This is a genomic window from Streptomyces sp. NPDC059743 (assembly GCF_042732975.1).
Taxonomy (GTDB): Bacteria; Actinomycetota; Actinomycetes; order Streptomycetales; family Streptomycetaceae; genus Streptomyces.
In genome coordinates this window covers 1-115,343 of the sequence record NZ_JBHWGS010000009.1, presented here as the reverse complement: position 1 = coordinate 115,343, position 115,343 = coordinate 1, and the positions used below count along the sequence as shown (strand labels likewise).

At 71.3% G+C, this 115,343-nt stretch carries 15 protein-coding genes and 1 pseudogene (1 of these 16 running past the window's edge); 12 read left to right on the top strand and 4 right to left on the bottom strand.

Translation table 11 applies throughout. The annotated features are described in order from the left end of the window. From ACFV6H_RS17655 to ACFV6H_RS17640, 4 genes are all read left to right on the top strand, one after another. Positions 1 to 27,781 carry the 3' portion of a type I polyketide synthase gene (locus ACFV6H_RS17655; RefSeq protein ID WP_385542638.1) on the top strand. The gene continues 998 nt to the left of window position 1, outside the view, so 27,781 of the gene's 28,779 nt are visible here — the last part of the coding sequence; the start codon falls outside the window, past its left edge; it ends in the stop codon at positions 27,779 to 27,781. A gap of 27 nt (positions 27,782 to 27,808) precedes the next feature. Beyond that, the gene (locus tag ACFV6H_RS17650; RefSeq protein ID WP_385542635.1) at positions 27,809 to 44,446 is read left to right on the top strand and encodes a type I polyketide synthase; all 16,638 of its coding nucleotides are present in this window, start codon (positions 27,809 to 27,811) and stop codon (positions 44,444 to 44,446) included. A 108-nt stretch (positions 44,447 to 44,554) separates the two neighbouring features. Further along, positions 44,555 to 50,818 (top strand): type I polyketide synthase, encoded by a 6,264-nt coding sequence (locus ACFV6H_RS17645; protein WP_385543089.1) that lies wholly within the window; start codon positions 44,555 to 44,557, stop codon positions 50,816 to 50,818. A 148-nt stretch (positions 50,819 to 50,966) separates the two neighbouring features. Further along, positions 50,967 to 52,151: a cytochrome P450 gene (locus ACFV6H_RS17640; RefSeq protein WP_385542632.1), complete on the top strand. Its 1,185-nt coding sequence runs from the start codon at positions 50,967 to 50,969 to the stop codon at positions 52,149 to 52,151. Positions 52,152 to 52,311: 160 nt separating this feature from the next. Here ACFV6H_RS17640 and ACFV6H_RS17635 read toward each other — a convergent pair whose 3' ends face one another. The 4 genes from ACFV6H_RS17635 to ACFV6H_RS17620 form a co-directional block, all read right to left on the bottom strand. Beyond that, positions 52,312 to 52,506 carry a ferredoxin gene (locus ACFV6H_RS17635; protein ID WP_384790876.1) on the bottom strand — a complete coding sequence of 65 codons (195 nt, stop codon included), beginning with the start codon at positions 52,504 to 52,506 and terminating at the stop codon, positions 52,312 to 52,314. A 2-nt stretch (positions 52,507 to 52,508) separates the two neighbouring features. Next, the gene (locus tag ACFV6H_RS17630; RefSeq protein WP_385542628.1) at positions 52,509 to 53,699 is read right to left on the bottom strand and encodes a cytochrome P450; all 1,191 of its coding nucleotides are present in this window, start codon (positions 53,697 to 53,699) and stop codon (positions 52,509 to 52,511) included. Positions 53,700 to 53,823: 124 nt separating this feature from the next. After that, positions 53,824 to 54,882, bottom strand: a complete 1,059-nt coding sequence (locus tag ACFV6H_RS17625) for a DegT/DnrJ/EryC1/StrS family aminotransferase (RefSeq protein WP_385542625.1) — start codon at positions 54,880 to 54,882, stop codon at positions 53,824 to 53,826. A gap of 12 nt (positions 54,883 to 54,894) precedes the next feature. After that, positions 54,895 to 56,283, bottom strand: a complete 1,389-nt coding sequence (locus ACFV6H_RS17620) for a glycosyltransferase (RefSeq protein ID WP_385542622.1) — start codon at positions 56,281 to 56,283, stop codon at positions 54,895 to 54,897. A 268-nt stretch (positions 56,284 to 56,551) separates the two neighbouring features. Between ACFV6H_RS17620 and ACFV6H_RS17615 the strand changes: the two are divergent. The 8 genes and pseudogenes from ACFV6H_RS17615 to ACFV6H_RS17580 form a co-directional block, all read left to right on the top strand. Continuing rightward, a pseudogene (locus ACFV6H_RS17615) lies at positions 56,552 to 60,790 on the top strand (type I polyketide synthase); the annotation flags it as partial. Positions 60,791 to 60,838: 48 nt separating this feature from the next. Further along, positions 60,839 to 70,609 carry a type I polyketide synthase gene (locus tag ACFV6H_RS17610; protein ID WP_385542619.1) on the top strand — a complete coding sequence of 3,257 codons (9,771 nt, stop codon included), beginning with the start codon at positions 60,839 to 60,841 and terminating at the stop codon, positions 70,607 to 70,609. Positions 70,610 to 70,694: 85 nt separating this feature from the next. Then, positions 70,695 to 104,090: an SDR family NAD(P)-dependent oxidoreductase gene (locus tag ACFV6H_RS17605; RefSeq protein ID WP_385542616.1), complete on the top strand. Its 33,396-nt coding sequence runs from the start codon at positions 70,695 to 70,697 to the stop codon at positions 104,088 to 104,090. Positions 104,091 to 104,409: 319 nt separating this feature from the next. Continuing rightward, positions 104,410 to 105,165, top strand: coding sequence for a thioesterase II family protein (locus ACFV6H_RS17600; protein WP_385542614.1), 756 nt, complete (start codon positions 104,410 to 104,412; stop codon positions 105,163 to 105,165). 430 nt (positions 105,166 to 105,595) lie between these two features. Next, positions 105,596 to 108,499, top strand: a complete 2,904-nt coding sequence (locus ACFV6H_RS17595; RefSeq protein WP_385542611.1) for an AAA family ATPase — start codon at positions 105,596 to 105,598, stop codon at positions 108,497 to 108,499. Between the two features lie 24 nt (positions 108,500 to 108,523). Beyond that, positions 108,524 to 111,400, top strand: a complete 2,877-nt coding sequence (locus ACFV6H_RS17590) for an AAA family ATPase (protein WP_385542608.1) — start codon at positions 108,524 to 108,526, stop codon at positions 111,398 to 111,400. Between the two features lie 55 nt (positions 111,401 to 111,455). Next, a complete protein-coding gene (locus ACFV6H_RS17585) occupies positions 111,456 to 114,149 on the top strand; it encodes an ATP-binding protein (protein WP_385542605.1) in 2,694 nt (897 codons plus the stop codon). A 401-nt stretch (positions 114,150 to 114,550) separates the two neighbouring features. Continuing rightward, positions 114,551 to 115,234 carry a LuxR C-terminal-related transcriptional regulator gene (locus ACFV6H_RS17580; RefSeq protein ID WP_385542602.1) on the top strand — a complete coding sequence of 228 codons (684 nt, stop codon included), beginning with the start codon at positions 114,551 to 114,553 and terminating at the stop codon, positions 115,232 to 115,234. The last annotated feature ends 109 nt before the right edge of the window (positions 115,235 to 115,343 follow it).

Sequence of the window (115,343 nt, the reverse complement as noted above, 5' to 3'; positions counted from 1 at the left end):
CACCACTCTCGGCGACCCCGTCGAGGCACAGGCGCTGCTCGCCACCTACGGTCAGGGCCGTGACAGAAGCCGGCCGCTGCTGCTCGGTTCGGTCAAGTCGAACATCAGCCACACCCAGGCCGCCGCCGGTGTCGCCGGTGTGATCAAGATGGTCATGGCGATGCGCCACGGAGTGCTGCCACGGACGCTGCTCGCCGACGCGCCCACCTCGCACGTCGACTGGGAGCGCGGCGCGGTCCGTGTCCTCACCGAGAACACCGCCTGGCCCGAGACGGGAGAGCCCAGGCGGGCCGCCGTCTCCTCCTTCGGTATCAGCGGCACCAACGCGCACACCGTCGTCGAGCAGGCGCCTCCCTCGCCTGAGGCCCCGGAAGCGGCGGACGCTCCGCCCGAGCCCGGCACCGTACCTCTCCTGGTCTCCGGGCGGACCGGAGAGGCGCTGCGGGCCCAGGCCGCCGCGCTGCTCTCCGCCCTGGAGACCGCTCCCGGCACGACCGTCCTCGACACCGCCTGCTCCTTGGCCACCACCCGGGCCGGCTTCGAGCACCGCGCGGTGGTCCTCGCCGCCGACCGCGCCACCGCGCTCGCCGGACTGACCGCCCTCGCCGAGGACGGCGCCTCGGCCGATCTCGTCCAGGACACTGCCCGGAGCGAGGGCAAACTGGCGTTCCTCTTCACCGGCCAGGGCTCGCAGCGCCTCGGCATGGGTCGTGAACTCCACGCGCGGTTCCCGGTCTTCGCCCACGCCCTGGACGAGGCGCTCGACGCGCTCGAACCGCTGCTGGACCGCCCGCTGCGAGAGGTGCTCTGGGGCGAGGACGCCGAGGCGCTGGACCGTACGGAGTACGCGCAGCCCGCGCTCTTCGCCGTCGAAACCGCGCTGTACCGCCTGGTCGAGTCCTTGGGCATCAAGCCCGACTATCTGACCGGCCACTCCATCGGCGAGATCACCGCCGCCCATGTGGCCGGAGTGCTCTCGCTCGCCGACGCCGCCACGCTCGTCGCCGCCCGGGGCCGGCTGATGCAGGCGCTGCCCGCCGGTGGCGCCATGACCGCCGTACAGGCCACCGAGGACGAGATCGCCGCACTGTTGGCCGGACACGAGGACACCGTGTCGGTCGCGGCGGTCAACGGTCCCTCGGCGCTGGTGCTCTCCGGCGGGGAGGAGGCCGTCACCCGGATCGCGGACCGGCTCGGCGCGGAGGGCAGGAAGACCAAGCGGCTCCGGGTCTCGCACGCCTTCCACTCGCCGCTCATGGAGCCGATGCTCGACGAGTTCCGCGCCGTGGTCGAAGGGCTGACGCTCCAGGCGCCGCTGACGCCGTTCGTCTCCAATCTCACGGGCGAGCCCGCGACGGTCGCGCAGGTCACCTCCGCCGACTACTGGGTGGACCATGTGCGCCGCGCCGTACGGTACGCGGACGGCGCCCGCTGGCTGGCCGGTCACGGCGTGACCACGTTCCTCGAACTCGGCCCCGACGGCGTGCTCTCCGCGATGACCGAGGAGTGCCTCGACGCGACGGACAGCGATACGGCGGGCAGCGACACGACAGGCAGTGCGGACGGCGCCGCGCGGGACCGTGCCGCGCTGCCCGCGCTGCGCTCCGGCCGGCCCGAGATCCGGGCTCTCACCGCAGCCCTGGCCGGGCTGTATGTACGAGGTGTCACCGTCCGCTGGGACGCGTACTTCGCCGCCACCGGAGCCCGCCGCGTCGACCTGCCGACCTATGCCTTCCAGCGCCGTAGGTACTGGCCCAAGGAAAGCCAGGGCCAGAGCGCCGATCTGCGGGCCGCCGGCCTCGGCGCCGCCCACCATCCGCTGCTCTCGGCCGCAGTCTCCCTCGCCGACTCCGAAGGCGCCCTGCTCACCGGCCGGCTCTCGCTGCGGACCCATCCGTGGCTCGCCGACCACACCGTGCGCGGCACCACCCTGCTTCCCGGCACCGCCTTCCTCGAACTCGCCGTGCGCGCCGGTGACGAGGTCGGCTGCGACCGCGTCGAGGAACTGACGCTGGCCGCGCCGCTGATCCTCCCGGAGCGAGGAGGCGTTCAGGTCCAGCTCTGGGTCGGCGCGCCCGACGACTCGGGCCGCCGTACCGTCCATGTCTACTCACGCCCTGAGGACGGCGACGAGACGGCGTGGACTCCGCATGCCACCGGTGTACTCGCGATCGGCGAGGAGCGGGAGCAGGTGCAGGCGCGGGCGCTGGAGCACGTCGGCTTCGACGCCTCCGTCTGGCCGCCGGCCGGAGCCGAACCCGTCGCCACCGACGGGCTGTACGAGCGCCTTGCCGAGGACGGCTTCACGTACGGTCCGCTCTTCCGAGGGCTCCGCTCGGTCTGGCGGCGCGACGGCGAGGTGTACGCCGAGGTCGCGCTGCCCGAGGGCGGTACGAACGGCGGTACGGACGACGCCGAGGCCTTCGGACTGCATCCCGCGCTGCTCGACGCGGCGCTGCACGCGGCCTCCTTCATAGAACTCGGCACGGAGAGCCGAGGCGGACTGCCCTTCTCCTGGGAGGGCGTCTCGCTGCACGCGACCGGCGCCTCGGCGCTACGGGTACGGCTCTCTTCGGCAGGCGAGGACGCGGTCTCGATCAGCGTGGCCGACACCTCCGGCGCGCCGGTCGTCTCCGTCGACTCGCTGGTGCTGCGCCCGGCCTCGGCGACACCTCTCAACGGCGCAGCCACGGCGGCCCGGGACGCGCTGTTCGCCCTGGACTGGGTGGCGGTACGCAGTGCTCCGGCGCTTCCTGGCCCGGTCGCCCTGGTCGGCCCTGACGCGTTCGGACTCGCCGGGGACCCCGCGCTGGCGACCGGCGGGATCCACCCGGACCTGGCGTCGCTGGCGGCGGCGGAGACCTCGGTCCCCGATGCCGTCCTGATGACGCTCACCGGTGAGCCCGGCGCCGACACGGCCCACACTCTGACGGCCGACGTCCTCGCCACCGCGCAGGCCTGGCTCGCCGAGGAGCGGTTCGCCGACTCCCGGCTGGTGTTCGTGACACGTGGCGCGGTCGGTGGCCATGACCCGGCGGCGGCAGCGGTCTGGGGCCTGGTGCGCTCCGCGCAGTCCGAACACCCGGGCGCCTTCGGGCTCCTGGATCTGGACCCCGAGGGACCGGCCGAGCCGCCACTTCCCGCCCTGGGCTCGGACGAGCCCCAACTGATCGTCCGGGGCGGCGAGATCCTCGCCGGACGTCTGGTCCGCAGAGCCCCCGGCGACACCCACACCGCCTCCACCTGGGACACCGAAGGCCGTGTCCTGATCACCGGTGGTACGGGCGGTCTCGGCGCGGTCTTCGCCCGGCATCTCGTCGCCGAGCACGGTGTACGGAAGCTCCTGCTGGTCAGCCGCCGAGGCCCGGCCGCTGAAGGCGCCGAGGAGCTGGCCGCCGAACTGACCGCCCAGGGCGCCGATGTCGTCCTCGCCGCCTGTGACGCGGCGGACCGCGAAGCCCTGGCGGAGCTGCTCGCCGAGCACACCGTCTCCGCCGTGGTGCACACGGCCGGAGTGCTGGACGACGGCGTCATCGGCTCGCTCACGCCCGAGCGGCTGGATGCCGTACTGCGTCCCAAGGCCGACGCGGCCTGGCATCTCCATGAGCTGACCCGCGAGCTCGATCTGACGGCCTTCGTGGTCTTCTCCTCTCTTGCCGGGGTCCTCGGCGGCGCCGGTCAGGGCAACTACGCGGCGGGCAACGCCTTCCTCGACGCGCTCATCGAGCGCCGGCGGGCCGAAGGGCTGCCCGGCACCTCGCTCGCCTGGGGCCCTTGGGAGCGTCCGAGCGGAACGACCGGCGGGATGACAGGCACTCTGGCCGACGCCGAGGCGGAGCGGCTCTCGCGCTCGGGAGTGCCTCCGCTGCCGGTGGAGCAGGGCGTGGCGCTCTTCGACACCGCGCTGGCGTCCGGCGAGGCCGTGCTCGTACCCGTACGGCTGGATCTGCCGGTGCTCCGCGCTCAGGGCGAAGTCCCGTACGTACTACGGTCGTTGATCCGTACCCGCGCCCGCAGGGCCGCGGTCTCCGGCTCCGCCACGGCCGGCGGACTGGCCCAGCGGCTCGGCCGGCTGGACGAGACCGACCGTGTCGATCTGCTGCTCGATCTGGTGCGGGCACAGGTCGCCCTCGTACTGGGCCATGCCGGTGGCCAGGACATCGACGCGGGCCGTGCCTTCCGTGAGCTGGGCTTCGACTCGCTGACGGCGGTCGAACTGCGCAACCGGCTCACCACCGTGACCGGTCTCCGGCTGCCCGCCACGCTGGTCTTCGACCATCCGACCGTCCGGCATCTCGTCACCTACATCCTCGGCGAACTCCTCGGCGCGGAACCGGCACAGGCCGCTCCCGTACCGGCGCGCGGCGCAGCCGTGGCCGACGATCCGATCGTGGTCGTGGGCATGGCCTGCCGCTATCCGGGCGGTGTGGCGTCACCGGAGGATCTGTGGCGGCTGGTCACCGAGGGCACGGACGCCATCTCCGGATTCCCGGCCAATCGCGGCTGGGACCTGGATTCGCTCTACCATCCGGATCCGGACCACGCCGGTACGGCGTACACCCGCTCCGGCGGATTCCTGCACGAGGCGGGCGAGTTCGACCCGGCGTTCTTCGGGATGAGCCCGCGCGAGGCACTGGCGACCGACTCGCAGCAGCGGCTGCTCCTGGAGGCGTCCTGGGAGGCCGTCGAGCGCGCGGGCATCGATCCGCTCTCGCTGCGCGGCAGTTCGACGGGCGTCTTCGCCGGAGTGATGTACAGCGACTACAGCGCGGTTCTCGCGAGCCCCGAGTTCGAGGGCTTCCAGGGCAGCGGCAGTTCGCCGAGTCTCGCCTCCGGCCGTGTCTCGTACACGCTGGGCCTGGAGGGCCCGGCCGTGACCGTCGACACCGCCTGTTCGTCGTCGCTGGTCGCCCTGCACTGGGCGATGCAGGCGCTGCGCTCCGGCGAGTGCTCGCTCGCGCTGGCCGGCGGCGTGACCGTCATGTCGACACCGTCGGTGTTCGTGGACTTCTCCCGGCAGCGCGGGCTCTCGCCGGACGGCCGCTGCAAGGCCTTCTCCGACACGGCCGACGGCGTCGGCTGGGCCGAGGGCGTCGGCATGCTGGTGCTGGAGCGGCTCTCGGACGCGCGGCGCGGCGGCCACGAGATCCTGGCCGTCGTCCGGGGCAGCGCCGTCAACCAGGACGGCGCCTCCAACGGACTGACCGCGCCCAACGGCCCTTCCCAGCAGCGGGTGATCCGCCAGGCGCTCGCGGGCGCCGGACTGTCGGCCGAGGACGTCGACGCCGTGGAGGCCCATGGCACGGGCACCACTCTCGGTGACCCGATCGAGGCGCAGGCCCTGCTGGCCGCCTATGGACGCGACCGTGATCCCGCGCGTCCGCTGCTGCTCGGCTCGGTGAAATCCAACATCGGGCACACCCAGGCGGCGGCCGGTGTCGCGGGCGTCATCAAGATGATCATGGCGATGCGGCACGGCACGCTCCCGCGGACTCTCCATGCCGAGCTGCCCTCCTCGCACGTCGACTGGTCCGAGGGCGCCGTGGAACTGCTCACCGAGCAGACGCCCTGGCCCGAGACCGGCCGTCCGCGCCGGGCCGGGATCTCGTCCTTCGGTATCAGCGGCACCAATGTCCACACCATCATCGAGCAGGCCCCGGCCACCGTGATCCCGGCACGGACCGCGCCGCGCGCCGCCGCGGGACCCGTACCCTGGCTGATCTCCGGCCGGACCGGGGACGCCCTGCGCGGCCAGGCGGCCCGGCTGCTCGCGTATGTACGGGCGGAGCCCGGACTCGACCTGCTGGACGGCGCGTTCTCGCTGGCCACGACCCGCTCGCAGTTCGACCGGCGGGCGGCCGTGGTGGCCGGCGACCGTGAAGCGCTGCTGAGGTCGCTGGCCGCACTGGCCGCCGGACGTGCCGACGCAGGAGTTGTCGAGGGCGAGGCGGTGCGGCGCGGCAGGACCGCGCTGCTCTTCACCGGGCAGGGCAGCCAGCGGCCCGCCATGGGACGTGAACTTTACGAGCGGTTCCCGGCGTTCGCCGAGGCGCTGGACGAGGTGGTCGCCGTACTCGATCCGCTGCTGGACCGTCCGCTGCGCGAGGTGCTGTTCGCCGCAGAAGGCACGGCCGAGGCCGCGCTGCTGGACGGGACCGGCTGGACGCAGCCCGCGCTGTTCGCGGTCGAGGTGGCGCTGTACCGGCTCGTACGGAGCTGGGGCATCAAGCCCGACTATGTGGCGGGCCACTCGATCGGCGAACTCGCGGCGGCCCATGTCGCGGGCGTGCTGTCGCTCGCCGACGCCTGCGCCCTGGTCGCGGCCCGCGCGAAGCTGATGCAGGCGCTCCCGGCAGGCGGTGCGATGGTCGCGGTCCAGGCGACCGAGGAGGAGGTGACCTCGTATCTCTCCGAGCGTGTCTCGGTCGCCGCCGTCAACGGGCCCTCCTCCGTGGTGATCTCCGGCGACGAGGACGCGGTACGGGAGATCGCCGCCGCGTTCGAGGCCCGGGGACGCAAGACCAAGCGGCTGCGCGTGAGCCATGCCTTCCACTCGCCGCACATGGCCGGAATGCTCGACGCGTTCCGCGCCGTCGCCGCCGAACTGACCTACGCTCCGCCGCGGATCCCGCTCGTCTCCAATCTGACCGGTGATCTCGTCACCGCCGAGCAGGTGTGCTCCCCGGAGTACTGGGTCGAGCATGTCCGTGCGGCGGTCCGCTTCGCCGACTGTGTGACGACACTGCGTGACGCGGGCGTGACCACCTTCCTCGAACTGGGACCCGACGGACCGCTCACCGCCATGGCGCAGGACATCCTCGGCGACACGTACGACGCCGAACTCGTCCCGCTGCTCCGCGCGGACCGTACCGAGCAGCTCGCCGTCACCACCGCGCTGGCCCGGCTCCAGACCCATGGTGTGTCCGTCGACTGGTCCGCCTACTTCGCGGGCAGCGGAGCACGCCGGGTGGATCTGCCCACGTACGCCTTCCAGCACGAGTTCTACTGGCCGCAGCTCACCGCGGCGCCGGCCCAGGCCGCCACCGATCCGGGCGACCAGCGTCTGTGGGCCGCCGTGGAGCGCGGCGACGCCGACGAACTGGCCACGATCCTCGGCCTCGGCGAGGGAGACCACGGTTCGCTGGGCTCCCTGCTGCCCGCGCTCACCTCCTGGCGGCGCGGCAAGCGCGAGAAAACCCTGCTCGACTCGCTGCGCTACCGGACCCGGTGGGTGACGCTCGGCAGGCCCGCCGCGCCCGTCCTGGACGGCACCTGGCTGCTCGTCACCAGCGACGGCACCGATCCCGCACTCTGCGACGAGCTGACGGGCGCGCTCGGTGCCCATGGCGCGCGTGTACGCAGGCTGGAGCTCGATCCGTCGTGCGCCGACCGGACCGTACTGGCCGAACGGCTGCTGGCCGTCGAGGAGTACGACGGCACGGCGAACGTCCTGTCCGTACTCCCGCTGGACGAGCGTCCGAGCGCCGCGTATCCGCCGCTCACCGACGGGCTCGCCCTGACCGTCGCGCTCGTCCAGGCGCTCGCCGGCACCGGCGCGCGAGGACGGCTGTGGACCGCCACCCGGGGCGCCGTGTCGACCGGGCCCGCCGATCCGCTCACCCGTCCGGCCCAGGCCACGGCCTGGGGACTCGGCAGGACCGTCGCGCTGGAGCACCCGAGGCTCTGGGGCGGACTGGTCGATCTGCCCGGGACGCTCGACCAGCGGGCCGCGCAGCGCCTCGCCGGAGTGCTCGCCACCAAGGACGCTCCCGACGGCGAGGACCAGGTGGCCCTGCGCGCCTCCGGAGTCCATGGACGCAGGCTCGTCCGCCACTCGGTCGGAGAGCTGCCCGCCGCACGGGAGTTCACCGCCCGGGGCACCGTGCTCATCACCGGCGGCACCGGCGGTCTGGGCGCCGAGGTGGGCCGCTGGCTGGCCCGCGCGGGCGCGGAGCGGCTCGTACTGACCAGCCGGCGCGGGCCCGACGCGCCCGGCGCCGCCGCTCTCCGCGCCGAACTGGAGGAGCTGGGCGCGCACGTCGAGATCGTCGCCTGCGATGTCGCCGACCGTGCCGCGCTCGCCGCCGTACTGGACGGCATTCCGGACGAGACGCCGCTGAGCGGAGTCGTGCACACCGCGGGCGTCGGCCAGTTCGGACCGCTCGAACAGACCGGCCTCGCCGAATTCGCCGAGCTGACCTCGGCGAAGCTCGCGGGCGCGGCCCATCTCGACGCCCTGCTCGGCGACCGCGAACTCGACCTGTTCGTCCTGTTCGGCTCCATCGCCGGTGTCTGGGGCAGCGGCGGCCAGAGCGCCTACGGCGCCGCCAACGCCTATCTCGACGCGCTCGCGGAACACCGCCACGCCCGGGGACTGACCGCCACCTCCCTCGCCTGGGGACCCTGGGCCGAGGCGGGCATGGCCGCCGACGGAACGGTCTCCGCCACCTTCGAACGGCAGGGCCTCGGCCTTCTGGAGCCAGGACCCGCGATCACCGAACTGCGCCGCGCGGTCCTCGGCCAGGACACCACCGTCACGGTCGCCGACGTCGACTGGGAGCGCTACGCCCCGGTCTTCACCTCGGCGCGTCCCAGCGCGCTCCTCGCCGACCTGCCCGAGGTACGGGCACTCACCGTCGCCGCCGAGGCGCACGACACCGGCCGGGCCTCGGAGTTCGTCACGCGCGTACGGGCCCTGACCGAGCCCGAGCAGATCCGTCTCCTCGCCGATCTCGTACGGAGCGAGGCCGCCGCCGTCCTCGGACACGGCTCCGCCGACGGCGTACCGGAGGCACGCGCCTTCCGTGAGATCGGCTTCGACTCGCTCACCGCCGTCGAACTGCGCAAGCGGCTGTCCACGGTCACCGGACTCACTCTGCCCAGCACGATGGTCTTCGACTATCCGACGCCGCTGGAGCTGGCGCGGTATCTGCGGGCCGAGATCCTCGGCGCCGTCCTGGAGACGGCAGGGCCCGTCGCCACCGGCGCCGCCGACGACGAGCCCATCGCCATCATCGGGATGAGCTGCCGCTTCCCGGGCGGAGCCGGCTCTCCCGAGCAGCTCTGGGAGCTGGTCACACAGGGCGTGGACGCGGTGTCCGAGTTCCCCGTGAACCGCGGCTGGGACGCCCAGGGCCTCTACGATCCCGACCCGGACCGGCCGGGCAGGACGTACTCGACACAGGGCGGATTCCTGCACGAGGCGGACGCGTTCGACCCGACGTTCTTCGGTATCTCGCCGCGCGAGGCGCTGGTGATGGATCCTCAGCAGCGGCTGCTGCTGGAGACCACCTGGGAGAGCTTCGAGCGCGCCGGGATCGATCCCGTGGCCGTACGAGGCAGCCTCACCGGCACCTTCATCGGCTCCAGCTACCAGGAGTACGGACTCGGCGCGGGCGACGGGGCCGAGGGCCATATGGTCACCGGCAGCAGTCCCAGTGTGCTGTCCGGGCGGCTCTCCTATGTCTTCGGGCTCGAAGGCCCTGCCGTCACGGTCGACACGGCGTGCTCGTCCTCGCTCGTCGCCCTGCATCTCGCCTGCCAGTCGCTGCGCAACGGCGAGTCCACACTCGCGGTCGCGGGCGGCGCCACCGTCATGACCACGCCCGCGCCCTTCGTCGCCTTCAGCAGGCAGCGGGCCCTCGCCCAGGACGGCCGCTGCAAGGCGTTCTCCGACGACGCGGACGGGATGACGCTGGCCGAGGGCGTCGGCATCCTGCTGGTGGAGCGGCTCTCCGACGCCCGCCGCAACGGACATCCGGTGCTGGCCGTGATCCGTGGCTCGGCCATCAACCAGGACGGCGCGTCCAACGGACTCACCGCGCCCAACGGCCCGTCCCAGCAGCGTGTCATCCGGCAGGCCCTCGCCAACGCACGGCTGGATCCGTCGGACATCGACGCCCTGGAGGCCCATGGCACGGGAACGCCGCTCGGCGATCCGATCGAGGCCCAGGCGCTGCTGGCCACCTACGGCCGCGAACGCGATCCGGAGCGTGCGCTTCTGCTCGGCTCGGTGAAGTCCAACATCGGGCACGCCCAGTCCGCCGCCGGAGTGGCCAGTGTGATCAAGATGGTGATGGCGCTGCGTCGTGGTGTGCTGCCGCGTACGTTGCACGCGGAGAGGCCGTCGTCGCATGTGGACTGGTCCTCCGGTGCGGTGCGGTTGTTGTCGGAGGCGGTGGAGTGGCCGGAGACGGGCCGTCCGCGTCGGTGTGCGGTCTCGTCCTTCGGTATCAGCGGCACCAACGCGCACACGCTGCTGGAACAGGCACCGGCCGAGGAGGAGTCCTCGGAGGCCGTAGGCACGACCGCGCCCGGGGCCGGTCCTGGCACCGGTCCGCTGCCCTGGCTGATCTCGGCCCGTACCGGCTCCGCGCTCCGTGAGCAGGCCGCCCGGCTGCTGTCGTACATGGAGACGCAGGAAGCGCACGGTCCCGCGCTGAGGCCGCTGGATGTGGCCCACTCGCTTGTCTCGTCCCGCTCCGCCTTCGAGTACCGGGCCGTGCTCGTGCCGGGCGCGGGAGAGGACCCGATGGCGGCCCTGAGCGCGGTGGCGGCGGACGGACCGTCGTCCGTGGTCGCCCGAGGCGTCGCGGATGTCGAAGGGAGGACGGTGTTCGTCTTTCCCGGTCAGGGTTCGCAGTGGGCCGGGATGGGTGCGCAACTCCTCGATGAGTCGCCGGTGTTCGCGGAGCGGATCGCGGAATGCGCGGCTGCGCTGGGCGAGTTCGTGGACTGGTCGTTGGTGGATGTGTTGCGGGGTGTGGAGGGTGCTCCGTCGTTGGGGCGGGTGGATGTGGTGCAGCCTGTTTCGTTTGCGGTGATGGTGTCGCTGGCGGCGGTGTGGCGTTCGTACGGTGTGGAGCCCGATGCGGTGGTCGGTCACTCGCAGGGCGAGATCGCGGCTGCTGTGGTGTCCGGTGCGCTCTCGCTCCAGGACGGTGCGCGGGTGGTGGCGTTGCGCAGTCAGGCGATCGGTCGTCGTCTGGCCGGGCATGGCGGGATGATGTCGGTCCCGCTGCCGGTGGCTGAGGTGGAGAGCCGTCTTGAGGCATGGCCCGGCCGGATCTCCGTGGCGGCCGTCAATGGTCCGCGTTCGGTGGTTGTTTCCGGTGAACCGGAGGCTCTGGACGAGCTGTTCGCGGAGTTGTCGGGCGAGGAGGTACGGGTTCGTCGTATCGCGGTGGATTACGCGTCGCATTCGGCGCAGGTGGAGGGTCTGCGCGAGGAGCTTCTCGATGTGCTGGGGCCGGTGCGTCCGCGTACGGCCGAGGTGCCGTTCTTCTCCACGATGACCGGTGGATGGCTGGATACGGAGGAGATGGAGGCGGAGTACTGGTTCCGCAATCTGCGGCAGCGCGTGCTCTTCGCCGACGCGATCCGTGATCTGCTGGGCGCGGGCCACCGTAAGTTCGTGGAGGTCAGCTCGCATCCCGTACTGACCATGCCGGTACAGGACATGATCGACGAGACCGGTGAACCGGGCGTCGCCGACGGAACGCTCCGCCGCGACCACGGCGGCCTCTCGCGCTTCATGCTCTCCGCCGCCGAGCTGTACGTACGCGGAGTCGAGGTCGACTGGAGCGTCCTCTTCGCGGACACCGGCGCCCGGCGTGTGGATCTGCCCACCTATGCCTTCCAGCGCGAGCAGCTCTGGGCCGTACCTCCCGTGCCGGACCGGACGGTCGTGGCGGATCCCATGGACGCGGAGTTCTGGACGGCGGTGGAAGAGGAAGACCTGTCCGCGCTGACCTCCGCCCTGGGCACGGACGAGGACTCGGTGGCGGCAGTGCTGCCCGCGCTCTCGTCCTGGCGCAGGTCCCGCCGGGACCGCTCCACCGTCGACTCCTGGCGCTACCGGGAGTCCTGGACACCGGTCGGTACGGTCCCTCCGGCACCGCTGTCCGGTGTCTGGCTGGTGGTCTCCGCCGAGGCCCACGGCGACAGCGAGATCGTCGGCGCCCTGAGCGGCCATGGCGCCGAGGTACGACGGCTCGTACTGGACGAGTCGTCTCTGGACCGCGAGGCCCTCGCCGCGCTGCTGGCCGAGCACGCCGGACAGCACCCGACCGGCCGGACCGCTGAGATCAGCAGCCGGGCCGATGAGATCAGCGGCTCCGGTGAGAGCGCCGGGACCGGCGCGGCCGGTGAGCCCGTCGGCTTCGCCGGGATCGTCTCGACGCTCGCCGCCGCTGAAACGCCGTCAGAAATCCATCCCGGCCTGGCACTCGGTCTGGCCCTGACCGTCTCGCTCGTCCAGGCGCTGGGCGACGCCGGGATCGACGCGCCGCTCTGGTTCCTCACCCGTGGCGCGGTCTCCACCGGCCGCTCCGACGCGCTCGTCTCGCCCGTCCAGGCGCAGATCGCCGGCGTGGGCTGGACCACGGCCCTGGAGCATCCGCAGCGCTGGGGCGGTGTCATCGATCTGCCCGCCACTCTCGACCAACGGGCCGCCGGGCGGCTCGTGTCGGCTCTCGCCGGCGCGCTCGGCGAGGAGGACCAGCTCGCCGTTCGCTCCTCGGGTGTGTTCGCACGCCGGATCGTGCGCGCCGCGACCGGCGACCGTGAGCCCGCCCGCGACTGGACTCCACGCGGCACCACGCTCATCACCGGCGGTTCGGGCACGCTCGCGCCGCATCTCGCGCGCTGGCTGGCCGCACAGGGCGCCGGACATCTGGTGCTGATGAGCCGCCGTGGCATGGACGCTCCGGGCGCGGCCGAACTCGTCGCCGAACTGGCCGAGTCGGGCACCGAGGCGACCGTCGCCGCCTGCGATGTGACCGACCGCGACGCCGTCGCCGCGCTGCTGGCCGCCCTCAAGGCCGAAGGCCGTACCGTACGCACCGTCGTCCACACCGCCGCGCTGATCGAGCTGTACGCGCTGGCCGAGACGAGTCTCGACGCCTTCGCCCGGGTCATGCACGCCAAGGTGGCCGGCGCCCAGGTGCTGGACGAGCTCCTCGACAACGACGAGCTGGACGACTTCATCCTCTACTCGTCCACCGCCGGGATGTGGGGCAGCGGCGCGCACGCCGCCTATGTGGCGGGCAACGCGTATCTCGCCGCGCTCGCCGCCCACCGCAGGGCCCGAGGGCTGCCCGCCCTCTCCCTCTCCTGGGGCATCTGGGCCGACGATCTCCAACTCGGCCGCGTCGACCCGGGAACGATCCGGCGCAGCGGGCTGGAGTTCATGGCGCCGCAGCTCGCGCTCACCGGGCTCAAGCGTGCCCTGGACGACGAGGAGACCGCCATCGCGGTCGCCGACATCGACTGGGAGACCTACTACCCCGTCTTCACCTCCGGCCGCACGAGCACGCTTTTCGCCGAGGTGCCCGAGGTACGGCGGCTCACCGAGGCCGCCGAGCGGTCCATCGGCACCGTTGCCGAGGGCGAGTTCATGACCCGGCTGCGCGCGCTCCCGCCGGCCGAGCAGGAGCGGCTGCTGCTGGAGACGGTCCGTACCGAGGCCATGGCCGTCCTGGGCCTCTCGTCGCCCGACGCCCTGCCGGACCAGCGTGCCTTCCGTGATGTCGGTTTCGACTCGCTCACGGCGGTCGGGCTGCGCAACCGGCTCGCGTCCGTCACCGGACTGACGCTTCCGACGACCATGGTCTTCGACCATCCCAGTCCCGCCGCGCTGGCAGGCTTCCTCAAGAACGAGATGGCGGGCGCCCGTACGGTGGCCGGAGGACCGGTGACCGCCGCGCTGGCCGCCACCGACGACGATCCGATCGCCGTCATCGGTATGAGCTGCCGCTATCCCGGCGGAGTCAGCTCGGCCGAGGAGCTCTGGCGGCTGGTCAGGGAGGGCGGCGACGCCATCTCCGGCTTTCCCGCCGACCGCGGCTGGGACGCCGAAGGGCTCTACGACCCGGATCCCGACCGGCAGGGCAGGACCTACTCCGTCCAGGGCGGATTCCTCCACGACGTCGCCGACTTCGATCCCGGCTTCTTCGGGATCTCGCCGCGCGAGGCGGTCTCCATGGATCCGCAGCAGCGGCTGCTGCTGGAGACGGCCTGGGAGACCTTCGAGCACGCCGGGATCGATCCGGTGAGCCAGCGCGGCAGTATGACGGGCACCTTCGTCGGCGCCAGCTACCAGGACTACGCCTCCGCCGTGCCCAACTCGGCCGAGGGCTCCGAGGGCCATGCGATCACCGGCACGCTCTCCAGCGTGCTCTCCGGACGGGTCTCGTATCTCTTCGGCTTCGAGGGCCCGGCCGTCACGCTCGACACCGCCTGCTCGTCCTCGCTCGTCGCGATGCATCTCGCCTGCCAGTCGCTGCGCAACGGCGAGAGCTCCCTCGCGCTCGCCGGCGGTGTGAGCATCATGTCCACTCCGCTCTCCTTCGTCGGCTTCAGCAGGCAGCGGGCGCTCGCGGCCGACGGCCGCTGCAAGGCGTACGCGGACGCCGCCGACGGGATGACGCTCGCCGAGGGCGTCGGTCTCGTACTGCTGGAGCGGCTCTCCGACGCACGGCGCAACGGCCATCACGTACTGGCCGTGGTACGCGGCAGCGCCGTCAACCAGGACGGCGCGTCCAACGGACTCACCGCGCCCAACGGCCCTTCCCAGCAACGGGTGATCCGCCAGGCCCTCGCCAACGCGGGACTCCGTCCGGCCGAGGTCGATGTCATCGAGGGCCATGGCACCGGCACCGCGCTGGGCGACCCGATCGAAGCGCAAGCTCTGCTCACCACCTACGGCCAGGACAGGGAGCCCGGGCAGCCGCTGCTCCTCGGCTCGGTCAAGTCCAACATCGGGCACACCCAGATGGCCTCGGGCGCGGCCAGCGTGATCAAGATGGTCATGGCGCTCCAGCAGGGCGTCGTGCCCAAGACGCTCCATATCGACACGCCGTCCTCGCATGTCGACTGGTCCTCCGGAGCCATCGATCTGCTGACCGAGGAGACCGACTGGCCGGTCACCGGCCGTCCTCGGCGCGGTGCCATCTCCTCGTTCGGTATCAGCGGCACCAATGTGCACACCATCCTCGAACAGGCGCCTGCTGCAGAGCCCGCCGAGGAGCCCGCCGACGACCGCGAACCCGCGCCGGGCGCTGCGCCGGACGTCGTACCGGACACCGTGCCCGTACTGATCTCGGCGCGGAGCGAGGCGGCGCTGCGCGCCCAGGCGGGCCGGCTGCTCGCCCTGGTGGAGGAGCGGCCCGGGACCCGGCTCACCGATCTCGCCTTCTCCCTGGCCACCTCGCGGGCGAGCCTGGAGCGCCGCGCCGCCGTCGTGGCGCGGAAGCCCGACGAACTGCTGCGCGGTCTGCTGGCCCTGCGCGACGGACTGCCGGGACCGGGCGTGGCGCAGGGCGCCGGCACGGGCCGTGGCCGTACGGCGTTCCTGTTCACCGGACAGGGCAGCCAGCGCGTCGGCATGGGACGCGAACTGTACGAGCGTTTCCCGGTGTTCGCCGACGCGCTCGACGCCGTACTGGCCCATCTGGACGGCGAACTGGACCGGCCGCTGCGCGAGATCCTGTTCGCCGCCGAAGGCTCGGCGGAAGCCGCGCTGCTCGACCGGACCGGTTACGCGCAGCCCGCGCTGTTCGCCGTGGAGGTCGCGCTGTTCCGGCTCGCCGGGTCTTGGGACATCACACCCGACTATCTGGCCGGGCACTCCATCGGTGAACTCGCCGCCGCGCACGCCGCGGGCGTGCTCTCCCTGCCGGACGCGTGCGCCCTGGTGGCCGCGCGCGGCCGGCTGATGCAGGCGCTGCCCGAGGGCGGCGCGATGGTCTCCCTCCAGGCCGCCGAGGACGAGGTCCTGCCGCTGCTGGCGGAAGCCGGGGACACCGAGGGCGCGGTCTCGATCGCGGCCGTCAACGGGCCCTCCTCGGTGGTCGTCGCCGGGACGGAGGACGCCGTCCTCGCCCTCGCCGCGTCCTTCGAGGCCCAGGGACGCAAGACCAGGCGGCTGCGGGTGAGCCATGCCTTCCACTCCCCGCTGATGGACCCGATGCTGGACGACTTCGCCCGGATCGCGCGAAGCCTCACCTACCGTCCGCCCGTCATCCCGCTCGTCTCCCATGTGACCGGCGCGCTCGCCACCGACGACCAGGTGTGCTCACCGGAGTACTGGGTCCGCCATGTCCGTGACACCGTCCGCTTCGCCGACGGGATCGGCTGGCTCTCGGCCCAGGGCGGCGTACGGACCTTCCTGGAACTCGGTCCCGACGGAGTGCTCTGCGGCATGGCACGCGAGAGCCTCGCCGAGGAGCCCCGTACGGTCCTGCTGCCGCTTCTGCGCGGCAACCGCCCGGAGGTACGGGCGCTCGTCACCGCGCTGGCGGGCGCGCAGGTCAACGGCGTGGACATGGACTGGCGCGCGTACTTCGCGGACAGCGGAGCGCGCCGGATCGCCCTGCCCACCTATGCCTTCCAGCGCGAGCGCTACTGGCCCGAGGCACCGGCCGGCGCGGCCGTGGGAGCGGAGAGCGCCGCCGGCGCCGTGGACGCCGAGTTCTGGTCGGCCGTCGAGCGCGACGATGTGACGGCGCTCGCGGCCTCGCTCGGGCTGGACGACGACACCGTCACCGCGATGGTCCCGGCCCTCAGCGCATGGCGCCGCCGCCGTGGCGAGCAGTCCGCCGTGGACGCCTGGCGCTACAAGGTCGCCTGGAAACCGCGGACCGGCTCCACCGCACCGGCCGCGCTCTCCGGACGCTGGCTCGTCCTGGCACCGGCCCGTACCGAGGACACCGCCTGGTCCGCCGAGGTCGTCGCCGCCCTCGGTACGGAGACCGTCCTGGTCGAGGTCACCGGGACCGACCGGGCCGCACTGGCCGCCCGGCTGACCGAACTGCGTGCCGAGGAAGGCGAGTTCACCGGCGCGCTGTCCCTGCTCGCACTCGTGGGCCGCGACGGCGAGGCCCGTCCCGAGGTGCCCGCCGCCCTCACACTGACCACCGTCGCCGTACAGGCGCTCGGCGACGCCGGGATCCACGCGCCGCTGTGGAACGTCACCCGTGGCGCGGTGTCGGTCGGCCGCTCGGAGCATGTGATCAGCCTCGACCAGGCCGCCGTCTGGGGACTCGGCCGCGCCGTCGCCCTGGAACAGCCCGGCCGCTGGGGCGGCTGCGTCGATCTGCCCGAGCAGCTCGACGCCCATGCCGCCCGTCGCTTCAGGAGCGTCCTGGCCAGTACGGACGGCGAGAGCGAGACGGCCGTACGTGCCTCCGGAGTCTTCGTACGGCGCCTCGCCCACAGCCCAGCCGGGCCCACCGAAGCAGCGGACCAGCGGCACCCGTTCGACCAGGCGGGCACCGTTCTGATCACCGGTGGCACCGGCGCACTCGGCGGACATGTGGCCCGCGGGCTCGCCCGCGAGGGCGCCCGCCATCTGCTGCTCGCCGGCCGGCGCGGCGAGAACGCTCCCGGCGCCGCCGCACTCCGCACCGAACTGGAAGAGCTGGGCGCCCAAGTAACCATCGCCGCCTGCGATGTCGCCGATCGCGAGGCGTTGGCCGCCCTGCTCGCCGCCGTCCCCGAGGACGCGCCGCTCACCGCGGTGATCCATACGGCCGGAGTGGTCGAGGACACCACCGTGGACGCGCTCACTCCGGACGGCTTCACCGCCGTCCTGCGCTCCAAAGTGGTCCCGGCACACCATCTCCATGAGCTGACCGCAGAGCTGGATCTCTCGGCGTTCGTGCTCTTCTCCTCGACCGCCGGTGTCATCGGCGCGGCGGGACAGGGCAACTACGCCGCCGCCAACGCCTATCTGGACGCGCTCGCCGAGTACCGGCGGGCCCATGGCCTCACCGCGCTCTCCGTCGCCTGGGGCCCTTGGGCCGGATCCGGCATGGCCGCCGACACCACCGGGATCGAGAGCCGCGTACGGCGCGGCGGATTCGAGCCGCTCGCACCGGAACCGGCCGTACGCGCGCTGCTCCGGGCGGTCGAGCACGACGACACCGCCCTCGCGATCGCCGACATCGACTGGGACCGCTTCCTGCCCGCCTTCGCCGCGAGCCGCCCGCTGCCGCTCGTCGGCGACCTGCCCGAGGTACGACGGTCCGCCGCGCCCGTCGGCGCCGACGCCGGAGAGCCGGAACTGCGGCGCCGGCTCGCTGAGTTGCCCGAGGCCGAACGCGCCGGACATGTGCTCGATCTGCTGCGCGCCCAGGTGGCCGCCGTACTCGGCCACTCCGACGCGCGGACCATCGAGGACGACCGGGCCTTCCGCGATCTGGGCTTCGACTCGCTGACCACGCTCGAACTCCGTAACGCGCTCGCCGCACTGACCGGGCTGAGCCTGCCCGCCTCGCTCGTCTACGATCTGCCGACACCGCGCGAGCTGGCGGACTTCCTGCTGGCCGAGCTGCTCGGCTCACTGCCCGAGGCGGCGGCGCCCGTCACGGCGGGCCGGCCGTTGGACGACGATCCGATCGCCGTCGTCGGTATGAGCTGCCGCTTCCCCGGCGCCGACTCGCCCGAGGAGCTGTGGCGGCTGCTCGCCGAGGGCCGGGACGGCATCACCGCGTTCCCGGCCGACCGAGGCTGGGACATCGAGGCACTCGGCGCGGGCGCCTCGGACACACTCCAGGGCGGATTCCTCACCGGAGTCGCCGACTTCGACGCCCGCTTCTTCGGAATCTCACCACGTGAGGCCCTGGCCATGGATCCGCAGCAGCGACTGCTGCTGGAGACCACCTGGGAGGCGCTGGAGCGGGCCGGGATCGATCCGTCGACACTGCGCGGCTCCACCACCGGCGTCTTCGTCGGCACCAACGGCCAGGACTACGTGGACGTACTGCGCCGCTCCGCCTCCGACGTACGGGGATACGCGGCCACCGGCAACACCGCGAGCGTCATGTCCGGCCGGCTCTCCTACGCGCTCGGTCTGGAGGGCCCGGCCGTCACCGTCGACACCGCCTGCTCGTCCTCGCTGGTGGCCCTGCACTGGGCCGGCAAGGCGCTGAGCGCGGGGGAGTGCTCGCTGGTGATCGCGGGCGGAGTCTCCGTGATGTCCAGCCCGGACTCCTTCGTGGAGTTCTCCGCCCAGGGCGGTCTCGCTCCCGACGGCCGGTGCAAGGCGTTCTCCGACGGCGCCGACGGCACCGCCTGGTCCGAGGGCGTCGGCATCCTGGTGCTGGAGCGGCTCTCCGACGCCGTACGCAACGGCCACGAGGTCCGCGGCATCATCCGCTCCACCGCCGTCAACCAGGACGGCGCCTCCAACGGGCTCACCGCGCCCAACGGCCCTTCGCAGCAACGCGTGATCCGGCAGGCGCTCGCCGAGGCGGGACTGGCACCCGCCGAGGTGGACGTCGTGGAGGCGCACGGTACGGGCACCACGCTGGGTGACCCGATCGAGGCCCAGGCCCTGCTGACCACCTACGGCCGGGACCGGGAGCGCCCGCTGCTGCTCGGTACGGTCAAGTCGAACATCGGGCACACCCAGGCGGCGGCCGGAGTCGCGGGCGTCATCAAGATGCTGCTGGCGATGCGCCACGGCACTCTGCCGAAGAGCCTGCACATCGACACGCCCTCGGCGCATGTCGACTGGTCCTCCGGCGCCGTGTCGCTGCTGCGGGAGGCGGCGGTCTGGCCCGAGACCGGCCGTCCGCGCCGGGCCGGAGTCTCGGCGTTCGGCGTGAGCGGGACGAACGCGCATGTCATCGTGGAGCAGGCACCGTCCGTCGAAGCGGCGCCCGGGACCGCTCCCGGGCCGGACGTCGTACCCACCGCCGTACCGGGCACCGTCCCGGAGCGGACCGTAACTCCCGGCGTGGCGCCCGCAGGCGTGCCGTGGATCGTGTCCGGCAGGACCCGTGAGGCGCTCCAGGCCCAGATCGACCGGCTCACCGACTTCGCCGCCGCCGACACCGCGCTCTCGCCGGTCGACATCGGGCACTCCCTCGCCACGGACCGTACGGTCTTCCCGCACCGAGCGGTCCTGCTCGCGGGCGCCGACGGCGTACGGGAGATCGCCCGCGGAACGGCGGGCCGCGCTCCCGGCAGGACCGCGTTCCTCTTCTCCGGCCAGGGCAGCCAGCGCGGCGCGATGGGCCGCGAGCTGTACGGGCGGTTCCCGGTCTTCGCCGAGGCGCTGGACGCGGTGCTCGCCCATCTCGACACCGAGCTGGAATTCCCGCTGCGCGAGGTGCTGTTCGCCGAGCCCGGCACCTTCGAGTCGGAGCTGCTGGACGAGACCGGCTGGACCCAGCCCGCGCTGTTCGCCGTCGAGGTGGCGCTCTTCCGGCTCGCCGAATCATGGGGACTCACACCGGACTTCGTGGCCGGGCACTCCATCGGCGAGATCGCCGCCGCCCATGTGGCGGGCGTGTTCACACTGGCCGACGCCTGTCGGCTGGTGGCGGCGCGCGCCTCGCTGATGCAGGCGCTTCCGCAGACCGGCGCGATGGTCGCGCTCCAGGCCACCGAGGACGAGATCACCTCACTGCTGGGCGAGCATGTCTCGATCGCGGCGGTCAACGGCCCCGAGGCGCTGGTCGTCGCGGGCGCCGAGGACGCCGTCCTGGAGATCGCCGAACTCTTCGCGGCCGACGGCCGCAGGACCAAGCGGCTGCGCGTCTCGCACGCGTTCCACTCGCCGCTGATGGACCCGATGCTCACGGACTTCGCCCGGGTCGCCGGGACCGTCGCGTACCACGAGCCCAGGATCCCGGTGGTGTCGAATCTGACCGGCGCCCTGGCGGCCTCCGACGAACTGCGCTCGCCCGCCTACTGGGTACGGCATGTCCGCGGGACCGTGCGGTTCGCCGACGGAGTACGGACGCTGCGCGACGCCGGAGTCCGTGCCTTCGTGGAGCTCGGTCCCGACGGAGTGCTCTCCGCGATGGCCCAGCAGAGCCTGGACGGAGCCGAGCCCGCTCCCGTGGTGGTGCCGCTGCTCCGCGCGGCTCAGGGCGAGGAGGCGGCCGTGGTCGCGGCGCTCGCCACGCTGCACACCCGGGGCGCGGGCCCGCGGTGGGCCGCGTTCTTCGAGGGCACCGGCGCGCGCCGGGTGGAGCTGCCGACGTACGCGTTCCAGCGCGAGCGGTACTGGCCCGAGGCTGCCGCACCGGCCGTGTCCGGAGCGGCGGGCGGCGCGCAGGAGCCGGTGGACGCGGAGTTCTGGTCGGCGGTGGAGCGGGAGGATCTGGAGTCGCTCGCCGCCTCGCTGGACCTGGACGACGAGACCGTCACCACGATGGTGCCCGCGCTCTCCGCGTGGCGCCGTCGCCGGGACGAGCAGTCAGTCGGCGCGAACTGGCGCTACCGCGAGTCCTGGACGGAGCTGCCCGTGACCACCGGGGCCGCGGCTTCGGGTGCCTGGCTGGCGATCGTGCCGGCCGGTGCCGAGGACGCGTGGACGGCCGCCGCCGTCGAGGCGCTGGGCGCGGACACCGTACGGGTGGAGGCGGACGTCTTCGCCGCGGCCGATGACACCGGGCTGGTGGCACGGCTGGTGTCGGCACGCGGCGACGGGAGCCGTTTCACCGGCGTTGTCTCGCTGCTCGCCGCCGCTGCCGAGGAGCTGCCGGCCGAGCCGGCCAGGCCCGCCGCGCTGCTGGCGGCCCTGGACGTGGCGGGCATCGAAGCGCCGCTGTGGTGCGTCACCCGAGGCGCCGTCTCCGTGGCTCCGTCCGAGGCGCCGTTCAATGTCGGACAGGCCATCGTCTGGGGCCTGGGCCGGGTCGCCGTGCTGGAACATCCCGAACGCTGGGGCGGACTGATCGATCTGCCCGAACCGTCGGACGAGCGGGCGCGCGTCGCCTTCACCAGGGCCCTGACCGCATCGGACGGCGAGGACCAGATCGCGGTCCGCGCCGACGGAGCCTTCGGCCGGCGCCTGATCCGTACAGCGGCCACGACGCCCGCCGAGGGCGGATCGTGGCGGCCCACCGGCACCGTGCTGGTCGTCGGCGGTACGGGCGCCATGGGCGGCCGGGCCGCCCGCCGGCTGGCCCGTGAGGGCGCCCGTCATCTGCTGCTGACCGGCCGCCGTCCGTCCGACCTCGTCGGTACGGAGGCACTCGAAGCCGAGCTGAAGCGGCTCGGCGCCACGGTCACCTTCGCCGTCTGCGATCCGTCCGACCGAGCCGCGCTGACCGCGCTGCTGGCCACCGTGCCCGAGGACGCACCGCTCACCGCCGTCGTCCACGCGCAGGAGCCGGACGGTGACTCCGAGGCGGCGCTCTCCTCGGCCCTTGCCGGAGTCGTCCAGCTCGACACGGTCCTCGGCGACCGGCCGCTGGACGCCTTCGTCCTGTTCGGTTCGATCGCCGGGACCTGGGGCGTACGCGGCCAGGAGACCGAGGCCGCGTACAGCGCCTGGCTGGACGCCTTCACCCGGTCGCGCCGCGCCCGAGGAGCCACCGCGCTGTCGGTCGCCTGGGGCGCCTGGACGGAGGCCGTGGACCACTCCATGGCCGCGCATCTGCGGCTGAACGGACTGCCCGTGATGGACGCCGACGCGGCGCTCGCCGCGCTCGGCCGGGCCGTCGCCGACGGCGAGAGCGCCATCACCGTGGCCGATGTCCGCTGGGAGACCTTCGCACCCGCCTTCACCGAGGCGCGCCGAGGCGCCCTGCTCGCGGAACTGCCCGAGGCCCGCGCGGCATTGGAGGCCGCCGACCGCGACCGGAGGGAGGAGCGGTCCACGGCGGGCATCTACCGGCAGTGGCTGCTCGGCCTGTCCGAGTCGGAACGCGCCGACGCGCCGCTCGCGCTGGTCACCGAGAAGGTCGCCCTGGTCCTCGGCCACGCGGATGCCGACGCCGTCGAGTCCGACCTGCCCTTCCGCGACCTCGGCTTCGACTCCCTGACCGCCGTCGATCTGCGCAACCAGCTCAAGGACGCGACCGGGCTCACTCTGCCCGCGACCTTGGTCTTCGACCATCCGACACCGGCCGAACTCGCCGCGCATCTGCGGACCTTGCTGCTCGGTGAGGCGCCCGCCACCACGGCACCCGTGGCCGCCTCCGTACAGACCGCCGAAGACCCGGTCGTGATCATCGGTATGGCCTGCCGCTACCCGGGCGGTGTCACCTCGCCCGAGGAGCTGTGGCGGCTCGTCACCGAAGGGACCGACGCCGTGGGCGAGTTCCCGACCGATCGCGGCTGGGACCTCGACACTCTGCTCGGCGGCCCGCCGGAGGGCGGACGCGGACGCAGCGCCACCGGCCACGGCGGCTTCCTCCACGACGCGGCCGACTTCGATCCGGGCCTGTTCGGCATCTCGCCGCGCGAGGCCGTCGTGATGGATCCGCAGCAGCGCATCGTGCTCGAAGCCGCCTGGGAGGCGCTGGAGCGGGCCGGTATCGACGCGACGAGCCTGCGAGGCAGCACCACCGGTGTCTATGTCGGCGGCGGCAGCGGTGACTACCGGCCGCCCGCCGAGGCCGGCCAGTGGGAGACCGCGCAGTCGGCGAGCCTGCTCTCCGGCCGGCTGGCGTACTCCTTCGGTCTCCAGGGACCCACGGTCTCCGTGGACACCGCGTGCTCCTCGTCGCTGGTCGCCCTGCATCTCGCCGCCCAGGCCCTCCGTTCCGGCGAATGCCCGATCGCCCTGGCCGGCGGTGTCACCGTGATGGCCACTCCGGCGGGCTTCGTCGAGTTCAGCGCCCAGGGCGCGCTCTCGCCCGACGGCCGGTGCAAGGCGTTCTCCGAGGCGGCGGACGGCACCGGCTGGTCCGAAGGCGTGGGCATGCTCGTGGTCGAGCGGCTCTCCGACGCGCGCCGCAACGGCCATCGCGTACTGGCGGTCCTGCGCGGCTCGGCCATCAACCAGGACGGTGCCTCCAACGGACTGACCGCGCCGAGCGGGCCCGCGCAGCAGCGGGTGATCCGGCAGGCCCTCGCCAACTCCGGTCTCTCGCCCGCCGAGGTGGACGCGGTGGAGGCCCATGGCACCGGCACCAAGCTCGGTGACCCGATCGAGGCACAGGCGCTGCTCGCCACCTACGGCCAGGACCGCGATCCGGAGCGCCCGCTCCTGCTCGGTTCGCTGAAGACCAACATCGGTCACACGCAGGCCGCTTCGGGTGTGGCCGGCGTGATCAAGATGGTGATGGCAATGCGCCACGGCACCCTGCCGAAGTCGCTGTACGCCGAGAACCCGACGTCCCATGTGGACTGGACGGCGGGCGCCGCCCGGCTGCTCACCGAGCAGATCGCCTGGCCGGACTCGGGCCGGCCGCGCCGCGCCGGAGTCTCCTCGTTCGGTGCCAGTGGTACGAACGCGCATATCGTCCTGGAGCAGGCACCGGAGGCCGCTACCGCCACTGCTACCGATACCGCTACCGATGCGCCATCCGGCGGGCGCGAGGTGAGCACCGTGCCGGTCCTGCTCTCCGGCCGGACCGGGAACGCGCTGCGCGACCAGGCCCGCAGGCTGCTCGCCCAGGTGACCGCCCGTCCCGATGTCCCGCTGACCGATCTCGCCTTCTCGCTCGCGACGACCCGCTCGGTCTTCGAGCACCGGGCCGCCCTGACCGTCACCGAACGCGGCGGTCTGCTCGACGGCCTCACCGCGCTGGCCGAAGGGAACACACTGCCGCAGCTGGTCGAGCACAAGGTGGAGAAGGCGGGCAAGCGCGCTTTCCTCTTCTCCGGCCAGGGCTCGCAGCGGCTCGGGATGGGCCGTGAGCTGTACGAGCGGTTCCCGGCCTTCGCCGACGCGCTCGACACCGTACTGGCCCTGCTGGACACCGAGTTGGACGCCGAGTTGGAGCGCCCGCTCCGTGAGGTGATCTGGGGCACGGACGCCGCGGCGCTGAACGACACCGGCGCCGCCCAGCCCGCGCTGTTCGCTGTCGAGGTGGCGCTGTACCGGCTGGTCGAGTCCTGGGGCCTGACTCCGGACCTGGTGGCCGGGCACTCCATCGGTGAGATCGCCGCCGCCCATGTGGCGGGCGTGTTCACACTGGAGGACGCGGTCAAGCTGGTCGCGGCCCGCGCGAGGCTGATGCGGGCGCTGCCGGCCGGCGGCGCGATGTTCGCCGTACAGGCCACCGAGGACGAGATCGCTCCGCTGCTCTCCGGCCGGATCTCGGTCGCCGCTGTCAACGGCCCGGCGTCCGTGGTGATCTCGGGCGAGGAGGGCGTGGCGCTGGAGGTGGCGGCCGAGCTGGAGAGGCGTGGCCGCAAGACCAGCCGGCTGCGGGTCTCGCACGCGTTCCACTCGCCGCTGATGGACCCGATGCTGGACGGCTTCCGCGCCGTCGCCGGACAACTGGCCTTCCGGGCACCGCGTGTCCCGGTGGTGTCCAATCTGACCGGCGCCCTGGCCACGGCCGAGGAGCTGTGCTCGGCGGAGTACTGGGTACGGCATGTCCGGGAGGCCGTACGGTTCGCCGACGGTGTCAGGACGATGGCGGAGCGCGGAGTGACCGCGTTCCTGGAACTGGGCCCGGACGGAGTGCTCGCCGCCCTGGCCCAGGAGTCGGCGCCGCCCGCCGCCGTCGCCGTACCGCTCCTGCGCAAGGGCAGGGACGAGGAGACCACCTTGGTCACCGCGCTCGCCCGGCTGCATGTCCACGGCGCGGGCCCGGTCTGGCCGGCGTTCTTCGCGGACACCGGAGCCCGGTGGGTGGATCTGCCGACGTACGCCTTCCAGCACGGCCGGTTCTGGCCCGACGCGCCGGCCGTCACCGCCGAGGCGACGCCGCAGGCGGACACCACGGACCGCGCGTTCTGGGACGCGGTGGAGCGGGAGGACTTCGCCTCGCTGGAATCCGTGCTGGACATCGAGGAGGACGCGCTGTCCAGGGTGCTGCCCGCGCTGCTGGACTGGCGCAGGCAGCGCGAGGACGAGTCGGTCGTGGAGGGCAGGCGGCACCGTGTCGTCTGGCGGCCCATCGGCGGCTCCGCCCTCGCCCACCGCAAGCCGCTGACAGGCACCTGGCTCGCCGTGGTGCCCGGTGAACTGACCGAGGACGCCTGGGTGTCCACGGCGCTCCACGCGCTGGGCACCTCGGTCGTACGGCTCCCGGTCGCCACTCCCGACCGCGCCGCGCTCGCCGCGGAACTCCGTGCGCTGGGCGACAGTGCTCGTACGGATGGCGCGCCCTTCGCCGGAGTCGTATCGCTCCTGGCCCTGCGGGATTCCCTGGCGGACGGTGTGCCCGAGGGCACCGCCCTCACCGCCGTACTGCTCCAGGCCCTGGGCGACGCCGGGATCGGCGCACCGCTCTGGTGCCTCACCCATGGCGCGGTCTTTGTACGCCGTACGGAGGAGCCGCGCCGCCCGCTCCAGGCCGCTGTCTGGGGCCTCGGCCGAGTTGCCGCGCTGGAGTATCCGGAGCGCTGGGGCGGTCTGATCGATCTGCCCGGGACACTGGACGGGCGGACGGCCGCCGGGCTCACCGGCGTACTGGCCGGACTCGACGGAGAGGACCAGGTCGCGGTACGCGGCTCGGCCGTGCTCGCCCGGCGCCTGGTACGGGCGCCCGGTGAACACCCGGCCCGTGTCTGGGAGCCGGACGGCACCGTACTGATCACCGGTGGCACCGGCGCCCTCGGCGCCCATGTCGCCCGCAGGCTCGCCCGGGACGGTGTCCGGCATCTCGTACTGCTCAGCAGGCGCGGCCCCGACGCGCCCGGCGCCGACGCGCTGCGGGCCGAACTCGAAGGGCTCGGCGCCCGTGTCAGCCTCACCGCGTGCGACGCCGCCGACCGGGACCAACTGGCCGCCGTACTCGCGGACATCCCGGCCGAGCATCCGCTGACCGGTGTCGTGCACACGGCCGGAGTCCTGGACGACGGCGTACTCGACCGGCTCACTCCCGAGCGGTTCGCGCCGGTCTTCCGCGCCAAGGTCACCTCGGCCCTGCTGCTCGACGAACTGACCCGCGAACTGGACCTCACGGCGTTCGTGCTGTTCTCCTCCGCCTCCTCCGCCGTGGGCAACCTCGGCCAGGCCAACTACGCGGCGGCCAACGCCGTACTCGACGCACTCGCCGAACGGCGCCGGGCACAGGATCTCCCGGCGACCTCGATCGCCTGGGGCGCCTGGGGCGGCGGCGGAATGGCCGAGGGCGCCGGAGCCGACGAGGCCGCGAGGCGCGCCGGGATCGGCGCCATGGACCCGGAACAGGCCTGCGAGACACTGCTGCGTCTGATCATGGAGGCCGAACCGACGGCGGTCGTCGCCGAAGTCGCCCTGGACCGCTTCGTGGCCGCCTTCGGCGCGAGCCGGCCGGGCGCCCTGCTGCGCGAACTCCCGGGCTACCGGGAGATGGTGGCCGCCCAGGCAGCCGCGCAGGGCGGTGGTGCGGTCGGCGGCGGTGCGGGCGGTGGTGCGGTTGAAGACGGCCTGCGGGAGCGGCTGGCGGGACTGAACGCGAACCGCCGTCTCGAAACGGTCGTGGAACTGGTCCGTACCCGCGCCGCCCATGTACTGGGCTACCCGGACACGGACGCCGTCGGTCCCGAGCGGTCCTTCCGCGATCTCGGCGTCGACTCGCTGGGCGCCGTGGAGCTGCGCAACCAGCTCAACGCCGCCACCGGTCTGAGTCTGTCCGCGACGCTCGTCTTCGACCATCCCACGCCCACGGCCCTCGGCGAGCATGTGCTGCGGCAGCTCGTTCCCGATGAGGGCCCCGACAGCGGGACCGACGCCGAGGAGGCGGAGATCCGGGCCCTGCTGGCCTCCGTACCGCTCGCCCGGCTGCGCGACATCGGCGTACTGGAGCCGCTGCTCCAGCTCGCCGGACGAGGCGGCGGCGCCTCGGCGGAGAACGAGGAATCCGGCGAGGCCATCGACTCGATGGCCGTGGCAGACCTGGTGCGGGCCGCGCTCAACGGCCAGTCCGACCTGTAGCGCGAAGACGGAGCGATGGAGCAGACCATGAATGCCCACACCGAGAACGCCCCCACCAACAGTGCGTCCGCCAACGGTGTTGTGGAAGCACTCCGCGCCGCGATGAAGGAGGCGGAACGGCTGCGGCGGCAGAACAGGATGTTCGTCGCCGCAGCCAAAGAACCGATCGCGATCGTCGGAATGGGCTGCCGGTTCCCCGGCGAGGTCCACTCGCCCGAAGGGCTCTGGGATCTGGTCGCCTCCGGCACCGACGCCATCTCGCCGTTTCCCACCGACCGCGGCTGGGATCTGGACGCGCTGCGCGACAGCTCCACCGACGCCCGGGACACCTCCGTCAGCCAGCAGGGCGGCTTCCTGGACTGTGTCGCCGACTTCGATCCCGGCTTCTTCGGTATCTCACCGCGCGAGGCGGTCACCATGGATCCTCAGCAGCGGCTGCTGCTGGAGACCGCCTGGGAGGCCATCGAACGCTCCGGTATCGACGCCACACGGCTGCGCGGCAGCCGGACCGGAGCCTTCATCGGCACCAACGGCCAGGACTACGCGTATCTCCTCGTGCGGTCGCTGGACGACGCGACCGGCGATGTCGGCACCGGTATCGCCGCCGGCGCCGTGTCGGGACGGCTCTCGTACACGCTCGGCCTGGAGGGCCCGGCGATCACGGTCGACACCGCCTGCTCCTCCTCGCTGGTCGCCCTCCATCTCGCCGTCCAGTCCCTGCGTAACGGAGAGTGCGCGCTCGCCCTCGCCGGCGGTGTCAATGTGATGTCCACGCCCGGCTCGCTGGTCGAGTTCAGCAGACAGGGCGGACTCGCGCGGGACGGCCGGTGCAAGGCGTTCGCCGACTCGGCCGACGGCACCGGATGGGCGGAGGGCGCCGGCATCCTGATGCTGGAGCGCCTGTCCGACGCACAGCGCAACGGACATCCGGTCCTGGCCGTCGTACGGGGCTCCGCAGTCAACCAGGACGGCGCCTCCAACGGCTTCACCGCGCCCAACGGCCCTTCGCAGCAACGGGTGATCCGGCAGGCGCTGGCCAACGCGGGACTGGCGCCCGCCGAGGTGGACGCGGTGGAGGCCCATGGCACCGGCACTCCGCTGGGCGATCCCATCGAGGCACAGAGTCTGCTCGCGGGCTATGGACAGGACCGTGAACGCCCGCTGTACCTCGGCTCGGTCAAGTCCAACATCGGTCACACCCAGGCCGCTTCGGGCGTCGCGGGCGTGATCAAGATGGTGATGGCGATGCGGCACGGAGTGCTGCCGCGGACCTTGCACGCCGACGAGCCGTCGTCGCATGTCGACTGGTCGGCCGGCAAGGTCGAGCTGCTCACTGAGGCGCGCGCATGGCCGGAGGCCGACCGGCCGCGCCGTACGGGCGTCTCCTCGTTCGGCGTCAGCGGGACCAACGCGCATGTGATCATCGAGCAGGCGCCGGCCGTATCTGAGCCGGAGGCCACCGCTACTGCCACTGTCACCGCTGCTGGAACCGCCACTGCAATCGCTCCCGAACGGCGGGCGGCGGCGCTGCCGTGGGTGATATCGGGCCGGACACCAGAAGCGCTGCGCGACCAGGCGTCCCTGCTGCTCGCCCGGCTGGAGCGCGAACCGGGCCCGCGCCCGGCGGATGTGGCGCTCTCCCTGGCGACGACCAGGGCGAGCCTGGAGCACCGTCTCGCCGTCATCACGGACGAGGACGGCGGCGCCGGACGTGACGCGCTGAAGACCTGGCTGGAGAGCGACGGCACGGCACCGGGCACCGTCGAAGGCATGGTCACGGGACGCGGCAGAACGGCGGTGCTGTTCTCCGGGCAGGGCTCGCAGCGGCTCGGTATGGGCCGTGAGTTGTACGGACGCTACCCGGTGTTCGCGAAGGCGCTGGATTCCGTACTGGCGCTGCTGGACGGCGAGTTGGGGTACTCGCTGAGGGAGGTCGTCTGGGGCGAGGACGCCGAGGCGCTGAATGCCACCGGCTCCACGCAGCCCGCCCTGTTCGCGATCGAGGTGGCGTTGTTCCGGCTGGTGGAGTCCTGGGGCGTGGCCCCGGACTTCGTCGCCGGGCATTCGATCGGTGAGATCGCGGCGGCGCATGTGGCGGGCGTATTCTCGCTGGAGGACGCCTGCCGACTGGTGGCGGCCCGTGCGTCGTTGATGCAGGCGTTGCCCACGGGCGGTGCGATGGTCGCCGTACGGGCCGCCGAGGACGAGATCCGGCCGCTGCTCACCGACCAGGTGTCGATCGCGGCCGTCAACGGGCCTCTGTCCGTGGTGATTTCCGGAGCCGAGGACGCCACGCTGGAGCTGGCGGACCGGCTGGAGAAGCAGGGCCGTAAGACGAGTCGTCTTCGGGTGTCGCATGCGTTTCATTCGCCGCTGATGGATCCGATGCTGGACGAGTTCCGTTCTGTTGCTGAGGGGTTGACGTTTGCGGAGCCGTCGGTGCCGGTGGTGTCGAATCTGACGGGTGGGCTGGCGTCGGCGGGGGAGTTGTGCTCTGCGGAGTACTGGGTTCGGCATGTGCGGGAGGCGGTGCGTTTCGCGGACGGTGTGCGGACGCTGGGCGAGCAGGGTGTGCGTACGTTTCTGGAGCTGGGGCCGGACGGTGTGCTGTCGGCGATGGCTCAGGAGTCGGTGCCGGAAGGCGCTGTGACTGTTCCGGTGCTTCGTAAGGACCGGCCGGAGGAGACCTCGGCCGTCACCGCGCTGGCCGGGCTCCATGTGAACGGTGTACGGGTGGAGTGGCCGGCGTTCTTCGCGGGTACCGGCGCGCGGCCGGTGGATCTGCCCACGTACGCCTTCCAGCACGAGCGTTTCTGGCCTCAGGTGACCTATCGGCCCGCCGACGCGGCCGGTCTCGGTCTGACCTCGGCGAACCATCCGCTGCTCGGCGCGGCCATGTCCGTCGCGGGCTCCGACGAACTCCTGCTGACCGGAACGCTCTCCCTGGCCACCCACCCATGGCTGGCCGACCATGTCGTGGGCGGCATGGTGTTCTTCCCGGGCACCGGATTCCTCGAACTGGCCATCCGCGCCGCCGACCAGGCCGGCTGCGACCGCGTCGACGATCTGATGCTGGCCGCACCGCTGATCCTGCCGCGTACCGGCGCCGTCCAGGTGCAGATCGCCATCGGCGGCGCGGACGACGACGGCCGACGGGAGCTGCGCTTCTACAGCCGTCCCGCCGACGCTCCCGACGACGAGTGGACGCCGCACGCCTCCGGACGGATCGGCAGCGGCGAGCGGGTGCTCGGTTTCGACACCACCGTATGGCCGCCCAAGGGCGCCACCGTGGTCGATGTCGAAGGCCTCTACGACCGCTACGCGGGCAACGGCCTCGAATACGGGCCCGTCTTCCGCGGACTGCGCGCGGTCTGGCGCCGGGGCGAGGAGATCTTCGCCGAGGTCGCGCTGCCACGGGAGGTCGCCGACGCGGACGCGTACGGAGTCCATCCGGCGCTCTTCGACTCCGTTCTGCACAGTACGGTCTTCGCCAGCGCGGACGGCGACGACAGAAGCCTGCTGCCGTTCGCATGGAACGGAGTCTCGCTGCACGCCTCGGGCGCGTCGGCCCTGCGCGTCCGGGTGACACCCAACGGCCAGGACGCGGTACGGCTGGCGGCGGTCGATGTCCAGGGCGAACCGGTCATCTCGGTGGAGTCACTGGCGCTCAGGGCCGCGGGGCCTTCGCCCGCGGGCGAGGCCCGGCGCGACGAGGTCAACTCCCTCTTCCGCGTCGACTGGACGCCGGTGACACCGGAGAGCGCGGCCCAGGAGACCGACTGGGTGGTGCTCGGCACCGACGAGCTGGGACTGACCGGCGCACTCGCCTCGACGGGCGCCGCGCGGCTGCGCGCGCCGGTACGGACGCTCGCCGAACTCCTCGCGGAAGCAGGCGCATCCGGCCGCGACGAGGAGAGTCTGCCGGGGATCGTGGTCGTCCCGCTCAAGGGCGACAGCGCGCGGAGCGCCGAGTCCGCTCATGAACTCGCACATGAACTATCCAGCCATGTACTGGAGTTGATCCAGCAGTGGCTCGCCGAGGGGCGGTTCGCCGGCTCCCGACTGGTGTTTGTCACCCGAGGCGCCGTCGAGGACGGTGCCCATGAGCTCACGGATGTCGCCGCCGCCTCGGTCTGGGGACTGGTCCGCTCGGCGCAGGCGGAGAATCCGGGCCGGTTCCTGCTGGTGGACATGGACGGTACGGCGGAGTCGGCGGCGGCACTTCCGGCGCTGCCCGCACTGGCCGACTCCGACGAACCACAGGCCGTGGTCCGCTCGGGCGCGCTGCGCGTCGGCCGGCTCGCGCGGCTGGAGTCCGGTACGGGCCTGGTGCCACCGGCGGGTGTGCCCTGGCGGCTGGACAGTCGGGCTAAGGGAAGTCTGGACGGGCTGACACTGGCACCGCTTCCCGAGACGCCGGAGCCGCTGACAGGACGCGAGGTACGGATCGAGGTCCGTGCGGCCGGCGTCAACTTCCGCGATGTCCTCAACGCGCTGGGCATGTATCCGGGCGACGCCGGGCTGTTCGGCTCCGAGGCGGCGGGAGTCGTGGTCGAAGTCGGTCCCGACGCGACCGACCTCCAGGTCGGCGACCGGGTCATGGGCATGCTCTTCGGCGGCTTCGGCACCCATGTGGCGGGCGACGAGCGCCGGATGATTCCCGTACCCGAGGAGTGGTCGTGGGAGACGGCGGCTTCGGTGCCGCTGGTGTTTCTGACGGCGTATCACGCGCTGGTCGAGCTGGCGGGTCTGGGCTGTGGTGAGAAGGTGCTGATCCATGCGGGTGCCGGTGGTGTGGGTATGGCGGCGATCCAGATCGCGCGTCATCTGGGTGCGGAGGTCTTCGCGACGGCGAGCGAGGGCAAGTGGGATGTGCTGCGCTCGTTGGGTGTGGCGGACGACCATATCGCCTCCTCCCGGACGACGGACTTCGAGGCGGCCTTCGCTGACATCACCGACGGCGAAGGAATCGATGTCGTACTGAACTCCCTGGCCGGTGAGTTCATCGACGCGTCGCTGCGACTGCTGAGTCCGCGCGGCCGGTTCCTGGAGATGGGCAAGACCGATATCCGTGATGCCGCCGATCTGCCCGACGGCGTCAACTACCGTTCATTCGACCTTGGTTGGGTGGATCCGGCCGGTATCCAGCGGATGCTGGTGGCTCTGAGAGAGCTGTTCGAGCATGGCGTGCTGGAGCCGTTGCCGGTCCGTTCCTGGGATGTACGGCGGGCCCGGGACGCGTTCCGGTTTATGAGTCTGGCCCGGCATGTGGGGAAGATCGTACTGACGATGCCGCGTGTGTGGGATTCCAACGGCACGGTGCTGATCACCGGTGGCACGGGCGGTCTCGGCGGTGTGCTGGCACACCACTTGGTTGTCGAACGCGGTGTGCGGCATCTGCTGCTGACCAGCAGGCGAGGTCTGGAGGCTCCCGGCGCGCCCGAGCTGGCCGCCGAACTGCGGACCTTGGGCGCCGAGGTGACGGTCGCCGCATGTGATGTGGCGGACCGGGCAGCCCTGGCCGGGCTGCTGGCATCGGTTCCGTCGGAGCGTCCGCTGACCGCCGTGGTCCATACGGCAGGAGTGCTGGACGACGGGATCGTCGGCTCGCTCACGCCCGAGCGGCTGGATGCCGTACTGCGTCCCAAGGTCGACGCCGCCTGGCATCTGCATGAGCTGACCAGGGATCTCGATCTCGCCGCGTTTGTGCTCTACTCCTCCACGGCCGGTGTCATGGGCAGTCCCGGACAGGCCAACTACGCGGGCGGCAACACCTTCCTGGACGCGCTCGCCGCCCATCGTCGTGGACTGGGCCTGCCCGGACTCTCCCTTGCCTGGGGCGCCTGGGAACAGAGCGTGGGCATGACCAGCACGCTGGAGGATCACGACGTACGCCGGGTCGGCGGCTCCGGGATGCCGCTGCTCTCCGTCGAGCGAGGACTCGCGCTGTTCGACGCCGCCACCGCGAGCGACGAGGCCTTGGTGGTACCGCTCGGCATCGGCGGCGGCACGATCCCTTCTGCGGCCGGTGTCCCGGCCCTGCTGCGCGGGCTGGTACGGACCGGCCGCCGCGCCGCGAAGAGCGGCGCCGCGAGCGTGTCCCGGGCCGGCCTGGTCGAACGGCTGGCAGCGCTGCGCGAGAACGAACGGCCCAGGCTGCTCACGGATCTCGTCCGTACCGAGGCCTCCGTGGTCCTCGCGCACTCCTCGCCCGAGGCCATCGCCGTGGAACGGGAGTTCCGGCAGCTCGGCTTCGACTCGCTGACGGCCGTCGAACTGCGCAACCGCCTCTCCTCCGCCACCGGACTGACGCTGCCCGCCACCCTGATCTTCGACTACCCCACGCCCGCGCGGCTCGCCGCCCATCTGCTGGACGAACTGGTCGGCGCGGACGGCACCGTGGACGGCGTCGCGGCCGTCACCGCGCGCGAGTCCGCCGACAGCGCCGGCACCATCGACGATCCGATCGCCATCGTGGGAATGAGCTGCCGCTTCCCAGGCGGTGTCGAATCGCCCGAAGGACTCTGGGAGCTGGTCCTCTCCGGCGAGGACGCCATCTCCGGCTTTCCCACCGACCGAGGCTGGCAGAGCGATCCGTCCATCGGCGCCGCCGAGGGACAGGGCGGATTCCTGCGGAACGTTGCCGACTTCGACGCCGGATTTTTCGGGATCTCGCCGCGCGAGGCACTGGCGATGGATCCTCAGCAGCGCGTACTCCTCGAAGTCGCCTGGGAAGCGGCCGAACGCGCCGGCATCGATCCGGCGGCCCTGCGCGGCAGCCGTACCGGTGTCTTCGTCGGAGTGAGCGGCCAGGACTACGCCGGTCTCGTCATGCGCTCCAAGGACGACATGGCGGGCCACGCGACCACCGGCCTCGCGGTCAGTGTCGTCTCCGGGCGGCTGGCGTACGCGCTCGGGCTCGAAGGCCCGGCGATGTCCGTCGACACGGCCTGCTCGTCGTCGCTCGTCTCGCTGCATCTCGCCTCCCAGGCGCTGCGCGGCGGCGAGTGCTCGCTCGCGCTCGCGGGCGGTGTGACGGTGATGACCACCGCCGCGAACTTCGCCGGCTTCTCCCGGATGGGCGGACTGGCGGGCGACGGCCGGTGCAAGGCGTTCTCAGACTCGGCCGACGGCACCGGCTGGTCCGAGGGCGCGGCCGTACTGGTCCTGGAGCGGCTGTCCGACGCGCGGCGCAACGGCCACCGGGTGCTGGCGGTCGTCCGGGGCAGCGCGGTCAACCAGGACGGCGCCTCCAACGGACTGACGGCGCCGAACGGTCCCGCACAGCAGCGGGTGATCCGGCAGGCGCTCGCCAACTCCGGTCTCTTGCCCTCCGATGTGGACGCGGTGGAGGCCCATGGCACCGGGACACCGCTCGGCGATCCGATCGAGGCACAGGCGCTGCTGGCCACCTACGGCCAGGACCGCGACACCGGCCGGCCGCTGCTGCTCGGCTCGGTCAAGTCCAACATCGGTCATACCCAGGCCGCCGCGGGCGCCGCCGGGCTGGTGAAGATGGTGATGGCGCTGCGCCATGGCACTCTGCCGCGCACACTCCATCTCACCGAGCCGTCGACGCATGTCGACTGGTCGGCCGGCGCCGTGGAACTGCTGGCCGACACCGTTCCCTGGCCGGAGACCGGGCGCGCCCGCCGGGCCGGTGTCTCGTCCTTCGGCATCAGCGGCACGAACGCCCATGTGGTCCTTGAACAGGCGGAACCGGTGCCGGCCGAGGAGGCCGCGTCGGCCTCCGTCCCGGGTGCCGTTCCCTGGCTCGTATCGGCAAGGAGCGAGTCGGCGCTGGACGGTCAGCTCGCCCGGATCAAGGTCCTCGCGGGGGAGTCCACCGTGGAGTCCTCCCAGGTCGAGCCGGGATCTGCCGTGGACATCGGCTACTCGCTGGCGATGGGCCGGTCGCTCTTCGAGCACCGAGCCGTACTGCTGGCGACGGACCAGGGCGTCACGGAGATCGCCCGGGGCCTGGGCACCGAGCGGTCGACGGCGGTGCTGTTCTCGGGCCAGGGTTCGCAGCGGCTGGGTATGGGCCGTGAGTTGTATGGGCGGTTCCCGGTGTTCGCGGAGGCGCTGGATTCCGTACTGGCGCTGCTGGACGGTGAGTTGGGGTACTCGCTGAGGGAGGTCATCTGGGGCGAGGACGCCGAGGCGCTGAATGCCACCGGCTCCACTCAGCCCGCCCTGTTCGCGATCGAGGTGGCGCTGTTCCGACTGGTGGAGTCATGGGGAATCAGGCCCGATTTCGTAGCCGGGCATTCGATCGGTGAGATCGCTGCCGCCCATGTGGCGGGCGTGTTCTCGTTGGCGGACGCCTGCCGACTGGTGGTGGCCCGTGGTTCGTTGATGCAGGCGCTTTCGGCCGGTGGTGCGATGGTCGCCGTACAGGCCACCGAGGACGAGATCACTCCGTATCTCGTCGGCCAGATCTCGATCGCCGCCGTCAACGGGCCCTCCTCCGTGGTGATTTCCGGCGAGGAGGACACCGTCCTGGAGCTCGCCGCCCGGCTGGCGGAACAGGGCCGCAGGACCACTCGTCTCCGTGTCTCGCACGCCTTCCACTCGCTGCTGATGGACCCGATGCTGGACGAGTTCCGCACGGTGGCCGAAGGGCTGACATACCGTCAGCCGACCATCCCTGTGGTGTCCGGTCTGACGGGCAGTCTCGCCTCGGCCGAGGAGCTGTGCTCCGCCGACCACTGGGTACGGCATGTCCGCGAGCCGGTGCGCTTCGCGGATGGCGTCCGTACTCTCGCCGGTCAAGGCGCCACCGTCTTCCTGGAGTTGGGCCCTGACACCGTGCTCTCCGCGCCCGCCCGGGAGTCCCTGCCCACGGACGCCGTGGTGGTCCCGGCGCTCCGTAAGGGCCACGGTGAGGAAGCCGCGCTGGTCACGGCGGTGGCGCGGCTCCATGTGGCCGGTGCCTCCGTGGACTGGCCGGCGTTCTTCGCGGGAACGGGCGCCCGGCAGGTGGATCTGCCGACCTACGCCTTCGACCGGGAGCGGTTCTGGCCCGAGGTGGCCGGCGCGGAGCCGGTGGACGGTACGGATCCGGTCGACGCGGAGTTCTGGGCCGCGGTGGAGCGGGAGGATCTGGAGTCCCTGGCCGCGCGGCTCGAAGTGGACGGCGGTTCGCTCGGCGCCGTACTGCCCGCCCTGTCGTCGTGGCGCACCCGGCGCAGGCTTCGGTCGACCGTCGACTCCTGGCGCTACCGCGAGGCCTGGCAGCCGCTGACGCTCAGCACCGCCTCGGCCGCCGCCCCCTCTGGCAGCTGGCTGGTGCTCGCTCCTGCGGCCGGAGTCGCCGACGCGTGGGTGAGCTCGCTGATCACTGGCCTGGGCCAGTCGGTGGTACGAGTGGATATCAAGGCGACCGAAGGACCCGAGGACGCCAAGGGCATCGACGGGACCGGCGCCATCGACCGTGCCGCGCTGGCCGCGCGACTCGCCGCCGCTGTCCCGGACACCGAAAGTGTCGCGGGCGTGGTGTCCCTGCTCGCGCTGGACGAGTCTGCCGACGCCACCGGTGTGCCCGTCGGACTGCTCGCCACCGCCGCACTGGTCCAGGCGCTCGGTGACACCGGTATCGCGGCCCCGCTGTGGACCGTCACACGCGGCGCGGTACGGGCCGTGCCCGCCGAGCCGTCGGCCGGTCCGGCACAGGCCGCCGTCTGGGGTCTCGGCCGGGTCGCGGCCCTCGAACATCCGCAGCGGTGGGGCGGACTGGTCGATCTCCCCGACGAGCTGGACGAACGCGCCGTACGCCGCCTCATCGCCGTACTGACGGACACGGGCGACGAGGATCAGCTCGCGGTCCGCGCCTCGGGTGTCTACGGCCGGCGGATGCTGCCCGCGCCCGCCGCCGACTCCGCCGCCGACTCCGCCACTGACTCTGCCGCCGGCTCCGCCGTCGAGAGCGAGGAGCGCTGGGAGCCGTCCGGCACCGTCCTCATCACCGGTGGTACCGGCGCGCTCGGCGCGCGCGTGGCCCGACGGCTGGCGAGCGAGGGCGTCCGGCATCTCGTGCTGCTCAGCCGCCGAGGACCTGCCGCGCCCGGCGCGACCGAGCTGCTCGCGGAGCTGACCGCGCTCGGCGCCCGCGTCACCGTCACCGCCTGCGATGTCGCCGACCGGGACCAACTGGAACGGGCGCTCAAGGCCATCCCGGTGGACTGCCCGCTGACAGGCGTGGTGCATACGGCCGGTGTGCTGGACGACGGCGTACTGGCCGGACTGACGCCCGAGCGGTTCGGGACGGTCTTCCGCGCGAAGGTCGCCTCCGCCCTGCTGCTGGACGAACTGACCCGTGATCTCGGCCTCTCCGCGTTTGTGCTGTTCTCCTCGGTGGCCGGCTCGGTGGGCAATCCCGGCCAGGCCAACTACGCGGCGGCGAACGCGATGCTCGACGCGCTGGCCGAGCGGCGCAGGGCGCTGGGACTTCCGGCGACCTCGATCGCCTGGGGCGCGTGGGACGGCGCGGGCATGGCCGGAGGGACCAATGGCGCGGACGCCACCCGTGCAGGTACGGACGGACCGGGCCACCAGCGCGCTTCGGGCGCCCTCGATCCCGAGCTGGCCGTCTCCGCGCTGCTGCGAGTGGTGGCCGAGCCCCGGCCGACCGTTGTCCTCGCAGACCTCCAGCAGCCGGAGCTGCTCACCGCGCTGCTGAGCCTGCGTCCCAGCCCGCTGCTCGCCGAACTGCCCGCTGCCCAGCGCGCGCTGACGGCAATTCAGAACGCCCGGAAGGACGGCGAATCGGCGGCGTCCGGACTGCGGGAGCGGCTGCGCGGAGTCCCGGAGGGCGAGCGTACGGCGATGCTGCTGAGCGTCGTCCGTACTCACTGCGCCGCGGTGCTCGGTCATACCGGCGCCGACGCGATCAAGGGCGACAAGGCCTTCCGCGATCTCGGCTTCGACTCGCTGACCGCCGTCGAGCTGAGCAACCGGCTCACCGAGCTGACCGGTCTCGCACTCCCTGCCAGCCTGGTCTTCGACTATCCCACTCCACGAGCGCTCGCCGACCGGCTGCTCACCGAACTGCTCGGTGAACCGGCCGACGAGCGGTCGTCCGAGGAACGATCTGCCGCCCACCGCTCGGGCGCCGCCCTCGCCACAGCGGCCACCTCGGTCGATGAGGACCCGGTCGTGATCGTCGGTATGGCCTGCCGGTTCCCGGGCGGCGTGCGCTCGCCGGAGGAGCTGTGGCGGCTGCTTGCCGAGGGCCGTGACGGTATCGCCGAGTTTCCCACCGACCGTGGCTGGAACCTCGATGTCCTCGCGGGCGACGGCCAGGGCCGCAGCGCCACCCGCGTGGGCGGATTCCTCTACGAGGCACCGGAGTTCGACCCGGGATTCTTCGGGATCTCACCGCGCGAGGCGCTCGCCATGGATCCACAGCAGCGGCTGCTGCTGGAGGTGGGCTGGGAGGCGTTCGAGCGGACCGGCACCGATCCGGCCGCGCTGCGCGGCAGCAGGACCGGTGTCTTCATCGGCACCAACGGCCAGGACTACGCCCATCTCATCCTCCGCGCGAGCGAGGACGTGGAGGGCCACGCGGGCACGGGCCTGGCGGCCAGTGTCATCTCCGGCAGGCTCTCCTACGCCTTCGGCTTCGAGGGCCCGGCGGTCACTGTCGACACCGCCTGCTCCTCCTCGCTGGTCGCCCTGCACTGGGCGGCCCAGGCGCTCAGGAGCGGTGAGTGCTCGATGGCGCTGGTCGGCGGAGTCACCGTGATGTCGACCGCCACCAGCTTCGCCGGATTCACCCGGCAGGGCGGACTCGCGCCCGACGGCCACTGCAAGGCGTTCTCCGACGCGGCGGACGGCACCGGCTGGTCGGAGGGCGTCGGTGTGCTCGTTGTCGAGCGGCTCTCGGACGCGCGGCGCGAGGGACATGAGGTCCTGGCGGTCCTGCGCGGTTCCGCGATCAACCAGGACGGCGCGTCGAACGGACTGACCGCTCCGAACGGTCCTTCCCAGCAGCGGGTGATCCGCCAGGCCCTCGCCGCCGGCGGGCTGACACCCGCCGATGTGGACGCCGTGGAGGCGCACGGTACGGGCACCACGCTGGGCGATCCGATCGAGGCACAGGCGCTGCTGGCGACGTACGGGCGTGACCGTGATCCGGAGCGTCCGCTGCTGCTCGGGTCGGTGAAGTCCAACCTCGGCCACACGCAGGCCGCGGCCGGTGTCGCGGGCGTGATGAAGATGGTGCTGGCGCTCCGCAACGGTGTGCTGCCGCGGACACTCCATGTCACGGAGCCCTCGACCCGGGTGAACTGGTCCTCCGGCGCGGTGGAGTTGCTGACCGAGCGGAGGGAGTGGCCTCGGACCGATCGCGTACGGCGGGCCGGTGTCTCGTCCTTCGGCATCAGCGGCACCAACGCGCATGTGGTGCTGGAACAGGCCCCGGAGGCCGTTACGGACGCCCAGCCCACGCTTCCGGGCGCGGCCCCGGACGTGGTCCCGAACGCGGTGCCGTGGCCGGTCTCGGCCAGGAGCGAGGCCGCACTGCGCGAACAGGTGGAGCGGCTAAGGGAGTTCACGGCCGAACACGCCGAACTCTCCTCGGCCGACATCGGGTTCTCCCTGTCCACGAGCCGTTCGGTGTTCGAGCACCGGGCGGTACTGCTGGCGACGGACCAGGGCATCTCCGAAGTCGCCCGAGTCGCCCGCGCGGCGGCGGCCGAGCGGCCCACGGCGGTGCTCTTCTCCGGTCAGGGCTCTCAACGGCTCGGTATGGGACGCGAGTTGTACGAGCGGTTCCCGGTCTTCGCGGACGCGCTGGACTCCGTACTGGCCCATTTCGACGCCGAGTCCGCCGGCCGGGCCCGTCCGCTGCGCGAGGTGATCTGGGGCGACGACGCCGAGGCGCTGAACCGTACCGCCGTTGCCCAGCCCGCTCTGTTCGCGATCGAGGTGGCGCTCTTCCGGCTGGTCCAGTCCTGGGGCGTCGCACCGGATTTTGTGGCGGGCCACTCGATCGGCGAGATCGCCGCCGCCCATGTGGCCGGAGTGCTCGGACTCTCCGACGCCTGCCGGCTGGTGGCGGCCAGGGCCCGGCTGATGGACGCGCTGCCCGTGGGCGGAACCATGGTCGCGGTAGAGGCGAGCGAGGACGAGATCGCCGCGCTGCTCTCCGAGGGAGTGTCGATCGCCGCGGTCAACGGGCCACGGTCCGTGGTGCTCTCGGGCGACGAGGACCAGGTCCTGCGGACGGCGGAACGTCTGGCCGCCGAGGGACGCAGAACGACACGGCTCCCGGTGAGCCATGCCTTCCACTCACCGCTCATGGATCCGATGCTGGACGAATTCCGCGCGGTCGCACAGGAGTTGGCCTTCGCCGGGCCGTCGGTGCCGGTGGTGTCGAATGTGACCGGCGCGCTCGCCACCTCGGACGAACTGCGCTCGCCCGAGTACTGGGTACGGCATGTCCGCGAGACCGTCCGCTTCGCCGACGGCGTACGAACGCTGGCCGAGCAGGGCGTGGGTACGTTCCTCGAACTGGGCCCGGACGGAGTGCTCTCCGCCCTGGCCCGTGAGTCCGTACCGGACAGCGCGGTCGTGGTGCCCGTGCTGCGCAAGGACCGGTCCGAGGAACTGACCGCGGTCACCGCACTCGCCCAACTGCATACGCACGGCGCTCCGGCCGACTGGTCCGGGATCTTCGCGGGGACCGGCGCGCGCCGGGTGGAGCTGCCGACGTACGCCTTCCAGCGCGAGCGCTACTGGCCGTCGGCGCCGGTGTCCTCGGGTGACGCCTCCGGGCTGGGCCTGGTGGCCGCGGAGCATCCGCTGCTGGGCGCGGCCACGACCGTGGCCGGCTCCGACGAGGTGGTACTGACCGGACGGCTGTCCGCCCGGACCCATCCCTGGCTGATGGACCGTCAGGTCGCAGGAGGCGCCGCGGTACCGGTGGCGGCCTTCGCCGAACTGGCCGTACGGGCCGGTGACGAGGTCGGCTGCGACACGGTCGAGACACTGACCGTCGCCGCCGGGCTCGTCGTGCCGGAGGAGGGCGCGGTACGGGTACAGGTACGGGTGGCCGCGGCCGACGTGACGGGCCGACGCTCGCTGACCGTGCACGCGCGAGCCGAAGCCACCGCCGAGCTGCCATGGACCTTGCACGCGACCGGTGTGCTGGCCGCCGAGCACCGGGCACCGGACCTGGAGATCGGCGCCGGGCCCTGGCCGCCGGCCGGGGCCGTACCCGTGGACCTGTCCCGGTACCAGGACCCGGATCTGGACGCGGACGGCGACCCGGAGCCGACCGACATGGCCGGTGCGTCCAGTCTGCGGGCGGCCTGGCTCCAGGACGGCGAGGTCTTCGCCGAGGTCGCCCTCGCGGAAGAGGCCCGTACGCATGGGACGTTCGCGATGCACCCGGCGCTGCTGACGGCCGCCGTCCGGGCGGCGGGCCTGCTGGGCACCGAAGCCACAGAAGCCGCCGAAGGTACTGTCGGCACGCTCACCGGGACCGTCCCGGTCGAGTGGCGGGGACTGACGCTCTACGCGGGCGCCGCCACGGCACTGCGGGTACGGCTGACCGCGACCGGCCAGGACACCGTGGAGCTGGTGGCCGTCGACGAGGAGGGCGCACCGGTGATCTCGGTGCGCTCGCTGACCTTGCGTCCGGCCGCCGAGGTGGAGACCGCGACCGAGGCCGACGAACGGCGCCCGAGCCCGCTGTTCGGCCTCGACTGGGTGCCCGCGCCGGTCGCGCCGAATACGACCGCGTCCTTCACCGATCGACGCTGGGCGGTCCTGGGAGACACCTTGACCGCGATGGACGGTCCCTTCGTACGGGCAGGATCGCTGCGCGAACTCCTCGACTCCGGGGAGCCGCTGCCCGACCTCGTACTGGCCCCGGCCATCAGTGATCTGACGAATCATCAGGAACATCAAGAACCGCTTCCCGTCCGGATGCGGGCCGTGACCGGCGCCGTACTGGATCTGCTCCGCACCTGGTCGGCCGATCGGCGGACCGCCGGATCGCAGCTGGTGCTCCTCACCCGTGGCGCGGTCGCCACCGCGGCCGGAGAGGATGTACGGGATCTCGCCGCGGCGCCGGTCTGGGGCCTGGTCCGCTCCGCGCAGTCGGAGCACCCGGGCGCCTTCCTGCTGCTCGATCTGGAGGATCTCCGGGACATCAGCACCACCACACTCCGTACCGTCCTGCCCGCGCTGCCCGCCCTGCTCGACGCCGGAGAGACCCAGGCGGCGGTGCGCGGCAGCGAGATCCGGCTGGCCCGGCTGTCGCGGCTGCCGCAGGGCCCTGTCCCGTCGCCCGAGCACGGCATCCGGTCCTGGAACCGTGACGGTACGGTCCTGATCACCGGCGGCACCGGCGCCCTCGGCGGCGCGCTGGCCCGGCATCTCGTGGCCGCGCACGGCATCAAACATCTGCTGCTCGTGGGCCGGCGCGGCCCCGACGCGCCCGGCGCCGAGGAGCTCCGGGCCGAACTGGCCGCCCAGGGCGCCGAGGTGACCGTCGCCGCCTGCGATGTCGCCGACCGTACGGCGCTGGACGGACTGCTGGCGGACGTACCGGCCGAACATCCGCTGACCGCCGTGGTCCATACGGCCGGAGTGCTCGGCGATGCCACCGTCGGCTCGCTGACGCCCGCGCTGATCGACCGGATACTGCGTCCGAAGGCGGACGCGGCCTGGCATCTGCACGAGGCGACCAGCGGTCTCGGGCTGGCCGGCTTCGTCCTCTACTCCTCGGTCGCCGGGATCACCGGTGGCCCGGGACAGGGCAACTACGCCGCTGCCAACACCTTCCTGGACGCGCTGGCCCTGCACCGTACCGCCCTCGGACTGCCCGCCGTCTCTCTGGCCTGGGGCCCATGGGCTCAGGACGGCGGCGGTATGACCGGCGCGCTGAGCGACTCCGACCTGGGCCGTATGGCCCGCTCGGACCTGGCTCCGCTGCCGGTGGAAACGGGACTCGCGCTGTTCGACGCCGCGACCGCCCGCGACGAGGCGCTGCTCGTCCCGGTGCTGATCGCCGAGGGAGCGCGCGAGCGGGCGGCGCTCACCACGGCCGAGATCCCGGCGATCCTGCGCGGACTGCTCCGCAGGCGCCGCCGTACGGCCGCCGCCGCGCGCGGACGTACCACCGGGCTCGGCCGGCGGCTGGCGGAGCTGGACGAGGAGGAACGGGAAGCGCGACTGGTCGAGCTGGTACGGGCCGAGACCGCCGCCGTACTGGGACACACCGCGGCGGACGCGATCCCCGCCGACCGGGACTTCAGCGCGCTGGGCTTCGACTCCCTGATGGCGGTGGAGCTGCGCACCCGGCTGACCGCGCGTACGGAGGTACGGCTCTCCGCCACTCTCGTGTTCGACCATCCGACACCGGCCGCCGTCGCCCGGCATCTCGCGGCGGAGCTGCTGGGCGGCACCGAGGAGGACGCCAGCCCGTCGCCGCTGGCCGCGCTCGACGGGCTGGAGGCGGCGCTCGCCACGGGCGCGCTCGACGAGGTCACCAGGAACGGTGTCGCCGGACGGCTGCGGCAGTTGCTCGCGCGGTGGGACGGACCCGGCCAGGAGAACGGCGGACCCGTGGTCACGGAACGGATCGAGGCCGCGAGCGCCGACGAGGTGTTCGCCTTCATCGACAACGAACTGGGCCGCTCCACGGAGTCCTGAACTCTCTGCCCGCTGCTCCCTGCCCGCCCCGGCCGCACTCCCTTCGCACGCGAAACATCTGAGGAAGGTTCACGGACCATGCCGGACGAAAAGAAACTCGTCGATTACCTGAAGTGGGTCACGGCGGATCTGCACCAGACCCGCCAACGGCTCCAGGAAGCCGAATCCGGCCGCCACGAACCGGTGGCGATCGTCGGAATGGGATGCAGGTTCCCCGGCGACGTCCGGTCCCCGGAGGATCTGTGGGAGCTGCTCGCGGCGGGCCGCAGCGCGATCTCCGGCTTTCCTGCCGACCGAGGCTGGGACCTGGAGACTCTCGCCGGTGACGGAGAGGGCCGCAGCGCCACCCAGGAGGGCGGCTTTCTGCATGAGGCACCGGAGTTCGACCCGGGATTCTTCGGTATCTCGCCCCGCGAGGCGCTCGCCATGGATCCGCAGCAGCGGCTGCTCCTGGAGGTGTCCTGGGAGGCCTTCGAACGCACGGGCATCGATCCGACCACGCTGCGCGGCAGCAGGACCGGCGTTTTCGTCGGCACCAACGCCCAGGACTACGCCCATCTCGTCCTCGCCTCCCGCGACGACATGGGCGGCTACGCCAGCAACGGTCTCGCCGCGAGCGTCCTGTCCGGCAGGCTGTCCTTCGTCCTCGGGCTCGAAGGGCCCGCCGTCACACTCGATACGGCCTGCTCGTCGTCGCTGGTCACGCTCCATCTCGCCGCACAGGCCGTACGGAACGGCGAGTGCTCGCTGGCGCTGGCCGGCGGCGTGACGGTGATGGCGACCTCGGCGAGCTTCGCCGGATTCAGCGTCCAGGGCGGGCTGGCGGGCGACGGCCGGTGCAAGGCGTTCTCCGACGCGGCCGACGGCACCGCCTGGTCCGAGGGCGCCGGCATGCTGGTGGTCGAGCGGCTCTCGGACGCCCGGCGCAACGGGCACCCGGTGCTCGCGGTGCTGCGCGGCAGCGCCGTCAACCAGGACGGCGCGTCCAACGGTCTGAGCGCGCCCAACGGCCCTTCGCAGCAGCGGGTGATCCGCCAGGCCCTGGCCGGCGCCGGACTCTCGCCGGCCGATGTGGACGCCGTCGAGGCGCACGGTACGGGCACCACTCTGGGCGATCCGATCGAGGCGGGCGCCCTGCTCGCCACCTATGGCCAGGACCGCGATCCACGGCACCCGCTCCGGCTCGGCACGGTCAAGTCGAACATCGGGCACACCCAGGCGGCGGCCGGTGTCGCGGGTGTGATGAAGATGGTGCTGGCGCTCCGCAACGGTGTGCTGCCGCAGACGCTCCATGTGGACGCGCCGTCCTCGCATGTGGACTGGTCGGCCGGTGACGTACGGCTGCTGACGAAGGCGGTGGAGTGGCCCGAGAGCGAACGGGTGCGCCGGGCCGGTGTGTCCTCGTTCGGGATCAGCGGCACCAACGCGCATGTGATCGTGGAACAGGCGCCACCGGTGGACACCGAGGTGCCCACGGAGGACGGTCCCGAGCGGGCGCCCGACCTGGTACCGAAGGCCGTACCGTGGCCCGTCTCGGCCAGAAGCGCGGTCGCGCTCGACGCACAGCTCGACCGTATCCGTTCCTTCGCCGCCGCTCCGGCCGCGCCCGGTCCGCTCGACATCGGCTACTCGCTCGCCACGACTCGTTCCGCCTTCGAACACCGCGCGGTACTGCTGGCCCACGGTGACGGCGAGCCGCCGGTCGAGGCGGCGCGCGGTGTCACCGGCAAGGGCCCGCTGGCCGTACTGTTCTCCGGCCAGGGATCCCAGCGGCTCGGCATGGGACGGGAGCTGTATGCGCGCTTCCCTGTCTTCGCCGAGGCGCTCGACTCCGTACTGGCCCTGCTGGACGCCGAGTTGGAGCACCCGCTGCGCGAGGTGATCTGGGGCACGGACGCCGGGCCGCTCAACGACACCGGTTTCACCCAGCCCGCGCTGTTCGCCGTGGAGGTGGCGCTGTTCCGGCTGGTCGGTTCCTGGGGCGTCAAGGCGGACTTTCTGGCCGGGCACTCCATCGGCGAGATCACGGCCGCGCACGCGGCCGGAGTGTTCTCGCTCGCCGACGCCTGCAAGCTGGTTGCCGCGCGGGCCAGGCTGATGCGCGCGCTCCCGGCGGGCGGTGCGATGGTGGCGGTACGGGCCACCGAGGACGAGATCCTTCCGCTGCTGACCGACCGCGTCTCACTCGCGGCGGTCAACGGCCCGGACGCGGTGGTCGTCTCCGGCGCCGAGGAGGCGGTGGACAAGATCGTGGCACGGCTCGCCGCCCAGGGCCGCAAGACCACCCGGCTCCCGGTGAGCCACGCGTTCCACTCGCCGCTGATGGAGCCGATGCTGGACGAGTTCCGCGCCGTGGTGGCCGGGCTGGCCTTCGAGCGGCCCGCCGTACCCGTCATCTCGAACGTGACCGGCGCGCTCGCCTCGGCGGCCGAACTGGGCTCCGCCGACTACTGGGTCCGGCATGTCCGGGAGGCCGTACGGTTCGGCGACGGCGTACGGACACTGGCCGGGCGCGGAGTGCGGACCTTTCTGGAGCTGGGCCCGGACGGAGTGCTCTCCGCCCTCGTACCGGACTGTGCCGAAGATCCGGAGATCACCGCGATTCCCGTACTGCGCAAGGACCGGCCCGAGGAGACCACGGCTCTCGCCGCGCTCGCCGGGCTCCATGTCCGAGGTGTGCCGGTCGACTGGGCCGGACCGTTCTCCGGCACGGGCGCGCGCCGGGTGGAGCTGCCGACGTACGCGTTTCAGCGCGAGCGGTACTGGCCCACCATCAGGGCGGTGCCCGGCGATGCCTCGGGACTGGGCCTGGTCTCCGCCGGACATCCACTGCTCGGCGCCGCCGTGACGATCGCCGGTTCCGACGAGACCGTACTGACCGGCAGTCTCTCCGTACGCTCGCATCCCTGGCTGGCCGACCACCGGATCGCGGGCCGGACCGTACTGCCCGGTGCCGCTTTCGCCGAACTGGCGATCAGGGCCGGTGACCAGTCGGGACAGGACCGGGTGGCGGAACTGACGCTCCTGGAACCGCTCGTGCTGCCCGAGCGCGGCGCGGTCACCACACAGGTACGGATCGGCGCGGCCGACGAGTCGGGACACCGTACGGTCACGGTCCACTCCCGTCCCGCAGGCCAGGACGGACAAGTCGGACAGGGCGGGCGGGACGCATGGGAAGGCCAGGACGGCCAGGCCTGGACGATCCACGCGCGCGGTGTGCTCGCCTCGGCGGAGGAGCCGGCCGAGGAGAGCGGTTTTGACTCTGCCGAGTGGCCGCCGCGCGACGCGAAACCGGTCGAGCCGGCCGGACTGTACGAGCGGCTCACCGCCGCCGGACTCCGCCACGGTCCCGTCTTCCAGGGCCTCACCGGTCTCTGGCGGCGCGAGGGCGAGGTGTTCGCCGAGGTCGCGCTGCCCGCCGAGGCCGACGATGCCACGGCGTACGGTATCCATCCGGCGCTGCTGGACGCCGCGCTCCGGGCCGCGGGCGCACTCGACGCGGACGGCGCGGCGCCCACTCCCGTCCCGCTCGCGTGGCACGGACTCACCCTGCACGCCGGAGCGGCTACCGCCCTGCGCGTACGGATCAGCCCTGTCGACCAGGACACGGTGGCGCTGACCGCCGTCGACATGGCCGGTGCGCCGGTGCTCTCGGTGGACTCGCTGCTCCTCGGCCCGGTCTCCGGACAGCCGGAGCCCAAGTCCGCCGAGGGCGGCGGCGATCCGGGCGCGCTGTTCACTCTCGGCTGGGCGCCCGCCGCCGTGGCCGCGCCCGTCGGCGGCACCCGCTGGGCGGTCGTCGGCGCCGACGAACTCGACCTGGGCTATGCGATGCACCGCGCCGACGAGACCGTCAGCGCCTACGCCGAGTCCCTGACCGGCGCGATCGGCGACAGCGGCGTCGCGCCCGATGTCTTCCTGGTGCCCGTCGTCGGCGATCCCGCGCTGGACGGACCCGAGTCGGTGCGCGCGCTGACCTCCTGGGTGCTGGGACTGCTCCAGGAATGGCTGGACGATCCCCGGCTCGCGGGCTCGCGGATGGTTTTCGTCACACGCGGCGCCGTCGCCCTCGACGGCGAGGATGTCCAGGATCTCGCCGCCGCCGCGGTCTGGGGCCTCGTACGGTCCGCGCAGACGGAGAACCCGGGCAGCTTCCTGCTGGTCGACATGGACGACACCTTCCTGTCGGCCGGAGTGCTGCCCGGACTGCTCGCCCTGGACGAGCAGCAGATGGTCGTACGCGCCAACACCGTCCGCGTCGGACGGCTGACCAGACTCGCCGAGAGCGAGGCGGCTCCTGCGAGCGAAGGCGCGGTGAGTGCCCGGAACCGGGACGGGAACCTTGACGAGAACCGCGCCTGGAACCGTGACGGCACCGTACTGATCACGGGCGGTACGGGCGGTCTCGGCGGACAGCTCGCACGGCACCTCGTCGCGGAGCACGGCGTACGGCATCTGCTGCTGGCCAGTCGGCGCGGCCCGGACGCACCCGGCGCGGCGGAGCTGCTGGCCGATCTGGCAGAACAGGGCGCCGAGGCGCGTGCGGTCGCCTGTGACGTGGGCGACCGGGCGGCGGTCGCCGAGCTGCTCGCTGCCGTGCCCGCCGAGCATCCGCTGACCGCCGTGGTGCATACCGCCGGTGTGCTGGACGACGCACTGACCGGCTCGCTTACGCCGGAGCTGCTGGAGCGCGTCCTGCGGCCCAAGGCGGACGCCGCCTGGTATCTGCACGAGGCCACCCGGGAGCTGGATCTGTCCGCGTTCGTGCTGTACTCGTCCGTCTCCGGCGTGCTGGGCAGTCCGGGCCAGGGCAACTACGCCGCCGCCAACGCGTATCTGGACGCACTCGCCCTGCACCGCAGGAGCCAGGGACTGCCCGCGCTCTCCCTCGCGTGGGGGCCCTGGGGCCGGGGCAGCGGAATGACCAGCCATGTCAGCGAGGCCGATCTGGCCAGGATGGCCCGCGGCGGAATGCCGCCTCTCGCCCTCGCGCAGGGCCTGGCCCTCTTCGACGCCGCCACCGCGCGCGCCGCGACCACGCTCGTCCCGGCCAGGATCAATGTGGCGGGACTCCAGGCCCAGCAGGCGCTGCCCGCGCTCTGGCGCGAGCTGGTTCCCCGTACCCGGCGCGCGGCGGCGGCCGGCGACCGTTCGCCGGTTACTCTGCGGGAGCGGCTGCGGCAGCTCGGAGCGGCGGAGCAGGAGAGCCTGCTGATCGAGCTGGTCACCGGCTACACCGCGGCTCTGCTCGGCCACCGCGACGCGAGCGGCGTCGACGCCGAACGCAGCTTCCTGGAGCTGGGCTTCGACTCACTGGTCTCCGTCGGACTGCGCAACCAGCTCGCCGAGGCACTCGGACTGCGGCTGCCGAGCTCGGTGGTGTTCGACAACGAGACACCCGTCAAACTCGCCCGCTGGCTGCACGGCGAGCTCGCCGCGCAGCTGGCCCCGGGCTCGGGTACGGGCGTAGGTACGGGTACGGGCATGGGCCACGCGGTCGGCGGCGGCTCTGCCGCCGTGGCTCGGTCGGCCGCCCACCACGGCGACGAGACGCTGGAGGGCCTCTTCCACCGGGCGGTCCAGGGCGGAAAGCTTGTCGAGGCGATGCGGATGCTGGTCGCGGTCGCCAAGACCCGGCCGACCTTCGAGACGCCCGCCGATCTGGAGGAGCTGTCGGTCCCTGTCACTCTGGCCGAGGGCCCGAGCAGCCCGCGGCTGGTCTTCGTCAGCGCGCCGGGCGCCACCGGAGGTGTCCACCAGTACGCGCGTATCGCCGCCCACTTCCGCGGCAGGCGCCATGTCTCCGCGCTGCCGCTCATGGGATTCGCGCCCGGTGAACTGCTGCCCGCCACCAGCGAGGCCGCGGCGCGCGTGGTGGCGGAGAGCGCCCTGCACGCCAGCGACGGCGAGCCCTTCGTCCTGGTCGGGCACTCGACGGGCGGTTCGCTCGCCTATCTCGCCGCCGGAGTGCTGGAGGAGACCTGGGGGATCAAGCCCGAGGCCGTCGTCCTGCTGGACACCGCGAGCATCCGCTACCGCGCGGGCGAGGGCAACGACCTGGACAGGACCACTCAGTACTATCTGGCCGACATCGACTCGCCGTCGGTCACGCTGAACAGCGCCAGGCTCTCTGCGATGGCCCACTGGTTCATGGCGATGACCGACATCGAGACGGTGCCCACCACCGCTCCGACACTGCTGGTCCGGTGCACGCGGTCGTTCGACGGCTTCCTCTTCGACACCACATCGGTGCCCGCGGACGAGATCCGTGACATCGACGCCAACCATCTCTCCCTCGCCAAGGAGCACTCCGCGCTGACCGCGCGGGCGATCGAGGAGTGGCTCGGCACACTCCCGGCCATCGACATCTAGGGCCCGTCCGTCCGGCCCTGTCGTACCGGCAAGGCGCCGGGGCGGCCCGTACGGTCGTAAACCGACGGGCCGCCCCGGTTCGTGTGCCCGCCCGAACGGGACCAGGCGCGGCGCGCATATCGGCACCCACCGTCCCGAGGAGATTCCCATGACCGCATTCCCCGAACTGCCCTCGCTCCAGGCCGAGCAGCCGTCCGTCCTGAAGCTGAGCCCGCTCCTGCGCGACCTCCAGACCAGCGCTCCGGTCCGCAAGGTGCGTACGCCGGCGGGCGACGAAGGCTGGCTGGTGACCCGGCACGCCGAGCTCAAGGAGCTGCTCCACGACGAGCGGCTGGGACGCGCTCATCCGACGCCCGCCTCCGCGCCGCGCTATGTGCAGAACCCGTTCCTGGACATGCTCGTCTCTGACGACTTCGAGCTGGCGCGGAAGCTGCACACCGAGACCCGCGCGCTGCTCACGCCCAACTTCTCCGCCCGGCGCGTGCTCGATCTGATGCCGAAGGTCGAGGCCATCGCGGAAGGCGTACTGGAGAGCTTTCTCGCCCAGGGACCGCCCGCCGATCTGCACGGCGGATTCTCGCTGCCGTTCTCCCTGGCCGTCCTCTGTGAACTCATCGGTGTGCCCGCCGAGGACCACGGCCGGCTGGTCGCCCTGCTCTCGCGGATGGGCGGACTGGACGATCCGGACGGTGTCCAGGACGGACAGCAGGATCTCTTCGGCTATCTGGTGGAGCTGGCCGGCCGTAAACGGGCCGAGCCCGGTGACGATGTGATCTCCCGGCTCTGCGCGAGCGAGCCCTCGGACGAGCGCATCGGTCCCATCGCGGCCGGAGTGCTGTTCGCCGGTCTTGAGGCCGTCGCCAGCCATGTCGACCTGGGAATCGTGCTGTTCACCCTCTACCCCGACCAGCGCGGCGCGGCGCTCGGCGATCCCAGGCTGATGGCGGGAGCCGTGGAGGAGATCCTCCGCTCGGCCAAGGCAGGAGGATCGGTTCTGCCGCGCTACGCGGGCGAGGACGTCGAGATCGGCGGTGTGACCATACGCGCCGGTGATCTGGTGCTGCTGGACTTCACCCTGTCCAACTTCGACCGTCAGGTCTTCGACGAGCCGGAACTGTTCGACATCACGCGCTCGCCCAATCCGCATCTGACGTTCGGTCACGGGATGTGGCACTGTATCGGCGCACCGCTGGCCCGGATGCAGCTCAGAACGGCGTACACCCTGCTCTTCACACGTCTGCCCGGACTGCGTCTCGCGCTCCCGGTGGAGCGGCTCCAGGTGCTAGGCGGCCGGCTCTCCGCCGGTCTCACCGAGCTGCCGGTCACCTGGTAGCGAGCCACGGAAGCCCAGCGAGCCGCGGAAAGCCCGCAGCACGGAACACGGAGCACGGAGCACGGAGCACATACACACGGAACACGGCAGCACGTGAACGGGCTCTGCTCCCAACGCCGTTGGGAGCAGAGCCCGTTCCATGTGTACCGGACGGCCGCGCTCAGCCCTCCCGTACCGTGATCGCCTGCGACGGGCAGACGATGCCCGCCTGCCGCGCCGCGTCCCGCGCCGGCTCGTCCGCCGGCTCCTCCAGCACCATGACGATGCCGTGGTCGTCCTGGTCGAAGACATCGGGAGCCGACAGCACACACTGTCCGGCTCCCACACAGCGTTCGGTGTCCACGCTGATGCGCACCATCATTCCTCCGTCGATGACCAGCGGACGGGCAGCTCATGCAGCCCGAACAGCACTCCGTCGTACTTGAGCGACAGCTCCTCGACCGGCACCGCCAGCTCCAGCGTGGGGATCCGCGCGAACAGCGTCCGGTAGGCGATGTCCATCTCGACCCGGACCAGGTTCTGCCCGAGGCACTGGTGCACGCCGTACCCGAACGCCACATGCGAGCGCGCCGAGCGCTCGGGATCGAACTCGTCGGGCCGGTCGAAGACGGTCCCGTCATGGTTGGCCGCGGCGACCAGCGGCACGATGCCCTCGCCCGCCCGAATGAGCTGTCCGCCGATCTCCACATCCTCGACAGCGACCCGGAAGGCCACCAGATCGGCCACCGAGTAGTAGCGCAGCAGCTCCTCCACCGCGCGCTCGTCGCCGATCCACCGCGGATTGCTCAGCAGAGTGACCACACCGAGGCCGATGTTGTTCGCCGTCGTCTCATGGCCCGCGATCAGCAGCAGCATCGAGACGCCGGTCAGCTCCTGCCGGGAGATGGTGCCGTCGGCCAGCAGCCGGCTGATCAGATCGTCGCCGGGACGCCGCTGTTTGACGGTGATCAGCCGGTTGAGATAGCGCATCAGCGCCTTGGTCGCCGACTCCCGCTGCTCGTCCGTGGAGGTGAGCGTGACCAGCACCCGGGTCTTGGCCTCGAAGAAGTCCCGGTCCGCGTGCGGCACTCCGAGCAGATCGGAGATGACCAGCGACGGTACGGACAGCGCGAAGTCCGCGATCAGATCGGCCGTGTCGCCCGCCGCGAGCAGCGCGTCGATACGCTCGTCCACGATCCGCTGGATGGCGGGCCGCATCTCCCTGATCCGGCGCACGGTGAACTCGGGGATCAGCGTCTTGCGGAACCGGCCGTGCTCCGGCGGATCCAGCGCCACGAACCAGCCCGGCACCTGGTCCTGCGAGGGCACACCACCGGTCTTCGCCGCCCTCGGGAAGCCCGGATGAGAGGGATTGGAGCTGATCCTCGGATCGGTCAGTACGGTCCGTACGTCCTCGTGCCGGGTCACCAGCCAGACCGGGACACCGCTGGGCAGCGTCGAGCGGACCAGTCCGTCCGTGCTCCGGAAGTCCGCGTACTCCTGCGGTGGGAAGGGCCGGCCGGGCCGCCGCAGCGGAAAGGCGACCGGACATCTGTCGGTAGTCGTCATGTCTGGGATTCCTCCGAGGATCGGAACGTCCGGAGCCGTGACGTCCGGAGCCGTAACGTCCGGTGTCGTACGGAGAGGAGCGCCGCCGCGCGCCACGCGGGCCGACGCGGCACCGACGCGGTACTCACGCGGCGCCGTAGAACTTGCGGATCCTGCCGGTGATGAACTCCTGGTCCTGCGCCGTCAGTCCCGTATGGGTGGGCAGATAGAAGCCGTCCTCGCTGAACCGGCTGGCGTTCAGCGACGGCCAGTCGGCGTCGTAGTAGCCCGGCTGCCGGCTCATCGGCTTGAAGAACACGCGTGTCTCGATGCCCTCGGCCGCGAGGAAGTCCCGTAGCTCCTCCCGGCGTTCGGCGCGCAGGTCGTACATCCACAGCACATCGCGCGCCGGCATCGTGGTGATCCCGTCGATGCCGCGCAGACCCTCGTCGTAGCGCCGCTCGATCTCGCGGCGGGTCGCCAGGATCGTGTCGAGCTGCTCGGTCTGCGCCAGCGCCACCGCCGCCTGCATACTGGTCATCCGGAAGTTGTAGGCCAGCTTCTTGTGCAGAAAGCTGTGGTCCTTGGTGAAGGCCATCGCGCGCAGATGGGCCATCTGCTCGGCCAGCCGAGGGTCCTCGGTCAGACAGATACCGCCCTCGCCCGCCGTGATGATCTTGTTGGCGAAGAGCGAGAAGCAGGCGATGTCCCCGACCGGCCGGACCCCGTGCGCCTCGGCGGAGTCCTCCACCACCCGGAGGTTGTACTGAAGGGCGAGATCCATGATCGCGTCCATGTCGCAGCGGCGCCCGTAGATATGCACCGGGAGGATCACCTTGGTACGCGGGGTGATCTTCTCCTCGATCAGCGAGACATCGATATTGAGATCGTCGCCGCAGTCCACGAAGACGGGCGTCGCGCCCGTATAGGTCACCGCCCACGCGCTCGCGATCATCGTGAACTCGGGAACGATCACCTCGTCGCCGGGCCCGACGCCGAGCGCGCGCAGCGCCAGAGTGAGCGCGGTGGTGCCCGAGGAACAGGCGACGCCGTGCGCGACACCGTTGTACCGGGCGAACTCCTCCTCGAACCGGCGTACATACGGTCCCTGCGACGAGATCCAGCCGTCGCTGACGGCCTCCGTCACATAGTCGAGTTCCCGCCCGCCGAGCCAGGGCCTGGAAACCGGATGGGTGAATGACATGGAAAACCCCGATCAGTGGGTGGCGAGTGCCGGCAGGCCGAGCAGCAGATCCGCCGCGGTGCTCCGGCCGCCCGCCGCGCGCAGTAGCTCTCCGAAGTGCTCCGCGCGCTCGCGGAACGAGTCCTCGTCCAGCACGCGGGTGAGTTTGTCGAAGACATCGTCGGGATCGACGGTCTCCGGACGGTCGAGAGTGAGACTGACACCGAAGTCCTGGCCGCGGACCGCCTGGTCGTCGCAGTCCACCCACAACGGCCGCACCACCAGCGGCTTACCGAAGTACAGGCCCTCGTGATAGCCGTTGCCGCCGGCATGGGTGAAGAACACCTTGACGCTCGGATGGGCCAGGACATCGAGCTGTGAGGGAACCCAGCTCTCGATCCGCAGATTGTCCGGCAGCGTCTCCGGCGCGGGCAGCAACTCCTGCTGCTCCTTGGGGAGTTTCCACAGTACGGAGTGGCGCCCGGCCAGCCGCCGGGTGACCTCCACCAGCGCGCCGACCTGCTGCCGCGTCAGCCTGGTGATCGTACCGAACCCCATGTACACCACAGAGCCCTGCGCGGACAGCCAGTCGGAGAGGCCGTCGTCGTCCGGAGCCTGCGGCAGCGGCGGCACCATCGCGCCGACCAGCCGCATCTTCTCCGGCATGGGGAACGGATAGTCCAGCTCAGGCACCGAGTAGCAGAGCACCATCTCGGCATGGTCGATCCTGGCCATCATCTGGCGTGCCTCGGGCGCGATTCCCAGCTCCGCGCGGATCCGGTTGTCCTCCTCGACCACCTTCCGCATCGAGGAGGTCATGAACATCCCCAGCGTGCGCAGCCGGAAGAGCTGATTGGCCATCCGCTGCGTGAGGCTCATCTCCAGCGGCAGACCCGAGTGCGGCACCGGGAAGCCGCGCGGTGTGTACGACCTGGCGAACGGCACATGCGAGGTGAGTACATTGCTGGGCACGAACGGCACACCCAGCACGAACGGGATCTTCTTGGTGATGGCCAGCTCATGGCCGAACTGGCACATGCTCTCGATCACCATCAGCGCCGGCTTCACCTCGTCGACTATCGCCTCCAGCCGCCGGTACTTCTCCACCCGGGACTCCGGCGCGAACGAGTGCTTGATGACCGCGCGGTGCGCCTTGAACCGGGAGCGCTGCGTGACCTCGCGGTACGTCCTGTCGTCCCAGGTGACGGCCGACATCTGGGAGACGACATCACCGAGTGACGCGAACTCCACGGCCGTTCCCGCTTTGGCCGCCGCGATATCGTCACGCGCCTTTTCATCGGTCGAGAACCACAGATCCTCCACGCCGCGCCGTGACAATTCCTCCGCCAGCACGAGCAGCGGATTGAGAAGACCGCTTTCGGCATAGCTGACAAACAGGATCGGCCGCCGAATCGAGTCCATGGACAACACCCTTCGGAAGTGGCGGTCCGATGACTCGGCGCCACATGTACCCACTCGGCCGGTCGCCGGGTGGCCGCGCCGCGCGATCGGGCGGGACAGTTACTTGGTCTCACGCCAGGCTCCGGAGAATCCCTAGTCTTCCGCCGCGAGGCCCGGAATTCCTTAGGGAAAAGTACAGCGCCGCCGACCGTACGATCCGGCACGGAGAGTGTCCGAGGCCCGACTTTCCCCAGGGGAGTGCAACGTCATGACGATCGGAGCCGACATCGGAACCGACGAGGACCCGGTCGTGGTCGTCGGGATGGCCTGCCGTTATCCGGGCGGAGTCCGCTCCCCGGAAGAACTGTGGGAACTGGTCCTGGAGGGCCGTGACGCGATCTCCGGTTTCCCGGTGGACCGCGGCTGGGACCTGGAGGCACTGGCCGGCGAAGGACCGGGCCGCAGCGTGCCGGGCGAGGGCGGATTCCTGTACGAGGCCGCCGACTTCGACGCCGGATTCTTCGGTATGTCACCACGCGAGGCGGTCTCCACGGATCCGCAGCAGCGGCTGGTGCTGGAGGTGTCCTGGGAGGCGGTGGAGCGGGCCGGGATCGATCCGTACGCGCTGCGCGGCAGCCGCACCGGAGTGTTCGTCGGCACCAACGGCCAGGACTACGCCACCGTCACCCAGCGGTCGGCGGAGGATCTGGCGGGCCACGCCATGACCGGTCTGTCGCCGAGCGTCGCCTCGGGCCGGCTCGCCTACACCCTCGGTCTCGAAGGACCCGCCGTCACCGTCGACACCGCGTCCTCCTCCTCACTGGTGGCCCTGCACTGGGCCGCGCGTTCGCTGCGCGCCGGGGAGTGCACGATGGCGCTGGCGGGCGGAGTGACCGTGATGTCCACTCCGGCCGGCTTCATCGGCTACTCCCGCCAGGGCGGTCTCGCGCCGGACGGGCGGTGCAAGGCGTTCTCCGACGGTGCGGACGGCACCGCCTGGGCCGAGGGCGTCGGCATCGTCGTACTGGAACGGCTCTCCGACGCCCGCCGCGCCGGGCACGAGATCCTGGCGGTGCTGCGCGGTTCCGCGATCAACCAGGACGGCGCCTCCAACGGACTGACCTCGCCCAGCGGCCCGGCCCAGGAGCGGGTGATCCGCCAGGCACTGGCCGACGCCGGACTCACTCCGGCCGAGGTCGACGCGGTCGAGGCGCACGGCACCGGTACGAAGCTGGGCGATCCCATCGAGGCACACGCGCTGCTCGCCACCTACGGGCAGGACCGTGATCCCGCGCGACCGCTGCGGCTGGGCTCGCTCAAGTCGAACATCGGGCATGCCCAGGCGGCGGCCGGTGTCGCGGGCGTCATCAAGATGGTGCTGGCCCTGCGCCATGGGCTGCTGCCGAAGACACTCCATGTCGGCCGGCGCACCTCGCAGGTGGACTGGTCGGGCGGCGGAGTGGAACTGCTGACCGAGGCGGCGCCCTGGCCCGCCGACGGCCGTCCCCGGCGCGCTGGCGTGTCGTCCTTCGGGATCAGCGGCACCAACGCGCACCTGATCATCGAGCAGGCCCCGGAGCCGGTGCCGGATTCCGTGCCGGCGGTCCCGGCTTCGGCTTCGGGGCCTGCTTCGGCTTCGCTTCCGGCGGTCCCAGGCCCGTACGACGTGCCGTCCGAAGTGACGCCCGCCATCGTGCCCTGGCTCGTATCGGCCAGGACCGAAGCCGCCCTGGACGACCAACTCGCGCGCCTCACGGACTTCGTGGCCGCCCGTCCCGGGCTCCGCCCGGTGGACATCGGCTACTCGCTGGCGACCGGCAGGGCGGCGCTGCGCCATTGCGCGGTGCTGCTCGCGGACAGGCAGGACCGGCAGGACGACCAGCGGGACCGGCAGAGCGTCACTGGTACGGCCCGTGGAGCGGCCGGAGAAGGCACCACGGCGGTGCTCTTCCCGGGCCAGGGCAGCCAGCGCATCGGGATGGGACGCGGACTGTACGAGCGGTTCCCGGTCTTCGCCGCCGCGCTGGACACCGTGCTCTGCGAACTGGACCCGTATCTCGACGGTCCGCTCCGCGACATCATGTGGGGCGACGATCCGGAGCCGCTGAACCGCACCCGCTGGACCCAGCCCGCGCTCTTCGCCGTCGAGGTGGCGCTCTACCGCCTGATGGAATCGCTGGGCCTGCGCCCGGCCGTTGTCGGCGGCCACTCGATCGGCGAGATCGCAGCGGCCCATGTGGCAGGTGTGTTCTCACTGGCCGACGCCTGCCGGCTGGTCGCGGCGCGCGCGAGGCTGATGGGAGCGCTGCCGGCCGGTGGCGCGATGGTCGCCGTACAGGCCGCGGAGGACGAGATCCTGCCGCTGCTCGCCGGGCGCGAGGACCAGGTCTCCGTCGCCGCCGTCAATGGACCCGAGTCGGTGGTGGTCGCGGGCGAGGAGCGTACGGTCCAGGAGATCGCCGCGCACTTCACGGCCCGCGAGCGCAGGACGAAGCGGCTGCCGGTGTCGCATGCCTTCCACTCGCCGCTGATGGATCCGATGCTCGCGGAGTTCCGCTCCGTCGTGGAGTCACTGGCCTTCCACCAGCCCACCGTGCCGGTGATCTCGAACCTCACCGGAGAGCTGGCCGCCGGCCGGCTCGGCACACCCGAGTACTGGGTACGGCATGTCCGGGAGACCGTCCGGTTCGCCGACGGCGCCCGGGCATTGCGCGCCGAGAACGTGGACGTCCTGCTGGAGCTGGGCCCTGGCAGCGTGCTCTCCGCCATGGCCCAGGACAGTCTGGGCGAGGCCGCCCGGGAGCTGACCGTCGTACCGGCCCTGAGGAAGGACCGTACGGAGGAGGCCGCGCTGGTCGCCGCGCTGGGCCGGCTGCACACGGCCGGTGTTCCGCTCGACTGGCACGCCTTCTTCGCGGGCACCGGCGCCCGCAGGGTCGAACTGCCGACCTATGCCTTCCAGCACGAGCGCTACTGGCCGGCGCCGCCGCCTGCCGGCGCGACGGGCACAGGCGGCGTCGGCGCCACCGGACACCCGTTGCTGGGCAGCATGCTCGAACTCGCCGACGGCGAGGGCCTGGTGTTCACCGGCACGCTCTCCACCCGTACCCATCCCTGGCTCGCCCAGCACGCCATCGCCGGACGGATCCCGCTGCCGGGAACGGCCTTTGTGGAGCTGGCGATCCGGGCGGGCGACGAGGCCGGCTGCGACCGGATCCAGGAACTGACGCTGACGGAACCGCTCGTACTGCCCGAGCACGGCTCGGTACGGCTGCACGTACGGCTGTCCCGGGCCGACGGGATCGGCTGGCGCACCGTCACGGTCCACTCCAGGCCCGAGGGCGCCGCCCACCGGAGCTGGACCGAGCACGCGACCGGTGTACTCACACCGCGCGGGCACGGCGCCGAGCGTGGGCCGGAGGCCGGCAGCGGACGGACCGGCGAGGACCGCTGGCCGCCGCAGGGCGCGGAACCGGTGGATCTCGGCGACTACTACGAGCGTCTCGCCGACCACGGCTTCGACTACGGCCCGCCCTTCCAGGGGCTACGGGCCCTGTGGCGGCGCGGTGACGAGCGGTACGCCGAGGTCGCCCTGCCCGCCGAGGTGACCGACGCGGAGGCGTACGGACTCCATCCCGCCCTGCTGGACGCGGCCCGCCACGCCGCCATGACCGACGGCGGAGGCAGCCTGCCGGCCCGCTGGCGAGGCGTGTCCCTGCATGCCTTCGGAGCCACCGCGCTACGGATCCGGCTCTCGCCGGGACCGGACGGCGCGCCGGCGCTGAGGGCCGACGACTTCTCGGGCGCTCCGGTGCTCACGGTCGAGGAGCTGCGCGTACGGCCGCTCTCGCCGCAGGAGACGGCCTCCGCACCGCAGAGGAGCCAGGAGCCCTCCGGCCGGTCGCGGACATCGGCGCCGGTTACGAGGACCGTCCGGCCGCCCGCCGCCAAGCCGACCGCTGTTGACGCTATCGGCGAGGGCGAGGGATCGACGCTGGTCAGGCGGCTGGAGGAGATGCCCGAGGCCCGGCGGGCCCGGTATTTGCTCGAACTCGTACGGACCGAAGCCGCGGCCGTGCTCGGCCACGGCACCCCGGACGCGGTCGGCGCCCACCATGTCTTCAAGGAGATGGGCTTCGACTCACTGGCCGGCGTCGAACTCTGCGACCGGCTGGGCGCGCTCACCGGCCGGCGCTTCCCGAGCACGCTCGTCTTCAACTTCCCGACACCCGTACGGGTCGCCGACCATCTCGCGGCGGCCCTCACCACGCCCGCCACCGAGCCCGCCAACGCCGCGACGGGCTCGGCGGACGACGAACTCACCAGATTCGAGTCCGTCATCCAGTCAGTGTCGGCGGACGGTTTTGAACGCCAGGTGATCGCGGATCGCCTGGAGAAGATCATCTCCGCGCTGCGGCGATCCACGCCCTTCGCATCCCCGGACACGGATGTGCCGGGCGAGGACATCGAGACGGTGTCGGTCGACAGGCTGCTCGACATCATCGATGAAGAGTTCGAAACCACATAGAGAAATCGCTGCTTTCGTTCGCGATCCGATGATGATGAGGACGGACCGGTGCCAGAAGACCAGCAGGAAAAAGTAGTCGACTACTTGAGGCGGGTCACCTCCGATCTCCGCCGCGCGCGTCAGCGCATAGGAGAGCTGGAACTCACGAAGAACGAGCCCATCGCCCTGGTGGGAATGGGCTGCCGCCTTCCCGGCGGTGTCCGTTCCCCGGAGGAACTGTGGGATCTGGTCGAATCCGGTGGCGACGCCATATCGGGATTTCCCGGCGACCGCGGCTGGAATCTGGAGCGGCTCACCGGTGACGGCGAGGGAAGCAGCGCGACCCACGAAGGCGGATTCCTCTACGAGGCGACGGAATTCGACGCCGGATTCTTCGGGATCTCGCCGCGCGAGGCACTGGCGATGGATCCGCAGCAGCGCATGCTGCTGGAGGTGGCCTGGGAGGCGCTGGAGCGGGCCGGGATCGCCCCGACCTCGCTGCGCGGCAGCCAGGCCGGTGTCTTCGTCGGCGCCTACCACTGGGGACAGCCGTCGGCCGCCTCGGCCGGCGAACTCCAGGGACACGCGCTGACCGGCACCGCCGCCAGCGTGCTGTCGGGACGGCTCGCCTACACCCTCGGTCTCGAAGGCCCGGCCATCACCGTCGACACCGCCTGTTCCTCCTCACTGGTCGCACTGCATGTGGCGGCCCAGTCGCTGCGCAGCGGAGAGTCCTCACTCGCGCTCATCGGCGGTGTCACCGTACTGACGGAGCCCTCGGTCTTCGTGGAGTTCAGCAAGCAGGGCGGTCTCGCGCCCGACGGCCGCTGCAAGGCGTTCTCCGACGACGCCGACGGCACGGGCTGGGGAGAAGGCGTCGGCGTACTCGTCGCGGAGCGGCTCTCCGACGCCCGGCGCCACGGGCACCGGGTGCTCGCGGTACTGCGCGGCAGCGCGGTCAACCAGGACGGCGCGTCCAACGGGCTCACCGCGCCCAACGGCCCTTCGCAGGAGCGGGTGGTCCGTCAGGTCCTCGCCACGGCCGGTCTGTCGGTGTCGGACGTGGACGCGGTGGAGGCGCACGGTACGGGAACGCGGCTGGGTGATCCGATCGAGGCCCAGGCGCTGCTGGCGACCTACGGTCAGGACCGTGATCCGGAGCGTCCGCTGTGGCTCGGTTCGCTCAAGTCCAACATCGGGCACACGCAGGCAGCCGCGGGTGTGGCCGGTGTGATCAAGATGGTGATGGCGCTGCGTCGTGGTGTGCTGCCGCGTACGTTGCATGTGGAGTCTCCGTCGTCGCATGTGGACTGGTCGTCGGGTGCGGTGCGGTTGTTGTCGGAGGCGGTGGAGTGGCCGGAGACGGGCCGTCCGCGTCGGTGTGCGGTGTCCTCGTTCGGTATCAGCGGCACCAACGCCCATGCTGTACTGGAGCAGGCCCCGGTCGATGAGGGCGCCGAGGAGACATCCGAGCAGTCCACCACGGCTCCGGGCGCGGTGCCCTGGGTGGTGTCCGGGCGCGGCGAACCGGCCGTACGGGAGCAGGCGCGGGCCCTTGTCGCTCGGGTGGAGACGGCCGCTCCGAGGCCACGGCCGGTCGATATCGGGTTCTCGCTGGTCACGACTCGCGCGCTCTTCGAGAACCGTGCCGTCATGGTCGGCACGGACCATGAGGAACTCCTTGCGGCGGCGGGCGCGTTGGGCGCTGGACACTCCTCGGCCGAGCTGGTGGAAGGCGTCGCGGATGTCGAAGGGAAGACGGTGTTTGTCTTTCCCGGTCAGGGTTCGCAGTGGGCTGGGATGGGTGCTCAACTTCTCGATGAGTCGTCGGTGTTCGCGGAGCGGATCGGGGAGTGTGGGGCGGCGCTGGGTGAGTTTGTGGACTGGTCGTTGGTGGATGTGCTGCGCGGCACCGAGGGTGCTCCGTCGTTGGAGCGGGTGGATGTGGTGCAGCCTGTTTCGTTTGCGGTGATGGTGTCGCTGGCGGCGGTGTGGCGTTCGTACGGTGTGGAGCCCGATGCGGTGGTCGGTCACTCGCAGGGTGAGATTGCGGCTGCTGTGGTGTCGGGTGCGCTTTCGCTCCAGGATGGTGCGCGGGTGGTGGCGTTGCGGAGTCAGGCGATCGGTCGTCGTCTGGCTGGTTATGGCGGGATGATGTCGGTGCCGCTAGCGGTGGCCGAGGTGGAGAGCCGGCTTGAGGCATGGTCTGGCCGGGTGTCGGTGGCGGCCGTCAATGGTCCGCGTTCGGTGGTTGTTTCCGGTGAACCGGAGGCTCTGGACGAGTTGTTCGCCGAGCTGTCGGCTGAGGAGATTCGGGTTCGTTGTATCGCGGTGGATTACGCGTCGCATTCGGCGCAGGTGGAGGATTTGCGCGCCGAACTCCTCGATGTGCTGGGGTCGGTGCGTCCTCGTGCGGCCGAAGTGCCGTTCTTCTCCACGATGACCGGTGGATGGCTGGATACGGAGGAGATGGAGGCGGGGTACTGGTTCCGCAATCTGCGGCAGCGCGTGCTCTTCGCCGATGCCGTCGCCGAACTGCTCGCCACCGAGCATCGCGTGTTCGTGGAGGTCAGCTCGCATCCCGTACTGGCCATGGCCATGCAGGACATGACCGAGGAGTACGGTGAACCCGCCGTCGTCACAGGCACCTTGAGGCGCGACCGCGGCGGTCTGTCGCGTTTCCTGCTCTCCGCCGCCGAGATCTTCGTACGGGGTGTGGAGGTCGACTGGGCCCGGGTGTTCACGGACACCGGTGCCCGACGCGTGGATCTGCCCACGTACGCCTTCCAGCGCGACCGCTTCTGGAACATTCCCGCCGCTCCCGATGAGGCCGTCGCACCCGATCCGCTGGACGCGGAGTTCTGGGCGGCGGTCGAGCAGGAGGATCTCTCCGCGCTGACCTCCGCTCTGGGCACGGACGAGGACTCGGTGGCGGCGGTGCTGCCCGCGCTGTCGTCCTGGCGCAGATCGCGCCGGGACCGCTCGGCCGTCGACTCCTGGCGCTACCGGGTCTCCTGGTCTCCGCTGGGCACTGTGCCGACGGTGCCGGCAGTGCCGCTGTCGGGCTCCTGGCTGGTGGTCTCCGCCGAGGGCATCGACGACAGCGAGATCGTCGGCGCCCTGAGCGGCCATGGCGCCGAGGTGCGACGGCTCGTACTGGACGAGTCGTGTGTGGACCGTACAGTCCTCGCCGGACGGCTGGCCGGTCTCGACGGGATCAGCGGCATCGTGTCGGTGCTCGCCGAGGCGGAGGAGCCGGGCGAGCGCTATCCCGGTCTGGCGCTCGGACTGGCCCTGACGGTCTCCCTGGTCCAGGCGCTGGGCGACGCCGGAGTGGACGCGCGGCTGTGGTTCCTGACCCGTGGCGCCGTGTCCACCGGGCGCTCCGACGCGCTCGTCTCGCCCGTCCAGGCGCAGGTGGCGGGCGTGGGCTGGACGACGGCCCTGGAACATCCCCGGCGCTGGGGCGGTGTCATCGATCTGCCCGCCGCTCTCGACCAGCGGGCTGCCGGGCGGCTGGTATCGGTCCTGGCCGGCGCCGCCCGTGAGGAGGACCAGCTCGCCATCCGTGCCTCCGGTGTGTTCGCCCGCCGTATCGTCCGCGCCAGCTCCGGTGGGCCGGGGCCGTCCCGTAGCTGGACACCACGCGGCACCACACTGATCACCGGCGGCTCCGGAACACTCGCACCCGATCTCGCGCGCTGGCTGGTGGACCGAGGTGCCGGGCATGTGGTGCTTGCCAGCCGTCGAGGCATGACCGCTCCGGGCGCGGCCGAACTCGTCGCCGAACTCGCCGAGTCGGGCACCGAGGCCGTCGCGGTCGCCTGCGACATGACGGACCGGGACGCGGTGGCCTCGCTCCTGGCTGGGCTCAAGGCCGAGGGACGTACGGTACGCACCGTCATCCACACCGCCGCCGTCATCGAGCTGTACACCCTGGACGAGACCACGATGGAGTCGTTCTCCGACGTCGTGCACGCCAAGGTCGCCGGGGCCCGCCATCTGGACGAACTGCTCGACAACGACGAACTGGACGACTTCGTCCTCTACTCGTCCACCGCCGGGATGTGGGGCAGCGGTCATCACGCGGCCTATGTGGCGGGCAACGCCTATCTCGCCGCGCTCGCCGTCGAGCGCCGGGCGCGCGGGCTGCGTACCACCTCGGTGCACTGGGGCAAGTGGCCCGACGACATCGAGCGCGAACTGGCCGACCCGCACCACATCCGCCGCAGCGGTCTGCGCTATCTGGACCCGAAGCTCGCGCTGAGCGGACTGCGTACGGTCCTGGAGGACGACGAGACCGTCATCGGCCTCACGGACATCGACTGGGACACGTACTATCCCGTCTTCACCGCGGGCCGTCCCACGCGGCTCTTCGACGAGGTGCCGGAGGTCGGACGCCGGCTCACCGTGGACGACCAACAGGCAGGCGTCCGGCCGGAGTTGAGCGATCTCGCCGCGCGGCTGCGCGAGCTGACCACCTCCGAGCAGGAACGTCTGCTGCTCACTCTGGTCCGTACGGAAGCGGCGGCCGTCCTCGGTCATGCCTCGGCCGAGGCGTTCCCCGAGCGGCGCGCCTTCCGCGACATCGGCTTCGACTCGGTCACGGCCGTGGATCTACGCAACCGCATCGTGGCGGCCACCGGTCTGCGGCTGCCGTCGACCATGGTCTTCGACTATCCCAACGCCCTTGCGCTCGCGGGCTTTCTGAAGTCGGCGGCGCTGGGCGGCGACGACCGTACGGCGACGGCCGTCGGCTCCTCCGCCGCGGCAGGAGCCGGCACCGACGACGATCCGATCGCCATCATCGGTATGAGCTGCCGCTACCCGGGCGGAGCCGGCTCGCCCGAGGAGCTGATGCGGCTCGCCCTCGACGGCGCCGATGTGATCTCCGAGTTTCCCGCCGACCGTGGCTGGGACGCGGCGGCACTCTACGATCCGGATCCCGACCGGCAGGGCATGACCTACTCGCTCCAAGGCGGATTCCTGCACGAGGCCGCGGAGTTCGACCCGGGCTTCTTCGGTATCTCGCCGCGTGAGGCGGTTTCCATGGATCCGCAGCAGCGGCTGCTGCTGGAGACCTCGTGGGAGGCCTTCGAGCGCGCCGGGATCGAACTGGACTCGCTGCGCGGCAGCGCGGCGGGCACCTTCTTCGGCGCCAGCTACCAGGACTACTCGTCGAGCGTGCGGAACGGGACCGAGGGCTCCGAGGTGCATATGGTCACCGGCACGGCGGCCAGTGTGCTGTCCGGCCGGGTCTCGTATCTCTTCGGCTTCGAAGGGCCCGCCGTCACCGTCGACACCGCGTGCTCGTCCTCGCTCGTCGCGATGCATCTCGCCTGCCAGTCCCTGCGCAGCGGTGAGAGCTCGCTCGCGCTGGCCGGCGGCGCGGCCGTGATGGCCACACCGCACGCCTTCGTGGGCTTCAGCCGGCAGCGCGCTCTCGCGCTCGACGGCCGCTGCAAGCCGTTCTCCGAGGCCGCCGACGGGATGACACTGGCCGAAGGCGTCGGTGTCGTGCTGCTGGAGCGGCTCTCGGACGCCCGGCGCAACGGACACCGTGTCCTCGCCGTCGTACGCGGCTCGGCGATCAACCAGGACGGCGCGTCCAACGGCCTCACCGCGCCCAACGGCCCTTCCCAGCAACGGGTGATCCGCCAGGCCCTCGCCAACGCCGGTCTGTCGCCGTCCGAGGTGGACGCGGTGGAGGCGCACGGTACGGGAACGAAGCTGGGCGATCCGATCGAGGCGCAGGCGCTGCTCGCCACATACGGTCAGGACCGTGATCCGGAGCGTCCGCTGTGGCTGGGCTCGCTCAAGTCGAACATCGGGCACACGCAGGCCGCCGCGGGCGTCGCCGGTGTGATCAAGATGGTGATGGCCATGCGCGAGGGCGTCCTGCCCAGGACACTGCACACCGAGACTCCGTCGTCCCATGTGGACTGGTCGGCGGGCGCGGTGGAGCTGCTGCGCGAGCGGACCGAGTGGCCGGACGCGGGCCGTCCCCGGCGCGCCGGTGTGTCGTCCTTCGGGATCAGCGGCACCAACGCGCATCTGATCCTGGAACAGGCGCCCGAGGCCGAGACGGCGGGGTCGGTGGAGTCCACGGACGAGGCCGGACAGGGCGCCATCGCTATGCAGGAGTCCGCCGTGGTGCCCTGGCTGATCTCCGCCAAGTCCGAGTCGGCGCTGCGCGAGCAGGCGGCACGGCTGCTTGCCCGCGTCGAAGCCGATCCCGCGCTCTCGCCGACACGCGTGGGCTGGTCGCTCGCGACCACCCGGTCCGTCTTCGATCACCGCGCCGTGGTTCTCGGCGCGAGCCGGGACGACCTTCTGCGCTCCCTCGATGCCGTCGTCACGGCCGGCAGCGCGCCCGGTGTGGTGCGCGGCGCCGTCGGCGAGGGCTCGACGGGTGCCGTCTTCGTCTTCCCTGGCCAGGGCTCGCAGTGGTGGGGCATGGGCCGCGAACTGCTCGCGGGCTCCGAGGTGTTCCGCGAGACCGTGGACGCCTGCGCCGCCGCGCTCGCTCCGTACATCGACTGGTCGTTGCACGATGTGCTGGGCGGCGAGGGAGATCCGGCGCTGCTCGAACGCGTCGATGTGGTCCAGCCCGCGCTGTTCTCGATGATGGTGGCGCTGTCCGCGCTCTGGCGCTCGTACGGTGTCGAGCCCGCGGCGGTCGTCGGTCACTCGCAGGGTGAGATCGCCGCCGCGTATGTGGCCGGTGCCCTGACCCTGGAGGACGCCGCCGCCGTCGTCGCCCTGCGCAGCCAGGCCCTGCCCAGGCTGTCCGGTCTCGGCGGCATGATGTCGGTGGCCGCTCCCGTCGACAAGGTTGCCGCTCTGCTGGAGCCCTGGGGCGCCCAGCTCTCCGTCGCCGCTGTCAACGGCCCGTCCTCGGTGATCGTCTCCGGCGACGCGACGGCGCTCGACGAACTGCTCGCCGTCTGCGGGGAACAGAACGTCCGCGCCCGCAAGGTCTCGGTCGACTACGCCTCGCACGGCGCGCATGTGGAGGCTGTACGTGACGAACTGGCGCGGGTGCTCGCGCCGGTCAGGTCCGCGGCGCCTCGGGTGCCGTTCTACTCGACGGTGACGGGCGGCCGGGTGGCGGAGGCCGTGTTCGACGGCGACTACTGGTACACCAACCTGCGGCAGACCGTACGGATGGAGGAGGCGACGCGGGCGCTGCTGGCCGACGGACACCGTGTCTTCATCGAGGTCAGCCCGCATCCCGTACTGGCCGCGCCCATCCAGGAGACGCAAGAGACACAGGAGACCCAGGGGACGCAAGGGGCGCAGGAGACCAAGGAGTCGGCGGCCGGAGCGGTGGTCCTCGGATCGCTGCGCAGGGACGAGGGAGGCATCAGGCGCTTCCTGACCTCACTCGCCGAGGCCCATGTGCACGGCACACCGGTCGACTGGCGCACCGCGTTTCCCGAGGGCGCGCACGAACCGGTCGATCTGCCCACGTACGCCTTCCAGCGCCGGCGGTACTGGCCCGAGCAGAAGCCCGCCGCAGGGACCGACGGGCGGGTCGGGAGCGTCGGGAGTGAGGCGGACGCCGCGTTCTGGCAGCTTGTCGAGAGCCAGGATCTGGAGTCCCTCGCCGGTGAACTGGGCGTCGCCGCCAACGGTGAACTGTCCTCGCTGGGCGCGGTCCTGCCCACACTCTCCGCGTGGCGTGCCACCTCGCGTGAGCGCTCCACCGTCAACGAATGGCGCTACCGCGTCGACTGGACCAGGCTGAGCGATCCGGGCGCCGTACGTCCTGCCACACGTCCCGCAGGCCTTTCCGTCGGCCGCTGGCTCGCGGTGGTCGCCGCGGGCCGGACCGACGATCCCTGGGTCTCCGGAGTGCTCGCCGCGCTGGGCCCCGATACGGTCCGCTTCGAGGCCGACGCGGGCGCGGACCGTACCGCCTGGGCCAAGCGGCTGGCCGAACTGACCACCGATGGAACGGAGTTCACCGGCGTACTGTCCCTGCTGGCCCCGGTCGAGGAACGGCATCCGGACTTCGCCTCCGTGCCCGGCGGACTGGCGCTCACGCTCACTCTCGTCCAGGCGCTCGGCGACGCCGGGCTGCGCGCGCCGCTGTGGTGCGCCACCCGAGGCGCCGTCTCGGTGGGACGCGACGACCGGCTCGACAACCCTGTGCAGGGCGCCCTGTGGGGCCTCGGCCGGGTCGTCGCACTGGAGCACCCGGACCGCTGGGGCGGTCTGGTCGACCTCCCGGAGACGCTCGACGCACGGGCCGAGGCCCGGCTGACGGCCGTACTCGCCGGGCTGTACGGGGCGGACGGGCTGTACGGTCCGGACGGCCGAGGCGGTCCGGGCGGAACGGGCGGTCAGGGCAGTCCGAGCGGTCCGCTGGGCGGCGAGGATCAGATCGCCATCCGCCCGTCCGGTGTCTACGGCCGCCGTATGGTGCACGCCGTACCCACGGCCGGTACGCCCGAGCGTCGCTGGCGAGGCCGGGGCACGGCGCTGATCACCGGTGGTACCGGCGGTATCGGCGGCCGGATCGCCCGCTGGCTGGTCCAACGCGGCGCCGAGCATGTGGTGCTGACCAGCCGACGCGGTGAGGACGCGCCCGGCGCGCTCGAACTCCGCGCCGAACTGGAGGGACTGGGCGCCCGGGTCACCATCGCCGCCTGCGACGCCGCCGACCGTGATGCGCTCGCCGCCGTCCTCGCGGCCATTCCGGGCGACGCACCGCTGACCTCGGTGTTCCACGCCGCGGGAGTGGCGGACGGCGACGATCCGGTGGAGTCGTTGACACTGGCACGGCTCGACGCGCTGATGCGTGCCAAACTGACCGCCGCCCTCCATCTCCACGAACTGACCCACGACCTCGGCCTCGAACTCGACGCCTTCGTGCTGTTCTCCTCGGGCGCGGCCATCTGGGGCAGCGGCGGCCAGCCCGGTTACGCGGCGGCCAACGCGTTTCTCGACGCCCTGGCCGAGCACCGCAGGGCCGAGGGACTCACCGCCTCGTCCGTCGCCTGGGGCACCTGGGCCGAGGTCGGCATGGCCACCGTCGACGAGGTCCACGAACGGCTGCGGCGCCAGGGCGTGATGCCGATGGAACCGGCGCTGGCGATCGCCGCGCTCCAGCGGATGCTGGAGGACGACGACACGGCGCTCACCGTCACGCTGATGGACTGGGAACGGTTCACTCCCGGCTTCACCGCGAGCAGGCCCAGCCCGCTGCTCTCCGGGATCCCGGAGGCGGTCCGCGCGCTGGCCGCCGACAGCGCCGTACCCACCGGCGACGGCGTCCCGGCCGTCCCGCCTCTCAGGCAGCGGCTCGACGCGCTGCCGACCGCGGAACGCAGCCGCGCGCTGCTGGACGCGGTACGGGCCGACGCGGCGTCGACACTCGGCCATGACACGGCCGGAGCCATTCCGGCGACCAGGGCCTTCCGCGACGTCGGCTTCGACTCCGTGACCGCCGTCGAGCTGCGCAACCGGCTGCGGACGGCCCTCGGCCTGCCTCTGCCCGCCGCCCTGGTCTTCGACCATCCGACACCGGCGGCCCTCGCACAGCACCTCGGCTCGCTGCTGTTCGGAACCGCGCCCGAACGGAACGGCAGCGAGGGCGAGCACCGTACGAACGGCGAGGACCGTACGAACGATCCGGACGCCCGGATCCGGCACGCCCTCGCCTCCGTGCCCATCAGCCGGCTCCGTAAAGCGGGCCTGCTGGACATGGTGCTCCGGCTCGCCACCACCACCGACGACGCCACCGAGGCCTCCGGCCCGGCCGTGGCCGGCGCGAACGACTCGCTCGACGACATGGACGCAGAAAGCCTGCTGCGGCTCGCCACCGAGATCTAGTGCCCCGCAGAGATCCAGTGTCCCGCCGAAGACGAGGTCCCGTGCCCTCCCGGCGACGCGAACCGAAAGAGATCTGGAGAGAACGATGAGCACGTCCCCCAACAAGTACGTCGAGGCGCTGCGGTCGTCCCTGAAGGAGATCGAGCGGCTCCGTCAGCAGAACCAGCGACTGGTGGCAGCTGCCGAGGAACCCGTCGCCGTCATCGGGATCGGCTGCCGCTATCCGGGCGGTGTGACCTCTCCCGAGGACCTGTGGGAGCTGGTCACCGAGGGCCGCGACGTCATGGCCGGCTTCCCGGCCGACCGGGGCTGGGACCTGGAGCGCCTCGCCGGGGACGGTCCGGGCCGCAGCCTCGCCCAGGAGGGCGGATTCCTCTACGACATGGCCGACTTCGATCCCGGGTTCTTCGGCATCTCACCTCGTGAGGCCGTCGCCATGGATCCACAGCAGCGGCTGCTGCTCGAAGTGGCCTGGGAGGCGCTGGAGCGGGCCGGGATCGATCCGGCCACGCTGCGCGGCAGCCGGGCGGGCGTGTTCGTCGGTACGGCGGGACAGGACTACGGCACAGTCATCAAGGCGTCCGACGAGGACACCGAGCTGTACGCGATGACCGGGCACGCGGCCAGTGTCATCTCGGGCCGACTCTCCTACACGCTGGGCGCCGAAGGACCGGCCGTCACGGTCGACACGGCCTGTTCCTCCTCGCTGGTGGCGCTGCACTGGGCGGCGCAGGCCCTGCGCAACGGCGAGTGCACCATGGCCCTGGCGGGCGGCGCGTCCGTGATGGCCACACCGGGCCCTTTCGTCTCCTTCACCGCGCAGGGCGGAATGGCCGAGGACGGCCGGTGCAAGTCGTTCTCCGACACCGCCGACGGCACCGGCTGGGGCGAGGGCGCCGCCGTCCTCGTACTGGAGCGGCTCTCCGACGCGCGACGGGCCGGTCATCCGGTCCTGGCCGTGCTGCGCGGCAGCGCGATCAACCAAGACGGCGCGTCCAACGGGCTGTCCGCGCCGCACGGTCCTTCACAACGGCGGGTCATCCGGGCCGCCTTGGAGAACGCCCGGCTGACGCCCGGCGATGTGGACATCGTCGAGGCGCACGGTACGGGCACGACGCTCGGCGACCCGATCGAGGCACAGGCGCTGCTGGCCACCTACGGCCAGGACCGCGATCCCGGGCGCCCGCTGCGGCTCGGGTCGGTCAAGTCGAACATCGGGCATACGCAGGCGGCCTCGGGCGCCGCCGGTGTGATCAAGATGATCATGGCGATGCGGCACGGGCTGATGCCGCGCAGTCTGCACGCGGCCGAGCCGTCCGGCGATGTGGACTGGACGGCGGGCTCCGTGGAGCTGCTGCGCGAGTCCCTGGCCTGGCCGGAGACGGGCCGGGCCAGGCGTGCAGCCGTCTCCTCCTTCGGTGTGAGCGGCACCAACGCGCATGTGATCCTGGAGGAGGCTCCGGCCGACGACGAACCGGAGAGCGCCGCCGACGATACGGGCTCTGTGGTGCCGGGGGTCATTCCCTGGGCGCTCTCGGGCCGGACCGCCGCCGCCCTGGAGGCGCAGCGGGCGCGGCTGCTGTCGTTCATCGAGCGCAACCCCGGTGTACGGCCTGTCGACGTGGGTTACTCGCTCGCCACGGGACGCTCGGCGTTCGAGCACCGGGCGGTGCTGTTCGCTTCGGGAAGTGAACACACTGCCGATGTCACCGATGTCACCGATGTCACCGATGTCACCGATGTCACCGAGGCCGCCAGAGGCTTCGCCGACGAGGGACTGCTCGCCGTGCTGTTCTCCGGCCAGGGCTCCCAGCGGCTCGGTATGGGCCGTGAACTCCACGCCCGTTTCCCGGTGTTCGCCGAGGCCTTCGACGCCGTGGCCGCCGAACTCGACACCCACTTCGGCGCGGTCCTCGACCGCCCGCTGCGCGAGATCGTCTGGGGATCCGACGCCGAGCGGCTCGACGAGACCGGATGGACCCAGCCCGCGCTCTTCGCGATCGAGGTGGCGCTGTTCCGTCTCGTCGCCTCGCTCGGCATCACACCCGACTACGTAGGCGGCCACTCCATCGGTGAGATCGCCGCAGCCCACGCGGCGGGCGTCCTCACACTGGCGGACGCCTGTCGGCTGGTGGCCGCACGCGCCTCGCTGATGCAGGCCCTGCCGCGCGGCGGCGCCATGGTCTCCGTACGGGCCACCGAGGACGAGATCCGGCCACTGCTCACCGACCAGGTGTCGATCGCGGCCGTCAACGGACCGCAGTCCGTGGTGATCGCGGGTGACGAGAGCGCCGTACTGGAGATCGCCGTGCGGCTGGAGGCACAGGGCCGCCGGACCAAGCGGCTGCGCGTCTCGCACGCCTTCCACTCACCGCTGATGCGGCCGATGCTGGCCGACTTCCGCGCCGTGGCGGAGAGTCTGACGTACCACGAGCCGCGGATCCCGGTCGTCTCCCATCTGACGGGCCGGATCGCCGAGGTGGCCGAGCTGTGCTCCGCCGACTACTGGGTACGGCATGTCAGCGAGGCCGTACGGTTCGCCGACGGCATCCGCACGCTCACCGCACGAGGCGTCACCACACTGCTGGAGCTCGGCCCCGACGGTGTGCTCTCCGCCATGGCCCAGGAGTCGCTGACGGACGGCGCGATGATCGTGCCGCTGCTGCGCAAGGACCGCCCGGAAGAACTGGCGGCGGTCACCGCGCTCGCTCAGGTACATGTCCGAGGCGCCACCGTACGGTGGGCCGGGCTGTACGACGGCTGCGGCGCCCGGCGTGTGGACCTGCCGACCTATCCGTTCCAGAACCAGCGCTACTGGCCCTCCGGCAGCCGCGACGGAGCCGGCGACATCCGCGCCGCCGGACTCGGCCCGGCCGGACATCCGCTGCTCGGCGCGGCCGTCGAACTGGCCGACGGCGAAGGCGTTCTGTTCACCAGCCGGCTGTCGGTGCGCTCGCATCCCTGGCTCGCCGACCACGGGGTCCGGGGCCGGGCGCTGCTGCCCGGGACCGCCTTTGTCGAGCTGGCGATCCGGGCCGGTGACGAGGTCGGCTGCGACCGTGTCGAGGAGCTGACGCTCGCCGCGCCGCTGGCACTGCCCGAGGCTGGCGGCGCCCAGCTCCAGGTCCATGTCGGCGCCGCCGACGAGGCCGGGCGCCGGCCGCTGGGCATCTACTCACGTGCGGAGGACGGCTTCGACCTCCCGTGGTCGCAGCACGCCACGGGCTTCGTCGCGCCCGGCGTGGGAGCTGCGGGCGTCGCCGATTCCGGCTTCGACGCCACCGTATGGCCTCCGGCCGGCGCCGAGCCCGTCGATCTCGACGGCTGCTACGAACGGCTCGCCGGACTCGGCTTCGACTACGGTCCGGTGTTCCAGGGCCTGCGGGCCGCCTGGCGGCGCGGTGACGAGGTGTACGCCGAGGTCGCCCTGCCGGACGCCTCCGGCTCCGGCTCCGGCTCCGGAACCGGCGCTGGTAGCGGCACTGGCACTGGCACTGGCACTGGTACGGGCTCCGGCTCCGACGCGAGTGCCTTCGGTCTGCATCCGGCGCTGCTGGACGCCGCCCAGCACGCGGCGGCCTATACCGACCTCGGCGCCATCAGCCGTGGCGGACTGCCCTTCGCCTGGGAAGGCGTGTCGCTGACCGCCTCCGGCGCCTCGGCGGTCCGCGCCCGGATCGCTCCGGCGGGCGAGGACACGGTCTCCATCGCCGTGTACGACATGGCGGGCGGCCCGGTCCTCACCGTCGACTCCCTGGTCTCGCGCCCGGTGCCCGCCGAGCGGCAGATTGACACCGGCGCCGTCCACCGGGACTCCCTGTTCCGTGTGGAGTGGACCGCGCTCAAGGGCGCGGCCTCCGCCGGGCCCGGCGGAGCGGTCGCCGTGGTCGGCGCGGACACCGTCGGTGTCGCCGGTGCGCTGCGCGCCGGTGGTACGACCGTGACGACTCACCCCGATCTGGCGTCGCTCGCGGCGGCGGACGACGGTCCGGTGCCCGATGTGGTGCTGATGGCCGTGTCCGGAGAGCCGGGCGCCGACGAGCCCGGCGCGGTTGTGGAGGCGACACACTCCCTCGGCGCCCAGGTCCTCGCACACGTACAGCACTGGCTGGACGAGGACCGGTTCGCCGACGCCCGTCTGGTGTTCGTGACGCGCGGCGCGCTGAACGGCGACGACCTCGCCGCCGCCTCGGTCCATGGCCTCGTACGGACGGCACGCACCGAGAACCCGGGACGCTTCGGCCTCCTGGACCTGGACCCCGGCACGGCCTCACTCCCCCCGGAGGCCGTGCCGGCCATCGCCGACGAGCCGGATCTCGCGGTACGTGACGGCCAACTGCTCGCCGCCCGGCTGGCGCGTATTCCCGTGCCCGTGCCTGTGCCTGTATCCGTGCCTGTGCCGGCGTCCGTGCCCGCATCCGCGCCCGAGGAGTCGGCCGCGTGGAACGCCGACGGTACGGTGCTGATCACCGGCGGTACGGGCGGACTCGGCGGCGTACTCGCCCGGCATCTCGTCACCGAACGGGACGTACGGCACCTGCTGTTGGCGAGTCGGCGTGGCGCCGAGGCACCCGGAGCGGCCGAACTGGTCGCCGAACTGACCTCGTACGGTGCCGAGATCACCGTGGCGGCCTGTGACATCGCCGACCGGTCCGCACTGGCCGCGCTGTTGGCGTCGGTGTCGGCCGAGCATCCGCTGACCGCCGTCATCCACACCGCGGGCGTGGTCGACGACGGTGTGATCGGCTCGCTCACGCCCGAGCGGCTGAGCGGTGTGCTGCGGCCCAAGGTCGACGCGGCCTGGCATCTGCACGAGCTGACCCGCGATCTCGATCTCGCCGCCTTCGTGGTGTTCTCCTCCGTCGCCGCCATCTTCGGCAGCCCGGGACAGGCCAACTACGCGGCGGGCAACGCCTTCCTCGACGCACTGGCCGAGCACCGGCGATCAGCCGGTCTGCCCGGACTCGCGCTCGCCTGGGGCCCATGGACCCGGAGCGTCGGTATGACCGCGACGCTCACCGACATCGACGCCGAGCGCATCGCGCGCTCCGGTATGCCACCGCTCTCCGTCGGCCAGGGCGTGGCGCTGTTCGACGCGGCCCTCGCCACCGGCGCGGCCACGGTGGCGCCCGTACGGCTCGATCTGGCGGTCCTGCGCGCCCAGGGCGATATCCCGCCGCTGCTGCGCGGTGTGATACGCGCACCTGCCCGGCGCGCCGCCGCCCAGGTCTCCGGCACCGCCGACGGTCTCGCCCGGCGCCTCGCCGGAGTGAACGGCGCCGGGCGCCGCGAGATCCTGCTCGATCTCGTACGCGGCCAGGTCGCCCGGGTACTGGGCCACGTCGACGCGGCGGAGGTCGAAGCCGGCCGCCAGTTCCAGGACCTGGGCTTCGACTCGCTGACGGCGGTGGAACTGCGCAACGGCCTCAACACCGAGACCGGGCTGCGGCTCCCGGCCACCATGGTCTTCGATTATCCGACACCGAGCGCGCTCGCCGACCATATGCGCGACGAACTCCTCGGCGAGGCAGCCGACTTCACGGTCGACGCACCGGCGGTGCCGGACCGCGCGGCCCCGCCTCCGGTGGCCGACGATCCCATCGCGATCGTCGGCATGGCCTGCCGCTATCCGGGCGGTGTGACCTCGCCGGAGGAGCTCTGGCGACTGGTCATGGAGGGCGGCGACGCCATCTCCGGCTTCCCGGTCAACCGGGGCTGGGACATCGACGGACTGTACGACGCGGACCCGGACCGTCCCGGCAGGACCCATGTCCGCGACGGTGGATTCCTGCACACGGCGGGCGAGTTCGACCCGGACTTCTTCGGAATGTCACCGCGCGAGGCGATGGCGACGGACTCGCAGCAGCGGTTGCTGCTGGAGACCTCGTGGGAGGCGATCGAGCGGGCCGGTATCGATCCGCACTCGCTGCGCGACAGCCGGACCGGTGTGTTCGCCGGTGTGATGTACAACGACTACGGTCCGATGCTCACGGGCGAGGAGTACGAGGCTTTCCGCGGCAACGGCAGCGCTCCGAGCGTGGCCTCCGGCAGGGTCTCGTACACGCTGGGCCTCGAAGGCCCGGCGGTCACGGTGGACACCGCGTGCTCCTCCTCGCTGGTGGGCATGCATCTCGCCGCACAGGCGCTGCGCGGCGGCGAATGCTCACTGGCGCTGGCCGGCGGTGTGACGGTCATGTCCACTCCGAGCACCTTCGTGGAGTTCTCCCGCCAGCGAGGCCTCGCGCCCGACGGCCGCTCCAAGGCGTTCTCGGACTCGGCCGACGGTGTCGGCTGGTCGGAGGGCGTGGGTGTGCTGGTGCTGGAGCGTCTTTCGGACGCTCGGCGCCATGGCCATCAGGTGCTCGCGCTCCTGCGTGGGTCTGCGGTGAATCAGGATGGTGCGTCGAATGGTCTGACGGCGCCGAATGGTCCGTCGCAGCAGCGGGTGATTCGTCAGGCGTTGGCGAGTGGTGGGTTGTCTGCGGGTGATGTGGATGTGGTGGAGGCGCACGGTACGGGTACGACGCTGGGTGATCCGATTGAGGCGCAGGCGTTGTTGGCGACGTATGGTCGTGAGCGTGATCCGGAGCGTCCGCTGCTGCTGGGTTCGGTGAAGTCCAATATCGGGCATACGCAGGCGGCTGCCGGTGTGGCGGGTGTCATCAAGATGGTGATGGCGATGCGGCACGGGACGCTGCCGCGGACGTTGCACGTGACCGAACCGTCGTCCCATGTGGACTGGTCGGCGGGCGCGGTGGAGCTGCTGACCGAGGAGACCGCGTGGCCGGAGGTCGACCGACCACGGCGTGCGGCGGTGTCGTCGTTCGGTATCAGCGGGACGAACGCGCATGTGATCCTTGAGCAGCCGCCTACGGTCATTCAGGGAACGGTGGTTGACGGCGCCGAAGCCGAAGGGCCGGGAGGTGTGGTGCCGTGGGTGCTGTCCGGCAGGACGCCGGAGGCGCTGCGGGACCAGGCGGCCCGGCTGCTGTCGTTGGTGGAGGCACGGGCCGAGTTGCGGCCGGTGGATGTCGGGTTCTCGTTGGCGACGGGCCGTTCGGTGTTCGACCACCGCGCGGTGGTCCTGACGGGTGATGCCGAGGAGACGGTACGCGCACTGGCCGCGCTGGCGGCAGGCGAACCGGACACCCCGGCGGTCTCGGGCCCGGCCGTCGGTGGAAAGCGCGCGTTCCTCTTCTCGGGGCAGGGCTCGCAGCGGTTGGGGATGGGCCGTGAGTTGTACGGTCGGTTCCCGGTGTTCGCGGAGGCGTTGGATTCCGTACTGGCGCTGTTGGATGGTCAGTTGGGCCATTCGCTGAGGGATGTCATCTGGGGCGAGGACGCGGAAGCGCTGAACGGGACGGGTTTTGCTCAGCCTGCGTTGTTCGCGGTGGAGGTGGCGCTGTTCCGGCTGGTCGAGTCATGGGGTGTCAGGCCCGATTTTGTGGCCGGGCATTCGATCGGTGAGATCGCGGCGGCTCATGTGGCCGGGGTGTTCTCGTTGGAGGACGCGTGCCGACTGGTGGTGGCGCGTGCTTCGTTGATGCGGGCGTTGCCGGCCGGTGGTGCGATGGTCGCGGTGCGGGCCACCGAGGAGGAAGTCACTCCCAATCTCTCCGACCGTGTGTCGATCGCCGCGATCAACGGTCCGTCCTCGGTGGTGATCTCCGGCGCGGAGGAGGCCGTGGCGGATGTGGTGGCACGGCTGGAGAGGCAGGGCCGTAAGACCAGTCGTCTTCGGGTGTCTCATGCGTTTCATTCGCCGCTGATGGATCCGATGCTGGGCGAGTTCCGTTCTGTCGTTGAGGGGTTGACGTTTGCGGTGCCGTCGGTGCCGGTGGTGTCGAATCTGACGGGTGGGCTGGCGTCGGCGGGGGAGTTGTGCTCTGCGGAGTACTGGGTTCGTCATGTGCGGGAGGCGGTGCGTTTCGCGGACGGTGTGCGGACGCTGGGTGAGCAGGGTGTTCGTACGTTCCTGGAGCTGGGTCCGGACGGTGTGCTGTCGGCGATGGCTCAGGAGTCGGTGCCGGAAGGTGCTGTGACCGTACCGTTGCTTCGTAAGGACCGGTCGGAAGAGATCTCGGCCGTCATGGCACTGGCTCAGCTGCATGTGAGTGGCGCTCTCGTGGAGTGGTCGGCCTTGTTCGCGGGCACCGGCGCGCGGCCGGTGGATCTGCCCACCTACGCCTTTCAGCACCGATGGTTCTGGCCGGCTGCTTCGTCGGCGGGCGCGCGTGATGTACGGGCCGCGGGCCTGGGCTCGGCCGAGCATCCGTTGCTGGGCGCCGCTGTTGAACTCGCCGAGGGCGAAGGTGTGTTGTTCACCGGCAGGCTGTCGGTGCAGTCGCATCCCTGGCTTGCTGATCACGCAGTGATGGGCCGGATTCTGCTGCCGGGAACCGCGCTGCTGGAGTTGGCGTTCCGGGCGGGCGATGAGGTCGGCTGTGACCGCGTCGAGGAGCTGACGCTTGCGGCGCCGCTCACGCTGCCCGAGCAGAGTGCGGTTCAGGTGCAGGTACGTGTCGGTGTCGCCGATGACACCGGCCGCCGCCCGCTCGCCGTGCACTCCCGTCCTGATGCGGCCGACGAGCGGTCGTGGACACAGCACGCCATGGGTGTGCTGACCACCGGGGCCCAGGAGCCGGTCACCGGGTTCGACGCCACGCAGTGGCCGCCGCCGAACGCCGAGAAGCTGGACGTCGAGCGGTGCTACGAGCGGTTCGTGGAGCTCGGCTTCACCTATGGTCCGGTGTTCCAGGGGCTTCGGGCCGCCTGGCGTCGGGGCGGTGAGATCTTCGCCGAGGTGAGTCTGCCCGAGGGCGCCGAGGCGGGAGCGTACGGTCTGCATCCGGCGCTGCTCGACTCGGCCCTGCACGCGTCGCTCCTCGCCGGTGACGGTCAGGAGGGCACCGGCGGTCTGCCGTTCTCGTGGGAGGGCGTGTCCCTGTACGCGACGGGCGCCGCGGCACTGCGCGTACGGATCGCTCCGGCCGAGGGCAAGGACGCGGTGTCGATCGCGGTCGCCGACACCACAGGCGCGCCCGTCGCCTCGGTCGACTCGCTGCTCGTACGCGCCGTGTCGGGCGACCAGCTCGACAGTGCCACCGGATTGGCCCGGGACGCGCTGTTCACACTGGAGTGGGTCCCAGTGGCCGGCGTTCCCGCGTTCGGTGGTTCCACGGCCGGTGCGGACAGGATCGCACTGATTGGACCGGATGCCCTCGGGCTGGCCGAGAGACTGGCTCGTACGGGCGTCGAGATCGAGGTCCACGCCGATCTGGCGTCGCTGGCGGCGGGGGAGTCCTCGGTACCGGACACCGTGCTGGTCGGTGTTCATGGCACGGACGGCACCGGAGTCGGCACCGGAGTCGGCGCCGAGGCCGGGACCGGCGCCGGTGCCGCGGAGTCGGCGCACGCGCTGACCGCCGATGCCCTGGCCCTGGTGCAGGAGTGGCTGACCGAGGAGCGGTTCACCGGCTCCCGGCTGGTGTTTGTGACACGAGGCGCGGTGGCGGCCGGCGACGAGGAGGTCACCGATGTGGCCGCCGCCTCGGTCTGGGGCCTGGTGCGCTCGGCCCAGACGGAGAATCCGGGCTGCTTCGGCCTGCTGGATCTCGGCCTCGGGAACGACGGCCTTGCCCAGCTCATGGGCCGGCTCACCCGGTCTGCCGCTACGGACGAGCCGCAGATGGCCGTCCGTGACGGAGCACTCCTGGCCGGGCGGCTCGCGCGGCTGGAGCCGGACATGGCTCTGATCCCGCCCACGGGTGTGCCCTGGCGGCTGGACAGCATGACGAAGGGAAGCCTGGACGGGCTGACACCGACACCGTTCCCGGAGGCACTGGAGCCGCTGTCGGGGTGCGAGGTACGGATCGAGGTCCGTGCGGCCGGTGTCAACTTCCGTGATGTCCTCAAGGCGCTGGACATGTATCCCGGCGACGCCGGGCGTATGGGCCGCGAGGCCTCGGGCGTGGTGGTCGAGGTGGGACCGGAGGTGACCGGGCTGCGGCCCGGCGACCGGGTCACGGGCCTGGTGTCCGGAGGTTTCGGCTCGCTGGTGGTGGGCGACGCGCGGCTGCTCACCACACTGCCCGAGGAGTGGTCGTGGGAGACGGCCGCTTCGATGCCGCTCGTCTTCCTGACGGCATATCACGCGCTGGTCGAGCTGGCGGGCCTGACCCATGGTGAGAAGGTGCTGATCCATGCCGGCGCCGGTGGTGTGGGTATGGCGGCGATCCAGATCGCGCGTCATCTCGGCGCGGAGGTCTTCGCGACGGCGAGCGAGGGCAAATGGGACGTCCTGCGCCGGCTCGGTGTGGCGGACGACCATATCGCCTCCTCCCGGACGACGGACTTCGAGGCCACCTTCGCCGACATCACCGACGGCGACGGGATCGATGTCGTACTGAACGCGCTGGCCGGTGAGTTCGTGGACGCCTCCATGCGGCTGCTGAACACGGGCGGCCGGTTTCTGGAGATGGGCAAGACCGATATCCGCGATGCCGCCGATCTGCCCGACGGCGTGGACTATCAGGCGTTCGACCTCGGCTGGGTGGATCCCGAGGACATCCGGCGCATGCTGAGCTCCCTCATGGAACTGTTCGGTCAAGGCATGCTGGAACCGCTGCCGGTCCGTTCCTGGGATGTACGGCGGGCCCGGGACGCGTTCCGGTTTATGAGCATGGCCCGGCATGTGGGCAAGATCGTACTGACGATGCCGCGTGTGTGGGATCCCAACGGTACGGTGCTGATCACGGGTGGCACGGGCGGTCTGGGTGGTGTGCTGGCACGCCATCTCGTCGATGAGCGCGGTGTGCGCCATCTACTGCTCACCAGCCGGCGCGGACTTGCCGCCGAGGGCGCCGAGGATCTGGCGGCCGAGCTGACCGCCCAGGGTGCGCATGTATCGGTCGCCGCATGTGATGTGGCGGACCGGGAAGCACTGGCCGAACTGCTGGCGTCGGTGTCGGCCGAGCATCCGCTGACCGCCGTGGTCCATACGGCGGGTGTCCTGGACGACGGCGTCCTCGGCTCGCTGACGCCCGAGCGGCTGGATGCCGTACTGCGTCCCAAGGCCGACGCGGCCTGGCATCTGCATGAACTGACCCGCGATCTCGATCTCGCCGCGTTTGTCGTCTTCTCCTCCGTGGCCGGTACGTTCGGTGGCCCGGGACAGGCCAACTACGCGGCGGGCAACGCCTTCCTGGACGCGCTCGCCGCCCATCGGCGGGCCGAGGGACTGCCGGGCCTGTCGCTCGCCTGGGGTCCCTGGGGCCAGGGCGTGGGCATGACCAGCGGCCTCGATGACCGCGACGTCCGCCGCGCCGCCGAGTCGGGCATGCCGCTGCTCTCGGTGGAACAGGGCCTCGCGCTGTTCGACGCGGCGCTCGCGACCGGCGAGGCCGCGGTTCTGCCCGTACGGCTCGACCTGCCCGTCCTGCGGGCCAAGGGCTCCGTCCCCGCGCTGCTGCGCGGCCTGGTCCGTACGGGTTCGCGGCGGACCGTGGCCGCCGGAGCCGGAGCCGGAGCCGGTATGGGTACGGGCACGGACGCCGGGCTGGCCGAGCGTCTGAGCCGGTTGGAGCGCGCGGAACGGTACGGGACGCTGCTCCAACTGGTGCGTGACCACGCGGCCATGGTGCTGGGCCACACAAGCGGCGACGGAGTCGATCCGGCGCGCGCCTTCCGCGATCTGGGCTTCGACTCCCTCACCGCTGTCGAACTGCGCAACCGGCTGAACGCGGCCACCGGGCTGCGGCTGCCCGCCACCATGGTCTTCGACTATCCGACGGTCGAGGTACTCGCCGGTCATCTGCTCGAAGAACTGCTCGGCCCGGACGCTGCCCTGGCCGACGCCGCGCCCGAGCTCTCCCGGGCCTTGCTCGATGACGACCCCATTGTGGTCGTGGGCATGAGCTGCCGTTTCCCCGGAGGCATCGGGTCGCCCGAGGACCTGTGGCGTGTGGTCTCCGAAGGCGCCGATGTCGTCTCCGACTTCCCGGTGAACCGCGGCTGGGACGTGGACGCGCTCTTCCATCCGGATCCGGACCACACCGGCACGTCGTACACCCGCTCGGGCGGATTCCTGCATGACGCGGGCGAGTTCGACCCGGCGTTCTTCGGGATGAGTCCGCGCGAGGCCATGGCCACCGACTCGCAGCAACGACTTCTGCTGGAGACCTCGTGGGAGGCCATCGAGCGGGCCGGTATCGACCCGCACTCGCTGCGCGACAGCCGGACCGGTGTCTTCGCCGGTGTGATGTACAGCGGCTACAACACCACACTGAACGGCAAGGAGTACGAAGGCTTCCAGGGCCAGGGCAGTGCGTTGAGTGTCGCCTCGGGCCGGGTCTCGTACACCTTCGGCTTCGAGGGCCCGGCGATGACGGTGGACACGGCGTGCTCGTCGTCGCTCGTCGCGATGCATCTCGCGGCCCAGGCGCTGCGCAGCGGTGAATGCTCGCTGGCGCTGGCCGGCGGTGTCACCGTGATGTCGATCCCCGACACCTTCGTGGAGTTCTCCCGGCAGCGGGGCCTCGCGCCCGACGGCCGGTCCAAGCCCTTCTCCGAGTCGGCCGACGGTGTCGGCTGGTCCGAGGGCATCGGCATGCTCCTGCTGGAACGCATGTCGGACGCCCGGCGCCAGGGCCATGAGATCCTCGCCGTCGTACGGGGCAGCGCCGTCAACCAGGACGGCGCGTCCAACGGTCTCACCGCGCCCAACGGCCCTTCGCAGCAACGGGTGATCCGCCAGGCGCTCGCCAGCGGCGGACTCTCGCCCGCCGAGGTGGACGCGGTGGAGGCACACGGTACCGGGACCACGTTGGGCGATCCGATCGAGGCGCAGGCGTTGTTGGCGACGTACGGTCGTGAGCGCGATCCGGAGCGTCCGCTGCTGCTCGGCTCGGTGAAGTCCAACCTTGGTCACACTCAGGCGGCGGCCGGCGCCGCGGGCGTGATCAAGATGATCATGGCGATGCGCCATGGTGTGTTGCCGCCGACGCTCCATGTCACCGAGCCGTCGTCACACGTCGACTGGTCGTCGGGCGCGGTGGAACTGCTGACCGCGCCCACCGAGTGGCCCGAGACCGGTCATGTCCGGCGCGCGGGCGTGTCGTCCTTCGGCATCAGCGGGACGAACGCGCATGTCATTCTTGAGCAGCCGCCCACGGTGATCCAGGGCTCGGTGCTCGACAGTGCCGAAGCCGGGCCGTCCATCGGGTCGTCCGTCAGGTCGGAGGCGCCGGGTGTGGTGCCCTGGGTGCTGTCCGGCAAGACACCGGAGGCGCTGCGCGGCCAGGCGGCCCGGCTGCTCTCGTACATCCGGGCCAGGCCCGGACTGCGGCCGGTGGATATCGGGTTCTCGCTGGCCACGGGCCGGTCGAGGTTCGAGCATGGCGCGGTGGTGATGGCCGACGAGCCCGCTGGGACGGTGCGCGCGCTGGCGGCGCTGGCCGTGGGCGAGCCGGATCCACTGGCCCTCACGGGCTCGGTCACCGGCGGCAGAACGGCGGTGCTGTTCTCCGGGCAGGGTTCGCAGCGGCTCGGTATGGGCCGTGAGTTGTACGGTCGGTTCCCGGTGTTCGCGGAGGCGCTGGACTCCGTACTGGCGCTGCTGGACGGCGAGTTGGGCCGCTCGCTCAGGGAGGTCATCTGGGGCGAGGACGCGGAAGCGCTGAACGGGACGGGTTTTGCTCAGCCTGCGTTGTTCGCGGTGGAGGTGGCGCTGTTCCGGCTGGTCGAGTCATGGGGTGTCAGGCCGGACTTCGTCGCCGGGCATTCGATCGGTGAGCTTGCCGCCGCCCATGTGGCCGGGGTGTTCTCGCTGGAGGATGCCTGCCGTCTGGTGGCGGCCCGTGGAACGTTGATGCAGGCGCTGCCGGCCGGTGGCGCGATGGCCGCCGTACAGGCCACCGAGGACGAGATCATTGCGCTGCTGTCCGAGCACGGGACGCGGGCCCAGGTGTCGATCGCAGCGGTCAACGGTCCCTCCTCGGTGGTGATTTCGGGCGACGAGGACGTCGTACGGGAGATCGCGGCCCGGCTGGAGCGGGACGGCCGGAAGACGACCGGGCTCCGGGTCTCACATGCCTTCCACTCACCGCTGATGCGGCCGATGCTCGACGCGTTCCGTGCCGTGGCGGAGACGGTGTCGTTCCAGGAACCCGCCATTCCCGTGGTCTCGAATCTCACCGGTGGGCTCGCGTCTCCGGACGAGCTGTGCACGCCCGACTACTGGGTACGGCATGTCCGCGAGGCCGTCCGCTTCGCCGATGGCGTCCGTACTCTCGCCGAGCAAGGTGCCACCGTACTGGTCGAGTTGGGGCCCGACGGAGTGCTCTCCGCGATGGCGAGGGAGTCGGTGCCCGACGGGACGGTCACGGTGCCGGTGCTCCGTAAGGACCGCTCCGAGGAACTGTCCGCCGTCACCGCACTGGCTCAACTGCATATGCACGGTGTCTCCGTGGACTGGGCCCGGTACTTCGCCGGGAGCGGCGCGTCCCGCGTGGAGCTGCCCACGTACGCTTTCGAACACCGGCCCTACTGGCCCGACGGCACACGCGGAGCCGCCGACGCCGCCGCGGTCGGCCTGATGTCCGCCGGACATCCCCTGCTCAACGGCGTGGTCGAACTGGCCGAAGGCGAAGGCGTGTTGTTCACCGGCCGCCTTTCGGTGCGGACTCATCCATGGCTGGCCGACCATGCGGTCATGGGCCGGATTCTGGTGCCGGGAACGGCCCTGCTGGAGCTGGCGATCCGCGCCGGTGACGAGGTCGGCAGCGACCGCGTCGACGAACTGACTCTCGCGGCGCCGCTGGTGCTGCCGGAGCGCGGCGCCACACAGACGCAGGTGCGGGTCGGAGTGGCCGACGAGAGCGGTCGGCGTACCGTCACGATCCATTCGCGGCCCGAGGGCGAGACCGAGGCGCCCTGGACGCAGCACGCCATCGGCGTACTGGCCGCAGGCCCTCGTACGGCCGCGGTCCTCTCCGGCCTCGACGCCACGGGCTTCGATGCCCTCGGCTTCGACGCCACGGTCTGGCCGCCGGTGGGCGCCGAACCGGTGGAGCTGGACGGTTTCTACGACGCTCGCGCCGAGGACGGATTTGTCTACGGGCCGGTCTTCCAGGGCCTACAGGCCGTCTGGCGGCGCGACGGCGAGATCTTCGCCGAGCTGAGTCTGCCGGACGGCGTCCGGGCCGACGCGGAGGCGTTCGGACTGCATCCCGCACTGCTGGACGCCGGCCTTCACGCGGCCTGGTTCATCGGCTCGCCCACCGAAGCGAACGGCCGCGCGGGCGGTGTCCCACTGGGTGTCCCGTTCTCCTGGAGCGGTGTGTCGCTGGAGGCGTCCGGAGCCTCCGCCGTACGGGTCAGGCTGTCCCGTACGGACGACGGAACGGTGTCGATCGCCGTCGCCGACACCACGGGCGCGCCCGTCGCGTCGGTGGAGTCACTGGCGCTGCGGGCCCTGTCCACCGAGAGCCTGAGCGATACCGACGCACTGACGCGGGACGCGCTGTTCCGGCTCGACTGGACGCCGGTGGCGGCTCCTTCCGGTGCGGCTTCGGTGCGGGCTGAGCGGGCTGAGCCCACGGAGCAGGCTGAGCGGACGGTGGCGGTGCTCGGCCCGGACACACTGGGCCTGGCCGAGGCCCTGCGCGCCGTGGGCGCCGAGGCCCGGATCCTTGATGAGCTGCCGACGGACGAGCTGCCGATGGGTGAGGAGCCGACGGACGAGCTGCCGGCGGGTGAGGAGCCGGCGGGCGAGCTGCCGATGGGTGTGGTGCTGATCCCCGTGGTAGGGGATCAGGGCGCCGACACCGCCGACTCCGTACACGCGCTCACCCACCAGGCCCTGGCCCGCATCCAGACCCGACTGGCCGAGGAGCGCTTCGCGGACTCCCGGTTCGTCTTTGTGACACGCGGCGCCGTCGGCGGCCACGATGTGGCGGCGGCCTCGGTGCGAGGTCTCGTACGGTCCGCGCAGTCGGAGAATCCCGGCTGCTTCGGTCTGATCGACCTCGATCCCGACGAGGAGACAACGGCCCTTCCGCCGACGGCTCTTCCGTTGGCGGCCCTGGACACGGATGAACCACAGATCGTGGTCCGCGGCGGTGAGGTACGCGCCGGACGCCTGGTGCGCCGGCCGGCGGCCGGGAGCGACGCGCGTCCCGTCTGGGACACCGACGGCGGCAGTGTGCTGATCACCGGCGGTACCGGTGGTCTCGGCGCGGTACTGGCCCGGCATCTGGTGGCGGAGCACGACGTACGACGGCTGCTGCTGGTCAGCAGGCGCGGACCGGCCGCCGAGGGCGCGGAAGAGCTCATCGCGGAGCTTGAGCTGCGAGGAGTCCAGGCAACGGCCGTGGCCTGCGATGTGGCGGACCGAGCCGCGCTCGCGGAGCTGCTGGCCGGGCACCGGGTGTCGGCCGTGGTCCACGCGGCGGGCGTCCTGGACGACGGTGTGGTCGGCGCGCTCACTCCGGAGCGGCTGGACCGTGTGCTGCGACCCAAGGCGGACGCGGCCTGGCACCTCCATGAACTGACACGGGATCTCGATCTGACGGCCTTCGTGGTCTTCTCCTCGGCGGCGGCCACATTCGGCAACGCGGGACAGGGCAACTACGCGGCGGGCAACGCCTTCCTGGACGCCCTCATGGAGCGCAGGCGTACCGAAAGCCTGCCCGGAGTCTCGCTGGCCTGGGGCCCGTGGGACCAGTCGGGCGGGATGACCGGTACACTGACGGAGACCGACACGGACCGGATGGCACGCTCCGGAGTGCCGCCGCTCCCGGTGGAGCAGGGCCTCGCGCTGTTCGAAGCGGCACTGGCCACCGGTGACGCCGTGCTGGCGCCGGTACGGCTGGACCTGCCGGTGCTCCGCGCACAGGGCGAAGTCCCGCCGCTGCTACGGGCGTTGATCCGTACGCGTCCGCGCCGTGCGGCAGTCGCGGGCTCGGCGACCGCCAAGGGGCTGGTGGAGCGCCTGACGGTGCTCACCGCCGTTGAGCGGCAGGAGGTACTGGTGGACCTGGTACGCGGGCAGGTCGCCCTCGTACTGGGACACGCCGACGCCGAGGCCGTCCATCCCGGGCGCGCCTTCCGCGAGTTGGGCTTCGACTCGCTGACGGCGGTCGAGCTGCGGAACCGGCTCAACACCGTGAGCGGGCTGCGGCTCCCGGCCACGATGGCCTTCGACTATCCGACGGTCCAGACGCTTGTGGACCACCTTCTCGATGAACTGCTCGGCGCCGCCATGGCTGCTCCCATGGCTGTTCCCGTGGCGAGGCGCTCGGCCGCGATCGCCGACGATCCGATCGTCGTCGTGGGGATGAGCTGCTGGTATCCGGGCGGTGTGACGTCTCCGGAGGATCTGTGGCGGCTGGTCATGGAGGGCGGGGACGCCATCTCCGGCTTCCCGGTCAATCGGGGCTGGGACGTCGACGGACTGTTCCATCCCGATCCGGATCACTTGGGTACGTCGTACACCCGCGAGGGCGGATTCCTGCACACAGCAGGGGAGTTCGATCCGTCGTTTTTCGGTATGTCGCCGCGTGAGGCGTTGGCGACGGATTCGCAGCAGCGGTTGCTGCTGGAGGCGTCGTGGGAGGCGATCGAACGGGCCGGTATTGATCCGGTGTCGCTGAAGGGCACTGCGACGGGCGTGTTCGCCGGTGTGATGTACAGCGACTACACGGCCGTGCTGGCGAGTCCGGAGTTCGAGGGCTTCCAAGGCGGTGGCAGCACCAGCCTGGCCTCGGGCCGGGTGTCGTACGCGCTGGGTTTGGAGGGCCCGGCGGTGACAGTGGACACGGCGTGTTCGTCGTCGCTCGTGGCGATGCACTGGGCGATGCAGGCGCTGCGGAGCGGCGAATGCTCGCTGGCGTTGGCCGGCGGTGTGACGGTGATGTCGACACCGACGGTGTTTGTGGACTTCTCACGTCAGCGTGGGTTGTCGCCGGACGGTCGGTGCAAGGCGTTCTCTGATTCGGCTGATGGTGTGGGCTGGTCGGAGGGTGTGGGGATGGTGGTGCTGGAGCGTCTTTCGGATGCGCGGCGGCATGGTCATGAGGTGTTGGCGGTGGTGCGTGGTTCGGCGGTGAATCAGGATGGTGCGTCGAATGGTCTGACGGCGCCGAACGGTCCGTCGCAGCAGCGGGTGATCCGCCAGGCGCTTGCCAGTGCTGGGTTGTCGGCCGATGACGTGGATGTGGTAGAGGCGCACGGTACAGGGACGACGCTCGGGGACCCGATTGAGGCGCAGGCGTTGCTGGCGACGTACGGTCGTGAGCGTGATCCGGAGCGTCCGCTGCTGCTGGGCTCGGTGAAGTCCAATATCGGGCATACGCAGGCGGCTGCTGGTGTGGCGGGTGTCATCAAGATGGTGATGGCGATGCGGCACGGCGTTCTTCCTCAGACGCTCCATGTCGACGCGCCGTCCTCGCATGTGGACTGGTCGGAAGGCGCGGTCGAGCTGCTGACCGAGGAGACCGCGTGGCCGGAGGTCGAGCGTGCACGGCGTGCGGCGGTGTCGTCGTTCGGTATCAGCGGTACAAACGCGCATGTGATCTTGGAGCAGCCGCCCACGGTGCTCCGCGGAACCGTGGTCACCAGGACCGAAGCTCCGGCTCCGATGGTCGAGGCCGGTGTGGTGCCGTGGGTGCTGTCCGGTAAGACGCCGGAGGCGTTGCAGGATCAGGCGGCGCGGTTGTTGTCGTTGGTGGAGGCGCGGGCCGAGCTGCGGCCGGTGGATGTCGGGTTCTCGTTGGCGACAGGTCGTTCGGTGTTTGATCACCGTGCGGCGGTGCTGGCGGGCGATGCTGAGGACACCGTAGGGGCGTTGGCGGCGCTGGCTGCTGGGGAGTCCGACCCGTTGGCGGTCTCGGGTTCGGTCATTGGTGGAAAGACGGCGGTGCTCTTCTCCGGTCAGGGTTCGCAGCGGCTCGGTATGGGCCGGGAGTTGTACGGTCGGTTCCCGGTGTTCGCGGAGGCGTTGGATTCCGTACTGGTGCTGCTGGACGGTCAGTTGGGCGAGCCGCTGAGGGATGTCATCTGGGGCGAGGACGCCGAAGCGCTGAACGCGACGGGCTTTGCTCAGCCGGCGTTGTTCGCGGTGGAGGTGGCGCTGTTCCGGCTGGTCGAGTCATGGGGTGTCAGGCCCGACTTTGTGGCGGGACATTCGATCGGTGAGATCGCGGCGGCATATGTGGCGGGTGTGTTCTCGCTGGAGGACGCCTGCCGACTGGTGGTCGCGCGCGGCTCGTTGATGCAGGCGCTTCCGGCCGGCGGTGCGATGGTCGCGGTGCGGGCGACGGAGGACGAGGTCGCACCGTATCTCTCCGACCGTGTCTCGATCGCCGCTGTCAATGGTCCGTCCTCGGTGGTGATCTCCGGCGAGGAGGACGCGGTCCAGGAGGTGGCGGTCCAACTGGAGGCGTTGGGACGGAAGTCGAGCCGTCTTCGGGTTTCGCATGCCTTCCACTCGCCGCTGATGGATCCGATGCTGGAGGAGTTCCGGGCGGTCGCGGAGGGCCTGGTGTTCCAGGCGCCTCGTATCCCGGTCGTGTCGAATCTGACAGGTGCTCTCGCGTCGGCCGATGAGCTGTGCTCGGCGGAGTACTGGGTACGGCATGTCCGCGAAGCCGTCCGGTTCGCGGGCGGCGTGCGCTGCCTGGAGGGCGCGGGCGTAAGGAAGTTCGTGGAGCTGGGCCCGGACGGCGTTCTCTCCGCACTGGCACGCGAGTCCGCCGGGGACGACGCCGTCATGGTGCCTGTTCTGCGCAAGGACAGGCCGGAGGAGCTGGCTGCCGTCACCGCCTGGGCGCGGCTGCATGTGCAGGGCGCGCCCATGGAGCGGGCCGCTGTGTTCGCCGGGACCGGTGCGGTACGGGTCGAGTTGCCCACGTACGCCTTCCAGCGCCAGTGGTTCTGGCCGGCCGGGCCGCTCGGCGGTACGGGCGATATGCGGGCGGCGGGACTTGGCTCGGCGGGCCATCCGCTGCTGGGCGCGACGGTCGAACTGGCCGAGGGCGAAGGAGCGGTCTTCACGGGCCGGCTGTCGGTGGGATCGCATCCTTGGCTTGCCGACCATGTGGTGATGGGCCGCGTTCTGTTGCCGGGGACAGCACTGTTGGAGCTGGCGTTCCGGGCGGGTGACGAGGTCGGCTGTGACCGGGTTGAGGAGTTGACGCTCGCGGCGCCGCTCATGCTGCCTGGGCAGGGCGCGGTCCAGGTGCAGGTACGCGTCGGTGTCGCCGATGACACCGGCCGGCGTACGGTCACGGTCCACTCCCGTCCTGACACGGCCGACGAGCCGTCGTGGACACAGCACGCGACCGGTGTGCTGGCCGTCGGTTCCCACTCCGTGCCCGCTGACTTCGATGCCACGGTATGGCCGCCCGCGGGTGCCGAGGCATTGGATGTGGAAGGTTGCTACGAGCGCTTCGAGGAGCTCGGCTTCACCTATGGCCCCCTGTTCCAGGGGCTGCGGGCGGCATGGCGTCGTGACGGTGAGATCTTCGCCGAGGTGAGTCTGCCCGAGGACACCGAGGCGGGGGCGTACGGTCTGCATCCGGCGCTGCTCGACTCGGCCTTGCACGCGTCGCTCCTCGCTGGTGATGGCCAGGCGGGCACACAGGGCCTGCCGTTCTCGTGGGAGGGCGTATCCCTGCACGCGACCGGTGCCACGGCGCTACGCGTACGGATCGCTCCCGCCGGTCATGACGCGCTCTCGGTGGCGGTCGCCGACACGGCAGGTCAGCCGGTTGCCTCGGTCGACTCGCTGCTTGTACGGGCTGTATCGCGCGAGCAGTTGAGCGGCGGCGGCGCCGGAGTGGCGCGCGACGCGCTGTTCGGAGTGGGATGGGTACCGGTCGCGCTGCCGGCCGAATCCGCCTTCCGTACGGTCGCGTTGGTCGGCCCGGATGTCGTCGGACTCGCCGAAGGACTGGCACGTACGGGCGTTGAGATCGGCAGGTACGAGGATCTGACGTCACTCGCGGCCGAGGCGGCGCCGGTGCCGGATACGGTGCTGGTGGGCATGGCCAGTGCGTACGGAGCCGAAGTGACCGACTCCGTCCACGCGTTGACCGCCGATGCGCTGGCCCTGGTACAGGAGTGGCTGGCCGAGGAGCGGTTCGCCGGCTCCCGACTGGTGTTCGTCACCACTGGGGCCGTCGCCGGTGGTGGTGAGGAGGTCGCCGATGTGGCGGCGGCCTCGGTCTGGGGCCTGGTGCGCTCCGCGCAGACGGAGAACCCGGGCTCCTTCGGACTGGTGGACCTGGACTCCGCAGAGTCCTCGGTGGCTCTGCTGCCGCGAGCACTCGGCGTCGATGAGCCGCAACTGCTTGTCCGCGACGGTGGAATCCGCGCCGGGCGCCTGACCCGAATGACCGAGCCCAGGCCCGAGTCCGAGGCGGGCGGCTCCGCCTGGGATCCCGAGGGTACGGTGCTGATCACCGGCGGCACAGGCGGCCTGGGTGGTGTGCTGGCACGCCATCTGGTCGGTGAGCGTGGCGTACGGCATCTGCTGCTGACCAGTCGGCGTGGACTCGCTGCCGAGGGCGCCGAGGATCTGGCGGCCGAGCTGACCGCCCAAGGTGCGCATGTGTCGGTCGCCGCGTGTGATGTGGCGGATCGCGAGGCCCTGGCCGGGCTGTTGGCGTCGGTGCCGGTCGAGCATCCGCTGACCGCCGTGGTCCATACGGCGGGTGTGCTGGACGACGGTGTGATCGGTTCGCTCACTCCGGAGCGGCTGGACCGTGTGCTGCGGCCGAAGGCGGACGCGGCCTGGCATCTGCATGAGCTGACTCGCGAGTTGGATCTCGCCGCGTTTGTCGTCTTCTCCTCCGTGGCGGGTGTGTTCGGTGGCGCCGGACAGGCCAACTACGCGGCGGGCAACGCCTTCCTGGACGCGCTGGCGGCCCATCGGCGGGCCGAGGGACTGCCGGGCCTGTCGCTCGCCTGGGGCGCGTGGGACCAGGGCGCGGGCATGACCAGCGGACTTGACGCGCGCGATGTACGGCGGGCCGCCGATGCCGGTATGCCACTGCTCCCGGTGGAACAGGGCCTCGCGCTTTTCGACGCGGCGCTCGCGACCGGCGAAGCCGCCGTCGTACCCGTACGGCTCGATCTCCCGGTGCTGCGTGCCCTGGGCACCGTACCGGCGCTGCTTCGCGGTCTGGTGCGGACACCGTCGCGCCGGGCGGCGACAACGGCTTCCGGCGCGGACGGCGGTCTGGTGCGGCGGCTGGGCGTGCTGGAGCCCGCCGATCGCAAGGAAGTGGTGCTGGACGTCGTACGGGCCCAGGCGGCCCTGGTACTGGGACACGCGAGCGGCGCCGACATCGACTCGGGGCGCGCGTTCCGTGACCTCGGCTTCGACTCGCTCACGGCGGTGGAGCTGCGGAACCGGCTCAACACGGTGACGGGTCTGCGTCTGCCGGCCACCATGGTCTTCGACTATCCGACGCTGTCGGCGCTGGCGGACCAGCTGCTCGCCGAACTGCTCGGAGCCGAGCCGGAGTTGTCCATCCCGGTGTCGTCGCTGCCGCCGGTGGCCGACGATCCGATCGTGCTGGTGGGGATGGCCTGCCGGTTCCCGGGCGGCGTGGCGTCGCCGGAGGATCTGTGGCGGCTGGTCACCGAGGGCACGGACGCGATCTCCGAGTTCCCGGCCAATCGTGGTTGGGACGTGGAATCGCTCTACCACCCGGATCCGGATCACGCCGGTACGTCGTACACCCGCTCGGGCGGATTTCTGCATACGGCTGGGGAGTTCGATCCGTCGTTCTTCGGTATGTCGCCGCGTGAGGCGTTGGCGACGGATTCGCAGCAGCGGTTGTTGTTGGAGGCGTCGTGGGAGGCGATCGAGCGGGCCGGTATTGATCCGGTGTCGCTGCGTGACAGTCAGACGGGTGTGTTCGCCGGTGTGATGTACAACGACTACGGCAGCACGCTCAACGGTGAGGAGTTCGAGGGCTTCCAGGGCCAGGGCAGTGCGGGCAGTGTGGCCTCGGGCCGGGTGTCGTACGCGCTGGGTCTGGAGGGTCCGGCGGTGACGGTGGATACGGCGTGTTCGTCGTCGTTGGTGGCGATGCACTGGGCGATGCAGGCGTTGCGGAGCGGTGAGTGCTCGTTGGCGTTGGCGGGTGGTGTGACGGTGATGTCGACTCCTGGGACGTTTGTGGAGTTTTCGCGTCAGCGTGGGTTGTCGCCTGATGGTCGGTGCAAGGCGTTCTCTGATTCGGCTGATGGTGTGGGCTGGTCGGAGGGTGTCGGGATGCTGGTCCTGGAGCGGTTGTCGGATGCGCGGCGGCATGGCCACCAGGTGTTGGCGGTGGTGCGTGGTTCGGCGGTGAATCAGGATGGTGCGTCGAATGGTCTGACGGCGCCGAATGGTCCGTCGCAGCAGCGGGTGATTCGTCAGGCGTTGGCCAGTGGTGGGTTGTCTGCGGGTGATGTGGATGTGGTGGAGGCGCACGGTACGGGTACGACGCTGGGTGATCCGATCGAGGCGCAGGCGTTGCTGGCGACGTACGGCCGTGACCGTGATCCGGAGCGTCCGCTGCTGCTCGGCTCGGTGAAGTCCAATATCGGGCACACGCAGGCAGCCGCTGGTGTAGCGGGCGTCATCAAGATGGTGATGGCGATGCGGCACGGGGTACTTCCTCAGACACTGCATGTGACCGAGCCGTCGTCCCATGTGGACTGGTCGGCAGGCGCGGTGGAGCTTCTCACCGAGCAGATCGCGTGGCCGGAGGAAGGTCGTGCCCGGCGCGCGGGTGTGTCGTCGTTCGGTATCAGTGGTACGAACGCGCATGTCATTCTGGAGCAGCCGTCGGTCGTGCCTGAGACGGTGGTGGCACAGACCTCCACGGAGGCACCGGCCGAAGCGGTGACGGTTCCCTGGGTGCTCTCGGGCAAGACGCCGGAGGCGTTGCGGGGTCAGGCGGCGCGGTTGCTGTCGTTGGTGGAGGCGCGGGCCGAGTTGCGGCCGGTGGATGTCGGGTTCTCGTTGGCGACGGGCCGTTCGGTGTTTGATCACCGTGCGGCCGTGCTGGCGGGTGATGCCGAGGAGACGGTACGGGCGTTGGCGGCGCTGGCTGCTGGGGAGTCCGACCCGTTGGCGGTCTCGGGCTCGGTCAGTGGTGGAAAGACGGCATTGCTCTTTTCGGGCCAGGGTTCGCAGCGGCTCGGTATGGGCCGGGAGTTGTACGGTCGGTTCCCGGTGTTCGCGGAGGCGCTGGATTCGGTACTGGCCCTGCTGGGCGGGCAGTTGGGCGAGCGGCTGAGGGATGTCATCTGGGGCGAGGACACCGAAGCGCTGAATGCGACGGGCTCCGCGCAGCCTGCGCTGTTTGCGGTGGAGGTGGCGCTGTTCCGGTTGGTGGAGTTCTGGGGTATCAAGCCCGACTTTGTCGCGGGGCATTCGATCGGTGAGATTGCCGCTGCCCATGTGGCGGGCGTGTTCTCGCTGGAGGATGCCTGTGCCCTCGTCGCGGCCCGCGCCTCGTTGATGCAGGCGCTTCCGGCCGGTGGTGCGATGGTTGCCGTGCAGGCCACCGAGGACGAGGTCATCCCGTATCTCTCCGGCCGTGTCTCGATCGCAGCTGTCAACGGTCCCTCCTCCGTGGTGATCTCCGGCGACGAGAACGCCGTCCTGGAGCTCGCCGCCCGGCTGGCGGAACAGGGCCGTAAGACCAGCCGTCTTCGCGTCTCGCACGCCTTCCACTCGCCGCTGATGGATTCGATGTTGGACGAGTTCCGCGCGGTGGCCGAAGGGCTGGCCTTCCAGGCACCACGTATTCCGGTGGTGTCGAATCTGACGGGTGGGCTCGCCTCCGCCGATGAGCTGTGCTCTGCGGAGTACTGGGTACGGCATGTCCGTGAAGCCGTCCGCTTCGCCGATGGCATGACCACTCTCTCAGCGCAAGGCGTGACAGCCTTCGTGGAGTTGGGCCCGGATGGCGTGCTCTCCGCCCTCGCACGCGAGTGCGCCGGAGACGCTGCCGCTGTGGTGCCGGTCCTTCGCAAGGACCGGCCGGAGGAGCTGGCCGCCGTCACCGCGCTGGCCCAGATGCACACGTACGGTGTCACGGTGGACTGGGGCCGGTTCTTCGCCGGAAGCGGTGCGCGGCGGGTGGAGCTGCCCACGTACGCCTTCCAGCACCAGTGGTTCTGGCCGACCGCCTCGTCGGCCGGCGCGCGTGATGTGCGGGCCGCGGGCCTGGGCTCGGCCGGGCATCCCTTGCTGGGCGCCGCGGTTGAACTGGCCGAGGGCGAAGGAATGCTCTTCACCGGCCGTCTCTCGGTCGGAACACATCCTTGGCTCGCCGATCACGCGGTGATGGGCCGGGTTCTGCTGCCGGGGACAGCACTCTTGGAGTTGGCGTTCCGGGCGGGCGACGAGGTCGGCTGCGACCGGGTCGAGGAGCTGACGCTCGCGGCGCCGCTCACGCTGCCGGCGCGCGGCGCGGTTCAGACGCAGGTGCGGGTCGGTGCCGCCGATGACACCGGCCGGCGTACGGTAACGGTCCACTCCCGGCCCGAGGGCGCCGCGGACGTGCCGTGGACCCAGCACGCGATGGGCACACTGGCAGCCGGCGCGCAGGAACCGCCCACCGGCTTCGACGCCACGGTGTGGCCGCCGAGCGGCGCCGAGGCGCTGGAACTTGACGGCTGCTACGAGCGGTTGGCCGAGATCGGCTTTGTGTACGGTCCGGTGTTCCAAGGTCTACGGGCGGCCTGGCGTCGTGACGGTGAGATCTACGCCGAGGTGAGTCTGCCCGAGGGCACCGAGGCGGGAGCGTACGGTCTGCACCCGGCTCTCCTCGACTCCGCCCTGCACGCGTCGCTCCTGGCGGGCGACAGCGCGCAAGGAGGCGGAGGCCTGCCGTTCTCGTGGGAGGGCGTCTCGCTGTTCGCGACCGGTGCTTCGGTGTTGCGCGTACGGATCGCCCCGGTCCGTGGCAAGGACGCGGTGTCGATCACGGTCTCGGACACTTCCGGTGCGCCGGTCGCCTCCGTCGACTCACTCCTCGTACGAGCCGTGTCGAGCGATGAGCTCAGTGACATCGGGGCCATTGCCGCGAACGCACTGTTCCGGCTTGCTTGGACTCCCGTAGCCGTCGGCCTGGACGTTCTGCCGTCGGTTGCCGTCCTCGGGGCCGACGTACTGAACCTCGCCGAACCGTTGGCGGGACCGGGCCTCCTGGTCGGGACACACGTCGATCTCGCGTCGCTGGCGGCGGGGAAGGGGCCGGTGCCGGACACCGTCCTGGTGGGCATCGCCGGTGATTCGGACGGCCAAGTCGTGGAGTCCACCCATACGTTGACGGCGGGCGCGCTGGCCCTGGTGCAGGAGTGGCTGGCCGAGGAGCGGTTCGCCGACTCCCGGCTGGTGTTCGTCACGCGGGGCGCAGTCGGAGGCGCCGTCAAGGGCGGTGGTGAGGACCGTGCCGTCGATGTGGCGGCGGCCTCGGTCTGGGGGCTCGTACGCTCCGCGCAGACGGAGAATCCGGGCTCCTTCGGTCTGCTGGATCTCGACTCCGACACCTCGTCGCTCACCGTGCTGCCGCACGCTCTTGGTATGGACGAGCCTGCCCTGCTGATCCGTGACGGTGAGATCTCCGCTGGACGCCTTGTCCGTACGACCATCCCCACCGATGCCGATGCCGATGCCGATGCCGAGGTCGACGGCGGGACGGGCCCGGTCTGGGACGCCGACGGTACGGTGCTGATCACCGGCGGCACGGGTGGTCTGGGCGGCGTGTTTGCGCGGCATCTGGTCACCGAACGGCGAGTCCGTCGCCTGCTGTTGGCGAGCCGACGAGGTGCTGAGGCGCCCGGCGCGGCCGAACTGGTCGCCGAGCTGACCTCGTACGGTGCCGAGGTGACCGTGGCGGCCTGTGATATCGCCGACCGGTCAGCGGTGGCCGGACTGTTGGCGTCGGTGCCGGTCGAGCATCCGCTGACCGCTGTGGTCCATACAGCGGGTGTGCTGGACGACGGGATCGTCGGCTCGCTGACGCCCGAGCGGCTGGATGCCGTACTGCGTCCCAAGGCCGACGCGGCCTGGCATCTGCATGAACTGACCCGCGACTTCGATCTCGCCGCGTTCGTCGTCTTCTCCTCTGTGGCGGGCGTGTTCGGTGGCGCCGGGCAGGCCAACTACGCCGCCGCGAACGCCTTCCTCGACGCACTCGCCGAACGCCGAAGGACCGAGGGCCTGCCGGGCGTATCGCTGGCCTGGGGTCCCTGGGACCAGATCGGTGGCATGACCGGTGGTGGTATGACAGGCGGTGTCACCGAGGCGGACATGCGGAGGATGGCGCGCTCGGGCATGCCACCGCTCTCCGTCGACCAGGGCGTGGCGCTCTTCGACGCCGCGCTGGCCACCGGCCGGGCAGCTCTCGTACCCGTACGGCTGGATCTCCCGGCGCTCCGCGCGCAGGGCGAAGTGCCAGCGGTACTACGGGCGTTGATCCCAGCGCGCTCGCGTCGGAGCGCGGTGACCGGATCGGCCACCGCGACCGGTCTGATCGGTCGGCTGGCCGGACTCACTCCCGTGGAGCGACGAGAGGCGCTTCTGGATCTCGTGAGGAGCCAGATCGCCCTGGTGCTCGGCCACGCCGGCGGAGAAGCCGTCGACGCCGCATCCCAGTTCCGGGAGCTGGGCTTCGACTCGTTGACGGCGATCGAGCTGCGCAACCGGCTGAGTACGGTGACCGGACTGCGCCTCACCGCCACGCTGATCTTCGACTACCCGACCGCGACGGCTCTGGCGGACCATCTCCGCGACGAACTGTTCGGGAGCGAGGCCGAGACCGAGGCGTCGGTCCCGCTCCGGCTCCTGCCGTCGACGGCCGACGATCCGATCGTGGTCGTGGGAATGAGCTGCCGGTTCCCGGGCGGTGTGGCGTCGCCGGAGGATCTGTGGCGGCTGGTCACCGAGGGCACGGACGCGATCTCCGAGTTCCCGGCCAATCGTGGTTGGGACGTGGAATCGCTCTACCACCCGGATCCGGATCACGCCGGTACGTCGTACACCCGCTCGGGCGGATTCCTCCAGAACGCCGGCGAGTTCGATCCGGCGTTCTTCGGTATGTCGCCGCGTGAGGCGTTGGCGACGGATTCGCAGCAGCGGTTGTTGTTGGAGGCGTCGTGGGAGGCGATCGAGCGGGCCGGTATTGATCCGGTGTCGCTGCGTGACAGTCAGACGGGCGTGTTCGCCGGTGTGATGTACAGCGATTACGGAACGACGCTGAACGGCAAGGAGTTCGAGGGCCATCAGGGCCAGGGCAGCGCGGGCAGCGTGGCCTCGGGCCGGGTCTCGTACACCTTCGGCCTCGAAGGCCCGGCCGTCACGGTTGATACGGCGTGCTCGTCGTCGCTTGTGGCGATGCATCTGGCGGCCCAGGCGCTGCGAGGCGGTGAGTGCTCGTTGGCGTTGGCGGGTGGTGTGACGGTGATGTCGACTCCTGGGACGTTTGTGGAGTTTTCGCGTCAGCGTGGACTGTCGCCGGACGGTCGGTGCAAGGCGTTCTCTGATTCGGCTGATGGTGTCGGCTGGTCCGAGGGTGTCGGGATGCTGGTGCTGGAGCGGTTGTCGGATGCGCGGCGCCATGGCCATCAGGTGCTCGCGCTGCTGCGTGGATCTGCGGTGAATCAGGATGGTGCGTCGAATGGTCTGACGGCGCCGAATGGTCCGTCGCAGCAGCGGGTGATCCGGCAGGCGTTGGCCAGTGGTGGGTTGTCTGCGGGTGATGTGGATGTGGTGGAGGCGCATGGTACGGGTACGACGCTGGGTGATCCGATTGAGGCGCAGGCGTTGCTGGCGACGTACGGCCGTGACCGCGACCCCGAGCGTCCACTGCTGCTCGGCTCCGTGAAGTCCAATATCGGGCACACGCAGGCGGCTGCTGGTGTGGCGGGTGTCATCAAGATGGTGATGGCGATGCGCCATGGGGTTCTTCCTCAGACGCTCCACGTCGACGCGCCGTCGTCCCATGTGGACTGGTCGGCGGGCGCGGTCGAGCTGCTCACCGAGCAGACCTCATGGCCCGAGGCAGGACGCGCCCGGCGGGCGGGTGTCTCGTCGTTCGGTATCAGCGGTACAAACGCTCACGTCATCCTTGAGCAGCCGTCGATTGTCGCCGAGGCGGTGGCGGCACAGACCTCGACGGAGGCACCGGCCGAAGCGGTGACGGTCCCCTGGGTGCTCTCGGGCAAGACGCCGGAGGCGCTGCGGGGGCAGGCGGCGCGGTTGCTGTCGTTGGTGGAGGCGCGGCCTGACCTGCGGCCGGTGGATGTCGGGTTCTCGTTGGCGACGGGCCGTTCGGCGTTCGAGCATCGAGCGGCGGTACTCGCGGCCGGCCCTGCCGATTCGGCGCGCGCACTGGCGGCACTGGCCGCCGGCGAACCGGACCCACTGGCGGTCTCGGGCTCGGCCCTCGGTGGAAAGTCGGCGGTGCTCTTCTCGGGCCAGGGCTCCCAGCGACTCGGTATGGGAAGGGAGTTGTACGAGCGCTTCCCCGTCTTCGCCGAGGCGTTCGATACCGTACTCACCTTGCTGGAAGGCCAGTTGGGCCGTTCGCTCCGTGAGGTGATCTGGGGCGAGGACGCCGAAGCGCTGAATGAGACGGCCTCCACTCAGCCTGCGTTGTTCGCGGTGGAGGTGGCGCTGTTCCGGTTGGTGGAGTCCTGGGGTATCAAGCCCGACTTTGTCGCGGGGCATTCGATCGGTGAGATTGCCGCCGCCCATGTCGCGGGTGTCTTCTCGCTGGAGGACGCTTGCGCCCTTGCCGTGGCCCGCGCCTCGCTGATGCAGGCGCTCCCGGTCGGCGGTGCGATGGTTGCCGTGCAGGCCACCGAGGACGAGGTCATCCCGTATCTCTCCGACCGTGTGTCGATCGCCGCCGTCAACGGTCCTTCCTCCGTGGTGATTTCGGGTGACGAGGACGCTGTCTTGGAGGTAGCGGCCCAACTGGAGGCATTGGGGCGGAAGTCGAGCCGACTGCGCGTCTCCCACGCCTTCCACTCGCCGCTGATGTACCCGATGCTGGACGAGTTCCGCGCGGTGGCCGAAGGGCTGGCCTTCCAGGCACCACGTATTCCGGTCGTGTCGAATCTGACGGGCGGTCTCGCCTCCGCCGATGAGTTGTGCTCCGCGGAGTACTGGGTACGGCATGTCCGCGAGGCCGTCCGCTTCGCCGACGGTGTACGGACTCTGGCCGAGCAGGGCGTGACCGCCTTCCTGGAGCTGGGTCCCGACGGTGTCCTCTCCGCCATGGCCCAGGATTCCGTGCCGGAAGGCGCAGTGACCGTACCGATCCTTCGCAAGAACAGGGACGAGGAACCGACCGCTCTTGCCGCGCTGGCCCAGATGTACGCGCACGGTGTCACGGTGGACTGGGGCCGGTTCTTCGCCGGAAGCGGTGCGCGGCGGGTGGAGTTGCCCACGTATGCCTTCCAGCACCAGTGGTTCTGGCCGGCCGCCTCGCTGTCCGGGGCCGGTGATGTGCGCGCGGCCGGGCTCGGTTCCACCGGGCATCCGCTGCTGGGCGCGGCCGTCGAACTGGCCGCCGGTCAGGGCGTGTTGTTCACCGGCCGGCTCTCCGTGCAGTCGCATCCATGGCTCGCTGACCACAGGGTGATGGGCCGGATCCTGCTGCCCGGAACCGCCCTGCTGGAGCTGGCCGTTCGAGCAGGTGACGAGGTGGGCGGCGACCGTGTCGAGGAGCTGACGCTCGCGGCGCCACTGGTCCTGCCCGAGCGCGGCGCCGTACAGATGCAGGTCGCCGTGGGCACTCCCGACGAGTCGGGCCGTCGCACGGTGGGCATCTACTCACGGCCCGAGGACGCCGCCGACGCACCATGGACGCAGCATGCCACCGGCACGCTGACCACCGGCACGCTCACCAGCGGTGCCGAGACGCTGGACACCGGCTTCGACGCCACGGTGTGGCCCCCGAAGGGCGCCGAGGCACTGGAACTCGACGGCTGCTACGAGCGGTTCGCGGAGCTCGGTTTCGCATACGGTCCGGTGTTCCAAGGTCTACGGGCCGCGTGGCGTCGCGATGGTGAGATCTTCGCCGAGGTGAGCCTGCCCGAAAGCACCGAGGCGGGAGCGTACGGTCTGCACCCGGCTCTCCTCGACTCCGCCCTGCACGCGTCGCTCCTCGCCGATGACGGCCAGGAGGGCACCGGGGGCCTGCCGTTCTCGTGGGAAGGCGTCTCGCTGCATGCGACGGGCGCTTCCGCGCTACGGGTACGGATCACGCCGTCCGGAGGCAAGGACGCGGTGTCGATCGCGGTCGCGGACACCACCGGTGCGCCGGTCGCCTCCGTCGACTCGCTCCTCGTACGGACCGTGTCCAGCGAGCAGTTGAACCAATCCGCGGGAACCGGCAACGACGCGCTGTTCACGGTGGAGTGGATCCCTGTCCCGGCCGGTTCGGCCGCGCCTGAGTCGGTCGCCCTCGTCGGGCCGGACCTTCTCGGGCTCGCCGGGGCCGTAGCCGCATCGGGCCCGAGCGTCGAGGCGTACGACGATCTGGCGTCGCTCGCGGCGGCGGACGGCCCGGTGCCGGATGTGATGCTGATCCCGGTACGCGGTGAAACGGCCGACGCCGACGCCGAGGCCGACACCGTACCCGGATCCGTACGCGCCGTCCTGGCCAGGACGCTGGAGCAGGTGCAGCGCTGGTCCGCCGAGGACCGGTTCGCCGGATTGCGTCTGCTGTTCGTCACCCGCGGCGCGGTGGCGGTGGACGGCGGAGGCGTGGCCGATCTGGCGGCGGCTGCCGTCTGGGGCCTGGTGCGGTCGGCGCAGTCGGAGAATCCGGGCTGCTTTGCTCTACTGGATCTCGACCTGGATCTCGACCCGATGGTGGCCGACTCCGAGGATCCGGCGCCCGCCGTCGACGGCCTCACCCGTCTCGGGGAAGCCCTCGGCTCGGACGAACCACAACTGGTGCTCCGCGGGCATGAGATCAGGGCCGCGAGGCTGGAACGCGCGTCTCTCCCGGAACCGGCCACGGAGGATGACCCGACCAACCTGGCCGCCCCGACCCACCCGGCCGGCACAACCGACCCGTCCGACCCGTCCGACTCCGACACCTGGGAGCGCGGCGGCACCGTACTCATCACCGGCGGAACCGGTGGTCTGGGCGGTGTCCTCGCCCGGCATCTGGTCGCGGAACGCGGCGTACGGCGGCTGCTCCTGCTCAGCCGCCGAGGTATCGGCGCCGAGGGCGCGCGCCGACTCGTCGACGAGCTGACGAGTCTCGGGGCCGAGGTCACCGTCGCCGCCTGCGATGTCGCCGACCGTGCCGCGCTGGCCGGCGTACTGGCCGCGGTGCCCGCCGAGCATCCGGTGACGGCCGTGGTGCACACGGCGGGTGTGCTGGACGACGGCACCATCGGCTCGCTGACACCCGAGCGGGTGGACACCGTACTGCGTCCCAAGGCCGATGCCGCCTGGCATCTGCATGAACTGACGCGGGATCTCGATCTCGCCGCGTTCGTGGTGTTCTCGTCCGTGGCGGGTGTGTTCGGTGGTGCGGGCCAGGCCAACTACGCCGCCGCCAACACCTTCCTGGACGCGCTGATGGCGCGCCGCGCGGCCGAAGGGCTGCCCGGAGTATCGCTGGCATGGGGCCCGTGGGAGCGGTCGGGCGGGATGACCGGCACCGTGTCCGAGGCGGACATGCGACGGCTGGCGCGCGCAGGCATGCCGCCGCTCTCCGCAGACCTGGGCGTGGAGCTGTTCGACGCGGTGGCCACCGGCACCCGGGCGCTGGTGGTCCCCGTACGGCTGGATCTGCCGGCCCTGCGAGCCGCCCAGGGCGAGATCCCGCCGCTGCTCCGGAGCCTCATCCGTACGACCTTCCGGCGGTCGGCCACGGCCACCGCCACGGCCACCGCCACGTCCACGGCCGCTCCGCAGTCGGCGGGCGCGCTCGCGCGACGGCTGACCGGGCTGACCGACGAGGAGCGCCATGACGTACTGCTGAAGCTGGTACGGGACCAGGCCGCCATGGTGCTCGGACACACGGACGGTACGGCGATCGGGGCCACGCGCCAGTTCCAGGAGCTGGGCTTCGACTCGCTGACGGCGGTGGACTTCAGGAACCGGCTCAACACCGCGACGGGACTGCGGCTGCCCGCCACTCTCCTGTTCGACTACCCCACAGCGGCCGATGTCGTGGACCACCTCCACTCCCAGCTCGTCACGGAGGAGGTCACCGGGGCCGGCTCCGTACTCGCCGTGCTCGACCAGTTGGACAAGGCGATCGCGGAACTGACCGTCGACACACAGGAGTTCAAGCATGTCGCGGGACGGATCGAGGTGCTGAGGACGAAGTGGGCGGCGCTGCGCCGGGAGTCGGCGGACGGCACCGGCGAGTTCGATCTCGACACGGCGTCGGACGACGATGTGTTCGCGCTCCTCGATGACGAACTGGGCCTGTCCTGAGGACAGTTCCGGGCCGCCGGATGCGGGTCGTCAGTTCCGGGTCGCCACAGCAGATCCGGGTCGTCTGGCCGGAAGCGACCCGGGCTGCCTGGCCGGATTGTGGTCCGGCCGGGCGCCCGGCGTGGGTTCCGTCACGGCGGAGCGCGAAGAGACTAGGGAATTTCCCACTGTCCGCCCTAGTGGAATGGGGTGGCCGGGCACCGGACCGTAACGGCTGTTGATCCGTGTGACAATGCCGTACGGGTCCCGGATGTCCCGCAGTTCCGGACCGCCGGGCGGTCCGGATCGCTCGACCCAGGTCTGAGGAGGATGCGACACGATGACGACGTCCACCGAGGAGAGCCTCTGGGCACGGTGCTTCCATCAGGCGCCGGACAGCCCGAGACAGCTCTTCTGTTTCCCCCACGCGGGTGGCTCGGCGTCTTTCTACTTCCCGGTGTCCGCGCAACTGTCGTCCGTGGCCGAGGTGTTCTCGGTGCAGTATCCGGGACGGCAGGACCGGCGCAAGGAGATCAGCCCCGACGACATCGACACCATGGCCGACCAGGTCTACGCGGCACTGCGCAGACAGCTGCACACGCGGCCGACGACGTTCTTCGGGCACAGCATGGGCGCGACGCTCGCCTTCGAGGTCGCGCGGCGGTACGAGGCGGACGGCGGTGAGCTCTCCCGGCTCTTCGCCTCGGGGCGGCGTGCGCCGTCGCGCCACCGCGACGAGAAGGTGCACCGCCTCAGTGACGACGGGATCGTCGCGGAGCTGAAGCTGCTCTCCGGTACGAATTCGGCCCTGCTCGGCGACGAGGAGATCCTGCGCCTCATTCTGCCGGCGATCCGCAGCGACTACCGCGCCATCGAGACCTACCGGTGCGAACCGGGCGCGGTCGTCCGAGCGCCGATCTCGGTGCTGACGGGCGACAGCGATCCGAAGACCACGCTGGACGAGGCCGAGGACTGGCGCGGACACACCACGGGAGCGTTCGAACTGAAGGTCTTCCCGGGCGGGCACTTCTTTCTCAGCGCCCAGGCGCCCGCCGTGATCGCGCTCCTGCGGAACCACCTGACGTCCGGCGGCTGACGCCCACGGTCCAGCCTCCGGGGCCACGCACCACCATCTCCTCCCGCACACACCATCCCTACACACCGTGCGGAGCACCGAACACCGCCGAACGCCGTACTCCGGAAGGGAGTTGCTCTTCCGGCACGGTGTTCTGCCCGGGAAACCGCGCCGTTGCCCGTATAACACGATCTCGTTTTCCGGGCGAGTTCTGGCGTCTGCAAGACGGTGGTGAGTGATCCAGTCCGCGCGGGGTAGTCCCCAGGCATCGATTGGTCGATGACCTGCTCAGCGCGCCCGGAGCCACCGGCGCCAGTGGCTCCATGGGTACGGGATCCGTGATCACGCACCCGCGCGTCCGGTCGATTGTTGTTCCTTCAACTTTGTTGTGCGGGATGCCATCGGCGAGTCAGTGCGTCTGTTGTGTCCCCCGAGATGCGAGGAGACCTTGATGCTGGATCAGGCCGATCTCATGGGTTTGTCCAGCGCTCTGGTCGGCCGCGCCGGTGAGCTACGGGTGCTGACGCGCCACGCCGAGGCCGCGCGCGCCCGGCGCGCGGGTCTGGTGCTGCTGTCGGGACCGGCCGGTATCGGGAAGACGAGCCTGCTCCGGGCCTTCCTGAAGACCGACGCCTGCCGGAACATGGCGGTGCTGTACGGCTCGTGCCGCCAGGTCGTGGGCGGCGCCGGATACGGCGGCGTGCGGGAGCTGTTCGGCTCCCTCGGCCTCTGCGGCGAGGACGCCGGAAAGTCACCGTTGTTGCGCGGTCTCGCCCGGCGCGCGCTGCCCGCGCTCACCTCGGGACCCGCCGACGACGCGACGGCGGGCGCTCCCGGCGTCTATCCCGTGCTGCACGGGCTGTACTGGCTCGCGGCGAATCTGATGGCCGACCGTCCGCTCGTACTGGTCCTGGACGATGTGCAGTGGTGCGACGAACGCTCCCTGCGCTGGGTCGACTTCCTGCTGCGGCGCGCCGACGGTCTGCCGCTGCTGGTCGTGCTCGCACAGCGCGGCGAGGCCGAGCCCGTCGCGCCCGTGGCCCTCGCGGACATCGCCGCGCAGCACGGTCCCACTCTGCTCCGGCTCGCACCGCTGACCATCGAGGACGTGGCGGAGATGGCACGCGGGATCTTCCCCGACCAGGTCGAACCAGGCTTTGTCGAGCGCGCCGCCGCCGTCTCCGGCGGCAATCCCTTCACTCTCAGCCGGCTGCTGGCCGAACTGCGTGCCGAAGGTGTACGGCCCGACGAGAAGGGCGAGCGCAGACTCGCCGAGGCCGGCGGCCAGGTGATCACTCTCTCGGTCGGCGCGCTGCTGGACCGTCAGCCGTCCTGGGTGCGCGAGGTGGCCAGAGCGATCGCGGTCCTCGGCGAGGAGACCGCCGATCTTCTCTCCGCGCTGGCCGGTGTGCCGCCCTCGCTCGTGGCCGATGCCATGCTCGTCCTGCGGCGCGCCGAACTGATGGCGCCGGGACGGCCGGATCTGGTGCATGACGTGGTGCGTTCGGCCGTGCTCGAACCTGTCGGCGCGCGGGCCCTGGCCGAGCTGCGGACGGCGGCGGCCCTCCTGCTGAGCGACGCGGGCCGGCCCGCCGAGGATGTCGCGGGCCTGCTGATGCTGCTGCCCGCCGTGACCCAGCCCTGGATGCCGGGAGTGCTCCGTGAGGCCGCGGTCCAGGCCGGGAACAGAGGCGCGCCCGAGGCCGCGGTCCGGTATCTGCAGCGGGTGCTGGAGGTCGAGCCGCACAGTGTGCCGGTCCGCGTCCAGATGGCCACATCGCTGGCGGAGATCAATCCGCCGGAGGCCATCCGATTGCTGGAGGAGGCACTGGCCAGGGCCGGTGACATCCGTACGAGGGCGCTGGTCGCCGTGCGGTACGGGATGACATGTCTGGCCGTACAGCAGGCGCCGACCGGGGTCCGGGTGCTGGAGGAGGTCCTGGCGGCCCTGGAGGTTGAGCTGCCGGCCAGACCCGATCCAGCCGACCGCGAGCTGCACACCCTGGTCGAATCGGTCCTGCTGATCATCGGCGCGGACGAGAAGGCGACGGTCCGCGCGGCCAGGGACCGGGCCGCGCGGCTGGCCTTACCGCCCGGTGACACCCGTGCCCAGCGGCAGAAGCTCGCGATGATGACGGTGCTGACCGCGATGGACGGCCGCTGCGCCGGGCGTACGGTCGAACAGGCCCGTCGGGCCATGCGCTTCCCCGGAGCCGAGCTGGAGAGCTGGTCGCTGATCGCCTCGTCGTTCGCGCTCGGCCTCGCCGACGAGGTGGGCGAGGCCCTGGACGCGCTGGACGGTCTGCTCCAGCACAGCCAGGAGACGGCCGCGGTCTGGACCTATGTGCTCGGGCTCTCCGCCCGCGCCTTCGTACTGCACAGTGTGGGCGCCGTCCCGGACGCGCTGGCCGACGCGCAGACAGCCATCGAGATCATCGGCGAGGAGCGTTGGGGCGACAGCGCCGCGCTGCCGCAGATCGCGTTCGCGACCGTGCTGCTCGACCGCGATGAGCCCGCGCGCGCCGAGGAACTGCTCCTCGGGATCAAACGGCCGCGTCTGGACCGGTTTGTCATCGAGTACCACTGGTATCTGATGGCCCGTGCCCGCGCCCGGTGGGCGCTCGGCGACCGGGAGAGGGCCCTCGCCCTCTTCCTGGACTGCGGCGAATCGCTGAAGGAATCGCGGTTCACCAATCCGGCGTTCCTTCCGTGGTGGGCGGAGGCGGCCTCGCTGCTCGCCGTCATGAACCGCGCCGACGAGGCCCGGGAGATCACCGAGTACGGCGCCGAACTGGCCGCCGGATGGGGCACGGCCCGCGCGCTCGGTCTCGCGGCTCTCGCCCGAGGTGTGATCACACCCGGCGTGGCGGGCATCGAGCTGCTCACCGAATCGGTCCGTATCCTGGCGGGCTCGCCCGCCAGATCCGCGCACGCCCAGGCCGAATTCCTGCTCGGCCGCGCGCTGTTGAAGACCGGCGACCAGCGTGGCGCCCGCGAGCATCTGCGTACGGCCACCGACCTCGCCCAGCGCTGCGGCACGCTGGCCCTCGCCGGGACCTCCCGCAAACTGCTGGTCACCGCCGGCGGCAGGATGCGGAAGATGAGCGCCTCACCGCTGGACATGCTGACCGGGATGGAGCGCAGGGTGGCCGGTCTCGCCGCCTCGGGAGCGAGCAACCGTTCCATCGCGGAGTCCCTCTTCGTGACCGTACGCACCATCGAGACGCATCTGACCAGCGTCTACCGGAAGCTGGGTGTCAGCCGACGGACCGAACTGGGCGCCATTCTGCACACTCCGGACATCCCCGATGGACAACCACCCGGCTGGGTGATCGAGTCACGCTGGCGACGCTGAAGCGAACTGAGCGAGGCGGTGCGCGTGACTGGCCGGAATGACAAAAGTCTGAGCACGCGGTCCACGGAGTGGACGTACGGCCCGGACATCCACGGTGATGAACTTCCGCTGTTCGAGCGCCGGCCCGAGCAGACGGTGCTGCACGCGGTGCTGGCCGAACTGAGCGGTGGGCGCGCGGCGGTCGTGACACTGACCGGGAGACCGGGACACGCGCAGAACGCCCTGCTGGGCTGGGCCGCCCGGCTGGCCCGGGAGAGCGGATCACGGGTGCTGCGCGCACAGGCGGCCCCGGCCGAGCGCGAGCTGCGGTACGGAGTGGTCGCCCAACTCATGACGGCGTTGTACGGGCCTGCCCAGGTGGGCGCTCCGGCGCGTGAGGACGGTCAGGTCCCGCACTCACTCCGGGCCCTGACCGGACCGGATGAGCACGAGCAGTACGAGCCTCAACCGCTCCCGGGACTCCAGGGACTTCTGCGCGCCGCGCGCAGCACACCGACGCTGCTGGTCGTTGAGGACACCCAGTGGCTCGACGCCGCATCCCAGCATTGGCTGGAGACGCTGGTCCGGCGGCTGACTCCGGACACACCGCTCGTGATCATGGCGAGCGGCAGCGCGCTGTCCGCCGGAGGACCCGACTGGCTGAGCGCACTCCCTGCGGCCCCGGTGCCCACCAAGCGGCTTGTGGTGCACGGGCTGAGCGAGGGCGGCGTCGCCGCGGCGGTACGGCTGATCTGCGGCGCCTCCGGCGACCCGCGATTCACCCGGGCGGCCAGGACGGCCACCGGAGGCAATCCCACCGCGCTGTACGAGGTGCTGCGGCGCTTCGCCGGTCATGGCCATGAACCGGTCGCCGCCCGGCTGTCCGAGCTGAAGGCGATCGCCGCGGCGGTCGTCGGCGATCTCGTCACCCACGCGCTGAGCGGTCTGCCCGCCGAAGTCACCACGCTTTTGCGGGCGTTGGCGGTCTGCGGCGATCTGCTGCCCTTCTCGCTCGTGTGTGCCGTGGCAGGACTGCGGCCGGCCGTCGGCCGGGACCTGCGCGCGATGCTGGAGGCCGCCGGTCTGATCACCTCTGTCGGAATGAAGGCCCTGATCTGTCCCATGGTGAAGGCCCGTCTGCTGGAGGACATGCCCGCCGGTGAACGGGCCGCTCTCCACTCCAGGGCCGCCGAACAGGCCTACCGGGCATCCGTGAACGACGAGGATCTCACTCATCTCCTGCTCCGTTCACCACCGTTGGGCTCCTCCTGGGCCGTCCCCGTACTGCGCCGGAGCTTTGCCGCCGCCCTGCGCGCCGAGAACCACGACAACGCCGTCGCGTGTCTGAGCCGCGCGCTGCGTGAGCCGCTGGAGCCGGACCGGCGAGCCCGGCTGAGCCTGGAACTGGCCGCCGTCGAAGCGGTCCGTTCACCCGAGGCCGGTGACCGCAGACTGGCCGAACTTGTACGCGCGGGCCGCGATGTCCCGGACGGGCTGAGGATTCGCGCCGTCGATCTGGCGCTGGCCCGGGGCAACAGCGACGCGGTACGCAGATCCGCCGCCGAAGCGCTGCACGACGCCCGCGACGGCGAACGGGACGCACTGATCGCGCTGTTCTGGCTGGCCGACGGGGCCAAGGACGACACCGAGCCGATGGTGCCCGAGGTGCCCGCGCTCCCCGACCGACCTTCCGGGCCCGCCCAGGCGGGCGTACGGGCCTGGCAGCTCGCCGCACGCGGCGAGGACCGGGAGATGACCAGGGAGCTGGCCGGTGCCGCGCTCGCCGGCGGCGGGCCGGGCGCCGCGCTGTTCCTTCCGCGGCTGGCCGCCTGCAAGGCACTGATCCTGACCGACGACTGCACGGAGGCGGCCACCGAGCTGACCGCCCTGCTCGCCGCCGCCCGCCGCGATCACCTCCCGGCCGCGGTCGCGCGGGTGCTGACCGTACGGGCCGAACTGCATCTGCGTACGGGCATGCTCGACGCCGCGGAACGGGATGCCGAGGCCGCCGAGCGCGCGTTGCCACCGGCGAGCAGCCATCCGCTCATCGCGCCCGAGCTGATGGCCCTGCGGATCGCCACCGCCCTGGAGGCGGGACGTCACGAACGGGCGAGGTCGCTCGCCGCCGCGCCCGCGCCCGCCGGAGCGGCGGACGGTGTGGCCTGGTCCTCGCTGCTGCTCGCCAGGGCGCAGCTCGCCGCCGTCGACGAGCGGTGGACCGAGGCGCTGGAGCTGTCCAAGGAGTGCGGCCGGCTGCTGCTGCGCCGCGGGTGGAGCAATCCGGCGCTGCTGTGCTGGCGCCCGCTGGCCGCCACGGCGGTCCGGGCGCTCGGCGACCGCGCCGAGGCGGCCCGCCTGAGCCTCTCGGAGCTGACGCTCGCCCGCCGCTGGGGCACGGCGAGCGCGCTCGGGCTGGCCGAGCTGTGGGCCGGGCCGATGACCGGCACGGGCGGCAGACCGGTGGTCAGGGCCCGTGGCGCGACGCGCGTCCTGCGGGACTCGCCCGCCCGGCTGGCCCACGCGTGGGGGCTCGTCCAGCTCGCCGCCGCCGAGCTGGAGGAGGGCGACCGGCGCGCCGCCGCGCGTACCGCCGACGAGCTGTCCGGCTTCGTCACCGCCTATCCGTCGAGCCGGATCGCGGTGTCTGCGCGCCGGTTCGCCGAGCGGCTGGAAGAACCGGTCAGTCCGTCGCCGTCCACGCTGCCGCGCGAGTGGACAACGCTGTCGAAAGTCGAACAGCGCACCGCGACCTTCGCCGGGCGCGGCCACGGCAACCGGGAGATCGCGGAACTGCTGTCGGTGAGCAGGCGCACGGTGGAGCTGAGACTGAGCAACACCTACCGCAAGCTGCGTATCACTGGTCGTGAGGAACTGTGCGAGCTGGTAAGGACCATGGAAGGACGGCCGACGGATGCTTCTTGAGCGGGACACCGAACTGGCGCATGTGGGCGCTGCTTTGAGAGCCGCAGAAGAAGGCATGTCGTCGTCCATAATGCTGTCCGGTCCGCTCGGCATCGGAAGATCCGCCCTGCTGCGGCGACTGCCCGGCCTCTGCGCGGGCGAGGATGTACGCGTCCTGCGCGCGAACGCCGCCGCGATGGAACAGGACTTCGCCTTCGGGGTGGTGCGCCAGCTCTTCGACAGTCTGGTGGCCGGTGCGCCGGAGGAGGACCGTACGCGCTGGGCGCAGGACGCCTGCGACATCGCACACGGCACCGAGGACAGCCGGGCCGCCGTGTCCGAGGCGGTCCTGTACGGCCTCCGGTCGCTGCCGGCCGGCCTCGGCGAGAACGGTCGGCTGCTGATCCTCGTCGACGATCTGCAATGGGCGGACGTCCCTTCGCTGCGCTGGCTCGCCCATCTCGCCAAACGGCTGGACGGACTGCGCGCCGTACTCGTCTGCGCGCTCCGGGACGGAGAGCCGAGGGCCCGGCATCCTCTGGTGCGCGAGGTCGCCCACGCCGCCGCGCGTGTGCTGCGGCCCGCGCCGCTGTCGCTCGACGCCACCCGGGCCCTGATCCGCGAGCGGCGCGGCGGCCCGGGACACGAGGAGTACGCACGCGCCTGCCATGAAGTCTCCGGCGGCAACCCGCTGTTCCTCATGTCGGTACTGCTGGGCACCGCGGCGCGCGGCTTCCCGCCGACCGCGGACCACATCGGCCAGGTGCGCGCACTGCGGCCCGCCGAGCTGCGGGACCGGCTGGCGAGCCATCTGCGGACCCAGACACCCGCCGTACGCGATCTGGCCGCGGCGATCGCCGCGTTCGGAGACCACGCGGAAGCCGCGCTCGTTGCGCAACTGGCCGGACTGGACGAGATCGGCTTCGGCGCCGCGCGCCGCGCGCTGGACGAGACAGGGCTGCTGACCGGTGCCCGGGAGCCGCGCTTCACCCACCGTGTCGTCCAGGACGCGATCGAGTCCTCGATGACACCGGCCGAGCGCGAGCGCTCGCACGCCGACGCGGCGGATCTGCTGTACCGCAGCGGCTGTCCGGCCGAACAGGTCGCCGCCCATCTGATGGCCGTCACCGGTCCGGGCCGCGCCTGGTCCGTACCGGTGCTGCGGTCCGCGGCCGACACGGCGCTGCGCCGGGGCGCGCCGGAGACCGCGGCCCGCTATCTGCGCCGCGCGCTGCTCGCCCACCGCGCCCAGGACACCGGCCGGGCCAGGCTGCTTGTCGATCTGGCCACCGCGGAGCGGGCGTTCGACGCGGAGGCGTGCGAGCGCCATATCATCCAGGCGATACCTCTGCTCACCACCGCCAGGGACCGCGCCGCCGCGGCGCTGCGTATCCCGCCGACACTGCTGGGCGCGATGCCTGCGGCGACGGCCGCGCTGCTGCGCGCCGCCGCCGCCGAACTCGGCGCGCCCGCCGCCCTGGACGGACCGGCGCGCGAGCTGGCACTGCGCCTCGAAGCACGGCTGCGGCACTGCGGGCACGAGAATCCGGGAGAGCTGGCCTCGGCGGCCGAACGCCTGCGTGAGCTGGGCGAGGATCCACCGCTCGGCTCGGCCGGCGAACGCGAGCTGGTGGCCGTCCTGCTCTGCGCGGGCACGCTCACCGGCCGGCTCACCGCGGCCGGAGCGGCCCGTACGGCCAACCGCGTCCTGGAACGCGAACCGGCCGCCTCGGCGGGCGCGTACACCGCACTGCCACTGGTCGTGATGACACTGTTCGCGGCGGAATCGATACGAGGTGTCGGCTCCTGGCTGTCGAGCGAACAGCAGACCGGACGGCAGAACACGACCGGCGCCGACGGTGTACTCCTCTTCGCGGAACGGGCGTTGGCCCTTGTCATGCAGGGCAGGCACGGCCAGGCGCGCGAATATGTCGAACGCGCCATGGGACTGGCCGACGCGGACTGGCGCGAGACAGCCGTACTCGTCCTGTGCGCCGTCGCGTTCGAACTGCGCGATCCGGCGCTCGGCGAGCGCATCCTGAGCCGGGCCCACGCACGCAGGTTCACGGGCCTGGCCGTGACCGTGACTCTACGGATCCTCCAGGCGTCGGTGGACGCCCAGCGCGGTCACCGCGCCAGGGCCCTGGAGAGCCTGCTGGCCTGCGGCCGGCGGCTGGAGGACTCGGGCTGGCAGAACTCGGCGCTCTTTCCCTGGCGGCCTCACGCGATCGGCCTCCACCACCGGCTCGGTGACTCACACACCGCACTGAGACTGGCCGAGGAGGAGCACACCTGGGCCGCGGCCTGGGGAGCGCCGACCGGACTCGGGCGTGCCCTGCGGCTCAAGGGCTGGCTCCACGGCGGCCAGGGCGTTCCTCTGCTGCGCGAGGCCGTCGGCGTACTGCGCGGCTCCTCGCACCGTCTCGAACTCGCCAGAACGCTGGTGCTGTTGGGCCGACGGCTCGGCGGCGGCCCGGAGGCGGAGTCCGCCCTGCGGGAGGCGGGCGCGATCGCCGCGGCCTGCGGCGCTCCCTGGCTGGTCGAACAGGCCGAGCACGGCCTCGGTACGCCCGCGCCGCCGCCGCGGACGGCCGTGCTCACCCGCAGTGAGCGCCGCGTCGTCTCCCTTGTCGGCCGTGGCCTCACCAACCAGGAAATTGCGGGTGAACTCGGTGTGAGTTCCCGGGCCGTCGAGAAACATCTTACGAATTCCTATCGGAAACTCGGCATCTCGGGCCGGCATGAGCTGGCGGGCGCTCTGCCCGCGTAGCATGCGAACACATATGTGTTAACGGCGTGCTACGGACGGTGTGACCGGTGCGACGGCTGCGCCCGGTGGTTCGGTCACACCGTGCGGGACAAACCTCAGGAGAACCTCAAAGGCGGCTCAATTGCGGGATGGTTGCCCGGCAGGACCCGCCCGGCATGCCGGGATTTGCCCATCCCGTGCCCTCGCCATTGCGGACCGAACCTTCCCCGGGTTCGACCACAGCTTTAGCCCGATGAACAGGGGAACTTGTTGACGCGCGAGCGCGGAGTTACCTAGTCTCAATTTCGGTAAATGGATAACCGGTCAATGAGCGCAGGTAAGGCCGGATACCACTGCTAATTGACGCATAGCGTCGTTGTCAATTCCCAGAGAACCGGGGGACCCGAAAGGATGGCGGTCTCGTGGCGATTGCCGCACTCGTAGACTCGGCGCAGCTCAACTCCACCGAACTCGTACCTGACCAGCACGGGCGCGGAGGTGCCCAGCAGTTCGACCAGGCGGGGCTCTGTATGGCCTCGCTCGACCCGGCCCTGACCATCCAGCAGGCGAACCAGGAGTTCTTCCGTCGCTTCGGCGACTCCTCGGCCGGTGTCTGCGGACGCAGCTTCCGCGAGCTGGTGCATCCCAGCGTCCAGCAGCCGCTGATGCGTCAGTTCTCCCGGCTGGTCGAAGGTAAACGCCAGCGGTTCGCCTCGCATGTGGTGGCGCTGGGGCCGGAGGACTCCGCGTTCGCAGGCATGCTGACAGCCGCGGCCGTCAGTGGCGAGACTCCTGACGTGGCCGCGATCCTGGTGCTCATGCGCTCGTCGGAGAACGCGGCCGACGCGGGCGTGGTGACCAGCCAGAAGAAGATCCTGACCGAGATCGACGCACGGATCCTCGAAGGCATAGCGGCGGGTCTGTCGACGATTCCGCTGGCCTCACGGCTCTATCTGAGCCGGCAGGGTGTGGAATACCACGTCACCGGTCTGCTGCGGAAGCTGCGGGTGCCCAACCGGGCCGCCCTGGTCTCCCGCGCCTACTCGATGGGCGTTCTCAACGTCGGTACCTGGCCGCCCAAGGTGGTCGAGGACTTCATCAAGTGAAGCCGCCGGGCCGCCGGAAGCGGCCCGGCGAGCAGCCCGCACAGAACTGTGGAGCCCATCGATGGGCTCCACAGTCTGGCTCTTATACACCTCTGTCGCTGCCGGCGAT

What these genes read in the sequence shown, in the direction of transcription:
- ACFV6H_RS17650 (WP_385542635.1), top strand. Translation starts at nt 27,809, where the DNA reads ATGAATGCCCACACCGAGAACGCCCCCACCAACAGTGCGTCCGCCAAC.
- ACFV6H_RS17640 (WP_385542632.1), top strand. Translation starts at nt 50,967, where the DNA reads ATGACCGCATTCCCCGAACTGCCCTCGCTCCAGGCCGAGCAGCCGTCC.
- ACFV6H_RS17630 (WP_385542628.1), bottom strand. Translation starts at nt 53,699, where the DNA reads ATGACGACTACCGACAGATGTCCGGTCGCCTTTCCGCTGCGGCGGCCC.
- ACFV6H_RS17625 (WP_385542625.1), bottom strand. Translation starts at nt 54,882, where the DNA reads ATGTCATTCACCCATCCGGTTTCCAGGCCCTGGCTCGGCGGGCGGGAA.
- ACFV6H_RS17620 (WP_385542622.1), bottom strand. Translation starts at nt 56,283, where the DNA reads ATGGACTCGATTCGGCGGCCGATCCTGTTTGTCAGCTATGCCGAAAGC.
- ACFV6H_RS17605 (WP_385542616.1), top strand. Translation starts at nt 70,695, where the DNA reads ATGAGCACGTCCCCCAACAAGTACGTCGAGGCGCTGCGGTCGTCCCTG.
- ACFV6H_RS17600 (WP_385542614.1), top strand. Translation starts at nt 104,410, where the DNA reads ATGACGACGTCCACCGAGGAGAGCCTCTGGGCACGGTGCTTCCATCAG.
- ACFV6H_RS17595 (WP_385542611.1), top strand. Translation starts at nt 105,596, where the DNA reads ATGCTGGATCAGGCCGATCTCATGGGTTTGTCCAGCGCTCTGGTCGGC.
- ACFV6H_RS17585 (WP_385542605.1), top strand. Translation starts at nt 111,456, where the DNA reads ATGTCGTCGTCCATAATGCTGTCCGGTCCGCTCGGCATCGGAAGATCC.